This is a genomic window from Tardiphaga sp. 42S5 (genome assembly GCF_034044155.1).
Classification (GTDB): domain Bacteria; phylum Pseudomonadota; class Alphaproteobacteria; order Rhizobiales; family Xanthobacteraceae; genus Tardiphaga; species Tardiphaga robiniae.
This window is the reverse complement of record NZ_CP139027.1, coordinates 1,313,414-1,428,756: the sequence shown is the minus strand read 5'-3', so window position 1 is coordinate 1,428,756 and position 115,343 is coordinate 1,313,414. Positions and strand designations below refer to the sequence as shown.

Here is a 115,343-nt window from a genome sequence, read left to right as displayed (position 1 = left end):
GAGCGCGAGCGCGGCATCACCATCAAGGCGCAGACCGTCCGCCTACATTACAAGGCCAAGGACGGCAAGGATTACATCTTCAACCTGATGGACACGCCCGGCCACGTCGACTTCGCCTACGAGGTCTCGCGTTCGCTGGCCGCCTGCGAAGGCGCGCTGCTGGTGGTCGATGCCTCGCAGGGCGTGGAAGCGCAGACGCTTGCCAACGTCTATCACGCACTCGACGCCAATCTCGAAATTGTGCCGATCCTCAACAAGGTCGATCTGCCCGCGGCAGAGCCCGAGCAGGTGAAGAAGCAGATCGAGGACGTCATCGGCATCGACGCCTCGGACGCGTTGATGATCTCGGCAAAAACGGGTCTGGGCGTGCCTGACGTTCTGGAAGCCATCGTGCACCGGCTGCCGCCACCGAAGGGCGATCGTGAGGCCACGCTGAAGGCGCTGTTGGTCGATAGCTGGTACGACGTCTATCTCGGCGTCGTCGTCCTCATCCGCGTCGTCGACGGCGTCATGAAGAAGGGCCAGCGCGTCCGCATGATGGGCACCAACGCCGCCTATGATGTCGAGCGCGTCGGCTACTTCACGCCTAAGATGGTCAATGTGGACGAGCTCGGCCCCGGCGAGATCGGCTTCATCACGGCCGCGATCAAGGAAGTCGCGGATACCCGCGTCGGCGACACCATCACCGACGATCGCAAGCCGGTCACCGAGATGCTGCCGGGCTTCAAGCCCGCGATCCCCGTGGTGTTCTGCGGGTTGTTCCCGGTCGATGCCGACGACTTCGAGACGCTGCGCGCCGCGATGGGCAAGCTGCGGCTGAACGACGCGTCGTTCTCGTTCGAAATGGAAACCTCGGCCGCATTGGGCTTCGGCTTCCGCTGCGGCTTCCTCGGCCTGCTGCATCTGGAAATCATCCAGGAGCGCCTGAGCCGCGAATTCGATCTCAACCTGATCGCGACCGCGCCAAGCGTGATCTACAAGATGCACCTCACCGATGGCGAGGAGATCGAGATCCATAATCCGATCGACATGCCGGATGTGGTGAAGATCGCCGAGATCCAGGAGCCGTGGATCGAAGCCACGATCCTGACGCCCGACGAATATCTCGGCAGCGTGCTGAAGCTCTGCCAGGAACGCCGCGGCAATCAGAAAGAGCTGACCTATGTCGGCGCCCGCGCGATGGTGAAATACGAGCTGCCGCTCAACGAAGTGGTGTTCGACTTCTATGATCGGCTGAAGTCGATCTCGAAGGGCTACGCCTCGTTCGACTATCATCTGACCGACTACAAGGCCGCCGATCTCGTCAAGATGCAGATCCTGGTCAACGCCGAGCCGGTCGATGCGCTGTCGATGCTCGTGCATCGCACCCGCGCCGAAGGCCGCGGCCGCGCCATGGTCGAGAAGATGAAAGAACTGATCCCACCGCACATGTTCGTCATTCCGATCCAGGCGGCGATCGGCGGCAAGGTGATTGCCCGCGAAACCGTCCGCGCGCTGCGCAAGGACGTGACCGCGAAGTGCTATGGCGGTGATATCAGCCGCAAGCGCAAACTTCTGGAGAAGCAGAAGGAAGGCAAGAAGAAGATGCGGCAGTTCGGCAAGGTCGACATCCCGCAGGAAGCGTTTATCGCGGCGCTGAAGGTCGATAGCTGAGGATCAACCGCCCGCCGTTTTGACCAGAGGTACCGCATATGACTGCGATACGGGATGCGAACAGAACGGCGAAGCGACCTCCCCAAGGCTTTTCAGATCCAGCTGTCAAAGCAGCATTCGACCAGCATCCGCCGGCGATCAAGGCTAGGCTCTTGGCGCTCCGGCAACTGATCTTCGAGACCGCCGCAGGGATCGAAGGCGTAGGCCCGCTCGACGAGACACTGAAGTGGAATCAGCCGAGTTATCTCACGACGGCAACCGGAAGCGGCAGCACGATCCGGATTGACCGGATCAAGGACACCAACCGGTACGCGATCTACTTCAACTGCAATACCAATCTGGTTGAAACGTTTCGCTCGCTGTATCCCGAAAGCCTGAACTACGGCGGTAACCGAAGCATCATCCTCAGCCTCGACGACGACCCTCCCGAAATCGCTCTGCGCCATTGCGTCGGACTGGCGCTCACCTATCACCGAAGCAAACGCAAGCCGCGCTCATAGGCACCGCGAGAAGCATTGAGCGGATTCTGCAACGACGCTTGCCGTTTCGCGGCTTTTCGGCGCTTCCGCTTGCGGCTGAAAATGAACGGATCCGCCAATTGCGACGACCCATTCCCGATGAGTGGAAATTGCATTCCAGAGATCTGTCCCGACAATCTCGCCCGCCGCTATGACACGGCGCGCGGATGGTTCGTCGATGCACTGTCTATTGCCGCGGCCGCACTGGCCGTATTCCACTACAATCCAGACGGTGTGATCGCCACGATCGTCGTCTTCATTGGGGCCTACGCCGTCGCGCATTATCTCGGGGACGTGATCTGGCTAACCAGCCTGACCTGGCTCTTGTGGCTCACGATGCTGATCTATGCCTGCACCTTCTTCTATACTTTCAGCCACCTCCCGCTACTCACCGCTTTGCTCCTGACCATGTTCCTTCCGGGAATTGCGCAAGCCTATGTGATTTGGGATTTGTGGCCCGCGACAAGCCATCCGCTACCCCTGTTCTGTGTGGCCTGGCTCATCCTGCTGGCGATCTGCATTTTTGAACCAACGACGTTCAGCCGGCTGAGCTCCTTCGTCAAAGCAAGACGCGGCCGGAGCTAGCCGCCGGCACAATTTTCCGCCCGCCGCAATGCGGCAGGTTTCTGCGACCAAACATCCCCACGACCGCTATTGCCTCCCCGCTCGCCTCCCCTCATGCTGCCGCCCACGACGCCGAAAACGGCGCGTATAAAAATTTGAGGAGGATTGAATGATCGCGCACCGCACGGTTGCGGCTACGACGTTTGCTGTTTCGCTGCTTTTTGGCGCTTCCGCGCTGGCCCAGCAAGCCAACACACTTCCGCTCAAGATCGGCGTGCTCGCCGACTTCGCTTCGGTCTATGCCGATATCGGCGGCCAGGGCAATGTCGAGGCAGCGAAGATCGCCATCGAGGAATTCGGCGGCAAGATGTTCGACAAGCCGATCGAACTGGTCACCGCAGATGCGCTGAACAAGGCCGACGTCGCCGCCACCATCTCGCGCAAATGGTATGAGGCCGAGAATGTCGACATGATCATCGACATGCCGACGTCGGCCACTGCGCTGGCCGGCATGGAGATGTCGAAACAGTTCGAGAAAATCATGATCGTCACGGACGCCGCCTCGTCGGACATCACCGGCAAGTCGTGCTCGCCCTATACCGCGCACTGGACCTACGACACCTATGGCAACGCTCACACCGTCGGCAGCGCCATCGTCAAGCAGGGCGGCGATTCCTGGTACTTCATCACAGCGGACTATCTGTTCGGCCATTCCATCGAACGTGACACCGGCGACGTGGTGCGCGCCGCGGGCGGCAAGGTGGTCGGCAGCTCCAAGCATCCGCTGAACACGGCGGACTTCTCGTCCTTCCTGCTGCAGGCACAATCGTCCAAGGCCAAGATCATCGGCATGGCCAATGGCGGTGGCGACACCATCAACACCATCAAGCAGGCGTCCGAGTTCGGAATCGTCGCCGGGGGCCAGAAGCTCGCGGGCATCGTGATGTTCATCTCCGACATCCACTCGCTCGGCCTGAAGATGGCGCAGGGGCTGATCATCACCGAGGCCTATTACTGGGATCTCAACGATCGCACCCGCGCCTTCGGCAAGAAGTTCTTCGACAAGATGAAGCGCATGCCGACCATGAACCAGGCGGCGACCTATAGCGCCACGCTGCACTATCTCAAATCCGTGCAGGCGGCAGGTACCCGCGCCACCAAGCCGGTGCTGGCGAAGATGCGCGAGATGCCGGTGCGCGACGCCTTCACCGATAACGGCGTCCTGCGCGAGGACGGCCGCATGGTGCACAGCATGTTCCTGCTCGAAGTGAAGAAGCCGGAAGAATCCAAGGCGCCATGGGATTACTACAAGGTGCTCGCGGAGGTCCCCGGCGATCAGGTGTTCCGTCCGATGAAGGACGGCGGCTGCCAGTACGTGAAGAAGGACTGAGGGTCTTTCGCATCAGCAACAACGGCCGTCGCCCGGCCTGGCGCGCAATTGCACGCCTGGCCGGGCGGCACGTTAGTTTTCAGCGCATTTAAACGATGGCACTCGTTGCCGGCTTCGCCGCTGGGGTTCTTAGCCAAAACAGCGCCAGGAATGCGAGCGACGTCAGCCCGCCTGTGAGCGCCAGCGCGACGCGCGGGCCACCGTGATCCAGCACAAGGCCGAACAGCAGCGGCGCTGCACCCTGCAGGATGCGCGCCGGCGCGGCCAGCCAGCCGGTTCGCATGCCGTATCCGACGGCGCCAAACATGGCCAGCGGAAGCGTTCCGCGCGCGATCGTGAACAAGCCATTGCCGGCACCGTGCAGAAGAGCGAATGGAAGCGCGACGGGCGCGCCGAACAGGATCAGCAATCCGGCGCCAACCGGATGCAGGCCCGCGGCCAGGCGTGCGGATATCATCGCCGACGCATGTCGTAGCAGACCGAATTCCCCGATCCGGGCTGCGACTTGCGCAGGCCCCATCAAAGCCCCGGCGAGCACGGCCTGCGCCGGGGTGGCCCCGAGCGCTTCCAGCAGGCGCGGCATGTGCGCGGCAAAGGCGGTGGTGACAAACCAGGTCGCACCAAAGACGCCCGCCAGAACGATCATCGCCCATGGAACGCCTGATGTCGGGACGGCAGGCTCATCCAGATGCGCATGCGGCGGCACCTTCGGAACGAGAAAGCGGTTGAGCGGCAGACCGATGACAATGTGCAACGCGGCCCATGCGAAGCAGGCGCCACGCCAGCCGAAGGCATCGATCATCGCAGCACTGAGCGGCCAGCCGATGGTACTCGCAAAGCCGGCGAACAGGGTGATGCCGGTGATCGCACTGCGGGCCTGTCGCCCCCACAATCCCGCAACCGTCGCAAACGCAGCCTCATACAGGCCGAAACCCATGCCGGCACCGATGACCAGCCAGGCCAGGGCCAGCGTGATCGGTCCCGTTGCAACCGCAAGCAAGGCCAGCCCCGCCGCAAACATCAGATTGGTGGCGACAAGCACGTCCCGGCCACCGCTGCGGTCGATCATGCGGCCGGCGAGCGGGCCGAGCAAACCCGACACCAGCAGCGCCACGGAGAACATGGCGAAGAACCACGTCCTGGACAGATGCAGGTCGTCGCAAATGGGATCCGCGAACACGGCCGGAACATAGTAGCTGGAAGCCCATGCCAGTGTCTGCGTCGTACCGAGCGCGGATACGACTTGCCAACGAACGACTGCCACCTCAGGTCACAGCTCCCCGCTCGTACCAGTCCCGTGTCGCCTTCACGATGTGAACCACAGAGAGCATCACCGGCACCTCGATCAGAACGCCGACGACCGTTGCCAGTGCCGCGCCCGATTGAAAACCGAACAGTGCGATCGCCGCGGCCACCGCGAGCTCGAAGAAGTTCGATGCGCCGATCAGGGCGGAGGGGCCGGCCACACACCAGGCGACGCCGAGGCGGCGGTTGAGCCAGTAGGCGAGACCGGCATTGAAATAGACCTGGATCAGGATAGGGACGGCGAGCAGCGCAATGACCATCGGCTGCCGGGTGATCTGCTCGCCCTGCAGGCCGAACAACAGCACCAAAGTTAGCAGGAGCGCGACCAGCGATACCGGACCGAGCAGCGACAGTGCCTGCGATAGCGCCGCCTCGCCTCCCCTCGCCAGCAATGCCCGCCGCCAGAATTGCGCGATTGCCACAGGCACGATGATGTAGAGCAGGACGGACAACAGCAACGTGCCCCAAGGCACGGTGATGGATGACAGTCCGAGCAGAAGGCCGACGATCGGAGCGAAGGCAACCACCATGATGGTGTCGTTGAGCGCGACCTGTCCAAGCGTGAAGTTCGGCTCGCCATCGACCAGATTCGACCAGACAAACACCATCGCCGTACAAGGCGCCGCGGCAAGCAGAATCAGACCGGCCGTATAGCTATCGATCTGGTCCGCGGGCAGATAAGGCCTGAACAGATGGCCAATGAACAGCCAGGCAAGCAGCGCCATCGAGAACGGCTTCACCAGCCAGTTGATTCCGACGGTCGCGGCAATGCCGCGCCAGTGTGCGCCAACGTGACCGAGCGCTCCGAGGTCCACCTTGAGCAGCATGGGAATGATCATCAACCAGACGAGAACAGCCACCGGCAGATTGACCTGTGCAATCTCCGCCGAGCCCAGCGCATGGAAAACGGCCGGCATCCATCGCCCCAGCAGAATGCCGACGACAATGCAGAGACCGACCCAGATCGTGAGATAGCGCTCGAACAAGCCCATGGCTGGAGCGGAAACCGGCCTGCCGATGGCCTCACTGGTCATGACGCTGTCCTGTGATCCGCTGGCCGCTCACATCCACGACCCGGTCGCCATCCTCTTTCGAGAACGCTCCAAGCTGTGGAGTGGGCATGATGTCCAGAACCGCTTCAGATGGCCGGCAGAGCCTCACACCCAGCGCGGAGACCACGATCGGGCGGTTCATCAGAACCGGATGGGCTTCGATGGCGTCGAGCAACTGTGCGTCGGTCAGACTGGCGTCGGAGAGGCCCAGTTCGGCATAGGGCGTTCCCTTCTCGCGCAGGACGTCGCGCACCGACATGCCGGCGCGCGCGAGCAACTGAACGAGCATTACCCGCGACGGCGGTGTCTTCAGATACTCGATGATATGCGGCTCGATGCCGGCATTGCGGATCATGGCCAGCGTGTTGCGCGAGGTGCCGCAATCCGGGTTGTGATAGATGATGACGTCGACGCTATCAGGCACGTGACAGCTCCTTGCCATCCAACGTGCATGCGGACGCCGTGGCCGGCATACAGATGTCGGGATGACCCGCGCAGCAATCCCGCATCAGGAACTGGATGAGGCCCGACAGCGCGTCGTAATCGGCGGTGTAGACAATCGAGCGAGCCTCCCGCTTCGCGCTGGCAAGGCCAGCCTGGGTCAGCTCCTTCAGATGGAAGGACACATTCGAGGCCGACACGCCTGCCGCCTCCGCGATGGCGCCGGCCGGCATCCCGGCGGGACCGGCCTGCACGAGCAGGCGCACGATGCGAAGTCGCGTCTCCTGCGACAGCGCTGCGAAAGCCGACAGGGCTTGACGTTCTTCCATATTTCAATAATCCTAAAAATATCGAATCATGGAGTAACATCGATGCTGAACCTTGCCAAGCCGGAAATTCCGCCTTCGCCGCAGATCGCCGCCGACGACATCAGCATCGGGGCGCTCCTCGCCGCCTGCGACGCGGCACCGGCATTGCCTTTGGTGTTCACCTATGGCGGTCACAGCATTCAGCCGGGCTACCACATCACCGAAGTCAAGGCGGGCGCCTTTTCCGCGCTTGATTGCGGCGGCAATCCCGAAGCGTGGTCGGAGATCTTCGTGCAGCTGTGGGACATCGTCGAAGGCGACCGGACCCATATGACCGCCGGAAAGTTCGCGGCCATCATCCGGAAAGTCTCCGACCATGTTGCTATCGATATCAATGCGCGACTGACTTTCGAAGTGAGCGATGGCATCGCGCCGATGCAACTACACTGCGCGGATACCCCGCGCATACAGGGCGACGTTCTCACGGTGGCGCTTGCCCCACGTCCGGCGAGTTGCAAGCCACGCGACCGCTGGCTGGAGGCGCAGAAGGAAGCCAGTGCATGCTGCGCGCCGGTATCGTCCAAAAGCGCGTGCTGCCGGTAGACGCCGCGGTTCAGACCGGAGACCTGTTACTGGACTCTCAACGAGAGCGCGCGGTAGAGCCCGCGATCATTATCCTTTGCCACCTGCGGTCGTTGCGCTGCGTCGATCCGCGAGGCGACCAGTCTCTTTTGGCAAAGCTCCTGGCGAGGAGCCGGGATGCGCAGACGCCTGGGCTTGCGACAGCAACCACGCCCGGAATGCCTGCAGCAAAGGATTCCCGGCTTTCTCCTCCGGGCAGGCGAAATAGTACGAGCCGACGCTTTTCAGGGTCAGGCTCGACAACACCTTCAATTTGCCCGACCTGAGTTGGTCGGAAATCAGGAATTCGGGAAGCAAGGCAACACCAAGACCCGAGCTTGCCGCGCTGATCAAAGTGGACTGGATATCGAAACGTGGCCCGCGGATCACATTCGTGCCGCCGAGCTCCGCAGCATCGAACCAGCGACGCCATGCATCGGCGCGTGTGACGAGATGCAGAAGCCGCAGCTCGGCGACCTCGCTCGGCGGTAATTCGCCGCGCCTGCCGATCAGCGTCGGCGATCCGACCGGCAGAAGAATTTCATCGAACAGATAGTCGGCCTGCGTGCCCGGCCAGTCCGGCTCGCCGAAGTACAGCGCGCCATCGAGCGCGGTCTCGCTGAAGAAGAAGCGCGTGTTGCGCGCGCTCACATTGACGGCGACGCCGGGATGGCGCGCATAGAAGTCCGGCAGGCGCGGAATGAGCCACTGGGCGCCGACAGTGGGCAGCGCCGCGACGTCCAGAACCATGCCGTCGGCCTCATAGCCCATGATCTCGAGCGCATCGCGCTCGATCCGCTCGATCGTCTGCGCCACGCGGGTGCTGTAGGCCGCCCCTGCCCGCGTCAACGTGATGCGTTTCTTGATCCGATGAAACAGTTTCACGCCGAGCTGCGTCTCCAGCTGCGCAATCTGGCGCGACACCGCACTTTCGGTCAGCGCGAGTTCGCTGGCAGCACGCGTGACGCTGAGGTGTTTGGCAGCCGCGCTGAACGCCATCAGCGCGCCGAGGCTTGGTATTCTGCGGCGCATAGTTCATTCCAAAAACGCAAGATGTCCGCAGATTAAATTGTTTGCACGCCTAAGCACAAGGCAACAATCTCCCCGCGGATGACAAAAGTCATGGCGGGCGGCGACCTCTGGCGAGGTCACGCCCCGGCAACGGTCTCAAGACATGCAGACTGCAGCGCGGTGCCCCGCACAGGTGCTTCGGTCATCAACTTCAAGGAGCACATCAGTGGCAGTCAACAAATTGCATGACGAATTCCACACGCTCGACATGGAGAGCGGCTGGCAATTGCCCGAGGGCTACGATCCCGCGTCGGGCGCGCTGGAGAAGATCCTGTCCGGATCGCTCGATACCGCGAACAAACGCGGCAGCCGGACGCGATTGCTGAAGTTCCCTCCGGGTCTCTTCACCACACAGCAGATCGTTCACGACCACTGGGAAGAAGTCTTTCTCGTCTCCGGCGACCTGATCGTTGGCAATGACGAGAACGGGCAAGGCGGCACGCCATTCGCCGGCTACACCTACGCCGTCAGACCGCCAGGCGCGTGGCATGGTCCGTTCAAATCCGAGGGCGGCTGCCTGCTTCTCGAAATGCACTACTACGATCCCGCCTGAGAGCCACAGAGACGATGACGGCAGCCTCTTAGAGGGGCCGCCGATCAGAGCCGATGCTCCCTGAAATCCCCGCAAGAGGTCTTGATAGAATGAGTAATGCGAAGCTTCCCGTCATCATCGCCGGTGCAGGGCCGGTCGGCATGGTGGCTGCCGCAGATCTGGTGCGACAGAACATTCCGGTTCTGGTGCTCGAGAAAAACGACGCGCTGAGCAGCGAGTCGCGCGCATCGACGTTCCATCCGCCCACGCTGGACATGCTCGACGATCTCGGTTTCGCCAGCACGTTGATTGTACAGGGGCTGAAGGCACCGACGGTCCAGTACAGTTCGTCCGAGGACGGTGTGCTCGGCACATTCGATTTCGCGGCGATCTCCGATCTGGTGCGGCATCCTTTCCGCCTGCAAGCCGAACAGTTCAAGCTCACACGCATCATTCTGGACGCCCTGTCCGGCAATCCGCTGTTCTCGATCGCGTTCGGCAGCGAGGTTAAATCGGTCGAGCAGACCAGCGATACCGTCAAGGTGGTGGTCACGGCCAACGGCCACGACACCCCGCATGAATGCGCCTGGCTGATCGGCGCCGATGGTGCGAACAGCATCGTCCGCCGCAGCCAGGATATGGAATTCGAGGGCTTCACCTGGCCCGAGCGTTTCCTGGTGATGACGACACCGGTCGATTTCACCGCGCTTCGGCCGGGCGTCTCGTCGGTCAGCTATGTCGCCGATCCCGAACGCTGGTACTTCCTTCTGCGTATCCTCGGCGCATGGCGCGTGATGATGCCGGTGGCCGCGGAAACATCCGATGAGGAAGCACTGTCCGAAGACTATGTGACGGCGTCGATCCGGCGGATCGTTCCCGCAGAGCTGGACGCCCCCATCCTCCACACCACGCTCTATCGTGTGCACCAGCGCGTCGCCGCGAACTTCCAGAAAGGCCGCACATTCCTGGCCGGTGACGCCGCCCATATCAACAACCCGCTCGGCGGCATGGGCATGAATGGCGGCATTCATGATGCATTGAACCTGACCGCGAAGCTGGGTCCGGTCATCAACGGCACGGCTGATGAGAGCATTCTTGCCGATTACGATCTGCAGCGCCGGACGGTCACAATGCAGGCCATTCAGGGCGACACCATCCGCAACAAGAAGAACCTCGAAGCGAAAGACGAAGCCGATCGCGCGCGTTTCCGCGACGACATTCGCGCAGCAGCCGCCGATCCGGAAAAGGCACGAGCGCTATTGCGCCGGATCGCGATGCTCGACTCGCTTGAGCGGGCCGGTGCGTTGCATGTGGCTGAGCACCGCCCGGGGTGATCAGCAACTCTCTCTGAGACGATGTCGACGGCAACCGGTCACTCGGCTGGATAAGAACCGCGGCAGTGGAAGCGCCAGTAAGCCTGGAGGAGCCAACACCATGGTTCCCAAGATGTCATGCAGGAGTTTCAGAATGCCAAGCAAGGATTTACGGATGAAGTGGACGACGTTTCTTTTGGCGGCGCTGGTAGCGCCTGTCGCCTTGGGCGTGCCCGGCGCGGCAGCGGCCGGCTTTCCGGAAAAAATGATCACGATCGTGGTCCCTTATCCGGCTGGAAGCACGGCGGACGCGATTCCACGACTAGTGGCTCCGCTGATGTCGAAGTCGCTCGGCGTCACCGTGATCATCGAGAACCGCGGCGGCGCCAACGGCTCGATCGGGGCGGCTCGCGTCGCCGCGTCGCCGGCGGATGGCTATACGATTCTGCTCGCGACAACCGGCATGATGGCGATCAATCCGTGGATCTATGAAAAGCCCGCCTATAATTCCGAAAAGGATTTCGCGCCCATCACCAATGGCGCTTCGACGCCGAACATCCTGGTCGTCAATCCGTCGGTCAAGGCGAACTCGCTGAAGGAACTGGTGGCGCTGGCCAAGGCCGAGCCGGGCAAGCTGACATTTGCGTCAGCCGGTATCGGCAGCACGAGCCATCTGTGCGGCGAGACGCTGAAGGTGCTCGAAGGCATCGATGCCGTCCACATCCCGTATCAGGGCGCAGCTCCGGCACTTCAGGATGTCATCGGTGGTCAGGTGTCCATGATGTGCGATAATCTGTCGAACACGGTCCAGCAGGTACAAAGCGGAGCGCTGAGGCCCATCGTCGTGACCGCGCCTGAACCAAGCAAACAGCTGCCCAATGTGCCGACGTCACCGCAGGCAGGCTATCCCGATCTCCTCGCGGGCAACTGGTACGGCTTTGTCGCTCCATCGGCGACCCCCAAGGACGTGATTGAGAAGCTCAACACATCGATCGTGGAGGCGTTGCGAGATTCAACTGTTTCGGCTCGCCTGGAAGGCCTTGGTTTGACCGTAATCGCGGACAAGCCCGATCAGTTTGGAGCTGTTATCGCCAAGGATTCTGCGCGGATGGAAAATATCGTGAAGCGCTCGAAAGCGAAGATTTCCAACTAGGGATTTTTCGGCATCCCTCCGAGCTTAAACTGATCTTGACTTTAGTCCTAGATTGAGTTATCTCGCTTCCAGCCTGCTCGATTGCTGCGTGCTCATGACACACAGCATCGATCAGACTGCAGCGGCGGCCCGGTCATCCGGGCAGCTGCTGGTGGAGCGCCGGGAGGCGCAGCGTTCGCTCGGCGGGCTTCGCACCCCCACCGATGTCGTAACGCGCGCGTCTTCCCTGCGGGACTCGCAATCCCGCCGGTGCTGACGTGCGGGCCGGCCCTCGCAAGGCCAGCCTCAAGGGGCTCGCAAACCCCTGGCGCCTCCCGGCGCTCCATTCTCGCAATGGGAAACGGGATGAAGGGTCGTCCGCACCCTCGCCGAAGCGGAGATCGGCGCGTGCCTTATGCGACCTGTGCGCGGACAGACAGTTCCGCGTCCGGCGCAGCAACGGCCTGAGCGCGCAGCAGCTCGATGATCTCCTCGTTCGGTCGCGCGCGGCTGAACAGGAAGCCCTGCCCTTCATGGCAGCCTTCACTGCGCAGGCAGGCGAGCTCGGATTCGGTCTCGACGCCTTCCGCCGTGATGGTGACACCGAGGCCCATGCCGAGGCTGATGATCGAACGCACGATGGCCTGCGCATCGCGGTTGGAGCCGAGATCGCGCACGAAAGACTGGTCGATCTTGATCTTGTCGAACGGAAAGCTTCTGAGATAGCTCAGCGACGAATAGCCGGTACCGAAATCGTCCATCGAGATGCGCACACCGAGCGCGCGCAGCGCGTGCAGGGTCGCCAGCACCTGATTGCTCTTTTCCAGCAGCAGCGTCTCGGTGATCTCCAGCTCAAGCCGCCGCGGCGGCAATCCGGAATGCTTCAGCGCATCCATCACCACCGAGAGTAGATTGCCAACGCGGAACTGCAGCGGCGATAGATTGACTGCGACGCGCACTTCATCGGGCCAGCGCGCAGCCTCATTGCAGGCACGGCGCAGGATCTGCGTGCCGAGCGCATTGATCAGGCCGGTGTCTTCTGCCACCGGGATGAAATCCGCCGGCGAAATCATGCCGCGCTCCGCATGCGGCCAGCGCACCAGCGCCTCGCAGCCGGTGATGCGGCCGGTCTTGAGATCGATCAGCGGCTGGTAGAATGGCCGCAGCTGATCGTCCTGAATCGCGGAGCGCAGATCGATTTCGATCTTGCGGCGCGCCTGCGCGCGAGCATCCATGCCGGACTCGAAGAAGCTGAAGGTGCCGCGCGAGTCATTCTTGGCCCGCGACAACGCCATGTCGGCGTTCTTGAGCAACCGCTCGGATTCATCGCCGTCGCTCGGCGCCATCGCGATGCCGATGCTGGCGCCGATGACCACCGAATGACCGTCGAGCAGATAGGTCTCACCGACGGCGTCGAGCAGCCGGCGCGCCAGCAGCACGACATCCTCGGGACGATTGATGCCGGTCTGGATAACGGCGAATTCGTCGGAATTCAGACGCGCCAGCGCGTCTTCCTCGCGTAACGATGAACGCAGCCGCCGCGCCACGCCGCGCAGCAGCTTGTCGCCGATACCATGGCCGAGCGTGTCGTTGACGCCCTTGAAGTTATCGAGGCCGAGAAACAGCACCGCGACCTTCTCGCCGGTGCGCCGCGTATGTGCGAGGACCTCGTCGAGACGCTGACGCAGCAGGTTGCGATTCGGCAGGCCGGTGAGGCCATCATGATGCGACATGAAAGCCAGCCGCATCTCGGCACGCTTGCGCTCCGTAATATCCATCAGCGCCAGCATCACGGCCGGCTCCTCGTTGTAGACGAGGTGCCGCGAATAGATCGCCAGATCGATCAGCGAGCCGTCGGCCTTGACGTGTTTCCAGGTCCGTGCGGCCTGCTCGTCATTGGCATGATCGCCGACCCAGGGCGGGGCGGCCTCGAAGGCCTGCAACTGGCGGATGGTGAGCTTCTCGAACTCCGGACGCGTGTAACCGTAATGTTCGATCGCAGCGTCGTTGACGCTGAGGATGCGTTCATCGTCGAGTGCGCAGACGATCATCGGCACCGGATTGCTCTCGAACAGCAGGCGGAACGACGCCTCGCGCTGTTTCAGCTCGGTGATGTCGACGCGCAGACCGATGACACCGCCGTCTTCGGTGAGCCGCTCTTCGATCAGGACGACGCGGCCGTCGGCCAGAACCTGTTCGTGACGTTCGCCTGGATGGAACAGCTTGGCGACGCGTTCCGCGATCCATTCGTCCTCGCGGCCGATGGCTTCAGGATAGTCGCCGCGCTCGACACCGACGCGGATCGTGTCCTGCAGACGCGCACCCGGCACGAACTGATCCGAGCTGCGATTGTAGATTTCCGCGTACTTCTTGTTCCAGAGGATGTAGCGCCCGTCTGAATCGAGAAACACGATACCTTGCGGCAGGATGTCGATCGCCTCGCGCAGACGCTCGTGGGATTTGCGGGCTTCCGCGATCGCCGCCTCGGCCTGGGCGCGCTGTCGCACGATCTCGCGGATGGGACCGCTGACAAGACCCTTTTTCGGCGCCAGTTTCGGCGCAGCGGTGATCGCCCGGCTCGGCCGGGTGATCCGAGACGCCAGTCCGGCTTTCGCTTTCTTTTTCGCTTCGGGCCGGAACTTCGGCATCAATGATCCACTCGCAACGCGCGTGTGACGATATGTGCAAGAAGTGTCTGAAAAAACGGTATCAATGCCCGTTCACAGCAACCGATTACCGTCTGAACTGCGCGCCTGTACACATCCCATGCCTTCACAACAGGCAAAAACCGTGGGCGTATGGTTACCCATGTCTGGACGTTACCGGGTCACGCGCGATCATCCCCGCCAAGCGAGAGACGCAAGCGGCTCGAAACGCTGATAAAACGACTGAGCCGGTGGCAACAGGAGGACCGGCAAACCCAAACGCAAAAAAAAGCGCCAGCGTCAGACGTGGTTACCCACGCGTTAAAATCGTGCGTGCCGCAGGTCACTCACCTCATCGACACCTTCAGCTATAGTCGCAGCATGAGCCTTCGCCTGATTCTCAGCCTCATATTCCTGCCCGCCGTCATTGCTTCAACGCCGCTGGCGTTGGCGCAAACCAAAGGCAGCGTCGATCTGAAACCGCTGCCGCCGCTGGCCAATCCGAACGACCCGGCCATCGGCGCCAAAGAACTATTCGGCCGCAAGGTGCTGCCGACGAAATCGCCGGTGCGCGTGGTCGGCTTCTACGCCAAGGGCTGCATCGCAGGCGCCGAAGCGCTGCCGATCAACGGGCCGACCTGGCAGGTGATGCGGCTATCGCGCAATCGCAACTGGGCGCATCCGCAACTGGTCGAGCTGCTGGAGCGGCTATCGGTCAAGGCCAACAAGAACGCCGGCTGGCCAGGCATCCTGGTCGGCGACATGTCGCAGCCGCGCGGCGGCCCGATGATCACAGGCCATGCCAGCCATCAGGTCGGGCTTGATGCCGATATCTGGCTGACGCCGATGCCGAACCGCCAGCTCTCGCGCAACGAGCGCGAGGAGATGTCGGCGGTGATGATGGTGCGGCACGACCGGCTCGACATCGATCCGACCACCTGGACGCCGTCCCATCTGCCGGTGATCCGCGCCGCGGCGGTGGAGCCCAGTGTGGAGCGCATCTTCGTCAACGCCGCCATCAAGAAGGCGCTGTGCCGCGAGGCCAAGGGCGACCGCAGCTGGCTGTCGAAGGTGCGCCCGATGTACGGCCATGATTATCACTTCCACGTCCGCATCAAGTGCCCGGTCGGCAGTACCGAATGCGAAGCCCAGCCACCGCCGAACGAAAGCGAGGGTTGCAGCGCCGGCGATCTTGCTTACTGGTTCAGCGATGCCGTACTGCATCCGAAACCGCCGCCGATTCCGCCCAAGCCGAAGCCACCGATGACGCTCTCAGAAATGCCGGCTGCGTGCCGACAGGTTCTGACGGCACCGTGATCGGCCGATTGGCTATCGCATTGTCGTGAAACCGGGTTAGAACACGCCATCGTTGTGCCGTAAGCCGACGATCAACAACTGGCGCCCCTCCCGCACTCCTTCCATATCAGCCGCGGCTGTCAGCTGCCCGGCCCAATCCTGCGAGATCCAACATGCGCATCAGTGCACGCAACCAGATCAAGGGTACCATCCTCGACGTCACCAAGGGCGCAACCACATCCCATGTCCGCGTCGATATCGGCGGCGGTCAGGTCGTGACGTCGTCGATCACCAACGAAGCTGTTGACGATCTGACGCTCAAGGCCGGCGGCAAATGCATCGTCGTGGTGAAGGCCTCCGACGTCATGATCGCGGTGGATTGATCATGCGTGCGCGTCTGATTGTCGCGCTCGCGCTGCTCGGTTCGGCGCCTGCGCTATTTGGCTCGGCACCGGCCTGGGCGGCCGAACCCAGCGGCTGTGACAAGTTCAAGTGGTCGATCGACAAGGAGCGCGCTGCACTGACGGCGCAGGATCGCTCCAAGATTGCCTCTGGTGCCGACCTCGCAATTCCCGCCGCAGCGATCCTTGATTTGAAGACACCCGCCGAGGCGAAGCTGCCGACGTCCGCGGAGCGAAAGCCGAAAGACGGCACATTTGCAGGCTTTGCGCGCTTCCAGAAGGCACCGAAGGCCGGCACATACACCGTCAGCCTGTCGGCGGCGGCGTGGGTCGACGTGGTCCAGGATGGCGAGATCCTGAAGCCGATGGAGTTCAGTGGCGCGACCGACTGCGCCGGCATCCGCAAGACCATGAAGTACGATCTCGCTGCAGGTCCGTTCGTGATCCAGATCAGCGGCGTGACGGAGAACAGCATCAGCCTGGCCGTGCTGCCGTCCGAGTGACGGCAGCCTTAGAGGCCTCCGCGCCCAAGGGCCTTTACCCCCTTGGCCAGCCTGATATTATTCCCCAGCGATATCCCTGTAGACCGTAAGTCCGCGGGATTGCCGGAACGGCGCTTCCGACTGTCGCATGTCCCACCCAACCAACGCCTGAGTTGCGCGCACTTTGCGCTGCGCTCACGCATGGAGCGCCACATGAACCGTTTTGCCGGATTTTTCGCTGCGTTCTCGATCCTGCTCGGATCGACCTTCACGCCTGCCCATGCGCAGGACAAAGCCCTCACCGTGTTCGCCGCAGCGTCGATGAAGAACGCTCTCGACGAGCTCGATGCCGCCTACACGGCCAAGACCGGCGTGAAGATCACCGCCAGCTATGCTGCAAGCTCGGCGCTCGCCAAGCAGATCGAACAGGGCGCGCCGGCCGACGTCTTCGTGTCCGCCGACACCGACTGGATGGACTACGCCATCGGCAAAAAGAACATCAACACGGCGACGCGCACCGACCTGCTCGGCAACAGCATCGTGCTGATCGCAGCCAAGGACGCCAAGCTCGACAACGTCACCATCGGTCAAGGCTTCAATCTCTCCAAGCTCGCCGGCGACGGCAAGATCGCCACCGGCGATGTGAAGTCGGTCCCGGTCGGCAAATACGCAAAGGCCGCGCTTGAGAAGCTCGGCAGCTGGACCGCCGCCGAGTCGAAATTCGCCATGGCCGAGAGCGTGCGCGCCGCACTAACACTGGTCTCACGCGGTGAAGCCCCGCTCGGCATCGTCTATGCGACCGATGCCAAGATCGATCCGGGCGTGAAGATCATCGGCACCTTCCCGTCGGACTCGCACCCGGCGATCATCTATCCGATCGCTGCGACAACGACCGCAAAGACTGAAGCCGTCGACTATCTGGCCTTTCTGAGGTCATCGGCTGCAAAGACGGTTCTTGAGAAGTACGGCTTCACGTTCCTGGTCAAGCCGACGTCCTGACACGTGTCCGACATCTCCCCTGAAGAATGGACGGCGATCCTGCTTTCAGTCAGGGTCGCCGTGATCGCGACATTGATCTCGACGCCGATTGGAATCGGGGTCGCCTGGCTGCTCGCGCGACGTGACTTCTGGGGCAAGCCGATCATTGACGCCATAATCTATCTGCCGCTGGTGCTGCCGCCCGTCGTCACCGGCTATCTGCTGCTGCTGCTGCTCGGCAAACGCGGCCTTCTCGGCGCCTGGCTCGCCGAACATCTCGGCATCGTCTTCGCCTTTCGCTGGACGGGTGCCGCGCTTGCATGCGGCGTGATGTCGTTCCCTCTGCTGGTGCGGCCGATCCGGCTCTCGATTGAAGCGGTTGACCGGCGGCTCGAACAGGCGTCGAGCACGCTCGGCGCATCGCCCTGGAAGGTGTTTGCGACGGTGACCCTGCCGCTAGCGCTGCCCGGCATCCTGGCCGGCATGGTCCTCGGCTTTGCCAAGGCCATCGGCGAATTCGGCGCTACCATTACTTTCGTCTCAAACATTCCCGGCGAGACCCAGACGATTTCCTCTGCAATCTATTCCCTGATCCAGACGCCCGACGGTGACGCGGCAGCCTCACGTCTGGTGATGATCTCCATCGGCATCGCCGTACTGGCGCTTATCGCTTCGGAATGGTTCGCGCGCCGCGCGACGCAACGGCTGCATGGAAACTGATCGTGCTGCGCGTTGATGTGTTCAAACAACTTGGCGAATTTTCGGTCGACGTCGCCTTTACCAGCGAAGGCCGCGTGACGGGCCTGTTCGGCTCCTCAGGTGCGGGCAAGACCTCGCTGGTCAGCATGATTGCGGGTCTCGTACAGCCAGACCGCGGCATCATCGCCGTGGATAATGATGTGCTCTATGACGGCAGCGCGCGCATCCACATCCCGCCGCATCGGCGCCGCATCGGCTACGTGTTTCAGGATGCGCGACTTTTTCCGCATCTGAGCGTCGCGCAGAACCTAGATTACGGTCGCCGGATGAACCGTCTGACACGCGATCCCGCTGAGGAAACACGCATTACAGAGATGCTTGATATCGGACATCTGCTCGATCGCCGTCCCGGCGGCCTCTCGGGCGGCGAACGCCAGCGCGTGGCGCTGGGACGTGCGCTACTATCGCAACCGCGGCTGCTACTGCTCGACGAACCGATGGGTGCGCTCGACGAGGAGCGGAAGGCGGAGATCCTGCCCTACCTCAAGCGGCTGCGCGATGCAGGCGATGTGCCGATGGTCTTCGTCAGTCACGATGCCGACGAGATGCGGCAACTGGCGACGCAGGTCGTGATGCTGAAGCGTGGCCGTGTCGCGGCCTTCGGTGGCACCGAGATCCTGCCGCGTATCATCCCGGCAGCCTGAGCCAATCAGGCGCCGGACAGCGTGGTCCAGCCTCGCTTCAGTTTCGCCTTGAGGGCTTGCCTGCGTGTCAACTTTGGCGGCGCGGGATCTTCATCTTCGGGCAGACGCAGACCGACCACGTTGACACGCCCGCCGCCAAGGCTGCGCGCGACGAGATCGATACTGTCGATCGGCAAGGCGGCGCCAACGGTCGGCGCATGTTCGAGATGGATATCGAAATAATCGGCCAGCGTCAGCGATGACTGGGCTGGATCGACAGCGATGCCGTAAATCGCCGCAAGGTCGCCGAGAGTGATTTCACCAGACACCATGAAGTCACCAAGCAGATGCGGGTCCGGCGCCGTGCTCGGCGGCATATCGACAAAGAAGCGATCCAGCGCCTCCGCCTTTTCCGGTGGCGCCAGCAGATAGATGTAATCGCCGGCCGTAACAGGCTCGGCCTCCGCTGGCGTCAGGATGCGCTCATCGCGAATGACCAGCGTCGGCTTCGACCACGACGGAATGAGATTGCGCTTCAGGTAGAGGCTCTTCGGGCGCACGGCATAGCCGACCAGTTGCTGTTCGAGCTGACCTGGCAAATCGAGTTCGATACGGCGCGGCCCCCTGTCGGTGCGCGGCAGAGCGACATGCAGCTTCCGGGCGGCAAAAGCCAGCGTCCATCCCTGGAACAGCAGCGAGATGATCACGACCACGAAGGCGACGTCGAAGTACAGCGATGCCTTGGGCAGACCGACCAGCATCGGAATCGAGGCGAGGAAGATTGCGACGGCGCCGCGCAGGCCGACCCATGACACGAACATCTTTTCGCGCCAGTTGAAGCGGAAGGGCTGCAAACACAGGAAGACCGCGACCGGGCGCGCCACGAACATCAGAACCAGGGCAACGCCGACCGCCGGAATAATGCTGCCCACCAGCCGCTCCGGCGACACCAGAAGACCGAGCATGACGAACATCACGATCTGCGCCAGCCACGTCGCAGCGTCGAGGAACGTCACCACGGAATTATGCGCCCGCGTCGGACGATTGCCGATGATGATGCCGGCAAGATAGACCGCCAGAAAGCCTGAGGCGTGAGCGATCTGAGCCAGCCCGAAGATCACCAGAGCCGCGGTGCAGACGAAGGGCGCATGCAACCCCTGCGGCAGCGCCACGCGATTCATGGCCAAGACAACCAACCGGCCACCGACGACGCCGATCAGGGTGCCTAGCACGGCTTCCTGAACAAATTCCATTGCCACGTGACCGGCAGAGGCGTCGCCCAGCGACAGAAGCTTGACCAGCGTCAGGGTCAGAAAGACGGCGAACGGATCGTTCGTTCCGGACTCAACTTCGAGTGTCGCGCCGACCCTTGGTCTGAGGCGCAGGCCTTGCGCGTGGACCAGCAGAAAGACAGCCGCCGCGTCGGTGGAAGCCACCACCGCGCCGGTCAGCAGCGCCTGGGTCCAGTTCAGGTCGAGGGCATATTTGGCGACCGGCGCCGTGATCAACGCCGTCAACAACACGCCAATCGTAGCCAGCACCATCGACGGGGCCAGCACTGCGCGAATGGCCTGAAATCGTGTCTTCAACCCACCGTCGAAGAGGATCAGCGCGAGTGCAACCGAGCCGACCACATAGGTTGTATGGACGTCGTCAAACCGCAGTCCGCCGGGGCCTGCTTCGCCGGCCACCATGCCGATAAACAGGAAGAATAGCAGCAAGGGCGCGCCGAAGCGAAGCGCAAGCAGGCTGGACAGGATGCCGGCCATGACCAGAACTGCGCCGAGAAGGATGGCAATGCTGACGGAATCAAGTGACGCCATGAGGCTCCGAGGCCGGAAATACTTGTAAATCCATGCTTATCGTCGTCATCCCGAGACGCCAAACGTTTTCTGCGTGATATCTATTTGCAGGTATATTTCTCGGGAATTGCCCAAGGCAGAAGCTCCACTCAATGGCGTCGACGTGGTGCTTGTGTGAATCTCTACCCATCCGAATCAAATACGCCGTCCAGCGATGATTCCACACCACACGATACATTCACGAAGACGAGAGCTGCGCGATGCTTGACCTGACCGACACCCACGAATTCGTGCTGGCAACCGCACGATCGTTCGGCGCCGAGGTAACCTCGCCGTGGTTCTATCTGCAGCTCGGATTGATGATGGCCGGTGGTGGCATTGCCTTCGCCATCGGGGCCGCAATCCGCTCGCGGGTCGATATGACCTCGCTGGCGATGGGCTGGCCGGCGCCACTGCGCATGTTCATGCGCATTCTTGTCGGCAGCGCAGCCACCGCGGCCTTTGCGATCCTGATGACCCTCGACCGCGTGATCATGCTGAGCGTGACATGGCCGAGCCGCAGCTATTTGCTGTCGGTGGCCGCGAAGCTTGCACTCGCGTGGCTAGTGATCCGGCTTGTCACCAGCGTGATCCGTAACGAATTCCTGGTCCGGCTGGTGTCGATCTCGGCCTGGTTCGTGGCGGCCCTCAGCATTGTCGGCCAGTTGCAGCCGACCATCACCATGCTGGATGCGAACGGGATCGACCTCGGCGGCCTCCGGCTGACCCCGCTACTCTTGATCAAGCTCGGCGTCTTGCTCGCGGTAGCGCTATGGCTGTCGAATATTGCCAGCAATTTTCTGGAAGGCCGGATCAGGCAATCCCATGACCTCACGCCCTCGATCCAGGTCCTGCTGATCAAGCTGGTGCGCCTGCTCTTGATGGTGTTCGCCGTCGCTCTCGTCATGGGTGCGGTCGGCATCAACCTTTCGGCGCTCGCCGTGTTCTCCGGTGCAGTCGGTGTCGGTATCGGTTTCGGCCTGCAGAAAATCGTCGCCAATTTCATCAGCGGCGTGATCCTGCTGGCGGACAAATCGGTGAAGCCCGGCGACCTCGTCACCATCGGCGACAGCTCTGGCCGCATCAGTGCGATGAATACGCGTTACATCTCGGTCGCCGCGGGCGACGGCCGCGAGTTCCTGATCCCCAACGAGGACCTCATTACCCAGAAAGTGGTGAACTGGACCTATACGGACAAGGACACGCTAGTGAAGGTCAATTTCAGCGCCAATTACGATGCGGATCCGCGCGTCGTCTGCAAGCTGGCTATCGACGTCGCAACGGCATCGCCGCGGGCCAATACGGCCAAGACGCCGAACTGCATCCTCACCGAATTTGCCGAAGCCGGCATGAAATTCTCACTGACCTTCTGGATCGACTCGCCCGACGGCATGGATGCCGTGAAGAGCGAGGTGATGCTGGGACTGTGGGATGCCTTCAAGCGTGAGGGCATCCGCGTGCCCTATCCGGTCCGCGAGCTGAAGATCCGTGGCGGTGCACTACCGGTCGAAACCATTGTCGAAGTCGCATCCGGTCCGGAATAGTTCCGATGAAGCTACAGGCCGATCTGGTTCCAGCGACGCTGCTGCGGCGCTACAAGCGCTTCCTTGCCGATGTCGAGCTCGCCGATGGCACCATGATCACCGCCCATGTCGCCAATCCCGGCGCGATGCTCGGCCTGCAGACGGCCGGCGCGCGGGTCTGGCTGTCGAAGTCACCGAGCAAGACCCGCAAGCTGCCTTTTTCGTGGGAGCTGATCGAAGCCGATTTCGGCAATGGCCCGGAGCTGGTCGGCGTCAATACGATGCACCCCAATGCCATTGTCGCCGAGGCGCTGGCCGCCAATGCGATCCCCGAACTTACCGGCTACGACATCATCCGCCGCGAGGTGAAATATGGTGCGGCATCGCGGGTGGATTTCCTGCTGGAACACCCGTCACGGCCGCCCTGCTATGTCGAGGTCAAGAACGTCCACATGATGCGCCAGCCCGGATTGGCCGAGTTCCCGGATTCCGTCACCGCGCGCGGCGCCCGTCATCTCGACGAACTGGCCGCCATGGTCGCTGCGGGTGCACGGGCCATGATGCTGTTCGTGGTCCAGATCGGCTCGTCCACGGCTTTTGCACTGGCGCGGGATATCGACCCGGCCTATGGCCGCGCCTTCGACAAGGCCCGCGCCGCAGGCGTCGAAGCCATCGCCTATACCTGCCAGATCGACCACGGCAGCATCGTTCTGGCCGGCCGAGTGCCGATTCAGCCATGAATATGGCCGGCTTGGGAACCGAGCGATGAGATCCCGGAGGGGCTGCTTTGGCTTGCGCTGACCGCCCCAGCCATTAAATTGGGGCCTCAAATAACACATTCCCGTCGCATCCTGCCTGGCAAGATCACCTGATGAGCTACGTCGAAGCCTCCGAAACCTCCCAGCGCAAAACCGGTCAGATCAAGCTGCATGGTCCCGCCGCTTTTGCTGGCATGCGCAAGGCCGGCGCGCTGGTGTCGCAGTGCCTGGACGAGCTGACCGATCTGGTGAAGCCGGGCGTGCTGACCTCGGCGATCGACGACTTCGTCCGCGAATTCGCCTTCAGCCATGGCGCCTTCCCGGCCACGCTGATGTATCGCGGCTATCGCTATTCGACCTGCACGTCGATCAATCACGTGGTCTGCCATGGCATGCCCGGCGACCGTGCGCTGAAGGAAGGCGACATTGTCAATGTCGACGTCACCTTCATCGTCGAGGGCTGGTATGGCGATTCCAGTCGCATGTATGGCGTCGGCGAACTCGCCCGCAAGGCGGAGCGTCTGGTCGAGGTTACCTATGAATCGCTGATGCGCGGCATCGCCGTGGTCAAGCCCGGCAATACCACCGGCGACATCGGCCATGCGATCCAGAGCTTCGTCGAACCGCAGCAGATGAGCGTGGTGCGCGACTTCTGCGGCCATGGCCTCGGCCGCATGTTCCATGACGAGCCGAATATCATCCATGTCGGCCGCCCAGGCGAAGGCGTGACCTTGCGCCCCGGCATGTTCTTCACCATCGAGCCGATGATCAATCTCGGCAAGCCGCATGTGAAGGTTCTGTCCGACGGCTGGACCGCCGTGACCCGCGACCGGTCGCTGTCGGCGCAGTTCGAGCACACCGTCGGCGTGACGGCGACCGGCGTCGAGATTTTCACGCTGTCCAAGCGGCATAACGAACAGCCGCCCGTGCCCGCCGCCTAAACTTCAAATCGCCACACGACATCGAACACTTTCTGGTTGCAAATGCAGCCAGGCACGGCATGCTCGCGGATAATGTCCATGCGAGCGTTTGCGCCACATGCCCGTCAGCCCCATCGATCCGACTGCGCCGCCGGGTCTTGCCGAAGCCCCGCACTATCATGGCCATCGGGAGCGACTGCGGGAGCGCTTTCGCAGCGTCGGCGCCGATGCGCTGAGCGACTACGAGCTGCTGGAAATGGTGCTGTTCCGCGCGCTGCCGCGCCGTGACGTGAAACCGCTGGCGAAATCGCTGATCACCAAGTTCGGCTCCTTTGCCGAAACCGTGCATGCCCCGGACACGCGGCTGCGCGAAATCGGCGGCCTCGGCGAAGCCGCCATCACCGAGATCAAACTGATCGCTGCTGCCACCAGCCGCGTTGCCAAGGGGCAATTGAAACAGCGCACCGCATTGTCGTCATGGGCCACGGTGATCGACTATTGCCGCACGGCCATGGCCTTCGCCGACAAGGAGCAGTTCCGCATTCTGTTCCTGGACAAGCGCAACCAGTTGATCTCGGACGAGGTCCAGCAGGTCGGCACCGTCGATCACACACCGGTCTATCCGCGTGAGGTCGTGAAGCGCGCGCTCGAACTGTCAGCGACGGCCATCATCATGGTGCACAATCATCCTTCCGGCGACCCGACACCGTCGCAGGCCGATGTGCAGATGACCAAGGCGGTGATCGATGTCGCCGCGCCGCTCGGCATCGCGGTACATGATCACATCATCGTCGGCAAGCACGGCCATGCCAGCCTTAAGGGGCTGAGGCTGATCTAAGGCCAATCAGAACACTTAGTTTTTGATGGTTTTGACGTATTCTTCTGCTGCTCGAATGCCGCTCTTTGCCTTGAGTGTTAAAGCAGTTGTCCGCGGCTTCCATTCGGACACCAGTTTTTCTGCGTTCTTGAGTTCTTGTTCGGACAACAGTGCAGCCATCTCATTCACATTTTTCGCGGGCGCCAGCTTCGAGAGTTTGAAATACGCATACGACAAAGACAGATCCTTTGGCGTTCCTTTTCCGGCAGAATACAAACGGGACAAACCAAAGAGTGCACCGGGATATCCCTGATCGCCCGCCCTCTTCCACCACTTGAGCGCTTCTTCCGAATTTCCTCGCCTGTCATACAGATTGGCGACATCGTGCTGGGCAAGCGCGTAGCCGGCTTCGGCAGAAACAAGCTTATATTTTAAAGCTTGATCCGTGTCAGACTCCACGATGCCTGCGCCTTGCCCGTCATAGTAACAACCAAGCTTGTAGGCTCCCAACGGGTCGTTCAACGCAGCCGATTTTTGAAACCACTCAAAGGCCTGCCTGCGATCCTGTTGTGTGCCGATGCCATTATTGTACATCATGCCCACATGATATTGCGCCTCTGCATCTCCCTTGTTCGCCAATGCGACCATTGCATTGAAGGTGTCTGCGTCATTTGCACTGGCAGGCATTGAGAAAAATAAAAGGCACGAAAAAGCCAAGGCGAAAAATTTCATCTCACCCTCCAATCGGGTTTGAACCATTTCATCTTGGTCACTCATAACGGAAATAGGTTCGAGGAAGCTGATTTGAACCGGACGGATTGATGCGTAGGGCGCAATCCGGGCAACGACTTCTCCTCGTCGTCCCCGCAAAAGCGGGGACCCATACACGCCGCGGCGTCATTTGGAGTGCTGTCGTCGTGGCTCGCCGTTACAATTGCGCATGCCGTGGTTATGGGTCCCCGCTTTCGCGGGGACGACAAACGAGAGTGTGCGGACGACCTACTGCCGCAGCAGGATCAGCGGATCGGCACTATCCGGCACGCGGCGCCATTGGGCATTGTCGTCTGCTTCGAAATGCCAGATCTCACCGGATGTTGACATCATCAGCAGCTCGCCGCGTTCGAGGCGCCACTGCTTGGGATTGAAATTCGCCACAAGGGGGTCGCAGCGCGGCTTCAGGAACACGGCGAAGTTATCCTGCGTCGTCTCGGTATTGGTCAGCGTCAGACCGCAGACCACGCGGCCGCTCCCGCGCACCATCGACCAGTCGCCAATCATCTGGTCCATCGACTTGGTCAGCGAGCGGGCCGCCGCCAGATTTTGCAGGATATAGACACCTTCGCCCGTGCGAATGCCCTCAAAGATGCCGCTCTCCACCTCGGTGAAATCGATCACCGCTTCGCCCGTCGGATTCTGCAGCCGGACGATATCGAGCCCCTTGATGTTCCAGGCCGCGATATCCTTGGTGAAAGGCAGCGCCTTCGCGCAATCCGGTTCGAGTTCGAGCTTCAGCCCCTGCGGCGACGTGTCGTTCTTCAGCGTCACCACGCAGGTCTTGCTGCGTTCGGTGGTGGAGAGCTCCCACTGCCCGATCATGTTTCTTCGAAGGGTGGCAGCATCCTGAGCTCGCGCCGGTGCGCCGACGAGTATCACGCCGGCAACTGCCAGCGCAAAATATCGACAGCGCACCGACGCGTGTCCCACGATCAGCGCCCCTTTATCGGCGTTTCCGCAATCGGCGTCGTCGGCGCCTTGCCGGCGAACCAGAGCTTGAGGTTGTCGACCACCAGCTGATCCATCGCGTTGCGCGTCACCACCGACGCCGAGCCGACATGCGGCAGCAGCACGACGTTCTGCATCGACTTCAGCTCGTCCGGCACTTTCGGTTCCTGCGCGAACACGTCGAGGCCAGCAGCCAGAATGGTACCCGATTTGAGCGCCGCAATCAGTGCAGGTTCATCGATGACCGAACCGCGCGCGATATTGATGATGATGCCGCGCGGACCGAGCGCCTGCATGACTTCCGCATTGACGAGATTAGCCGTCGACGGCCCGCCCGGCGTAATGACGATCAGCGTATCCACCGCCTTCGCCATCTCGATCAGGTTCGGATAGTGCTTGTGCGAGACGCCAGCCGCGGGGTTCCGCGAGTGATAGACCACCTGTACCAGCGAGGCGTCGAGACGGCGCGCGATGGCCTGACCGATGCGGCCCATGCCGACCATGCCGACCCTGCGATCACGCAGCGAGCCGACCGTGAGCGGATAAGGCTGTGTCAGCCACAGGCCCGAACGGACATATTTATCCGCCTTGATGAATTCGCGGGCAGTGGCGATGAACAGGCCGAGCGCCGTATCGGCAACTTCCTCGGTCAGCACGTCCGGCGTGTTGGTGACGAGAATGTTGTTCTCGGCGGCATATTTCGCGTCGATGTGGTCGTAGCCGACGCCGAACGAGGAGATGATCTCGACCTTGGGATATTTCGCCAGCACGGCGCTGTTGGTCGGCACCAGGCCGGTCACGGCGATGCCGCGGATTTTCTCGGCCACACCCGCCGGCAGCCGTTCGAGATCGTGCTGGGTTTCATATTTATGCAATACGAACTGATCCGAGAAACCGTTATTGATCAGCGGCTTCGTTGGCCCGTAGATCAGCAGGTCGATCTTGTCCGAAGAGATTCCCGTCCCCATTATTTTTCCTTTCGCAGTGCACTCTCATGCCAGCGCCGCAACACAATGTGGGATACCAGCGCGAGCAGCATATAAATCACAATCCCCGCAACGGACAGCAACAATAACGCGGCGAACATTCGGGGAATATTGAGGCGATAGCTGGATTCCGAAATGCGATAGGCGAGGCCTGAACCAGCGCCCGCCGCACCTGCGGCGATTTCCGCCGCCACCGCGCCGATCAGCGACAATCCGCCCGCAATGCGCAATCCGCCAAGTATGAATGGCAATGCCGCCGGAAGCTTCAGATAGCGCAGCACCTGCCAACGCGATGCGCGATAGAGCTGGAACAGACCGGCCAGATTGCGATCCACCGAATTGAGGCCCAGCGTCGTATTGGCCAGCACCGGGAAGAACGCCACGATCCAGGCGCAGACAACAACGGCCGTCTGCTGCGGCAGATAGATGAGCATCAGCGGCGCGATGGCGATGACGGGCGTCACCTGCAGCACGATGGCATAGGGCAGCAGCGAATATTCCAGCCATTTGGACTGGTTGAACAACAGCGCCAGCGCGATGCCACCGATGGCCGCGGCGATGAAGCCTTCGAGCGCGGTCAGAAGCGTCACACCGAGGGATTCAGACAGAACCGGCCAGTCGGCGATGAGCGTCTTGAAAACAAGTAAGGGGCCGGGCAGCAGATAGGGCGGGATTTCGCCGATCCGGACGACGAGATCCCACAAAACGATTCCGGCGATGAACACGACCACCGGCCAGACGATGCGCTGCCATTGCATATCGCTGCCCGGCACGACCGAACCGCGATCGACTGTGGGCAGTGGCTCCAGCCCTTTCATGCCCGCGCCTTTGTCTCGTTGAATGCCGCGTCACTGGCCGCCATCAGTGCTTGCGAAACATCGCGGCAATAGCCGGCATAAGCCATCGAGGTGCGAAACGCGTCGTCGCGCGGTTCGGCGGATTCGATACGGCGTTCGGCGCTGACGCGACCAGGTCGCGAGGTCATCACCACAACGCGCTGAGACAGATAGACCGACTCGAACACCGAATGGGTGACGAAGATGACGGTCTTGCCGAGTTCGCGCCATAGCGCCAGCAGGTCGTTGTTGAGCCGGAAGCGCGTGATCTCGTCGAGCGCCGCAAACGGCTCGTCCATCAGCAGGATATCCGGCTCGGTCACCAGCGCGCGGGCCAGCGACGCCCGCATCTTCATGCCACCCGACAATTCGCGCGGATAGGCTTCGGCAAAGTCCGCGAGACCGACCTGTGCGAGCACCTCATCCACCCGCGCCGTCGACTGCGCATCCGGCATATGTGCCAGCTTCAGCGGCAGTCGCACATTTTCCCGGATCGTGCTCCATGGCATCAGCGTCGGCTCCTGGAATACGAAGCCAATAGCGTGACCGCTCCTGTGTGCGGCCACATCCAAAGTGCCGGCAGACGGCGCGATCAGACCGGCGATCAGGCGCAGCGCGGTGGATTTGCCGCAGCCGGACGAGCCCAACAGCGAGACGAACTCGCCCTTGCGAATGTCGAGATCAAGCGGCCCCAGCGCCACGGTGCCGTTGTCATAGACCTTCGTGACACCGCGCAGGCGGACGGCGGTGGGGGCATCGCTCGACGACAAGGCAGGTTCGACCATCTGCCGGGCTACTTCTTCGGCCGGAGATCGAGACCGACACCCTTGTTGATGAACTGCAGCGTATAGGCCTTGCGATAGTCGATGTCTCGCTTGACCACGCCTGCGCGTGACATCTTGTCGAAGAAGCTGGCAACACGCGCTTCGCTCATCGCACCGATACCCTCTTTGAGCGTGTCACCTGAGTCGACGATACCGTATTCCTTCATCTTGGCGATGGAATAGGCCAGCAGGTCATCGGTCATTTCCGGGTTAAGCTTCTTGATGACCTCATTGGCGGCTTTGTTATCGCCATAGAGATAGTTGTACCAGCCAATCATCGAGGCATCGACGAAACGCTGGACAAGGTCCGGCTTCTTGTCGACCCATTCGCGGCGCGTTTCGATCAATGTCGAATAGCCATCGAAACCGTAATCCGCGAGCAGCATCACGGTTGGCTTGAAATTGGCCTGCTTCTCGACCACGAACGGCTCGGACGTGACATAGCCCTGCATCGCGCTGTTCTTGTCGACGATGAAAGGCTGCGCATTATAGGTGTAAGGCTTGACCTTGGACGCGCTGAAGCCAAGCTCGGATCGCATCCATTGGAAATAGCCGGCGACGCCCTCCTTCGAGATCAGCAGCGTCATCGGCTTGAGGTCTTCGAGCTTGATCACCTTGGGATTGGGATGCGCCAGAAAGACCTGCGGGTCCTTCTGGAAGATCGCGGCGACAGCGACCACCGGCACATTATTGGCGACGGCATCGAAGGATTGCAGCGTGTTGGCGCTCATGAAGAAGTCGAGCTTACCCGAGATCAACAGGATGCGATTGTTCACGTTCGGCCCGCCCGGCACGATGGTGACGTCGAGCCCGTAATTCTTGTAGGTGCCGTCCGCGACCGCCTGGAAGAAGCCGCCATGCTCAGCCTCGGCCACCCAGTTCGTTCCGAAACTGACCTTGTCGAGCCTGGTTTCCGCCGCGGCAGGCGACCACGCGGCCATCACGGCCAGTGCGCCAATGGTTAACGCGCGCAGCAGGGATATCGGGCTCATATTGGACTCCGTCGACCGTTATGGCCCATGATAGGAAGCAATCTGCTGCCAGACTACCCTGCAAAATTGACCAAAGAAACGCACCTCGATGACTGCCAACATGCCGCCCCGCGACTGGACTGCCATTCACTGGCCCGACATCGCCCAGAGCGATCCGGCCTCCTGGATTGCAGTGCTGCCATTGGCCGCGACCGAACAGCACGGACCGCACCTGCCCCTCGGCACCGACGTCATGATTGCGGAGGCCTATCTTGCAGAGGTCCAGCACCTGCTGCCTGCCGATATTCCGGCGACGTTTCTGCCGCTTCAACCTGTGGGCATTTCAACCGAGCACCTCGCCTTTCCCGGTACGCTGACCCTGCCGACCGAGATCGCATTGCAGACCTGGACTGCCATCGGCGAAAGCGTCGCGCGCGCCGGCGTTCAGAAACTCGTGATCGTCACCAGCCACGGTGGCAACAGCGCGGCGATGACGCTCGCGGCGCAGGATCTGCGCGCCGAATACGGCATGCTGGTCGCCACCACCGGATGGAATCGGTTCGGTGCGCCGGATGGATTGTTCTCGGACGACGAACTGCGTCACGGGATTCATGGCGGCGCTGTCGAGACATCGATCATGCTGGCGCGCTATCCGCAGCATGTGCGCAACGACAAGATCGCAAACTTCGCGTCGTCAGCGATCGCGATGGAGAAGACCTATCGCTGGCTGTCGGCAAGCCGGCCCGCGCCATTCGCGTGGCAGGCCGAAGACCTCCATCCCAGCGGCGCGATTGGCGACGCCACGCAGGCATCAGCCGACAAGGGCGAGAAGCTGCTCGTCCACGGCGCAAAGGCCTTCTGCGAATTGCTAGCGGACATGCATCGCTTCGACGTGACAGCGTTTGATCGCGAGCCGGATGCCGGCACGTGAGATGTGGTTAACCGCGGATTGCGCGATTCACGCGACGACATATTCCGCGCGGATGACGACACAATCCTGAAACCAAATAGTTCGACCGGGTCTCGAACCCGATCCGTTTGGGCTCCGACTGATTGGCATGCAGCCACGATGGCTGCGCTCAAACAGGATGGAGTTATCCCATGTCGATCAAGTCCAAGATTGCTGCTTTCGCTCTCGTTGCTCTCACCGCTGCCGGCACCATGGCATCGTCCCAGCAGGCTCAGGCCAAGGGCCCAGGCATCGGCTTCGGCATCGCGGCCGGTGTAGTCGGCGCCGCAGTCGTCGGCAGCGCCATTGCCGCCAACAACGGCTATTACGGTTACGGATATCGCTGCGGTTGGGTCCGCCAGTATGACGGCTACGGCAACTATGTCGGCCGCGTCCGGACCTGCAACTACTAATCTCTTGATCGACTGACGTGGATTTGCGTCCGACACGGGCGCCTCATCCACCCCGTGTCGCACCAGACCCGCTCGGTTGTCCCCCGAGCGGGTCATTTTTTTGCGCTCGCCAAATGCCTTTCGAGCCGTGCCGGCCAGCTGCTGTTATCCAACCGTCATGATCGGCTGCCACTGAAACATGCTTCTCCAGCTGCTTCTTGCTATTGCGAATTAGTTGCAATTATAGTCAGGGAGTCGACAGGTTGCTCATTCTGTTTCGTTTTGTCTCATGACGACCCTCGATACCCCCAACGTTATGGGCGAATCGGCTATTTTTTTGGAATATCAAACGGTTCGTCGCATGATCGGCGAGGACCTGGAGCGAGAGATGGCGGCCGCATGATGTACACCGACCGACCGCGAGCATTGTCATGAAGCGCATTCTGGCCGGTTTCGCGCTGGGTGCACTGGCATTTGAAGGCTCCGCGATCGCGGCTGATATCTCGCCCGGCATGGCGCTGAAGGCACCTCGCAACCTGCCCGTTTACGACTGGACCGGGTTTTATCTCGGCGGTCACATCGGCTATGGCGGCGGCAGCTTTGGTCCCGGCAGCAATGCGCTGCCCGCGCAGGGCGTTCTCCTGCCGCCTTCGCCGACCGGCCTGATCGGCGGCTACCAGATCGGCTACAACAGGCAGCTCAGCAACAACGTCGTGCTGGGCTTCGAGGCCGACGCCACGTTCAGCAGTCCGCAAGACGCTGCGCGGTTGATGCCAGAGCCTTTCCATACGACCTTCGATTATTTTGCGACCGCACGCGGCCGTATCGGCTACGCCTTCGGCGCGCTGATGCCTTACGTCACCGGTGGCGTGGCGTGGGGGCGCACCAAGCTCAATCTCAATGATGCCGACGGCGACCTCATATCATCGGCGACCCGCACCCATTTCGGCTGGACCGCTGGCGCGGGAGTCGAATTTGCTGTCGGCGGTAACTGGACGGCCAAGGTCGAATACGCCTATCTCGATTTGATGCGGCAGACCTATGACCTCGGCAATGCCGGGCTGCCGAATGTGAGCGTTGATCCGAATATTCACACCGTCAAAGTCGGCTTGAACTATCGGCTGTGGGGCACGCCGCCATGGTTGCCGTCAGCCCCCATCGTCGGCAAGACCGTGCTGCCGGAATCGACAGACTGGAACGTTCACGCCCAGACCACCTTCATCGCGTCCGCCTATCCGCGGATTCGCTCGCCCTATGAAGGCACCAACAGCCTTCCCGGCGGCGGCCAAGGCCGCGAGACCTTTACAACGACGGCGTTTCTCGGCTGGCGACTGTGGCAGGGCGGTGAGCTCTATCTCAATCCCGAGCTGGCGCAGGGCTTCGGCCTCAACTCCACGCTCGGCCTCGCCGGCTTCCCCAATGGCGAGGCGCAAAAGGGCGGCGCGCCGTTTCCACGCTTTCGCATGCAGCGCTATTACTTCCGCCAGACGCTTGGCCTCGGCGGCGAACAGGAAGACGTTCCCGACGCCGCCAATCAATTGGCTGGCAAGCGCGATATCGACCGCATCACACTCACGGTCGGACGCTTCGCGGTGGGTGATTTCTTCGATGGCAATTCCTACGCCAAGGATCCGCGCGCCGACTTCATGAACTGGGCGATGTGGTCATCGGCCGCTTACGATTTTCCAGCCGATCTGCCGGGCTTCACCCGCGGCGCCATCGTTGAACTGAACCGCAAGGACTGGGCGATCCGAGCCGGCCTGTTTCAGGTGCCGGCGCAGCCTAACAACGACGTCCTGACGTTCAAGACTGGCGGCGCGGTCGTCGAATTCGAGGAGCGTCACCAGATCTTCGACCAGCCCGGCAAGCTGCGCGTCGGTGCCTTCATCAATCGCGGCAATACCGGAAGCTATCGCGGCGCGCTGGCGATCGAGGCCAATGATCCCACGCTGGATATCAACGACGTGATGTCCTCGATCCGCCGGGCCAGCGATAAATACGGCTTCTACGTCAACGGTGAGCAGCAGGTTGCCACTGACGTTGGCATCTTCGGGCGCGTCAGCTGGAACGATGGCCAGAACGAGATCCTGTCCTTCACCGATATCGACCGCAGCGTCTCTGCCGGCATCTCGATCAAGGGTAGCCATTGGGGCCGCGCCAATGACACGATCGGCCTTGGCGGCGCGATCAACGGCCTGTCCGCTGCGCATCGCGACTTCCTCGCCGCCGGCGGCAACGGACTCCTGATCGGCGACGGACGACTGAATTACGGCACCGAGCGCATCCTCGAAACCTATTACGCCTATGCCATCGACAAGAACTTCACCCTCACGGCCGACTACCAGCTGATTGCGAACCCTGCCTACAACAAGGATCGCGGGCCGGTCTCGATCTTCTCAGGCCGGCTGCACGGCGAGTTCTGACGACACATCCTGCGCCGTTTGTAGCCGAGATGAGCGCAGCGCTATCCGGGCTACGATAATCTAGGCCGAACGCTCCAGGGCTGCCGGCAGGAACGAGCCCGCTTGCGCCATTTCCCATGCATCGCGAAAGCGCTTGTCGCCAGTGCCATCGACCAGCTCGTTGTGGCGCAGTGCCGGATACATCCGCGTGAAGGACAGGACGTCGGTGCTCGAGGCGCGGTGCGAGAAATGGATCGGGCGAATATCCTGCGGATGAGCGAGCCCGGCTGCTGCGATCAGCTCAGCCAGCGCATGCAACGTCGCCTCGTGATAGTTGTAAACGCGATCGGTCTTCTGTGGCACGGCCAGCGCGCGATTGCGCGTGGGGTCCTGCGTCGTGACGCCGGTTGGGCAACGATCGGTGTGGCAGCTCAGTGACTGGATGCAGCCCAATGCGAACATGAAGCCCCGCGCCGAATTGCACCAGTCGGCACCGAGCGCCATGGCGCGGGCGATATCGAAGGCGGTCGCGATCTTGCCGGAGGCGCCAATCTTGATGCGGTCACGCGCGCCGATGCCGATCAGTGCATTGTGCACGAAGTTGACACCCTCGCGCATCGGCATGCCCAGATGGTCCATGAATTCCAGCGGCGCCGCGCCCGTGCCGCCTTCATTGCCATCGACCACAATGAAATCCGGATAGATGCCGGTCTGCAGCATCGCCTTGCAGATCGCGAGGAATTCCCAGGGATGGCCGATGCACAGCTTGAAGCCGGCGGGCTTGCCGCCGGACAGACGGCGCATCTTGTCGATGAACTCCATCATCTCGATCGGTGTTGAAAACGCCTTGTGATAGGCCGGCGAGATGCAGTCCTCACCCATGGCGACGCCGCGGATGCGCGAGATCTCTTCCGACACTTTCGCCGCAGGCAACACGCCGCCGTGGCCCGGCTTTGCGCCCTGGCTGATCTTGAGCTCGACCATTTTGATCTGATCGTTGACGGCAAGCTTCGCGAAGGCGTCGGGATCGAAGTTGCCATCACGCGTGCGGCAACCAAAATAGCCGGAGCCGACCTCCCAGATCAGGTCGCCGCCGTTCTCCTGATGATACGGACTGACGCCGCCTTCTCCAGTGTCATGCGCGAATTCACCACGCTTGGCGCCGGCATTCAGCGCGCGGATCGCATTGGGGCTGAGTGCACCAAAGCTCATAGCCGAGATGTTCAGTACCGAGGCCGAATAGGGCTTGAGGCAATCCGGGCCGCCGATGGTGATGCGGAATTGCTCAGTTGCATGCGGCCGCGGCGCGACCGAATGGTGCATCCACTCATAGCCCTCTTCGTAGACGTTCTTCTGGGTGCCGAAGGGACGCTTGTCGAGCACCATCTTGGCGCGCTGATAGACCACCGCGCGCGTGTCGCGGCTGAACGGCATGCCATCCTTTTCGCTCTCGAAGAAATACTGCCGCATCTCCGGACGGATTTCTTCGAGCAGGAAGCGGATATGCGCCGAGATCGGATAGTTGCGCAGAACCGCATGGTCCTTCTGCAGCACGTCGTGAATGCCGAGCATGGTCAGGCCGCCAAAGACGATGACCGGGATGACAACGAGAGGGATGACCTTGGGGTCGTGAATGCCAATGCCGACCAGCAGCAAGGTGGCGACACCGCAGATCGTCAAAACGATGAAGCGCGGCGAGAGGGGAAGCATCAACGTTTCCATAAAAATCCTGCCTGACATGAATGGCGCTAGCGTTACACAGACCCGATGACGCAAACATCACAGGCGCGTTGCCGCAGAGCATCGCGCCAGAGTGCCCAATCTATCGCGCCACGCTCAATGAATCGTTGCAAAAAGCGAGGGCCCCAGACGACAAAACCCGCGCCGGAGCGCGGGTTTTGCAGTGCAGTGAATCTTGATAGTGTCGGCTGCCTTAGCGCTCGACGAACGCCTTCTCGATCACGAAGTGGCCCGGCTTCGAGCCGCTGCCTTCGATGAAATCGCGCTCTTCGAACATGATCTTGAGATCCTCGAGCATGCTCGGGCTGCCGCACAGCATGATGCGGTCGGTCTCGATCGAAAGCGGGCCCTGGCCGATGTCGTTGAACAGCTGCGACGACGCGATCAGGTCCGTGATCCGGCCGCGGTTGCGGAACGGCTCGCGAGTGACCGTCGGGTAATAGGTGAACTTGTCCTTCATCAGTTCGCCGAACAGCTCGTCCTCGGCCAGCTTGGCGACCAGGCGCTCGCCATAAGCGAGTTCGGAAACCTGACGGCAGCCATGCACGAGCACCACATGCTCGTAGCGCTCATAGACGTCCGGGTCCTTGATCAGGCTGGCGAACGGCGCGAGGCCGGTGCCGGTGGAGAGCATCAGCAGGCGCTTGCCGGGCAAAAGATTGTCGGTGATCAGCGTGCCGACGGCCTTCCGGCCGACCAGGATAGTGTCGCCTTCCTTGATCTTCTGCAGGCGCGAGGTCAGCGGACCATCCGGCACCTTGATGCTGAAGAATTCCAGCTCTTCTTCGTGGTTCGCGCTGGCCATCGAATAGGCGCGCAACAGCGGCTTGCCATCGACTTCCAGGCCGATCATGGCGAACTGGCCGTTCTGGAAGCGGAACGAGGTGTCGCGGGTGGCTTTGAAGCTGAAAAGTGTATCGGTCCAATGCTGGACAGAAAGAACTTTCTCTCTGTGAAAGGCGCTCATGAGATTTGATTTTCCAGTGCGGGCTTTTTTAGAACAAGTCCATTGTTTGCCGCGTCACGATGCCGAGAAACCATTGCGGCTATTGGCTAATTTTGGTTCTCGCAGCTGCGAATGACAATTAGTCAAAGTAGCCATGAAGTGCAATTGCGGACTGAGGGAGGCGGTCGATTAATTTCCAAAGCAGGTTACCCATGCAGCAGCAGCCCATCTGACCGCGACATTAAATTACCCGATATGGGAGGTTTCGTTCAGTTTCTTGCCGGACACCGTTAATGGTATCCGGCTGGATCGCGTGATCCCGATCCGGTAGTTTCCGGCCACCTCGTTAAAGTCGTCGCAGGCGGCTTTTCGTTCAATCGTCGGCCTGGTCCTTGATGACATCCCTTCGCGACATCCGGGCCGGAAAGCCCCCATCCTATCCCGACCAGTCGATCTATGCCGAATACGCTTGCCGCCAGTTCGGGCTGGAATTCGCCGAGGTCGATGGCGGAACGGGCCTGATCTTCACCGTCGGCCGCAATGGCAGGAGCGCATCCTTCGGCGCCGGACGCGGCTCGTTCTTTCCGCAGAACAACGCCACGGCTGCGACGCTGGCGAATGACAAGTATTTCGCCAATGTGCTGATGGAGCGCGCCGGCGTCCCGACTTTGGGCGGGAAATACTTCTTCCTGCATGAGCGTTATCGCGCCCATCGCCCGCCCGGCCACGAACATGCCGACGCCGTCTGGCATTTCGCCGAACTCGGCGACCGGGCCTTCATCAAGCCGCTGATGGGATCGCGCGGCGACTTTGCGGAAATCGTCGCGGGCGGCAATGCGCTCATGGCCTATCTCAGGCAGGTTGCGCAGTATTATGACGCGATCCTGATGCAGCGCATCTATACCGGCCAGGAATATCGCGTGTTCATCCTCGACGACGAGGTCGTGTATTGCGCGCAGAAGACGTCGCCCTTTGTGACGGGCGACGGCAAGGCGACGCTCAGGCAATTGATCGCCGCGGAGACGTCCGCGCTGGACCGCCACGGGATTTCGTCGGCCGCCACAGGTCTCGATGACACCTCCCTCGATCGCGTGCTGCCATACGGCGAGCGGCGCGCGATTCCCGGCCGGATGAATCGCAGCGCAGGCGGCAGCATGAGCTTTGCGGCGCCGGGCAACGAGACTGTCGCCTTTGCGATGGCGCTGCAGGCCGCCAAGGCGCTGGGCCTGCGCGCTGGCGCGGTCGACCTGTTTACGGATATCGACGGCGATGCTGCGGCCTTGCGCGTGATCGAGGTCAATGCCAATCCGTCGATCCGCTTTCTCGAAGACAGCGGCCGCGAGGATCTGATCCTGCGCATCTGGCGGCATACATTTACGGCGATTGGCCTGCTCGATGTTTAACCTGCCCAAATATGGCGACGGCCTATGCCTCGCCCGGCTGGCGATGCTGCTCAACGCGCTGTCGATCGACCGTGTCAGGCTGCGCAAACATTCCGTCGTCGTCACCGGCTCCAACGGCAAGGGCTCGACCGCGGCATTCTGCGCCAGCATCGGACGCGCTTTCGGCCTGCGGACGGGCCTGTTCACGTCACCACATCTCTATCGCTTCAACGAGCGCTTCCAGGTCGACGGCGTCCCCGTCGATGACGAGTTGCTCGAAGCCCTCGTCCTGCGCGTGGCCACTGCCATCGCCGATCTCAAGCAGCACACGCTGCATGAGACCTTCGGCGCCTTCGAGGCGCAGTTCGCGCTGGCCTGCCTGTATTTCCAGGAGACCGAATGCGAATTCGCCGTGTTCGAAGCAGGCATCGGCGGACGTTACGATCCGGTTCGGCTGGTCGGCGCCGACATCACCTGCGTCACCTCGGTCGATCTCGAACACGTCAACCTGCTCGGCAACTCGCTGGAGCTGATCGCCTGCGACAAGAGCGATGCCTGCATTTCGGGCGGCACCGTCGTCTACGGTGAGAACTGCCTGCCCATGCGCGGCAATCTCGCCGAGTACAATCGCAACCGCAACGTCACCGGCCTGCATATCGGCGACGAGATCACGATCAGCAACGTCTTTACATCGGCCAAGGCCCAGGCCTTCAACTGCCGGCTGGGCGCATTCGATCTGCGCGCGCTCGAACTCATGCTGGCCGGCGAGTTCCAGCTCAACAATGCTGCCATTGCGGCTGCGCTGTTCATTCTCTGGATGCAGCGCATGCATCCGGATGCGACCACCAGCGCCATCGATCTCGCGGTCCGGACCGGGCTGCGCGATACCAGATGGCCAGGACGGCTCGAGATCGTTCAGCGCGATCCCCTGACCGTCATCGATGTCGGCCATACGCCCGATGGCGTCGCACAGGCCCTGAAGAGCCTTCGCGCCATCCATGGCGATGACAACTGGTTGCTGGTGCTCGGCGTCTCCGGCGACAAGAATGTCGATGATATCGCCAAGCATCTCGCGCCCGTCTTCGATACGATCGTATGCACCCGCGCCTATCACAAGGGTGCAGACGCGCGCGTGGTCGGCGCTGCGGCGCGCAAGGCTCATCCGGCGGCGCGCATTCATGTGGCCAATGCCATGGAAGACGCGGTGCGCCTCAGCCAGCAACTGGCGCGCGCCGTGCCGCGCAAGATCTATGTGGCGGGTGGACTGTTCGCGGCGATCGAATACGCCACGGTGCTGCGCGGCGGCCGCGCGCAAGATCTGGTATTTTTCTGAATTTCACGCTCGTCATTCCCCGCTATCGGGCAAGTAGTTGAAGACCAACGAACCCACCACGATGCCCGGCGCCATCGCGATCGGAATGTATTGCGTAAACCTGTTCGACATACCGACCCCCGTTACGCATTCCCAACCGCGACGGTCTGCCATATTGATCACAACGCGCAACAGCGCTCGTCGAATTTGGTATCATCGGGCAGCAAATAGCCGTTGTGGATTTCCGCGCTGCCGCATAGCGTCATCGCCAACTACAAAAACTGTGCAGCCTGATTGTTTTGTACGCGGCGACTGCAACAAGTTTCGACAAAGGAAGAAACAGGGAGACAACGGCCATGACCGACACCGTCAATCATCAGGTGCTGCTCGTCGAAAAGCCCACAGGAAAATTGGGGCCTGAGCATTTCAAACTATCAAAGGGACAGATTCCCGAGCCGAAGGATGGCGAAGCGCTGCTGCGCGTGCGTTACATCTCGCTCGATGCCGCCAATCGCGCATGGATGCATGGCGCGACCTATCGCGCGGCTGTCGAGGCCAATACGGTGATGGCGGGCGGCGCCATTGCCGAAGTCGTGTCCTCGAAGTCGCCTGCGCTGAAGCCCGGTGACATCGTGTTCGGTGACACCGGCTGGCAGAATTACGCGGCGGTGCCGGCCAAGCATCTCAACAAGATGCCATCAATGGAGCCGATGACGCATCTGCTCAGCGTCTATGGCATCGCCGGACTCACCGCCTATTTCGGCCTGCTGGATGTCGGCAAGCCCAAGGCAGGCGAGACCGTCGTCGTCTCGGCGGCGGCCGGCTCGGTCGGCTCCATCGTCGGCCAGATCGCCAAGATCAAGGGCTGCCGGGTGATCGGCATCGCCGGCGGCAAGGACAAATGCGACTGGCTGACCAAAGAACTCGGCTTCGATGCCGCGGTGGACTACAAGGACGGCGCGGTGTTCAAGGCGCTGAAGGCGGCTGCGCCGGGTGGCATCGATGTGTATTTCGACAATGTCGGCGGCGACATTCTCGAGGCTTGTCTCGCACAAATGAATCTCAACGGCCGCATCGCCTGCTGCGGCGCCATCTCGCAATATGACGGCGCGCCCTCGGCGACCGGCCCGCGCGGCGTGCCCGGCCTGATCGTGGTGAAACGCCTGATCATGCAGGGCTTCATCGTGATGGACTATATGAACCAGCGCGAAAAGGCTTTGACCGATCTGCAGTCCTGGGTCGCCGCGGGCAAGCTCAAGGTCCAGGAAGACGTCATCGACGGGCTGGAGAACACGCCGCAGGCACTGATCGGTTTGCTGGCCGGTGAGAACCGGGGCAAGCGGATGGTGAAGGTGTAGTTCGTATCCTTTCTGTTCCTCGTTCTTACGATCTCGCGTAACGCTCTCAGTCGTCATGGCCGGACTTGTTCCGGCCATCCACGTCTTCCTTGTGGCCAAGTCGTGGATACCCGGCATGCGCCGGGCATGACGGCGTCAGGTTTGGGCGTTCGCGCGTCACGTTATTTCAGATTCAAATTTCAAACAGCCACTGCTCTTCAGACATGCGTCATCACCCCCATTGTTTGCGGCGCGGGGGCGCCGTCGTCTCTTGCATTCCCGCCCCCTTGTGAGAGGGCGTGCGGAACGCCAGGTGCCCTTTGCACCCTTGGGCCTGATGCGATGCGGTCTTCCGCAATTTAGAGTGCATCAGGACTTTCGGAGGCGCCGAGCGATTGCCCAGCGTTCCGCCTACGGTGTTTTTTCGGTTGCTTGCACTTTGCCTCAGCGAACGATCCGATCACCGAATTAAAGTCCCAAGGCGATGGGAAGGGAGCCTCAAGCGAGTAAGCCGAGCGCGTTTTGACTTGGTCGTCCGTCACACTGTCCAGGAGTCTGTCGATCCCAAGGCCGGCCGTCTCCTTGCCAGTGGCAGTGCTGGCGCAGATCCGTCCTGCCCGAAGACAGACGTCACCCGTGAACCGCGTGACGCCGCATGACGCCGCATCTCCGGCGTCCACCGCATCCCACCCCGCGAACGTGACGATCGCGATCGCCCCTCTCGGTGGGGCAGGACGGAGGGGAATATAATCAAGGAAGGGATGTTGTCAACGGAGAATAGGAAAAAATGTTTGGGCGCTGTCTTGCCGCGCCAAACTGTCATTCCGGGGCGTGCGCGCATCTTTGCGCGCGCGAACCCGGAATCCCCACATGGGAGTCTCCGACAGCGCAAAACACTCTGGGATTCCGGGTTCGCGTCCGGCAAGTGCCGGCCGCCCCCCCCCCGGAATGACAGTGGGGAGCCATGCAGATTGCGACGCGCGCCCTCGCCGCGGCGTCCTATCCACCCGTCCCGCGCTTTTGTATGACCTAGCCCTCACTCCCTCCACCGATATCTCGCAAGAAGGAAAATCCATGACTGATGCGGCGACTGACGCGGCCTATGCTGAACTCGAAGCCACCGGCTGGAGCATCATGGACGATGACGGGTTCATCCATTTCGTCGGCCCGATGTGGCACCGGATCGTCGATGGCATCAATGAATTCGCCATTCTCGGCCAGGACAAACACCGCAACCGCCGCGGCGTGGTTCAGGGCGGGGCGGTGATGACCCTGGCCGACCGGAGCTGCGGCATGGCGGCGCGCGAGGCTGCGGGGGTCGAGGCGCTCGCCACGGTCCAGATGGATACTTATTTCGTCGATGCCGCGCGGATCGGCGACCTGATGATCTCCCGGCCCAAGGTCGTGCGTGCCACCAAGAGCCTGATCTTCATGAGCACCGAGGTCAGTGTGAACGATCACGTGGTCGCCACGGCGCATGGTGTGTTCAAGACGGTCCGCGACCGCACCGATGCCGGGCGCAAGAACGACTGACCTGACGGCGCCGCGGATTTTCGTCATCTTCACGGATTTTTTTTCGCACGCGGCGGAACGAAAGCGCGATCAGCTCGCTTAGCAAAGACATGCGAACCAAAACAGTTTTTACGCGACCTATATTCGTATTCGATTGATCACGTTTAGACTGACCGATGCTTTCGACCCGAACCATCCCGGCCCTGTGGCCCATGGAACCGGCGATCAAGGTTCAAATCCCATGGCCCAAGACGCTGCCGTAAACGACGCCGCCCTCCCCGCCACCGTCCTGGTCGTCGAGGACGATGTACTGCTGCGCATGTTTGCGGTCGAAATGATCGAGGAAGCCGGCTTTCGGGTGATCGAGGCGCAGGATGCTGACGCTGCGATCCGCGTGCTCGAAGCACGCAACGATATCCGCATCATCTTTACCGATATCGACATGCCCGGCTCAATGAACGGGCTCAAACTCGCCCATGCGGTCGCCAATCGCTGGCCGCCCATTCGCATCATCGCGACATCAGGCCACTTCAGGATAGGCGAGCGCGACCTGCCGGATGGCGGTCGCTTCATTGCCAAACCCTATCGGCAGCACCAGATCATCGGCGCCCTCACCGAATTCGCTAATCCCCGCAGCGCATTCGGCGTCTGATAAGCTCCGTTCGCAATTGCGCTCACGCTTGACGCCTCCACACCGCCCGGTCACCCTCGGTTGCTAGATACCAGCTATCGGCGGGGGCAGGCGATGTGGGCATCACTCAAGAACTTTCTCGATAGTTCCATGTTTGCCCCGCACGGCATTTGCCTGCTGTGGGATCCCGGTCTGATCTGGCTTCATGTCGGCTCGGATGCGCTGATCGCCGCGGCCTATTTCTCGATCCCCGTCGTACTCACGATCTTCGTCTGGAAGCGCCGCGATGTGGAGTTCGGCTGGATCTTCTGGGCCTTCGCACTTTTCATCATGGCCTGCGGCCTGACCCATGTGATGTCGATCTACACGCTGTGGGTTCCGGCCTATGGCGCCGAAGGAATCCTCAAGGCGATCACCGCCATCGCCTCGGTCGTCACCGCAGCGATTCTCTGGCCACTGCTGCCACGGCTGCTGGCGATCCCCTCGCCTGCGCAATTGCGCGAAACCGAACTGGCGCTGATCGAGGAAGGCCGGCACCGGCGCGAGGCCGAAGACATGCTGCGCCATACGCAGAAGATGGAAGCGATCGGCCACCTCACCGGCGGTGTCGCCCATGACTTCAACAATCTGCTGACCATCATCATCGGCAATCTCGAAATCGCCGAGCACAGCATCTCGACCTGGACGGAATCGTCGCGCGATCGCCTCAGGCGCGTCATTGCCAGCGCGGCCGGCGGCGCGCAGCGCGCCGTGGTGCTGACGCAGCGCCTGCTCGCCTTCGCACGCAAGCAGCCGCTCGACCCGAAGACCATCAATGTCAACGGATTGCTCCACGGCATGTCGGATTTCTTCCAGCGCACATTGAGCGAGAATATCGATCTCGAAATCGTCGGCGGCGCCGGGCTGTGGCAGGTCGAGGTCGATCCGAGCCAGATGGAAGCCGCCATCCTCAATCTCGTGGTCAATGCACGCGACGCCATGGCCGGCCAAGACCATCTGAAGATCGGCAAGCTGACGATCGAAACCAGCAACGCTTTCATCGACGAGATCTACGCCCTGCAGCATTCCGATGTCGTCATCGGGCAGTATGTCCTGATCTCGGTGACGGACACCGGACCGGGCATGCCCAAGGACGTGCAGGAGCGCGCGTTCGACCCGTTCTTCACTACCAAGGAGCCTGGACAGGGCACCGGCCTCGGCCTGAGCCAGGTCTACGGCTTCGTCAAGCAATCCGGCGGCCATGTGAAGATCTATAGCGAGGTCGGCGAAGGCACGACCATCAAGGTCTATCTGCCGCGCAGCAGACAGCATACGGAGCAGGCAAGCGAGATCGAGAGGCGCATCGTCGGCAGCAAGGGCAACGAGACTGTGATGATCGTGGAGGACGATCCGGATGTGCGGTCCTACCTGGTCGAGACGCTGGAAGGTCTCAACTATCAGGTCCGCGAAGCCGGCAATGCCGACGCAGCGCTGGCCGATTTTGCCGCTGACCCCGAACCGTTCGACCTGCTGCTGACCGATATCGTGATGCCCGGCATGAACGGGCGACTGCTGGCCGACGAGATGCAAAAGCGGCAGCCGAAGCTGAAAGTGCTATTCATGACCGGCTATTCGCGCAACGCCATCGTGCATCAGGGCCGGCTCGATCCCGGCGTGTCGCTGCTACAAAAGCCGATCACGCAAGCAGCGCTCGGCGGCAAGGTGCGCGAGATGCTTGACAAGCGGTAGAGGTTAAGGGATTCGCCTGACGGGCACGGCACCGCGCGTCCGCTCTGCCTGACGCCGCATATCGCTCAGGGTCGCGGCGGCACGCGACGTTTCGTGACCAGCGAGCCAGAGCTCGAAATCCGGCACCGGCAGCGCAGGCGAATAGACGAAGCCCTGAATGACATCGCAGCCGAGTTCGGTGAGAATCCGGCGCTGCCCCTCGGTCTCGACGCCCTCGGCGACCACGATCATGTCGAGGCTCTGGCCGACGCGTATGATGGCGCGCGTAATCGCCAGCGCACTCGCCTCGCTTTCAAGACCACGCATGAAGCTGCGATCGATCTTCAACTCACGGATCGGCAGATGCGCGAGACGGCTGAGGCTGGAATAGCCCGTGCCGAAATCATCCATCGACAGCTGCACGCCGGATTTGCGAATTTTCTCCATGGTCTCGACGGCGGTCGAATGCTCGCTCATCACCACGCCTTCGGTGACCTCCAGCATCAGCATGTCCGGCGACAGGCCGTTTTCGGCGATCACCTCGCCGACCAGCGTGGCGAGATCGCCATTCTGGAAATTGATCGGCGACAGATTGACCGAGACGCTGGGCACGTCGACGCCATTTTTGCGCCAGGCCGCGACCTGCCGGCATGCTTCGCGCAGCGACCAGGTGCCGATCAGCTCGATCAGACCGTATTCTTCCGCAAGCGGGATGAATTTCGAAGGCGGCACTTCGCCGAGCACCGGATCGGACCAGCGGGCTAGCGCCTCGACACCGTAAAGGCGACCGTCAGCGCGGATCTGCGGCTGATAGTGAAGCCGCAACGCGCCCTGCACGATGGCATTGCGCAGCGCCGTACTGAAGGCGAGCCGCTCCTCGCTGACGCGGTTCATCTCCGCACTGAAGAAACGATAGGTCGAGCGGCCGGCCTGCTTGGCTTGATACATCGCCGCATCCGCATGTTTGAGCAGACCGTCGATATCACCGGCATTGTCGGGATAGATGCTGACGCCGATACTGGCCGATACCGGCACCAGCTTGGCGCCAAGCTGCATGGGCGGCAGCAGTGTCTCGAGCAGGCGGCTGGCGATCAAGGCGGCGCCTTCAACATCGCAATTCGGCAGCACAATGACGAATTCGTCGCCGCCCTGCCGGCTCAGCGTATCAGCCGGCCGGATCTGCCTGCAGAGTCGTTGCGTGACCGCGACCAGCAACTCGTCGCCAATAGAATGACCGAGCGTGTCGTTGACGTCCTTGAAGTGATCGATATCGAGGAACATCACGGCAATGCGGCCCCGTGGCTTGCTCTTGTCGATCAGCCCCGTCAGGATCTGGCGCAGTTGCGCGCGGTTCGGCAGGCCGGTCAGCGCATCGAAATAAGCCAGACGCGCGATTTCGCTGCGGGCCTCATGCCGTTCAATGGCCAGGGCGCACAGATGCACACAGGCATCGACGATGGTCTGGTGCCAGCGCGTCGGGCCCCGTATCTCGCTAAAGTAGAACGCAAAGGCGCCGATCACGCGACCGTCCCGCGCCTTGATCGGCGTCGACCAGCAGGCGCGCAAGCCGGCTCCCAGCGGCAGACTCTTGTAGGGCTGCCATCGCGGATCATTGGCGATATCGGTGGCCAGCACCGCGTGGCCCAGAAAGGCTGCCGCGCCACAGGACCCGACATCGGGACCGATGGCGATACCGTCAATGATCGGTGCAAAAGCTGGCGGAAGGCTGGGACCGCCGAGCGGATGGAGCCGACCTTCCGCATCCACATGCAGCACCGACGAGACGATATCGGGCGCGATGGCTTCGACGCGGTGGCAGAGATCGCCGATCACATCCACGACCGGCATGTCATTGGCGAGATTTTCCAGCACATGATGCTGCAGCGAATGGATCTGCTTGCTCTCGGTGATGTCGTCGAGCACCGCGACGAGATGCTCGACCTCACCGGCTTTGTTGCGGCCTGCGTTGACCGTGCTTGAGATCCAGATCTCGTGACCGTCCTTGTCATAGACGAGGATATCCTCTTGCCCGTGTCCTTCGGCATCGATCTGCGCGTGAAACCGCTCCAGCGTTTCGTTGTCGGTATACTCTCCGGTCAGCAAATCCCGCGGGTGTTTGCCCGTCGCTTCCGCAAGCGTGTATCCGAACAGCTCCGTGAAAGCGTCGTTGACATAGACGATGGTCATGTCGCGTTTGGAGACCATCACGACACGATCGGTCTTTTCGGCAACCAGTGCCATCAGCGCATTTTGGTCGCGGTCACGGACATCGTCCGTCACGTCGCGGATGAAGTTGATGTAGAGCGTCTTGCCGGCATAATCGACGCGTGAGATCGAGAAGGCGCCCCAGGCCTCGCTCCCGTCCTTGCGGCTGATCCTGAACTCGCGGCGGCCCTTGACCGCCGTCCGGGGGTCCATGGCAGACTTTGCCGCGATCACTCCATCGAGATGTTCGCGCACGTCGAGCGGCACAAGGACGCTGACCTGGCGGCCAACGACTTCGTCGCGGCAATATCCCCACATCCGCTCGGCCGCGGCATTGAAGTGCCGAATCTGGTTGTCGATACCCGTGATCACGACAGCATCGACCGCCTGTTCGAACGCCGAGAACAGTGCCTTCGCAGCTTCACTGGGCTGGCCGACGGGACTTGTAGGCATGAAACGACCTTCGATCACGGGAGCCGCGTGAGCACGACGACAACTGTCTTCGTTACAGCGGCGATGTCATTCGCTGGTACGAGTGTATTCGAACTCCAGTAGCTAAGAAGTTCGTTCGATCTCATCTCGAGGGGCCGGAATACCGGATGTCGTTAACAACGCGTTAACGACGGTCGTCAACTTCTCGAGATTACATGGCCGCAAGCGCACCCGGCCACATTTCCTCTTGCGCAGCTTCGGCCCGGCGCTCGTCGACCAGCGCCGCCCAGCATTCGGCATGGCGGGCCACCAGCCAGGCTTCGAGATCGAATGCGGACAGTGCAGGCGAATACAGGAACCCCTGAATGACGTCACAGCCCAGCCCGGCCAGAATCCTGCGCTGCTCTTCGGTCTCGACGCCTTCGGCCACGACCGTCATGTTGAGGCTCTGTCCGACGCACACGATGGCGGTGGCGATCGCCAGAGCACAGACCTCGGTCTCGATACCGCGCATGAAGCTGCGATCGATCTTCAGCTCGCGCACCGGCAAATGCGCCAGGCGACTCAAGCTCGAATAACCGGTGCCGAAATCGTCCATCGACAATCCGATGCCCGCCGCGCGGATCTGCATCATGATCTCGATCGCGGTCGTGTGTTCGCTCATCACCGCGCCCTCGGTGACTTCGAGCATCAGCCTGTTAGGCGCCAGCCCGTTTTCCGCGATGATATCGGAGATCAATGCCGGCAATCCCGGATTCAGAAAATTGATCGGCGACAGGTTGACGGAGACGCAAGGCACATCGAGCCCTGCCTTTTGCCACGCCGCAATCTGCCTGCACGCCTCGCGCAGCGACCAGACACCTATCTGTTCGATGAGGCCGCATTCCTCCGCGAGCCGGATGAACTTCGCCGGTGACACATCGCCCAATACAGGATCATGCCAGCGCGCCAGCGCCTCGACGCCGTAGAGATCCCCGCTGCTCGCGCGGATCTGCGGCTGGTAGTGCAACCGCAGGCCGCCTTGTGCAAGCGCGTGGCGCAAAGCGGCGCTGAGACGAAGGCGCTCCTCATTCACGCGATCCATGTCGTTGCTGAAAAACCGATGCGTGGAGCGGCCGGCCTGCTTCGCCTTGTACATCGCCGCATCGGCATATTTCAGCAGACTATCGAGATCGCGGGCATTGTCCGGAAACATGCTAATGCCGGCGCTGGCAGAAATCGGCACCTGATGGCCGCCGAGCTGCAGCGGAACCGACAGTGCCTCAGTGAGACGGCCCGCGATGCGCGAGGCCTCGGCCGCGATACAGTTCGGCATCAGGATGATGAATTCATCGCCGCCCTGACGACTGAGGATATCGCCAGGCCGGATGTGCTGATGAAGCCGCTGTGTGACGGCGACCAGCAAGTCATCGCCGACAGCATGCCCCAGCGTATCGTTGACGTCCTTGAAGTGATCCAGGTCAAGAAATATCAGCGCCATCTGTGCATCTGCGGGGCATTCCGCGACGGCACGCTCCATCAATTGGCGCATATGGGTCCGGTTCGGCAGACCGGTGAGCGCATCGAAATAGGCAAGCCGCGAGATTTCGTTGCGCGCTTCCTCACGCTCGATGGCGACCGCGGCGAGATGAACACAGGCATCGACGATACCGTGATGCAAGCGGCTGGGTCTGCGACATTCCCTGAAATAGAATGCGAACGTGCCGATGACGCGCCCATCCTTGGTCTTGATCGGCATCGACCAACAGGCCTTCAGACCGGCAGCCAGCGGTGCACTGTTGTATGGCAGCCATAGAGGATCGTTTTCGATATCGGTGACCAGAACAGGCTCGCCGTGAAAGGCCGCGGTCCCGCAGGAGCCTACATCCGGTCCGATGGCAACGCCGTCCAGCGCCTGCGCATAACCTGCCGGAAGGCTTGGTCCTCCCAAAGGATGCAGCAATCCCGCAGAATCGACATGTAGCACCGAACAGACGACATCGGGCGCGATCTGCTCCACCTTCCGGCAAAGATTGTCCATCACGTCGAGCAGCGGCTGCTCATCGGCCAGCGCTTCGAGAATGTGATGCTGCAGCGACTGAAGCTGCTTGCCCTCGGTGATATCGGTCATCAATGCGACAAGGTGCTGAAGTTTTCTATCCGCGTCATGAATCGCATTCAAGGCGACCGAGACCCAGACCTCGTTGCCCACCTTGTCGTAAAGGAGAATTTCGTCTTCAGCAGAACCTTCCGTTCTGATCTGCTGGTCCAGATATGCGAGCGTCGCCTGGCTGGTATATGCGCCGACGAGGAACTCCTCGGGGATGAGTCCCGTCGCTTCCTCCAGCGAGTAGCCGAACATGCCCGTGAAGGCGTCGTTGATATAGCAGATCCGTGCATCGCGACCCGCAATGTAGATAGCGCGTTTCGTCTTGTCGGCCACGAGAGACAGCCGGATAATCTCTTCCCTGCGCTTCACCTCCTCCGTCACATCGCGGACGAATCCCATATAGGTGATCGCGCCATTCACCTCGACGCGCGACATCGACAGCGCTCCCCAGATCGTGCTGCCGTCCTTGCGTTCGATTTTCACCTCGCGGCTGTGACCGACGATGCGATTGGCGCCGGTCGCGCGGTTCGCGGCGATATATCCGTCATGCTGCGACCTGATAGCCATCGGCACCAGAAGGCTGATATTTCGCCCGAGCACTTCATCGCGCTCATAGCCCCACAACCGTTCGGCGGCGGCGTTGAAATGGGTCACGCTATTCGTGCTGTCGATCATCACGACAGCATCGATGGCCTGCTCCAGCCCGGCGAGCAGCGTCCTCGCGGCATCACTCTGGTCGACATGCACCAACGTCATAAACGCAACTCGCAATTACTTTGCTCAAACCATCGGACCGTCGTTGAAATGACCCGATCACCGGCTTTCAGCCGAGGTGGTGCAATCGTATGTGCGAGACGTCGCCAAATTGTTTTGCGCGGCGCCTGAGTTTCAGAGGGCCGCGAACGTACTTAAGGTTCGGATAAAACCACGCAGCCAGAGAAGGACGCACAATGCACCACGCAACCTTCGATAGATCGTGCGTCGTTCAAGCGGTATCCTGACGCCGAAAGAATGCGCGAAAGGACTTAGTGGGCTTCGGCCGCGAGCACGGCTTCGACGCGGATTTCCTCCGTCAACCTTGCTTTCAGGTCGGAAAAGGCTGGTGTGGTCTTGATTGTGTAGTGCCGCGGGTGCGGCAAATCGACCGGAATGTCAGCCTTGATACGACCGGGACGTGCAGACATCACCACGGTTCGCGAAGCAAGAAATATCGCCTCTTCGATATCGTGGGTGACGAAGATAACTGTCTTGCGCTCGCGCTCCCAGATGCCGAGCAGCAATTCCTGCATCAGGGCGCGGGTCTGGTTGTCGAGCGCGCCGAACGGCTCGTCGAGCAGCAGGATTTTCGGATCGTTGGCGAGCGCGCGTGCAATGGCCGTGCGCTGCTGCATGCCGCCTGAGAGTTGCTTCGGGAAATGATTGGCGAAACTGGTGAGGCCGACTTTCTCCAGCCACTGTTTGGCGATGTCGTTGCGTTCACGCTGGGACACACCGCGCTCGCGCAGACCGAAGGAAATATTCTCCGACACCGTGAGCCAGGGAAACAGCGTGTAGGACTGGAACACCATGCCGCGATCGGCGCCGGGACCAGTAATGGCCTTGCCGTCGAGCATGATGCGGCCGGTGGTCGGCGTATCCAGCCCGGCGACCATGCGCAGCAGCGTGGACTTGCCGCAGCCGCTTGGTCCGAGGATCGTGACGAAGTCATTATCCGCAACGGAGAGATTGGTCGGCTCCAGCGCACGCGTCGGCGTGCCACCGCGCACGGCAGGAAAAATCCGCGAGACGTTGTCGATGACGAGCTTGCTCAAATGATGCTCCACGGAAACAAGCGCCGGTTCGCAGCCTTGAACGCATAGTCCGAAATCAAACCGATGATGCCGATGACGATGATGCCGAAGATGATCTGGCCGGTGGCCAGCAGCGCCTGGCTGTCGATGATCATGTGGCCGATGCCCGAGGAAGAGCCAATCAGTTCGGCGACAATGACATAGGTCCAGGCCCAGCCGAGCACGAGGCGCAGGATTTCCGCGATCTCAGGCGCGGCGGACGGGATGAGAACGCGCTTGAGCACCCCGGCGTCTCGCGCGCCCAGCGTCAGCGATGCCTCGACGAGATCGCGGCGCACGCTGCCGACACTGACGGCGACCATCAGGATGAGCTGGAACACCGAGCCGATAAAAATCACCAGCAGCTTCTGCAATTCGCCGATGCCAGCCCACAGGATCAGCAGCGGAATGAAGGCAGAGGCTGGCAGATAGCGCGCAAAGGAGACGAAGGGTTCGAGAAAGGCTTCGATCGGCTTGTAGGCGCCCATCAGAATGCCGATCGGCACCGCAAACAGCGCCGCCAGAACGAAGCCGCCGATCACGCGCCAGATGGTCATGCCGATATCGTGCAGGAAGCCCTGCTTCACCAGCAGAAACCAGCCGTCCTGCAGCATGGTCCACGGATTGGCGAGAAAGGTCTTGGAGACGAAGCCGCCAAAGGTCGCATAGGACCACGCGGCAACGAACAGCACAAAGAACGATATGCCGAGCACCACGCGCGCGGTGGATGAGATGGGGGCGAGTGGTTTCATGCTGCGTATTCGATGCTCATGATCGTCATTGCGAGGAGCTCTTGCGACGAAGCAATCCAGTCTTCCTTAGGTAAGAGCTGGATTGCCGCGTCGCTTCGCTCCTCGCAATGACGGAAGCGATGGCGGAGATTTACTGAATGAAGCGCGGATCGGCGAGCTTCGACAGATCCGGGATTTCCTTGATGACGCCGATTTCGAGCAGCAGCTCGGCAGCTTCCTTCGAGAACGCCAGGTGCTCGCCGGCGAAGAACTTCTTGTTCGCTTCCTGATCCTGCCAGCGCAGATACTGCGCGGAGGCGCCGAACTTCTCGCCGGTCTGCTTCACGTCGGCGCCCATGATCTCATAGGACTTGGCCTGATCGGCCTTGATCATGGCAACGGCCTCGAAATAGCTCTTGGCCAGCGCCTTCACGGCACCTTCGTTATCGGCGATGAATTTCGGCGTGCAGCCGAAGGTGTCCATGATCATCGGGTAGTCGAGCGTGGTGGCAATGATCTTGCCGGCTTCCGGCTTCTCGCGCACGGCAGAGAGATAAGGCTCATAGGTCATGGCCGCATCGTTCTGACCGGCGATGAACGCCTGCGCTGCCGGGCCGGGCTCCATGTTGACGACGGAGACGTCCTTCACGCTGAGGCCGTTCTTCTTCAGGAACCAGGCGAGCGTGAAATAGGGCGCAGTGCCCGGAGCCGATGCGGCAACGGTCTTGCCCTTCAGATCCTTGATCGATGCGGTGCCGGCGCGCACGGCCATGCCGTCAGCGCCATAGGACTTGTCGAGCTGGAAGAGCTGCGTGGTGGCGACGCCGTTGGCATTCCACACCACCCAGGTCTCGACCGTGGTGGCGGCGCATTGCACATCGCCCGATGCGATGGCGAGATGGCGGCTGGCCTGCGGGACTTTCTTGATGGTGACGTCGAGACCGTTCTTGGCGAAGATGCCTGCTTCCTTCGCCAGCGTCAGCGGCGCAAAACCCGTCCAGCCGGAAATGGCGATGGTGACCTTGGTCTGCGCCGCAGCGGGGGTCGCAACGAGAGCCGCGAGCATGGCGGCGACGGAAACTCCAATCAACTTCATAACGCACTCTCCTCAGCCAGATTTAGAATGATACTGCATGGCAACATGGCGGATTGCCAGAGTCAATTTCCGCAGACGGCCTGCGGCAGATGATTCATATCGTCCTCATGATCGCAACCCCGTCGGCGTGAAGCGCGCGGTGAGCTGATACAGATCGTTCGGATAGGTGACGCGCACCGATGTGATGATCTTGTTCTTGCGCCAGGTGCGGCGCTCGACCACGAGGCAGGCGGCCGGCTTCTTCAGCGTCAATGCCTTCAAGGCGACATCGTCGGCGAGACTTGCCGTAATCCGGTGTTCAGCCTCATTCCACGGCACGTGACCAAGCAGCCAGGTACCGGGCGGCACGCGCGTGAAATCGATTTCAGACGCGGGCGGCACCACGTCGAGATTGATCAGGCGCTCCTCCAGCGCGAAAGGCCTGCCTTTGGCAATGTGCCGACAGCTCAACACCAATACGTCGCAGCTCTTGTCGATGCCGAGACGTTCGAGATCGTCCTTGGTCGCCTTGCGCCGTTTTCGCGTGAGCAACTCATAAGCATAGGCCTCGCCGCGCTTGGCGATTTCGGCCTGGATATCGGGAATATGCAGGACCGCGGACTGCACCAGCGGTTTCGCGACAAAACTGCCGACGCGGCGCTTGCGCTCGATGACACCAGCGGCTGCGAGACCTGACAGCACCTTGTTCACGGTCATCCGCGAGCAGTTATAGCTCTCGACCAGTTCATGTTCGAACGGGATACGATAGCCGGGCGGCCAGCGGCCGGAGAGGATCTTCTCTTCAAGATCGGCACGGATGCGCTGATACAGCGCCTGCGGCGCGGCGTGCGCTTTTCCATTTGCCGACTTTGACACGCGCGCTGTCGCCATCAGAGTTTCGCCAGCCGCTGCACGACGCGCCGATAGCGCTCGGTGATGAATGCGCGCCTGATGTGGCGACCGCCGTTGACGACCTGCTTGCCGCCGACGAAGACGTCGGAGATCGCTGACTTGCCGGCAACAAAGGTCATGGCATCGAGCCAGCGGTCACCGGTGACGGCGCAGAGATCGGGATGCGCGGTGTCCAGCACGACGATGTCCGCACGCTTGCCGACCGCAAGTGCACCGATATTGCGGCCCGAGGCCTGCGTGCCACCGACCAGCGCATGTTCATACAGCGCACGGCCGGAGGACTCGCCTTCATGGCGCGCCACGGCGTTACGGACGCGATAGGCCAGCCGCTGGCTGTATTCGAGCTGTTTCAGCTCGCCCGGCGCCGATATCTCGATATTGGAATCGCTGCCGACGCCGAACACCCCGCCCGCATCGACGAAGCGCGGGCCTTCGAAAATGCCGTCGCCGAGGCTCGCTTCGGTGAGCGGGCACAGGCCGATCACGGCACCTGCTTTCGCGACACCGGCGGCTTCTTCATCGGTCATATGGGTCGCGTGGATCAGCACCCAGCGCCTGTCGACCGGCATGTGATCCAGCAGCCATGCCACCGGCCGCTGGCCGGACCACGCGATACAGTCCTCGACCTCTTTGGTCTGCTCGGCCACGTGGATATGGATCGGACCATCGGGCACCGCCTTGAGAACTTCGCTCAACGTCTCCGGCGTGATCGCACGCAATGAATGCGGCGCGATACCGATCGCGGCATCATCGAGATCCGCGATCGCAGCGCGGGATTTCTCCAGCAGCGCCAGAAAGCGTGCGGGATCATTGACGAACCGGCGCTGGCCGTGAATAGCCGTCGCGTCGCCGAAGCCGCTGAAATTATAGAAAGACGGCAGCAGCGTCAGACCGATGCCGGTCTCGCCGGCCGCCGCCGCGATACGCCCCGCCATTTCGGCAAGATCCGCATAGGGCGTGCCGTTTTCATCGTGGTGCAGATAGTGGAATTCGGCGACTGAGGTAAAGCCGCCTTCCAGCATCTCGGCATAAGCGAAAGCCGCGATGGCCTCGACATCGCCCGGCGTCAGCGTATCGATGAAGCGATACATCAACTGCCGCCATGTCCAGAAACTGTCCTGCGTGGCGCCGCGAATTTCGGTGAGGCCGGCCATGCCGCGCTGGAACGCGTGGCTGTGCAGATTGGGCAATCCCGACAACGCAACGCCGCTGATGATTTCAGCATCAGCGCTGCTCGAATTCGCGGCAACGGCCGTGATGACGCCATTCTCGATCGCGACAATGACGTCACGCGCCCAGCCTGACGGCAGCAGCGCGTGCGCGAAGAACAGCCTTTTTGCAGCACGTTGCGTGCCCATAGCGATTGCCTGTTGCATTCAAAAGACGCTCGACAATAAGCGAGGCCGCTGATTATGTATAGACATAGGACGTCCCGAATTTGCGGCAGTCTGCCGAGTTCCTGGAAGTGACCTTTGCCATGAGTTTCGATACCATCTGGACCAATGCACGCCTCGCGACCATGGCACCCGGCCAGCTCGGCATCGTCGAGAATGGCTGCATCGCAGCAAAGGACGGCCGGATCGCTTTTGTCGGTCCAGCGTCAGAACTGCCGGCCGGCACCGACGCCAAGACCCGTATCGATTGCGATGGCCGCTGGATCACGCCGGGGTTGGTCGATTGCCACACCCATCTGATCTATGGCGGCAACCGCGCCAGTGAATTCGCGATGCGGCTCGAGGGCGCGAGCTATGAGGACATTTCGCGCGCCGGCGGCGGCATCGCCTCGAGCATGAAGGCCACGCGTGCGGCCAGCGAAGCGCAGCTCGTCGCCAGCGGATTGAAGCGGCTCGATCATCTGCTCGCCGAAGGCGTCACCACCATCGAGATCAAGTCGGGCTATGGGCTCGACAAGGAGACCGAGATCCGCTGCCTCAAGGCCGCGAGGCAACTCGGCCGCGAGCGCGGCGTCTCCGTCGTGACATCGTTTCTCGGCGCGCATGCGATGCCGCCGGAAGCGGGTGGCGACAAGGACGCCTATATCGACACGGTCATCGCCGAAATGCTGCCTGCGATTGCCGAACTGAAACTCGCCGACGCTGTCGACGCGTTCTGCGAAGGCATCGCATTTTCGCCGGAGCAGACGGCGCGGGTGTTCGACGCCGCCAAGAAACTCGGCCTGCCCGTGAAACTGCATGCCGACCAGCTCTCCAACCTTCACGGTGCTAAACTCGCCGCCGAGCATAACGCGCTGTCGGCCGATCATCTCGAACATACGGACGAAGACGGCGTCATCGCGCTGACCAAGGCCGGCACCGTCGCCGTAGTATTGCCGGGTGCTTACTACACCCTGCGCGAAACCCAGGCGCCGCCGATCGCGCTGTTTCGCAAACACGGCACGCATCTGGCACTCGCGACTGACAGCAATCCCGGCACCTCGCCGCTGACCTCGCTGTTGCTCACCATGAATATGGGCGCGACCTTGTTTCGCATGACCGTCGATGAATGCCTGCTCGGCGTGACACGCGAAGGCGCACGAGCGCTGGGCAAACTCAAGGACGTTGGCACGCTGGAAGCCGGCAAGGTCTGCGATCTCGCCATTTGGGACATCGAACACCCCGCCGAGCTGGTCTACCGCGTCGGCTTCAATCCGCTTCACGCCCGCATCTGGCATGGCCGGACCTCCGCGACATCCAACTAAGGACACCATCATGGATCGCAGCAAGAACAGCCGCATCGTCCGCAGCCCGCGCGGCACAGAGCTTTCCGCGAAGGACTGGCTCACCGAAGCGCCACTGCGCATGCTGATGAACAATCTTGATCCGGAAGTGGCCGAGAACCCGAACGAACTGGTGGTCTATGGCGGCATCGGCCGCGCCGCGCGCAATTGGGAGGCGTTCGACCAGATCGCCAAGTCGCTGCGCGAGCTCAATACTGATGAGACGCTGCTGGTGCAATCCGGCAAGCCGGTCGGCGTGTTCAAGACGCATGCAGATGCGCCGCGCGTGCTGATCGCCAATTCCAATCTCGTACCGCGCTGGGCCACCTGGGAGCACTTCAACGAGCTCGATCGCAAGGGGCTGATGATGTACGGCCAGATGACGGCCGGCTCGTGGATCTATATCGGCTCGCAAGGGATCGTGCAGGGCACCTACGAGACCTTCGTCGAGGCCGGACGGCAACACTATAATGGCGATCTCTCCGGCAAATGGATTCTCACCGCCGGTCTCGGCGGCATGGGCGGCGCGCAGACGCTGGCTGCCACCATGGCCGGCGCGTCGTGCCTCGCGGTCGAGTGCCAGCCGAGCCGCATCGAGATGCGCTTGAAGAGCCGTTATCTCGACGTACAGGCGAAGGACCTCGACGATGCACTGGCGATCATCGAGAAGGCCAACAAAGAGAAGAAGCCGATCTCCGTCGGCGTACTCGGCAATGCCGCCGACATCTTCCCTGAACTGGTGCGCCGCGGCGTCAGGCCGGACATCGTCACCGACCAGACCTCGGCGCATGATCCGGTCAACGGCTATCTGCCGAGAGGCTGGACGCTGTCCGAATGGGAAGCCAAGCGCGCCAGCGATCCCCGATCGGTCGAGAAGGCCTCGCGCAAATCCATGAGCGAACATGTCCGCGCGATGCTCGACTTCCACAAGATGGGCGTGCCCACCGTCGACTACGGCAACAACATCCGCCAGATGGCGAAGGAAGAAGGCGTCGACAACGCGTTCGACTTCCCCGGCTTCGTCCCCGCTTACATCCGTCCGCTGTTCTGCCGCGGCATCGGCCCGTTCCGTTGGGCCGCGCTGTCCGGAGATCCCGAGGACATCTACAAGACCGACGCCAAGGTGAAGGAGATCCTCGGACACAACAAGGCGCTGGTGAACTGGCTCGACATGGCACGCGAGCGCATCCAGTTTCAGGGCCTGCCGGCGCGCATCTGCTGGGTCGGCCTCGGCGATCGCCATCGCCTCGGCCTCGCCTTCAACGAGATGGTAGCCTCGGGCGAGCTGAGGGCACCGATCGTCATCGGCCGGGATCATCTCGACTCCGGTTCGGTCGCAAGCCCGAACCGCGAGACCGAAGCGATGAAGGACGGCTCCGATGCCGTGTCGGACTGGCCGCTGCTCAATGCGCTGCTCAACTGCGCATCTGGCGCAACATGGGTGTCGCTGCATCACGGCGGCGGCGTCGGCATGGGCTTCTCGCAGCATTCCGGCATGGTCATCGTCGCCGACGGCACGCCGGAAGCGGCCAAGCGCCTCGAACGCGTTTTGTGGAACGATCCGGCGACCGGCGTGATGCGCCACGCCGATGCGGGCTATGAGGAAGCCATCGACTGCGCAGAGGAACATCACCTCAATCTGCCATCGCTGCACGCCAAGGGCTGAGTGCGGCGCATGCAGATCCTGCGCGCCGCGAACTACAAGGTGATGCCCTGGAAGAACGGGCTGGGATCGACCACGGAGATCGCGATCTTCCCGGCGAATGCAAAGCTGGACGATTTCGACTGGCGCGTCAGTATGGCGCAGGTGACGAGCGACGGACCGTTCTCGTCATTTCCCGGGATTGATCGTACACTTCTGGTCATCGATGGCGCCGGCATCGACCTCAATGTCCACGGCAGCGTATCTGTGCGCATTGATCGCAGTACGATCCATTCCTTCCCGGGCGATCAGCAAACGTCAGCGTTACTGATCGACGGCCCCATTACAGATTTGAATGTGATGAGCAGGCGCGGGATCGTCTCACAGCATGTGAGACGCATCAACGTCATGAAACGTCAGGATTTTATAGTTTCTGCACAAGCGTTTCTGTTCGTTGAGCATGGCACTGCGACCGTACGGTCGGCATCGACCGTCGACAGCCTGTCGGCGCATGATGGGCTGCTTGTGGAACAAGGATCAGCACCTGTCGCGATTGAGTCCGATGCGACGGCGCGTGTAGTCATCATCGAATTCGGTAGATAGCCGCCACATACTGATTTTGATGACGCCATAAGTTCCCGAAATGCCATCCAAATCAAATATATAACCAAGAGTGATTACGCCTATATGATTGGTAGAGAATCGCGACACCACTTGGTCCGACTCATGGCGCAATTGCGAGGCTGGATATTCAAATGCACAAGCGGCATCTCAATATTCCGATTGAAATTGTTCGTACCGTCGTTGCCATTTCAGAAACAGGTAGCTTGACCAAGGCTGCGGAGCAATTGGGGTTGAGTCAGCCCGCGGTGAGTTCGCAGATCAAGCGCCTCGAACAACTTGTTGGCGGTTCGCTGTTCAGCAAGACGCCAAACGGAAGTTGTCCGACCGATCTCGGCAAGCTGGTGCTTGCGCAGGCGCGCAAGATCATCGAGGCCAACGATCAGGTGCTTGCGCTCGGCGGAGCCGATAATCATGTCGACCGGCTTCGTTTGGGCCTGAGCGTTGTCCTCGCGCAGCGCTTCGTCGCCGAGCAGAGCCTGAGCAACCTCAATGACATCCATATCCATGCCGGAATGTCCACCGAGATTGCGACAGCGTTGATCGACGGCCATATCGACGTCGGGTGTTTTTTCCAGCGGGGAGAAATCAGTGCCGATCTGGCTCCGCTCATTGTCGATGAAGCCGAGGATCGGCTGGCATGGGTTCGCTCGAAATCATTCGTGCTCAGCCCCGGCGCACCGATCCCAATCGTCACCTGGACCAATGACGACTGGATGATTCATACGCTCACGCGGCATGGCCTTTCCTATCGGATTGCCTTCAGCAGTCAGGACTACAGCGCGAAGAAAGCCGCAGTCGAAGCCGGCATCGGACTGACGGCTGTTCCCAGCCGGATCATTCCGCCGGGACTGGTCTGGGCCAGGGACTATTACTTGCCGGAGCTTCCGACCATCAAAGCGCTGCTCTGCATTCGCCCGGGTATGACATCGCCGCGTGTCCTGGAAATCAAGGATCAGCTCTCGGCGATGTTCCTACGCCCCGCATTGCCCATGGAAAACGACAAAGTTGCCTAGCGAAGCCGCATATTTCAGAGAGCAGGCCGAGCGCTGCGAAAAGCTGGCGCGGGAGATTGACGACCCCGTGGTTCGCGAACGACTGCTGAACCTAGCCACGGAATATGCTCGCCGCGCGGAAAGGAAACCTGTGCAGCCCCGAGCCCGGCAATCGCCGCGGCCGGATCGGCGCTGAGCGACAACGCGCTACTGCCGGATGCCGTGTTTTTCCAGATCCGCCTGAACCGCCTCGTCTGAGAGGTCGAGCTTGCGCGAATGTTTCCAGTCGTGATGCGAGGTCTCGACGAGACGCTTCGCAACATGGTGCGCATCGGTCTCAATGGCCAGTTCGCGGCGATCGTCAAAACTGCCCGGCGTGAGATTGATCGAACCGACGATAGCGCGTTCCTCGTCGGCCAACAGCATCTTGCCGTGCAGCTTCATGTCATTGAGCCGGTGCACCTTGGCGCCGACGTCATGCATGATGCGCAAGCCGCCGATCCCCTCGATCAGCTTGTTCTTCTTCAGCTTGTGCGGCTGCCGCGCCATGATGTGGACCTGAACGCCGCGCAGCACCGCGCGAACCAGCCGCTCGATGATGTCCGTGTCCTGATAACGCTCGTTCTGGATCCAGAGCGTGTCTCGCGCGGAATCGATGAAAGCGCCGATCCGCTCGCGGCCGTTGTTCGGGCACCAGATCAGTTGCGAGTCAGGGTTCGGCACGAAATCCTGCTTCGCCCAGTCGGCCTCGAAGCAATCGACCATCTCGGAAATCTCGAGCTTCTTGGTCGTAGTCACCGCGTAGTCGCGCGTCTCGGTGAGATCGCGAGTCTCCCAGTTCAGCGACTCGACGAAGCCCCACTCATGATCAATCACCATCGACTTCTGATGGGTCAGCGCGAAGGCCGGATTGCTGTCACGAACCTCGACCCCGGCAGCAGTCAGCGCCGCGGCCGTTTCGTTATTCTCGCTCTCGCCGTTGCGCCGGGCCGGATTGAGCATGACGCGCACTTTCACGCCACGCCGTTTAGCGGCAATCACCTCATGCAGCAGCGTCGGATCGGTGAACAGGAACATCCGGATGTTCAGGCTGCGCTTTGCAGCCCTGATCGGATCGATGATGCACTGCGCGGTGTCATCCGGAAACACGAGCAGGTTATGCGTCATGATTGACCTCTCGCGAGAAATAAAGGTGCCCGCAAACGGCTGATGGTTCTGCAAAACAGCGGCATGGTCTGGAACTACGTCTCCGACTCTATACTTGAATGCGGCGCGGCAGAAAATGGGGCGCGCGCCAGCGCCGAACGGCGATGATGGATGAGATTGTCGAGACGCTGCGCCGAAGAGACCAGCGTCGCCATTTCAAGTGCATCTTCATCATTGCGCATGGTCTTCGCCAATTGCGCGCTGAGAAGATCGTCGACCTCCTGCTCGATCGCGCACAGTTCAGCATCGTCCGCCGCCGCCCGGATCCGTCGCGGCAATGCATAAAGTGCGTTGAGCGTCGCCTCACGGTGGTCGGGCGGGCGGATGCCGAGGAATTTCCAGGCGGCAGCCAGCACAGAGGCAAGGGCGCCAAGGATCATGGGGGCGAGATAGATGTCGTCGCCGTATTTGTCCATGAAGCTCTGCTCGGTACCGTTGTAGTAGGCAGCCGCGCCGGGATGAATGGGGATAAAGGCATCGGGATCGGTGTCGGCAGCGGCGATACCGGCCAGTTGCGGTTGCCCGGCGATCAGATCGCGGCGCGCCGCGATCACCATTTCGGTCAGACGCGCGATCAGGCTGGAATGGAGCTTCTTGTTCGCGACCAGATAATAACTGACCCGAAGCGTTGTCACGTCATCATCCGGGACGGGCGGCGCACCGCGGAGCGACCCTTTCGGAATGTCGAAGCTTTCATAGGCGCCATTGGCGTCGGCAATGGCGCCGGCGGCATCGATCGGGATCAGCACGGGGGCGCCGGTTTTGAACAGACCGCGGACCAGGGACAAATACTTCTCGGTCAGCGGGATCACCACCAGCAGCGCGCTGACTTCCTTGGCTTCCACCGCGCGCCGGGTATCGCTGACCTCAAGATTCTTGAATGTGACCCTCGCGCTCGTCAGGTCGTATTGCTTGGTGAGCGCATCGACCAGCCTGCGATTGACCTCGCCGCCCACCACACCGACGGTGCGGCCGCGCAGGCCTTCGACGCTGGTGATTTTCGAGCCGGGAGGCGCGATCAGCATGACGACCGCCTTGGCCATGACGGCAACGGCGCGTGCCTCCGAGAGATCGCCGACATCGGCCCGGACGACAGCGAGATCGACCTTGCCGGAGGAGAACGCCTTGCCGGCATCGACAGCGTTGCCGAAGGTCTCGAAATCCAACCGGATTGGCGACTTCCTGGTGGCGAAATGGCTGGCGATGATCGATGCCGTCTTGCCGGCTTCGCCATCGATCGACCCCACCGCCAGCTTGAGCACCGTCGGACGTTCGATATAGCGCCAGGTCAGAAGGCCGCCGCCCACCACCAGACCGAGGATGCCGGCCAGCAGAAGCACCCTGCCCCAGAACGGGAAAGCAACGGATCGCACGTTCATGTTCGGTCCTGCGCAGCCCTGCCAAATTAACTGACGCTCCTGCCCGCATGCCACCATGCGCGGGCTGTCAGCAAAAACCCATCTGTACCCGACTACAGTTAAGACCCGCTAACCGACGGCGGCTATATACTGCGACCGCCCGGACTGCTCATGATTCCCGGTCTGGCCGTGTTGCTGGAGACAATGTTCGATGACTCGTCTGGTACTCGAGATGCTCCGGCCCTATCGCGGCTGGTTGATCATTGTCTTCCTCGCCATGCTGGTCGAGATCGCCATGAGCCTGGCCGCGCCCTGGCCGCTGAAACTGGTGCTCGATGACGCGCTGGGCAGCCATCACCTGCCCGCTTGGCTGGACTGGGCCCATGACTACGGCATCGGCCGCCACACGCTCGGCGTCGCACTGTTCGCCGGCATCGCCACCCTGGTCATCGCCGTGATCGGCGCGATCGCCACCTACATCGACAACTACTATTCGACATCGGTCGGCCAGTGGGTGGCCAACGACCTGCGCATCCGCATCTATGCGCATCTGCATCGGTTGTCGCTGCGCTATTATGACAAGGCCAAGACCGGCGCACTGATGTCCACGATCACCACAGATGTCACCACGCTGCAGAACTTCGCTTCATCGTCGACGCTGGATATCCTGCTCGATCTCATCACCATCGTCTTCATGATCGGGCTGATGTTCTGGCTCGACTGGGATTTTACGCTGATCGCACTCGGCATCACGCCGTTCCTCATCGTCTTCGTGTTCCATTTCAAGCGCGCCGTGAAGGAAGTGACGCGCACGGTGCGGCAACGGCAGAGCGAGATCGTTGCCGTGGTCCAGCAGGGCCTCGGCCAGGTGCGCGCAGTCACGGCCTTCGGCAGGCAGGATCTCGAACTGGCACGGCTGGAAGCCGCCAGCCATGCCACGGTCGAGGCCGCCATGAAGGCGCGGCAGGTGAAATCGCTGCTATCGCCGGTGGCCAGCATCGTGGTGGCGTTCTGCACGGCCATCGTGCTGTGGAAGGGGACCTCGCTGATTGTCGCCGGCACCATGACGGCGGGCGCGCTCACCGTGTACCTCGCTTATCTCGCGCAGTTCTTCAAACCGGTGAAGGACCTCGCCAGCATGACCAGCGCGATCGCGCAGACCACCGTGGCGCTGGAGCGGATCCAGAATATTCTCGCGGCCGATGACGTGATCGCGGAGAAATCGGGTGCCGTCGATCCCGGCCGTGCCAAAGGCGCCATCACCTTCGAGAACGTCGCCTTCGCCTATAGCGAGGAGGCCAGCGTGCTCCGCGACGTCTCGCTGCATATCGAACCCGGCCAGATCGTGGGCGTGGTCGGGCCGACCGGCTCCGGCAAATCCACGGTGCTGAGCCTGATCCCGCGCTTCTACGACGCGACATCGGGGCGCGTGCTGATCGATGGCGTCGACGTCACCGATTACAAACTGTCCGCCCTGCGCGCCCAGGTCGGCTTCGTGCTGCAGGAGACCGTGCTGTTTCGCGGCACCATCCGCGAGAACATCGCCTATGGCCGCCCTGGCGCAACTGACGAGGAGATCGTTGCCGCCGCGAAGATCGCCAATGCCGACGAGTTCATCAGCCGCATGCCGCACGGTTACGACTCCATGGTCGGCGAGCGCGGCGATACACTGTCCGGCGGCCAGCGTCAGCGCATTGGCATCGCGCGCGCGGTGGTGCGCAACAGCCCGATCATGATCCTGGACGAGCCGACAGCAGCGCTCGATCCGGAATCCGAGGCGCTTGTGATCGAGGCGCTGCGCCGGCTGATGCAGGGCCGCACCGTCATCATGATCGCGCATCGGCTCTCGACCATTCGCGACGCCGACAAGATCATCGTGCTGAAGGACGGCGTGGTGGCCGAGCAGGGCTCCAATGACGAATTGATCGCGCAAGGCGGCATCTATGCAGAACTGGTGAAGATTCAGCAGCGGGTGGTGAACGAGCAGTCCGCGGGCGCATCGTAAGCGGTGCCGGAGCGCCTCTTTATAATCATTCTAATAACATACGTGCGTTTGTCTTGACCTTGTCAGGACGCTGCTCGACAAGGTCCGGCATGACCGTCCACCAGACTGCATCCGAAACATCCACACACGAATTGCGCCTCGGCAATGCGCCGCGCGGATTCATCGGAACCATCGTGGCGTTGCAGCCCGATATTGCAGGCGCCGCCGAGAGCGGCCACGAGCTCGAACGGCATCTGCTGGAAATGGGCTTCACCGAAGGTGCGCGCGTCGAGATCCTGCATCAGGGCGCCATCCAGCGCGATCCGATCGCGGTGCGCGTCGACAATATTACGATCGCCGTTCGCCGGCGCGAAGCCATGGCAGTTGTTGTGAAATGACGCATACAGACGTGACCACCGAGCGCTTTCATCTCGCGCTGGTGGGAGCCCCCAATAGCGGCAAGACATCGCTCTTCAACGCACTCACCGGCAGCCGCCAGAAGGTGGCCAACTATGCGGGCGTCACCGTCGAGCGCAAGGCAGGCGCCTTCGTCACGCCGGCCGGCCGTCAGGTGACGCTGCTCGACCTGCCCGGCACCTATTCGCTGCGCGGCCGCAGCCCGGACGAAGAGATCACCCGCGACGTCGTGCTCGGCAAGCGCCCCGGCGAAGCTGCGCCCGATCTGGTCCTGTGCATCGCTGACGCCACCAATCTGCGCCTCACGCTGCGGCTTATCCTGGAACTCAAGCGTACCGGTCGCCCGCTGCTGGTGGTGCTCAACATGTTCGACATCGCGCAGCGTCGCGGCGTCAGCATCGATGTCGACGCGATGTCCGCAGCACTTGGCGTGCCTGTGATCACCTCGATCGCGGTGAAGAAGGCCGGCGTCGAGGAATTGCGCCACCGCACCGACGAATTCGCCGCCAACATGCCGGCAGTCACTGCCGGCGAAGGCTGGACGCCGCTCGGCCTGTCCGAGATGAAGGCGCTGCAGCGCGAGGCCGACCGCATTATCCGCGAAACCGTGACGATGCCGAGCAAGCCGGACACGCTGACCACGCGCGTCGATGCCGTGGTGCTGCATCCGGTCGCCGGCCTCGCGATTCTCGCGCTCATTCTATTCGTGATGTTCCAGGCGGTGTTCTCCTGGGCGCAGCCGCTGATGGAGCTGCTGTCGGATTCCTTCGGCGCGCTGGGCACGCTGGTGGCACAGGTGCTGCCCGAAGGAATCTTGCAGAGTTTCCTGCAGAATGGCCTGATCGCCGGCGTCGGCAGCGTGCTGGTGTTCCTGCCGCAGATCATCATCATCTTCCTGTTCATCCTGCTGCTGGAAGATTTCGGCTATATGGCGCGCGCCGCGTTCCTGATGGACCGCGTCATGGGCGGTGCCGGTCTGCATGGCCGCGCCTTCATCCCGCTGCTGTCGAGTTTTGCCTGCGCCATTCCCGGCATCATGGCGACGCGCGTGATCGACAACCGCCGCGACCGCCTGACCACCATCCTGATCGCGCCGCTGATGACCTGCTCGGCGCGCATCCCGGTCTATACGCTGATCATCTCTGCCTTTATCCCAGCGGAAAACGTCTGGGGCTGGGTCAACCTGCAGGGCCTCGTGATGTTCGGGCTCTATGTTGCCGGCATCGGCAGCGCGCTGGCGGCATCCTTCGTCATCAAGTTCTTCATGTGGCGCGACTACCAGCCGGCGCCGTTCATGCTGGAATTGCCGGACTACAAGCTGCCGCGCCTCAAGAGCATCGCCATTGGCGTCTATACCCGCGCCAAGATGTTTCTGCAGCGCGCCGGCACAACCATCCTGTCGATGATGATCCTGATCTGGTGCCTGGCCTCGTTCCCGCAGGCGCCGGCCGGCGCCGAAGGGCCGGCGATCAATTACAGCCTCGCCGCGATGATCGGAAAATTCCTGGAGCCGTTCTTCGCCCCGCTCGGCTTCAATTGGCAGATCGCTGTGGCGCTGATCCCCGGCATGGCGGCGCGCGAAGTCGCGGTCGGCGCGCTCGGCACCGTCTATGCGATCGAAGGCGGCAAGGAAGCAGCGGACGCCATCGGCCAGGCGCTGGCCAGCAAATGGAGCCTCGCGACGGCCCTGTCGTTCCTGGCCTGGTTCATCTTTGCCCCGCAATGCGCCTCGACGCTGGCCGTGATCCGCCGCGAGACCGGCAGCACCACATGGATGGTGGTGACGTTCCTCTACATGTTCGCGCTGGCCTATGTGGCGAGCCTGATCACCTACACCGTGGCGAAGGCGGCCGGGCTGGGCTGAGACATGTAGGGCGGATTAGCGGCAGGATGGGTAGAGCGCCTTCGCGAAACCCATCCTACGATAGTGCTCCCGGGGTTCAGAATCCCGCAGCCAAGCCATCCTTGCGCGGGTCGGAGCCGGCGACATAGCCGCCGTCGATTTTGCGCACGAGCTGCGCGCCGCCGAAGCCGAAGGCGGAATCCGGCGGTTCGCGCTCGATGACATGGCCGCGGCTGGCGAGGTCTGCCGCGACATTGTCCGGCACAGCGGTCTCGATCGCCACTTTCAAGCCGGCGACATAGCGCCAGCGCGGCGCGTCTGCCGCGGTCTGCGGATCCTGTCCCCAGAGCTGCATGCGCAGCATCATCTGCAGATGGCCCTGCGCCTGCATCGGGCCGCCCATCAGGCCGAAGGCCATCAGCGGCTCCCGGCCCTTCACGACGAAGCCGGGAATGATGGTCTGGAACGGCCGCTTGCGCGGACCGACTTGATTGGGATGACCATCGGTCAGGACGAAACCGAAGCCGCGATTCTGCAGGCTGATGCCGGTGCCCGGCACGACGACACCGGAGCCGAAGCCGGAATAGTTCGACTGGATATAGGACACCATCATGCCGGAAGCGTCGCCGGTGGATAGACACACCGTGCCGCCGGTCTTGGGCGCGCCCGCGCCAAAATCCTGCGCACGGCTGCGATCGATCAGCTTGGCGCGCGATGCGAGATAGGTGGGATTGAGCAGATGCGCGACAGTGACGTCGCGCATGTAATCGAGATCGGCGGCGTAGGCGTAGACATCGGCGAAGGCCAGCTTCGTGGCTTCGATCTGCAGATGGAACGCATCACCGCTGTCGAGCACGAGGCCGTCGGTGCCGTAGGCCCGCATGATTCCCAGCGCCATCAGCGCCGCGATGCCCTGCCCGTTCGGCGGGATTTCGTGCAGCGATGCGTCGCCGAAGTCCTGATGGATGGTGCCGCACCAGTCATTGCGATGCGCGGCCATATCGGCCTCGTCGAGCACAGCGCCATGTTCGCGCGCAAAGGCCGCGATACGCTGTGCGAGTTCGCCGCGATAGAACGCCTCGCCCTTCGTCGCTGCAATCAGCTTGAGCGAATAGGCATGGCCCGGTGCGCGAAACAATTCGCCCGCCGCAGGCGCACGCCCATTCGGCATGAAGGCTTCGGCAAAGCCGGGCTGGTTCTTCAACTCCTCCGCGCCGCGACGCCAGAGTTCGGCGATCACAGGCGAGACGTGGAAGCCATTCTCCGCATAGGAGATCGCAGGCTCGAACAAGTCAGCGAATGGCAGCTTGCCGAAGCGCTCGGACAGATCGACCCAGGCCGAAACGGCGCCGGGCACGGTGACGCTCTCCCACCCGCGATGCGGGAATGTCTTGTGATTTGCAAATCGCTCCGGCGTCCATCCCGCCGGCGACCGGCCGGATGCGTTGAGGCCATGCAGCTCCTTGCCGTCCCACAGGATGCAATAGGCGTCCGAGCCGATGCCGTTACCGGTCGGCTCCACCACGGTGAGCGTGATCGCCGCAGCCAGCGCCGCATCCAGCGCATTGCCGCCGCGCTCCAGCATGCGCAAACCCGCCTGTGTCGCCAGCGGCTGCGACGCCGCCACCACATTGCGCGCCATGACCGGCGAACGGCGGGAAGCGTAAAGGCCATCATGTCTGTATTGCATCAGTTCAGGCTCTCTTCAGGACTTTGCAGATCAACGCGTCTTCTTATCGTCATTTGCACGAGCCGAACAGACAGGTTGCACCTGCCAAATAGACAGGCGGGTCTGCTCACCTCTCGATCTTGCACCGGCTAGTCGCTTGCGCTTACGGTTCCTCGCCTTCCATCAAGAGGATCAGTATGGCCATCACCGTCATCCGCAACGCGGACTATGTCGTCGCCTGGGACGCCGCAAAGAACAGCCACACCTATGTCACCGGCGGCGATATCGCTTTCGACGGCGGCCAGATCGTGTTTGCCGGCCGCGACTATCGGGGCGAAGCGGTCGAGACCATCGACGGCCGCGGCTTCATGGTGATACCGGGCCTCGTCGATATCCACTCGCATCCGTCCAGCGAACCGCTTAACAAGGGCTTCCTCGACGAGATCGGCTCGCCCGGCCTGTATAATTCGTCGCTTTACGAATACATGCCGATCCTGCGTTCCGATCCGGAAGGCGTCCCCGATTGCGTGCGCGTTGCGTATTCGGAGCTGCTGCTGTCCGGGGTCACCACGGTGGTCGATCTATCGATGCCGCATCCGCAATGGCTCGATCTCGCCGGACAAAGCGGCCTGCGCGTCTATATCGCTCCGGGGTTCCGCTCGGCGCGCTGGTTCACGCCGAACGGCACGCTCGTCGATTACGAATGGAACGAGAAGGCCGGTGAAGAGGCCATGCTACAGGCTTTCGCGCTCATCGATGCCGCCGAGAGCCATCCGTCCGGCCGTCTCTCCGGAATGATGTATCCGGCGCAGATCGATACGTGCACACCACAACTCATGCGCGACAGCTATGCCGAAGCCAGGCGACGCGGCATTCCGTGGCAGACCCATGCGGCGCAATCGGTGTCGGAATTCCACGAGATCGTCCGCCGCCATGGCGTGACGCCGATCCAGTGGCTCGGCGAACTCGGCGTGCTCGGCCCGACCTCGCTGGTCGGTCACTCCATCTTCGTCGACGACCATCCGCTGACGCCGTGGCACACGAAGCGCGATCTCGCGCTGCTCGCCGAGACAGGAACCACCGTCGCACATTGCCCGACCGTGTTCATGCGCCGCGGCATCGCGCTGCGCGATGTCGGCCGCTACCGCGCCGCCGGCATTTCGGTGGCGATCGGCACCGATACCTATCCGCACAACATGATCGAGGAGATGCGCAACGTGACGATGACCTCGCGACTGATGGCCGGGCATCCGCGCGGCCTGAACTCGACCGGCCTGTTCGAAGCCGCCACCACCGTCGGCGCCAAGGCGCTCGGCCGCGACGACATCGGCAGGCTCGAGGCTGGCTGCAAGGCGGATTTCGTGATGGTCGACGTCACCCATCCGATGATGCAGCCGCATCGCGACCCGATCCGCAGCATGATCTATGCGGCGGCGGAACGCGCGGTGCGTCATGTCTATGTGGATGGCCGGCAGGTGGTGAAGGACGGCGTGGTGCAGACGTTCGACTATCCGGCCGCAGCGCTGCGTGTGCATGAGGCGCAAATCCGCGCGGAAGAGCGCACGCCGGATCTCGACTGGGCCGGCCGCAAGCTGACGGAGATCTCGCCGCTGTCGTTTCCGCTGGCGTGGCCATCGAACGAATAAGCCGGACGCTTTCGCGCCCGGCTCATCCGGATCAGACAAGTTAGCGGCGTTACACGCGCTCGATGATGATGGCCGGTGCCATGCCGCCGGCGGCGCACATGGTGACCAGACCGCGCTTCAGGTTGCGGCGCTCGAGTTCGTCGAGGATCGTGCCGATCAGGATCGCGCCGGTGGCGCCAATCGGATGGCCGAGCGCGATCGAACCGCCATTGACGTTGACCTTGCTGCGATCGAGATCGAGATCGCGGATGAACTTCTCGGCGACCACGGCGAAGGCTTCATTGATCTCCCACAGATCGATGTCTTCCTTCTTGAGACCGGCCTTTGCCAGCACCTTCTTCGCCGCCGGCACCGGCGCATTCAGCATCAGGGTCGGGTCGTCGCCGATATTGGCCATGGCCACGATACGCGCGCGCGGCTTCAGGCCATGCTTGTCGGCATAGGACTTCGAGGTCAGCAGCAAGGCTGCGGCACCATCGACCACGCCCGATGAATTGCCCGCGTGGTGGAAATGCTCGATCTTGAGATCCGGATATTTCTGGTTGATCTGCTTGCGGAAGGTCATGCCGCTTTCATCCAGCGGATGATCGGCCATCGCAGCGAAAGCAGGCTTCAGACCGGCGAGACCTTCGGCAGTGGTTTCCGGACGTGGATATTCGTCCTTGGCGAGCACGATATTGCCCTCGTCATCCTTGACCGGGACGATGCTCTTGTCGAAACGGCCTTCCTTGATGGCGATGGCTGCGCGGCGCTGGCTTTCCAGCCCGAGCGCATCGAGCGCCTCGCGGCTGATGCCCTCCATCGAGGCAATCGCGTCGCCGCAGATGCCCTGATGCGACTGCGGATGCAGCTTGGCGAGGCGCTTGTTACCGGAGCCCATGCCGAGCGGCGGCTTGCCGGCCGCCATATCCTCGGCAGCCATCGCACCGGTGAGCGACATCATCTCGGTGCCGCCGGCGATGACGACGTCTTCCATGCCCGACATGATCTGGGCCGCCGCGAAATTCACCGCAGTGATGCCACCGCCGCAGAAACGATCCAGCGTGGTGCCGGACGCCTTGATGTCATAGCCGGCATCGAGCGCAGCCATGCGGCCGAGATCGCCGCCCTGCTTGCCGCGTTGGGTCGAGGTCGACCAGATCACGTCGTCGACGTCTGCGGTGTTGAGTTTGTTGCGCTCGGCAATCGCCTTGAGCACGGTGGCGGCGAGATGCTGCGGATGCTGTTCGGCGAGCTTGCCCTTGCCCACTTTGCCGATGCCACGGGGCGTGCGGACTGCGTCGATAATATAGGCGTCGGCCATGATCTTCTCCCAAGAGTTTTGAAGTGTTTTTCTGACCGCGAGATTGGCCAAGCGACCCGTGAAGTCAAGGTGCGCAGGCGGCATGCACGTCTGCCAAAATTGGCGGGCATCCGGCGCAATTTCGTCCACTACCAGAAAATTGGCACAACCCAGGCACGATATTATAACCATACCGGCGCTATGAGACGGAGGCGGCCGCGCCGCCGCACGCTCATTGCAATTAACAGCCAGAAATCCAGGAACATATCTTCATGGATCAGCCTGATGTCTCCCGCCGACGCTCGCGCGTATTTGCGCCCGGGCTCGCCGTCGCCGCTCTGTTGTTGCTGCTTCCGGTGGCCGTTTGGCTCGATCTGACCAATCTGGTTGACGCCGCGCTGCGCCGGCAGGCCAACGACCTGAACTCCGTGATCAGCAGCGTGCGTGGTTATTACGCAACCAATGTGGTCGGGCGCGTGCTGGCCCATCAGGGCACCACGCAGGTGGTTCACAATTATGAAAGCGTACCGGGCGCGATCCCGATTCCGGCGACGCTCTCCCTCGAACTCGGCCGGGTGATCGGCGCGCAGCAGGAGAATATCAACTATCGCTTCGTGTCGGATTACCCGTTCCAGAACCGCGCACCGCACCAGCTCGACGATTTCGAGAAGACGTCGCTGCGCAGCCTGCGCGACAACTCGGAACAGAAGATCATCGACACCAAAGCGTCGCTGTTCAGCGATACCGTCCGCATCGTGGCGCCGGTGCTGATGGGCCCGGCCTGCGTCAGTTGCCACAACAGCCATCCGGAAAGCCCGAAGAAGGACTGGAAGGTCGGCGACGTGCGCGGCATCCAGGAAGTCATCATTACGCAGCCGATCGCGGCGAACCTGTTCTCGTTCAAATTCCTGCTGGCTTATTTCGCACTCGCCGCGATCAGCGGCGTCTCGTTCCTGACGCTGCAACGCCGTCAGTCGCGGCGCATCGCAGGCATGAATCAGGAGCTGGAAGCCAACAACGATTTCCTTGCCACGCTGTCGATGAAGATCTCACGCTATATCTCACCACAGGTCTATAAGAGCATCTTCAGCGGTCAGAAGGACGTCACCATCCATACCGAGCGCAAGAAGCTGACGATCTTCTTCTCCGACATCCAGAATTTCACGGCGACCACCGAGCGGCTGCAGCCGGAGCTGATCACGCATCTGCTCAACGAGTATTTCACGGAGATGTCGGCGATTGCCCACGAATATGGCGGCACCATCGACAAGTTCATCGGCGACGCGATGCTGATCTTCTTCGGCGACCCGGAAACCAAGGGCGACCGCCAGGATGCGCAGGACTGCCTGCGCATGGCGTGGCGGATGCAGCGCAGGCTGATCGAGTTGAATGCGAAGTGGCGCACCGAAGGCATCGAGGAGCCGTTCAAGGCCCGCATCGGCATCAATTCCGGCTATTGCAATGTCGGCAATTTCGGCAGCGCCGATCGCATGGACTATACGATCATCGGCGCGGAAGCCAATCTCGCGGCACGCCTGCAGTCGATCGCAGAACCTGGCGGCATCGCCATCAGCTATGAAACCTTCGCGCTGGTGAGCGACATCATCACCTCGCATCCGCTGCCGCCGATCACCATGAAGGGCATCAGCCGCGAGGTGGTGCCCTATGCGGTGGACAGCATCATCGACGACAGGCCGGTGCAAACCGATATCGTCGTCGAACGCATGCCGGGGCTGGATTTCTATCTGGACCCCTCCGCCGTGCGGCCGGCCGACGCCGACCGCCTGCGTTCCGTGCTGAATGAGGCGCTCGCCTCGCTGGATCGCAAGGTATAATCGGCGCCGAACCAACGCCCCAGCGCCACACAGCTGTGTCTATCGCCGGCAGGCAGGTTGCCCCGATTCAGCGAACACCATAGTCATGGCTGAATGACGCTGCGCCTGAAGAACTGCCCGGAATCAGATGCTCCAAGACGATCTTAGCCTGCAGGACAATCCCAGCCTTGCCGCCATGGCGGACACGCTCGCCAGATCCACCGACTATCGCGTGCTCCGCCGGCTGATCCCGCGCACCGAATTTGCGCCGGCCAATGGCCAGCCGACCCGATCCGGAATCCTCCTCGACGTCGAGACCACGGGCCTCGATCAGGTGCGCGACGAAGTCATCGAACTTGCCATGATCAAGTTCGACTATCTGCCGGACGGCAGCATTACGCGCGTCGCGGATATCTTCACCGCGTTCAACGAGCCGTCGCGGCCGATCCCGCCGGAGATCACCGAACTCACGGGGATCACCGACGAGATCGTTGCCGGACATCGCATCGATCCCGATGCCGTCGCCGCTTTCGCCGACGACGCCGTCATCGTCATCGCGCATAATGCAGGCTTCGACCGCAAGTTTTCCGAGTGCTATTGGCCGGTGTTCCAGCACAAGGCCTGGGGCTGTTCAGCCACGGAAGTGGACTGGCGCAAACATGGCTTCGACGGATCGCGCCTCGGCTATCTGCTCGCCGGCGCGGGCTTCTTTCATCAGGCGCACCGGGCGATCGACGACTGTCATGCGCTGCTTGAGATTCTCGCGTTCGAATTGCCTGATCTCGGTGCGCCAGCACTTGCGGTTCTTCTGGAACGCGCCCGGAAGAAAACGATGCGGGTCTGGGCCGAGCAGTCGCCCTTTGATCTCAAGGACGAGCTGAAGCGGCGCGGCTATCGCTGGAGCGACGGCTCCGACGGCCGGCCGAAGTCCTGGTACATCGATGTCGAAGAAAGCAAGGAAGCGAGCGAAATCGAATTCCTGCGCAAGACGATCTACATGCGCGACGTCGAGCCGCGCGTGCAGGCGCTCAGCGCGATGAGCCGGTTTTCGGTACGAGCGTAGAACATCTAAAGAAAAGGCTAGATATTAGCGCCGTCATTGCGAGGAGCCCTTGCGACGAAGCAATCCAGTCTTTTTCTTCTTGAAGACAAGAACTGGATTGCCGCGTCGCTTCGCTCCTCGCAATGACGAACGTTAATTCAATCCAGCCGGCGGTCAGACCGGCTGCAGACCGAGCGCCTGCGCCGCCTCGATCCAGACCGGCAGCTCCTTCTGATACAGCGCATTGGTCTCCTTGAAGCCGAGCGCCGGTTCGAGCACGAAGGTCTTCAGCACTTCCTTCACTTTCGGATCGCTGTTGGCGGCGACGCAAAGCTGCGACAACCGATCGACGATCGGCTGCGGCGTTGCCTTGGGCACGGCCCAGCCCGTGAAGCCGCTCACAGTGAAGAACTTCGACGTCGCGCCCTGCTCGGGCAGCGTTTTCACATTCGGGATGGCGTCGACTTTCTTCGAATGCACGGCGAATGGCACGCCGCGGTCGCTCTGCAGCACACTTTGTGACGCAGTGTAGCTGCCCATCGCGAAATCGATCGAGCCTTCCGCCAATCCGGTCCACATCGGCGCTTCACCACGATAATGGATCGGCTCGATCTTGAGGCCATACTGTTTGTTGAGTTCGTTGATGGTCATATGCGGCGCCGAGCCGACGCTATAGGTGCCGAAGTTCACCTTGTCGTTCTTGCGCGCGAAGGCGACGAAGTCCTCCAGCGTCTTGACGCCGGATTTCGGACTGGCGACCAGCGGCAATCCGGCGCCGGGAATGACGCTGACCAGCGTCAGATCCTTGTCCATGTCGTAGCCGGGCGTCTTGAGCATCACCCGGTTCATCACATAGGTGGTCGAGATCGAGCAGAGAATCGTGTGACCGTCTGGCTCGGCGCGCGCGACTTCCGCTGTGCCAATGGCGCCGGATGCGCCGGCCTTGTTTTCGATGACGACAGTCTGTCCGACCTGTTTGGAAATGTATTCGCCGAAGGCGCGCGCGAGTAGATCGGTCTGCCCGCCGGCTGGATAGCTACAAATCATGCGTATCTGCCGCGATGGCCAGGCGGCTTGCGCCGAGGCATCGCGCGCGACGAACGGCATGGCGGCAGCTGCCGACCCGGCAGCAATGAAGTGACGACGATTGATGATCGCAGACATGTTTCCCTCCGTTGTTTTTTTATGACGGTACTCGATCGCTCCCGCATTCGCCACGACGATAGGCGGGACAGATTGGCGCATTGGAAAAGCAAATCGCTTCCAGCTCTGCACCTATCGGCTCACGCCATCTGGATCGCAGCGCGGCAGTGCAGTAGTGTCCGCGCAAACTAAAAATGCCGGACCGTTCGGATCTGGCGCGCACACATCACGTGAGGGACGAAACACCATGGCGCGGAATATTCTGATTCTCGGAGCTTCCTACGGCTCGTTGCTGGCCACGAAGCTCTTGATGGCCGGTCACAACGTGACCCTCGTGTGCCGGAAGAAGACCGCCGAACTCATCAATCGCGACGGCACCGAAGTGCGCATCAAACTGCGCGACGAACCGACCCACCGCGCCATCTTCTCACGCGATTTGCCAGGCAAACTGGATGCGACATCACCGGATCAGGTCGACCTGTCGCGCTACGATCTGGTCGGTCTTGCGATGCAGGAGCCGCAATATACCAACCACACGATCCGCGTGCTGATGATCAAGATCGCCGCGGCGAAGCTGCCTTGCCTGTCGATCATGAACATGCCGCCGCTGCCCTATCTCAAGCGCATTCCGGGGCTGGCCGACATGAAACTCGAAGAGGCCTATACCAATGCCCAGGTGTGGGAACGCTTCGACCCGGGACTGGTGACGCTGTGCTCGCCCGATCCGCAGGCCTTCCGGCCGCCGGAAGAAGCGGCGAATGTGCTTCACGTCGGCCTGCCGACGAATTTCAAGGCATCGGCCTTTGCCGATCCGGCTCACAACAAGCTGCTGCGCGAACTCGAAGCCGACATCGACTCTGTGAAACTCGACGGCCAGGACGTGCCGGTGAAGCTGAAAGTGTTCGACTCGCTGTTCGTGCCGCTGGCGAAATGGTCGATGCTCTTGACCGGCAACTATCGCTGCATCACGCCCGAAGAGCCGCAGTCGATCCGCGAGGCGGTTCACGGCGACCTGAAAGTGTCGCAGTCGATCTACGAACATGTCGATGCCGTGGCGCGGCGTCTCGGCGCCGATCCCGCAGATCAGGTGCCGTTCGCCAAATATGCCAAGGCAGCGGAGAGCCTGCTCAAGCCGTCATCGGCGGCGCGCGCTGTCGCAGCCGGCGCGCCGTTCATCGAGCGGGTCGATCTTCTGGTGAAACTGATCTCGCATCAGCTCGGCATGACCAATGCAAATATCGACCGCACGGTCGAGGTCGTCGACCAGAAGCTCAACGAGCGGCTCGAGTCCGGCGCGGGAATCTGACGCGCTGGTGTGACGGTGCTGCGAGAATACCGGCTTCGCGACTGACGTCGGACGCGAAGCCACCGCCGCGACGGCGTGTGTCCTCTATGCGATCGATATGATCTCGAGCTCCTGGGCGCCCGCACCAACGACATCACCGACGGCCTTGCCCATGAGCGATTTCGCCACCGGCGAGACGAAGGAAATCGAGCCGGCCCTGGGGTCGGCCTCGTCCTCGCCCACGATCCGATAGGTCTGCACGCGTCCATCGTTGCGGCGGAAGGTCACCGTGCTGCCAAAGGCGACGGTGTCCGTCGACGTCGGGGCTGGCATGAGCTGGGCCGTGCGAACACGGGCCGCAAAATAGCGCATGTCCCGCAGGGGACTCGCCGCCTGCCGCCGTCGCTCGTTCACGTCATCGATCAGGCTCGCAGCATCATGCGCTTCGCGCGCCTGCTTGAGTTGCGCCTCAAGTGCCTTCAAACCGGCTTCGGTCACAAGGTTCGGATGAGGCGAGATCGGGCGGTCGGGCAGCAGGGTTTCCGCAGCCGTTTCGGCACTTTCTTCCTTGGTGAAGGCAACGCTCAATCTCGAACTCCGTATCGGCGCATCGCGCTTTGACCGCGTCAGGGACGATTACCCCATCTGTTTGTCAAAACCATGCATAGCAGGGGGCCGCGTAAACGTCCCCCCGCCTCCTCATTTGCTGCTTTGCGGCACCGGACGGCGACAAGGCAGCCCTGTTCCAGCGGAGGGGCAATCCGATTGTGTTTGCGATCTTCGGGGGTTATGCACTGGCTAGACCGATCCTAAATTGGATCGTGGACGGACCCTGCCCTGACCGCAGGGTCTGACATGCGCCAACGCCAAGCGCCGGCGGCGGTGCATTCAAACCTTGCAGATCAAGAACGCCGTCAGGAAGGAATTCGTCGTGTCTAAGTCGCCCGTCGTCACCATCGACAACCATCCCGGCCGCTCCGCGCAGACCATCGGCATGGCGCGCGTGCTCGGCACCGATGAAACGCTCATTCATGAGCCGTCGGTGGGCGTGGTCGGCACCAAGGGCGACAGCCAGTGCTATATGGGCGTGATGTCCAAGGTGGACGCGATCCATGAGAGCCTGAAGAAGCGCATCGGTCGCGGCGAAGGCCAGTTGCCCTATCGCCTGGTGCAGCCGGAATACACCATCGCCACTTCGGACGGCATCCGCAACGGCACGCGCGAAATGCGCTATTCGCTGATCGGCCGCGAAGTGACCAACGACGCGCTGTCGGAGCATCTGAGCGCAACCGGCCTGCTCGGCACCATCGCCGTGGTCGCCTGCGATAAGCCGCCGGTCGGCGCGCTGGCTGCGCTGCTCGAACATAACGAGCCGTCGATCATCATGTCGGACGGCGCGATCCATCCCGGCACCGATCCGGAGACGGGCGAGAAGCTCGACATCGTCAGCGCCTATCAGGTCGCCGGCAATCCGGATGCCGAATATCGCCACCGCATCGCCTGCCATGCCTGCCCGGGCTATGGCTCTTGCGGCGGCATCTTCACCTACAACACCATGCAGACCTTCATCGGCGTGGTCGGCATGCAGCCGCTGCACATGGTGGCGCCGCCGTCGGACGATCCGCGTCGCGTCAAGGAATTCCCGGAGCAGCTCGTCAGCTATCTCGCCAACATGATCGCCAAGGGCATCAAGCCGCGCGACATCGTCAGCCGCGACTCGATTCGCAACGCGATGATCGTGTCGCTGGCGATCGGTGGCTCGACCAATGTGACGCTGCATGCGCCGGAAATCGCGCGCGCCGCGGGCTTCGCCGACTTCTGGAAGGAAGTCATGACGCCGGCGGAATTCAACTATCTGTCGCAGCACATCGTGCCGGTCCTCACCGACGCGCGGCCTTACGGCAAGTATTCGATGGTCGATATCGATGCGGTCGGCGGCGTGCAGGTGATCGTGCGCGAGCTGATGGATGCCGGCCTGATCAATGGCGACGTGCTGACCTGCACCGGCGAAACGCTGGCCGAGCAGATCAAACGCCTCGAGACCAAGCCGGCCGACGGCCGTGTCGTCTATACTGTCGCGAAGCCCTACAAGCCGACCGGCGGGTTGCGCGTGCTCGGCGGCAACCTGTCGCCGGAATTCTCCGCCATTCTCAAGCTCGCCGGTGTCGAGGGCGGCCTCGAGAACAATCTGTTCCGCGGCACCGCGCGCGTGTTCGAAGGCGAGCGCGGCCTGCTGCAGGCGCTCGACCAGCATCCGGAAAAATTCCAGAACCACGACATGGTGATCGTGCGCTACGACGGCCCGGTCGGCGCGCCCGGCATGCCGGAAATGCTCGACCCGACCTCGCGTATCACCACGCTGTGCCGCGAGCGCAATATCGTGGTTGGTCTCATGACCGATGCGCGCTTCTCCGGCGGCTCGGTGGGCCTGGTCATCGGCCATGTCGGCCCGGAAGCCGCACTCGGTGGTGCCATCGGGTTGATCGAGGACGGCGACGAGATCATCGCCGATCTCAATCTCAACGAACTCAACTGCACGCAGCTACAGGACCCCGCCATCTATGCCAAGCGCAAGGCGGCATGGGAGAAGGTGGTTGCGGACAATGGCGGCATCCATCCAAGCTGCGGCGAGGCTGATACGCGCTTGCTGCATCGCGCACGCACCAGCGCCGTGCCCGCCACCCGCGGCGCCGGCCTGCATCCGAACCGCGAGGTTTGGGTGCGCAACCAGCGCGAGGCCACACGCTCGGGTTTCGTGCCGAAAAATACACATCGTCCGGAAGCCAACAAGGCCTTCTAGACCTGCGGACGGGCGCTCAGGGCCGGGTTTGCTGCAAAGCTCCGGCCCGAGCCATTTTCCTTGATCTTCCCAAAGCGGCTGGAGCATTTTTCTTTATTGGAAGCATGATCTCTCGACAAACGAACTCGTTTGTCGGCGAAAACCGGCACCACTTTTCGGGATCATGCTCTACCCCTCTCCCGCTTCAAGCATTTTGAGCGCCTCGCGGTTATCTGCGGCGCGCGCATCGTCGATGTAGGCGACGAGCAACCGGTTGATGGCGACCGAATCAAGCAGCCTGAATTCGCGGGGCCTTATCCAGCCATCGAAATAGCGGTCGATATAACCGATGGGGCTATCGCGCTCCTCCACCCAGTTCGGCCCGATCAGACCTTGGGGGCGGAGTTCCCAGTAGCAGGAAATGAGGTGGCCGCCTTGGGCACCACTCTGGGCAGAGTGGCCAAGGATTCGCTGACCGTCGCGTGGCGCTTCACTCATCGGCCGAAGGAAGTGGCCGTATTCACGTAAAATCCGCTCAACCTGCATGCAACGCGATTCCATTCCCGGAGGCGCCGACCGGCACCACGCAAACATCTAACGGGTCGCGCGTTTTTTGTTTCCCATGACAAACTGGTCGGTGTCATCACGCAGCCGGCATTCGCACAGCGCTTTGAGACGTTCCAAATATGATGCGGGAGGCTGCAGGCGATGCAGATAGAGCGCTGTGGTGTGGCCGATCACAATAAATCGATCTAGAGCAAAACCAAACTGCTGCGGGTTAGCGCGAGCAGGTACGCTGGTCCGCCAAACCTCTGTAAATTAAGGCATCTTTCAGCTTTTATTAAGGCGTCGATAAGCATGCCGTTGCGCCAATCCAGATCGTGTCGGGTTGTCGATTGCTGTGGCGAATGGGTGACAGCATTTTACGCAAAAGCTGTCTAAGTCCACGCCATAGACGGAGCGAACGCGCTCTCGCTCTAAAATGGTTTTCTGGAGAAGAAGAAAATGAAGAACTTCCTGATGGGCACCGTTGCCCTGATCGCCCTGGGCGCCTCGGTTCCGGCAATGGCCGCTGACCTGGCTGCTCGTCCCTACACCAAGGCTCCGGCTTACGTTGCCGCCCCAATCTACAACTGGACCGGTTTCTACATCGGCGGTCACGTCGGCGGCGCGTTCAATGGTTCGAACGGCTTCGGCGGCACCTCCGACAATTCGGATGGCCGTTTCCTCGGCGGTCTGCAGATCGGCGCTGACTACCAGTTCGCTCCGAACTGGGTCGTTGGTATCGAAGGTCAGTACAGCTGGGTTGGTTCGAACAACACCAACGTGCTGTTCGCCGGCACCGGCCTCACCTACAACCTGAACCAGAAGGGCCTCGGCTCGGTCACCGGTCGCATCGGTTACACCTGGGGTCCGGCACTGCTCTACGTGAAGGGCGGCTACGCTTACTCGGACTACAGCGAATCCCTGGTCAACGTTGCTGGCGCACCGGTTGCTTTCGCAGCTGGCACCAAGCATGACGGTTACACCGTCGGCGCCGGCCTCGAATACCTGTTCACCCAGAATTGGTCGGGCAAGGTCGAGTACCAGTACTACGACTTCGGCAAGACCCAGTTCTCGGCTCCGACCGCTCTGGTTGCTTTCGGTTCTTCCAAGAACGACGAGCACACCGTCAAGGCCGGCCTGAACTACCGCTTCAACTGGGGTGGCCCGGTTGTTGCGAAGTACTGAGCTTCGCGCCTGATTTCAGGCTCTTAACTACGGAAAGGCCGGCGGAAACGCCGGCCTTTTTCGTTTTACCCTTTGGTAACCTCGCAAGCCCCGCGACAGCCAGGGGTTGCCGATTTACCCGAATATTAACCCGGTACCTACATACTCTCTACGCGATCCGCCACCAGGACGGTGGACGCGGGGGGAATCAATGGCACTGACGTCGTTCATCGGAAAATTCGGACGGTTTCGTTTCTCGCGGCCCCGTTGGGGCATTCGCGGCAGCCTGTTCGCCGCCTTCGCTGTTATCGCGGGCATGGCGATCCTGATCAGTGCCGGTGCCGGCATGATTCTCGGTCAGCTCGGCGGCATGATGACGGACCTGAACGGCCGGGACATTCCGAAACTGACCGCCAGCCTTCAACTGGCCACCGCCAGCGAGAGCCTTGCCAGCCAGGGCCCGATGCTGCTGGCATCGAGCAGCCCCGACGTTCTGAAGGAACGCTCGCAGCGCATGCGGGATACGCACAAGATTGCAGTCGAGAAGCTCGACACCATCGCCAAGCTCGGCGCCGACAAGGCCGTGGTCGCCGCCCTGGCCGATACCGTCAAGAACATCGAAGACACGATTCGCAGCCTTGGCGCTGCCACCCAGGAACGTCTCGATGCGGTCGCCCAGCATCAGAAGCAATACGACTCCCTGCGCGCCGCTGCAGCAAACTTCGTCAAGATGTCGGAGCCAGCCGCCACCGACGCCCAGAACGTGATGAACGACACGCTGCGGGCAACAGTCTTCTCGGCCGAAGATTCCGGCGAAGCCGCGCGCGTCATCGTGCAGGTCGGCGAAGTCGTCGCCAGCACCAACCTGATCTCGTCCGATCTGATGGCCGCGCTGTCGGCCGGTTCGTCCGAAGCGCTCTCTCCGATCGAAGACAACTTCAAGGCCGCCCAGACCCGCGTCAAATCCAATCTGGATGCCCTGGTCGGCATCAAGGGGACCAAAGAACTGAAGGAAGCCGCCCTGCAACTGCTGGCGATCGGCGACGGCAAGAACAGCGTCTTCAAGGTGCGCCAGAAAGAGATGGACACCGTCGAATATGGCGAACTCATTCTCGACGAGACACGCAAGCTGAATGTTGGCCTCGGTATGAGCGTCAAGCAACTGGTCGACAAGGTGCGCAGCGAAACCGACGCCGCCACGACACAGGCGCAGACGACAATCACGCTGGCGACGCAGGTGATGCTCGGCCTGGGCGCGCTGACACTGATCGGATCCGCATTGTTCGTCTGGCTCTATGTCGGCCGCAGCATTCTGCGCCGCCTCGCGCAATTGCAGCGCGCGATGCAGCGGCTGTCCAGCGGAGATCTCGACACCGAGATCGCCCGCAGCCGCCAGCAGGACGAAATCGCGGCGATGGCGGGCACGCTCGAAGTGTTCCGCGACAGCATGATCAACGCCCGCACGCTCAGCGCGGAGCAGGATCAGGACCGCATCGCCAAGGGCGAACGCACGTCGCGCATCGAAGCTCGCATCGTCGACTTCGAGAGCAAGGTACGTACCGCTTTGGAGAAGCTGCAGATCTCGGCCGATTCCATGCAATCGACCGCGCAGAGCATGACGGCAACTGCCGATCGCTCCAGCGTGCTGGTCAGCGCCGTCGCATCGGCCGCAGAGGAAACCTCGGTGAACGTCCAGACGGTGTCGGCCGGGACCGAGCAACTGTCGTCATCGATCAACGAGATCAGCCGACAGGTCGTCACGTCGACCGAAATCGCCGCAAAGGCCGTCAGCGAAGCCGGCGAAACCGATGCAACGATGCAGGGCTTGGCCGACAACGCCAATCGCATCAGCGTGGTGATCGATCTGATCCAGACCATCGCGTCGCAAACCAACCTGCTGGCGCTCAACGCGACCATCGAGGCTGCACGCGCGGGCGATGCAGGCCGTGGTTTCGCCGTGGTGGCCTCCGAGGTGAAGAGCCTTGCCGATCAAACCGCAAAGGCCACCGACGAGATCCGCACGCAGATCGTCTCGATGCAGCAGGTCACTTCCACCGCCGTCGGAGCGATCCGCAACATTGGGCAGACCATCGCCGAGATCAATAATGTGAGCGCAGCCATCGCCACGGCCGTCGAACAGCAAGGTGCGGCAACACGCGAGATCGCACGCAACATCCAGCATGCCGCCGGCGGCACCAGTGAAGTGTCGAGCAATATCATCGGCGTCAGCGATGCATCGACGCAGGCCGGCACGGCTGCCAACGACGTGCTCGGCGCCTCGGGCGAACTGCGCCGCGAGGCCGACGTTCTTCGTGGTGAAATCGACGAATTCCTGTCGAGCATCCGCGCGGCATAGGAGCGGCGATCCAGCGCATGGCTGCACCCGGCCAGCGTCATTGCTCCGACCCTCAAAATCATGGACTGCTTTCACAGCAGCCCATGATCGGCGGCTGCGCAGAATGTAAGGATTGCGTGAATGCCCCCAACACCCTCTGCATGGACATCGACCGAACTGCGCCACGACTGGCAGCGTCATGAAGCCAAGGCCCTGTATGACCTGCCGTTTGCGGACCTGATTTTCCAGGCGCAGAGCATCCACCGCAGCAATTTCGATCCGAATCACGTCGAGACCGCGAGCCTGCTCAGCATCAAGACCGGCGGCTGCGCGGAAGACTGCGGGTACTGCTCGCAAAGCGCCCACTACAACACGGACGTCAAGGCGACCAAACTGATGGATCGCGACGCTGTGGTCGCCACGGCGCAGCGCGCCAAGGAGGCCGGCGCAAGCCGCTTCTGCATGGCCGCGGCATGGCGCAATCCGAAGGACAAAGACCTCGACCGCGTCTGCGAGATGGTCAGCGCGGTGAAGGCAATTGGCATGGAGACCTGCGCCACGCTCGGCATGCTCACAGAGGATCAGGCGCAGCGCCTGCAGAACGCCGGTCTCGATTTCTATAATCACAATGTCGATACATCGCCGGAATTCTACGGCAAGATCATCACCACCCGCACCATGGAAGATCGCATTGAAACGCTGGCACGGGCACGCCATGCCGGTCTCAAGACCTGTTGCGGCGGCATCATCGGCATGGGCGAACAGGTCGAGGACCGTCTGGGCATGCTGATGCTGCTAGCGAACCTGCCGCATCATCCGGACAGCGTGCCAATCAATATGTGGAACGAGGTAAAGGGCGTGCCGGTCAACGACACGGCCGAACGCCCGGATCCAATCGCGCTGGTCCGCATGATTGCCGTGGCGCGTATCATGATGCCGAAGAGCGTGGTGCGGCTTTCCGCCGGGCGGCAATATATGACCGATGAATTGCAGGCACTGTGCTTTGTCGCCGGCGCCAATTCCATCTTCATCGGCGACGTGCTGCTGACCACGAAAAACCCCCAGACCGACCGCGACGCTAACCTGCTGGACCGGCTCGGCATGACCTCGCGGCTCGACGACGTGAGCGGAAAGAGCACGCCGGCTCTGCCGGTTACCGCTTCAGCACAGGCCGATATGCGCGCCAGCGCATAAACCCATGCCCTGCGCCAGCCGAATTTGTGCTGGCGCAGGGGTCCTTGGCCCGCTAAGCCGGATGAAAAGGACATTGTGACAGAACCGATGCATTCGAAAACAGACGCCAGCACAAAGCCAGCCGATGACCTCCGCTATCCCTGGGAGAACCATCCCGGGACCGATCAGGTGGTCGAAATTGCTCCGGGCGTTCTCTGGATCCGGCTCGACCTGCCGTTTCGCCTCAACCATGTGAACATCTATCTGCTCGCCGATGGCGACGGCTGGGCCATGGTGGATACCGGCATCGGCAATGACGCCACCATCGCTGCATGGACGAAACTGTTCGAAGGTCCGCTGAAGGGCAAGCCGATCAGCAAGGTGATTGTCACCCACGCGCATCCCGATCATGTCGGCCAGGCCGGCTGGATGGTGCAGCGGTTCAACTGCCCCTTCTATATGTCGCAAGTCGAATATCTGCAGGGCGTCTATCACCAGCACCGCCGCACCGAAGAGCGCATCGTCAATATGCGGCAGTTCTTCCATCGCCACGGCATGGATGCAGATATCACCGAGCAATTGCTCGGCCGCGGCCAGGAGTATCTGAAGAAGACGGTGCCGCTGCCGGCGGCCTATCGTCGGCTCTCTGACGGCAACGATCTCGTGATCGGCACGCGTACCTTTCGCGTGCTCACAGGCGCCGGCCATTCGCCGGATCAGGTGATGCTGTATTGCGAGGCCGATAAACTGTTCCTGTCGGCCGATCAGGTGCTGAGCAAGATCTCGCCCAATGTCAGCGTCTGGGCCCATGAGCCCGACGAGAATTCGCTCGGCTCCTATCTGCATTCGCTGAAACGTCTCGCCGAGACGCTGCCCGACGATGTGCTCGTGCTCCCCGGTCACGGCGTGCCGTTTCACGGCCTCAAGATCCGCATCAAGCAGCTCGCAGACCATCACGAAGAGCGCTGCCAGATGATCGCCGCCGCATGCAAGGATACCGGCAAGACCTCGGCCGAGCTGGTGCCTGTGGTGTTTCACAAGCACAAGCTGGACGCCCACCAGACCGGATTTGCCGCCGGCGAATTGATCGCCCACGTCAACCACATGCTGGCGCAGAAGCGGCTGACCTCGACAATGGGCGCCGACGGCATGCTGCGGTTCAAATCGACGTAACCTGCAGCGCAGCAAAAATTCGTGAATGACCTCAGGCTCTTGATGCACATCAAAAGCCGCAGCACTTGGTCAAATTGACCAATTGCGCCTCGACAGCCAAGCTGGAAAAGCTCTAAAACGCACCTGACGCTGGGTTCGGGTTTCGTTTTTGGGTCTTTTGCGATGGATTACAGCAAGTTCTTCAGTGACGCGCTCAATCGTTTGCATGACGAGCGCCGCTATCGTGTCTTCGCCGACCTCGAGCGCATTGCCGGTCGGTTCCCGCATGCGGTCTGGCACACGCCGCAGGGCCCGCGCAATGTCGTGATCTGGTGCTCCAACGATTACCTCGGCATGGGCCAGCACCCGAAAGTGGTGGGCGCCATGGTCGAGACGGCGACCCGCGTCGGCACCGGCGCCGGTGGCACCCGCAATATCGCAGGCACGCATCATCCGCTGGTGCAGCTCGAGGAAGAACTCGCCGACCTCCACGGCAAGCAGGCGGCCCTGCTCTTCACCTCGGGCTATGTCTCGAACCAGACCGGCATTTCGACGCTCGCCAAGCTGATGCCGAATTGCCTGATCCTGTCCGACGCACTGAATCATAACTCGATGATCGAAGGCATCCGGCAGGCCGGCTGCGACCGCGTCGTGTTCCGCCATAACGACGTCGCGCATCTCGAAGAGCTATTGAAGGCCGCCGATCCGGCGCGGCCGAAACTGATCGCCTGCGAGAGTCTGTATTCGATGGACGGCGACGTCGCGCCACTGGCTGCGATCTGCGATCTCGCCGAGCGCTATGGCGCTATGACCTATGTGGATGAAGTCCATGCGGTCGGCATGTATGGCCCGCGCGGCGGCGGCATCGCCGAGCGCGACGGCGTGATGCATCGCATCGACGTGCTGGAAGGCACGCTCGCCAAGGCCTATGGCTGCCTCGGCGGCTATATCGCAGCAAACAAGGACATTGTAGACGCCGTGCGCTCCTATGCGCCGGGCTTTATCTTCACCACCGCGCTGCCGCCGGCGATCTGCTCGGCCGCGACCGCAGCGATCAAGCACCTGAAGAGCTCCAGCTGGGAACGTGAGCGCCATCAGGATCGCGCTGCGCGGGTCAAGGCGATCCTCACCGCGGCCGGCATTCCGGTGATGTCCACCGACACCCATATCGTGCCGGTGTTCGTCGGCGATGCCGAACTCTGCAAGAAGGCCTGCGATCTGCTGCTCGAAGATCACGGCATTTACATCCAGCCGATCAACTATCCCACCGTCGCCAAGGGCGCCGAGCGCCTCCGTATTACGCCGTCGCCCTATCACGACGACGTGCTGATCGATCATCTCGCAGAATCGCTGCTCCAGGTGTGGGATGAACTCGGCCTACCACTGCGCACCAAGGCGCTGGCAGCGGAGTAAAACTCCGCCGCGAACAATTGAAACACCGTCATGCCCGGGCTTGACCCGGGCATCCATCTTTTTGAAGCTTGGCGCAAAGGTGGATGGCCGGGTCAAGCCCGGCCATGAGGAGTTTCACTTGGGCCTATACCCCCGCTGGGGGCCGGAGAAATTTAGTGGACATCATCTGGAAAGGTATTCTCGGCGGACTGCTCACCGCCCTGATTGCCTGGTTGTCCAAACGGGGCAACACGCTGCCTGGCATTCTGCCGTTGTTTCCGACCTTTGCGATCATTGCGCTCCTCATCGTCGGCGCAAAAGGCGACAACGCGGGCTTCCGGGAAGCCTGCATGGCCGGCGCGAAGACCATTCCAGCCTATCTCGCTTTTCTCGGCATCTGCTATCTCACGGTCGGCACGTTCGATTACCGGCTCGCTCTGCTGGCCGGCGTGACCGCGTGGCTGTTCATCATCCTGATCGCCTTTTTCGGCCCCCGCTGGATTTAACGACAATCCGGCATTCCCCGGCGTCCGGCCAAATCCCTGTCGCCTGCACCGGCGCAACCGGCTAGATTTTCGCCTGATGGACGGGCTTCAGCCCGCCAAAGGGAGCACGCACGATGCTGCACGACTGGGGCGTGATTGTTGCCGCCCTCTGCTACATCGGATTTCTGTTTTGCGTCGCCAGCTATGGCGACCGGATCGCGCTGTTCCAGAGCGGCCGCGCCAAGGCCGTCATCTATCCGCTGTCGCTGGCGATCTATTGCACGTCATGGACGTTCTTCGGCTCGGTCGGCGTGGCCAGCCGGACCAGCGTGGATTTCCTCGCCATCTATGTCGGCCCAATCCTGTTCTTTGCCTTCTTCTCGCCCGTGCTGCGGCGTGTGATCCATCTCGCCAAGACCCAGAACATCACCTCGATCGCCGACTTCATCGCCGCACGTTACGGCAAGAGCCAGGCCGTCGCCGCCACCGTCGCCGTGATCGCCATCATCGGCTCGGTTCCGTACATTGCGCTGCAGCTGAAGGCCGTCGCGTCGTCGCTGGAAACGATCCTCGGCGAAGACAAGGCCATTGCCGGCATTCCCATCGTCGGCGACATGGCACTGGTCGTGACGCTGGCCATGGCGATGTTCGCCGTACTGTTCGGTACAAGGCAGACCAATGCGACCGAACATCAGCACGGCTTGATGCTCGCCGTGGCTACCGAATCCATCGTCAAGCTGGTGGTGTTCATCATCGCCGGCGCCTTCGTGACATTCTGGATGTTCGGCCCCTCGGAGCTGGTCGAGCGCGCGATGAAGACACCAGAGGCGATGCGCGCCATCAACTATGTGCCGTCATTCGGCAATTTCCTCACGATGGTGTTGCTGTCGTTCTGCGCCATCATGCTGCTGCCCCGGCAGTTCCACGTCAGCGTCGTCGAGAATTCCAGCGACTCGGAAGTGAGCCGTGCGCGCTGGCTGTTTCCCACCTATCTGATCGCCATCAACCTGTTCGTCATTCCGATCGCCCTGGCGGGCCTCGTGACCTTTCCGTTCGGCGCCGTCGACAGCGACATGTATGTGCTGGCGCTGCCGATCGAGGCCGGATCCAGCGCGCTCAGCATGGCGGTGTTCATCGGCGGCTTGTCGGCTGCCACCGCCATGGTGATCGTCGAATGCGTTGCGCTGGCCATTATGGTGTCCAACGATATCGTGTTGCCACTGGTCTTGCGGCGCGGACCGCAGACGCAGAATGAGCAGACCGACTTCGGCAACTTCCTGCTCAAGGCAAGGCGATTTTCGATCTTCGCCATCATGGTGCTGGCCTATTTCTATTTCCGCGCACTCGGCAATACGCAATTGGCCGCCATCGGCCTGCTGTCATTTGCCGCCATCGTGCAACTCGCTCCAGCTTTTTTTGGCGGGCTGATCTGGCGGCGTGCGACCGCCCGCGGCGCCATGGGCGGCATGGTGGTCGGCTTCATCGTCTGGGCCTATACGCTGTTCATCCCGAGCTTCCTTGAAGGCAGCACCGCAGGCGTCCTGTTCCTGCAGCACGGCCCGTTCGGTATCGAGGCGTTGCGGCCGCAGGACCTCCTCGGCACTGAATTGCCGCCGCTGCTGCACGGCACGTTGTGGAGCCTGTCGCTCAATATCCTGACCTATATCGTGCTGTCGCTGATGCGGGCGCCGTCGTCGATCGAACGGCTGCAGGCCGATGTCTTCGTACCCAATACGCTGGCGCCGATCACACCGGCATTCCGGCGCTGGCGGACCACGGTGACGGTGCAGGACATTCTCAGCACCGTGACCCAATATCTCGGCCCGGACCGCGCGCGCGAATCCTTCGATGCTTTCGCCACGCGTCGCCGTGTCGATCTCGATCCGGCCGCACCAGCGGATTTCGAACTGCTGCAGCACGCAGAATATCTGATCGCATCATCGATCGGCGCAGCCTCGTCCCGCGTGGTGATGTCGCTGCTGCTGCGCAAGCGCACGGTGTCGGCGAAAGCTGCCTTGAAGCTGCTCGACGATTCGCATGCGGCGCTGCATTTCAACCGCGAGATCCTGCAGACTGCGCTCAATCACGTCCGCCAGGGCATCGCGGTCTTCAACCCCGACCTGCAGCTGATCGTCTCCAACCGGCAGTTCGGCGAACTGCTCGGCCTGCCACCGCAGATCGTGCAGATCGGCATTCCGCTCCGGGAGATTCTGGAATTCATCGGCATCCAGAGCGCGTCGCCTTATGGCGACACCGAAACCCTGACGCAGGCGCGGCTGGCTGCTTACACGACTGAGGGCGAACCCTATCTGGAACGACTGCAAGACCGCCAGATCGTCATCGAGGTGCGTACCAACAAGATGCCGGATGGTGGGCTCGTGCTGACCTTCTCCGACGTCACGCCCAGCTTCGAGGCAGCAGAGGCGCTGGAGCGCGCCAATGCCACGCTGGAAAAACGCGTCCGCGACCGCACCGAGGAACTGACGCGACTGAATTCCGAACTGGCGCTCGCCAAGAGCACCGCGGAAGACGCCAATATCTCGAAGACCCGCTTTCTGGCCGCTGCCAGCCACGACATTCTGCAGCCGCTCAATGCAGCACGGCTCTATATCACCAGCCTGGTCGAACGAAAGAGCGGCGGCGAGGATGCTCGGCTGGTCGAGAATATCGACGACTCGCTGGAGGCCATCGAGGAAATCCTCGGCGCCCTGCTCGACATCTCACGCCTCGATGCCGGCGCCATGAGCCCCGCGATTTCAAGTTTCCGCATCGGCGACCTGATGCGCTCACTTGAGATCGAATATGCACCGATCGCGCACGCCCGCGGCGTCAAGCTCACATTCGTGCCTTGCTCACTGCCCGTCGAATCCGATCGCCTGATGCTGCGCCGTCTTCTGCAGAACCTGATCTCGAACGCGATCAAATACACGCCGCATGGCCGCGTGCTGGTCGGCTGCCGGCGCCGCGGCAAGGCCTTGCAGATTGGCATCTACGATACCGGTGTCGGCATTCCGATCCTCAAGCGTGGCGAGATTTTCAAAGAATTCCACCGGCTCGAACAGGGCGCGCGGATCGCGCGTGGCCTCGGGCTCGGTCTGTCGATCGTCAAACGTCTCGCCCATGTGCTCAATCACGGCATCGCGCTGGATTCCAATCGCAGCGGCGGCTCGTTCTTCTCGGTGACGGTGCCGGTGGCCAAGGCGATCAATCACACCACCGCGGTCACCAGCGCGACGCCTCTGTCGAAGTCACCGATGTCGGGCACGCTCGTTGTCTGTATCGAGAACGACATGGCGATTCTCGATGGCATGAAGACGCTACTTCAGGCCTGGGGAGCCGAGGTCGTCGCAGTCGCGGATCCGGAAGCCGCGATGAATGCGATTGCCGAAATCCAGGCCTCAGGCCGACGCCTCACGGGCCTGCTGGTCGATTACCATCTCGACCGCGGCAACGGCGTCGCCGCGATCCGGGAAATCCGCAACCGTTTCGGCAAGGAGATTCCGGCCATCCTGATCACCGCCGACCGCAGCCCGCATGTGCAATCGGCTGCACGGCAGGACAAGATCGCCGTGCTGAACAAGCCGGTCAAACCGGCGTCGCTGCGCGCACTCCTCGGGCAATGGCGCACGCAGCAGATGATCGCGGCGGAATAGTCCGATTATTGCGGGGTCTGCTCGCCCTGGCGCCACTGGCCGCCGGCGATCTTCGCGGCAGCAATCACGGCCTGCGTGCGGCTCTCGACACCGAGCTTCTGCAGGATCGCCGAGACATGCGCCTTGATGGTCGCCTCGGATACGCCGAGCTCGTAAGCGATCTGCTTGTTGAGCAGTCCTTCCGACAGCATCATCAGCACGCGGACCTGCTGCGGCGTCAGCGTCACCAGCCGGTCGCGCAGCTTGCTCATTTCCGGATCGGCCGCAGCCGACATGTCGACGTCCGGTGGAACCCAGACATCGCCATCCATCACCTTCACGATGGCATCGCGCAGGGTATCGACGCCAAAGCGTTTCGGAATGAAGCCTGACGCGCCAAAATCCAGCGATTGCCGGATCGTGCCGACATCGTCGCTGGCCGACACGATGACCACCGGGATGGCGGGGTATTGCGCACGGAGGTAAATCAATCCCGAGAACCCGCTGATCCCCGGCATCGACAGATCGAGCAGGATCAGATCGACATCGGAATCCTGTTCCAGCAGCTTGGTCAAATCCTCGAACGTGCCGGTTTCATCGACCGTGGTGGTCGGCAGCACGCTACTGACCGCCTGCCGCAATGCACCGCGGAACAACGGATGATCGTCGGCAATAATGAGGCGCGAGGGAGCGATAACGGTCATCAAAATCCATGTAAAAATCTAGCGGCAAACCAGCGACCGCGTTGAGACGACGCGCAAAAGCGCATTTCGCCACAAGTGTCCCCCGCGCGACAACGTCTTGCAAGCGTCCAATGCTGCCACGCGGTAAATTGGTGAACGCGGGCCATTGTGCGACGCAATATTTCATATGCACGCGCACGTCCGGAAGGACGATTTCGCCGCTGCGACCTCTGCGCACAGCCCCTTGCGCACGGCCTAAAGTCGTATTGGGTCGCATTTCCCCGCAATGCTACCTTTTGCATCGAAGTTCTCTGCAATGAGCCGACAGAAGTTCGGCGCAGCGAGCGAGAAGCCACAATAAATTTTGCAACGGATTTGGGGAGCGATTCAAACATGTCCACCATCGCAGCAACATCGGCGAAAGCCCAGGGGATGACGAAGGACGAACGCTTCGTCATCTTCGCGTCATCGCTCGGCACTGTTTTCGAATGGTATGACTTCTACCTGTTCGGCTCGCTGGCCGGCATCATCGGCGCGCAGTTCTTCGGCGTGATCGATCCCGCCACCAAGCTGCCGATGTTCAATCAGGCCACGCGCGACATCTTCGCGCTGCTGGCCTTCGCCGCGGGCTTTATCGTTCGTCCGTTTGGCGCCATCGTGTTCGGACGCGTCGGCGACATCGTCGGCCGCAAGTATACGTTCCTCGTCACCATCCTCATCATGGGCCTGTCGACCTTCATCGTCGGCATCCTGCCTAACGCAGCGACCATCGGCATCGCGGCTCCGATCATCCTGATCGGCCTGCGCTTGCTGCAGGGCCTTGCGCTCGGCGGTGAGTATGGCGGTGCGGCGACTTACGTGGCAGAGCATTCACCGGCCGGCAAGCGCGGCTACTACACCTCGTTCATTCAGACCACGGCCACGCTCGGCCTGTTCCTGTCGCTGCTGGTGATCCTGTTCACCCGTACGATTCTCGGCGAACCCGAATTCGCCGCCTGGGGCTGGCGTATTCCGTTCCTGGTCTCGGTGGTTCTGCTCGGCATCTCGGTCTGGATCCGTTTGCGCCTGAATGAATCGCCCGTGTTCCAGAAGATGAAGGACGAGGGCAAGGGCTCCAAGGCTCCGCTGACCGAAGCCTTCGCCAACTGGAGCAACGCCAAGATCGTGCTGATCGCACTGTTCGGCGGCGTGATGGGCCAGGGCGTGGTCTGGTACACCGGCCAGTTCTACGCGCTGTTCTTCATGCAATCGATCCTCAAGGTCGACGGCTACACCGCGAACCTCCTGATCGCGTGGTCGCTGCTGCTCGGCACTGGCTTCTTCGTGTTCTGGGGCGCCCTGTCCGACAAGATCGGCCGCAAGCCGATCATTCTGGCAGGCTGCCTGATCGCGGCGCTGACCTTCTTCCCGATCTTCCGGATGATCACCACCAACGCCAACCCGACGCTGGAAAAGGCGATCGAGAGCGTGAAGGTGGAGGTCGTTTCAGATCCCGCGCTGTGCGGCGATCTGTTCAACCCGGTCGGCACCCGCGTGTTCTCCACGCCTTGCGATACGGCCCGCGCCTATCTGGCACAGTCGTCGGTCAAGTACTCGACCGCCTACGGTCCGGCAGGCTCCGGCGTGAAGGTCGTCGTCAACGGCAAGGACGTGCCCTACACCGCGGCAGCGTCAAACCCGCAGGTTCTCGCAGCGGTTCAGGCGGCGGGCTATCCCAAGGTGGGCGACGCGCAGATCGTCAAGATGGCGCATCCGTTCGATATCTTCCGTCCGCAGGTCGCGGCGGTGATCGGACTGCTGTTCATCCTGGTGATGTTCGTCACCATGGTCTACGGCCCGATCGCGGCGATGCTGGTCGAACTGTTCCCGACCAAGATCCGCTACACCTCGATGTCGCTGCCCTACCACATCGGCAACGGCTGGTTCGGCGGACTTCTCCCGGCGACCGCCTTCGCAATCGTGGCTTCGACCGGCGATATCTATGCCGGTCTCTGGTATCCCGTGATCTTCGCGGCAATCACCGTTGTCATCGGCATATTCTTCCTGCCGGAGACCAAGGACGTCGATATCGGCGCGAACTAATCTCGCCAAGCCGGCAGCCATGCTGCCGGCGGACGGGGCGACAACAAACCGGCCGCGGAGCAATCCGCGGCCTTTTTTTTTGTTTCGGCAGATCTGCGAGCGTCAGGTCGCGCCGACGAACTGCAGCACCACCTCGCGGCGATGCGGGCGGGCGCGGTGTTCGATCACATAGATCCCCTGCCAGGTTCCAAGCGCGAGCTTGCCTGACAGAACGGGGATGTGCAGCGAGGTTGCGGTCAGCATGGTACGAACATGCGCCGGCATATCGTCGGGACCCTCCGTATCGTGCGTCCAGTTAAAATCCTGAGGCGCAAGACGATCGAGCGTTGTCATAAGATCGACCAGCACGGAAGGATCGGCGTTTTCCTGAATGGTGAGCGACGCTGAGGTATGGCGGATGAACAGCGTCAACGCACCTTCACGGGCGCCGATCTCGCTCAGGAATTTGCCGACCTCGCGGGTGATATCGATGAAGCCGGCACCGGATGTCTGCACAGTCAGCAGTGACGACACGACAGTTTCGACACGAACTGCAGACGGCGCGCTGTGCGTGATGGATCTGGCAGATGTCACGACGCTAACCTTTCGACTGGTGGATCTTCTGATGAACCAAAACGCGCATATGGCGTTCCCACTTCAATCAGGATGGACAAGGGAAAACGCCATGAAGCCTAAAACATCAAGGGACATTCCGGGGCCGGGTCCACGCAAGGACGAACAGCGCGCACAGGAGAAAGCTGTCATTCAGGACGCAGACAAGACCGATCAAGCCGACCGCGACACCATCCATGGCGACGGCGACGATATCGGGCTCGAACGCAAATAACTGCGCACTGCGTTAATCGTCGGAGCTAACCACGTCTGCGCGGTGAATTTCATCGCCTTCCTCGTTGCGGACGGAAATGGCGAAGTGCTTGCCGCGGAGCTCGGGCCTGATCTTGTAAATATCGCCCGCGAGCTTGTCGGCGACCTCAGCGGCCAGCAATTCATTGCGCAAAATCTGCCCGGAAGCGTCGGGCACGGTCGTCCCATCGACGAGATCAAAATAAAATCTCGGCATCAAAGTGCTCCCTTAAGTCGAAAAACGTACGATTTGGCTCCTCTCTGCTAGTACCGAATTATTCTCTCAATATCGCCGCAAAGGCGCTGCGCATCATACCAGTCAACTATGTGAGCACTGCCATCCGGCGCGAAACTCGCAGCGCTCAGATTTTCCCGCTGGAATCGCGCTGGATGCGGCTGGCCATGTCGACAAGGCGACGCCACGCGTTTTCGACAAAGGCCATGACCCGATCGACGTCGCGTTCGCTCGGCAGCGGAATCTCGATCTTCCTCTCGCCATCCGCACTCCCTGACTTCCCGGGCTTTAGCGAATCCTGTTTCGGGAGCGCTTCATCGGTCTTGCCGGCGACGGCTGGACCGCGCTCCGCAAGCTCCGCCTTCAGCTTGTCGTTGTCCTTCTGCAGCCTCCCTATTTCGGTATCGAGCGCGGCACGTTCATCCGGCAAAACATAGCAGGCCCAACCGGATCCCTTATCCGTGCATGTCGAAACCGTGCCGATGCGGGTATCCAGACGGATGACGCCTTCAGCGATCGGCGACAGCGAATACCGGCCATTCTCGATGTCCGGCAGGGCCTGCGCAGACGCACTGACGATCCCGGCCATCAGAACCGCGCCAACCCGCGCGGCGTACCGCACGGGCTGTCCGGGGGAGGTAAAACGCACCACAGCATTCTTCATGGAGATGCTCCGCGTTGCGAGTTCGGGGCGATAGCCGCCATTCCTCTCAGATGTGCTCAGATTTGAGATTTGAAAGGCGCTCGCTTCGTCTTCAACGCATCAGCCAGCAATTCGAGCCGGTCCTGCCCCCAAAATACTTCACCGTTGAGCACATAGGCCGGCGAGCCGAACACGTCAGCCGCAATCGCCTCCTGACGGTTCTGTTCGTATATCGCAGCCACATCGCTGGACGCCGCGCGCTCTAGCAGTTTCGCGCCCGGCAGCCCCGAATCATCCGCCAGTCTGGTCAGCACGGCCGTGTCGCCGAGATTGAGCTGACCTTCCCAGACCGCGGGAAATGCGCGGCGCAGGAACGGGTCGGGATCGTGTCCAGCCTCGAGCGCCGCGATCACCAGACCATCGGCGAGTCGGCCATCGAATGGCCAGTTCTTCGGCTGCAGATGGAAATCGAGACCGCGCTTGTCGCGCCAGCGCTGCAATTCAAGCATCCGATAGCGCTGCCGCACCGGATGACGCTTGCCGAGCGGGAGGCCGCCGGTTTCCGAAAACAGATCACCGAGAAATACCGGTTTATGATTCACCTTGAGATCATAAGTACTTACGAGATCGCGAAAGAGCGTGTGGCCGATATAGGCCCAGGGCGATGGCAGCGAAAAATAGTAGTCGATCTCTTGAGACATTCCGGGCTCCGGCAGGGGCGTTTTCAAACTCAGCGGTACTCCAACAGAGCGCCCTGCGCCGTGCAAGATAGATCGCCTCGAAAGTCACTCTTGCACTGCGGCGATCCCGCGCAGCGGGATTCGAATTTTGCCAATAAAATCAAGTGAATCAAGGCACTAACAAGCGATCAGCGAATCTTGACTTGGCAAGATGCGCTAAGTATGGTCCGCCCGGCTTTGAAGGGTGATGGGGCGTTATTTCCAGCATTTGCAGCGTTATTTCGAGTGTCGCAAGCATGACGAACGGCACACGGGACGATGACAGTGAACGCAGAAACGATGGCAAATCGTCTCCCGATGAGGCTGCGCTTTCCGCAAGGCTCGGAAGTCTGAATCAGCGTCTGTCCAAACTTCAGGATGAGCGCAAACTTCAGACTGACCAATCCGAAACTGGAAGCGGAAACGCGCAGTCCAGGGCATCGGCCATGGCGGTGGGTCTCCGTCTTTCTTCGGAACTGGTCGCGGGCGTCGTCGTCGGAACGATTCTGGGCTGGGGCTTCGATCGTTTGCTGTCGACATCGCCGTGGGGGCTGATCGTTCTCATGCTGCTCGGTTTCGTCGCCGGCGTGATGAACGTGATGCGCTCGGCTGGTGTCGGGAAAAAAGCGGAATAAGAAATTCGCGCCCAAGACCTCTGCGTCGTTGGCGCAGCATTTGAGTGCCGGCTGTCCGGCAAGGAAACGCCGGACGTTCCGGCCGAATTGAAAGACCGACGTGGATGGCCGATCCGATCCATCAATTTGAGATCCACAAGATCTTCACCCTGGGCCATATCGGCAATCAGGAAATCGCCTTCACCAACTCATCGGCCTATATGTTCGGCGCCGTCGCCGTCGTGTCGCTGCTGATGCTGGGTGGCAGCGCCGGACGTGCGCTGATCCCGAGCCGTTTCCAGTCGGTCGCCGAACTGTCCTTCGAATTCGTGTCGAATACGGTGCGCAGTAGCATCGGCGAAGAAGGGATGAAGTTCTTCCCGTTCGTGTTCTCGCTGTTCATGTTCATCCTGACGGCGAATCTGATCGGCATCATCCCCTATACCTTCACCGTCACCAGCCATCTGATCGTCGCCGTCGCGCTGGCATTGATGGTGTTCCTGACCGTGCTGCTCTACGGCCTCTACAAAAACGGTCTCGGCTTCTTCAAGCTGTTCGTGCCGCACGGTATTCCGATTTACATCCTGCCGCTGGTTACGGTGATCGAGGTGATCTCGTTCCTGTCCCGCCCGGTGTCGCATTCGGTCCGTCTGTTCGCCAACATGCTGGCCGGCCACATCACGCTGAAGGTTTTTGCCGGCTTCGTGACCTCGCTCAGCGCACTCGGCGCACTCGGCATTTTCGGTTCGGTGCTGCCGCTGGCCATGACCACGGCGCTGACCGCGCTGGAGCTGCTGGTCGCCTTCCTGCAGGCCTATGTGTTCACGATCCTGACCTGCATCTATCTCAACGACGCACTTCATCCGGGCCACTAACCATCGCTTCTTAGTGTCCTGGCGGAATTCACCCTCAACCGTCTAAATCCCTATCCCAAGAAGGAGTTTTACTATGGATCCCATCGCAGCGAAGTACATCGGCGCCGGCATTGCTTGTCTCGGCATGGGTGGCGCTGGCATCGGCGTCGGCATGATCTTCAGCCAGTTCCTCAACGGTGCGCTCCGCAATCCGTCGGCTTCCCAGGGCCAGTTCGCCAACCTGATCTTCGGCTTCGCCGTGACCGAAGCGCTCGGCATCTTCTCGCTGCTGATCGCGCTGCTGCTGCTGTTCGCCGTCTAAGCTGAAAACGGATCCGGTTGCCGCTCCGCCCCGGAGCGCTTCCGATCGATAAGGAGACTGCTGTGGCTGAAGGTCAGGGCAAATCCAAGGGCGCCGATCACGGGACTGCCGCACACACTGCGGCAGACGGTGGGCACAAGGCGTCGTTTCCGCCGTTCGAGAGCAACACCTTCGCTTCACAGCTGGTGTCGTTCGCGATCGCGTTCGGCTTGCTCTATCTGATCGTGTCGCGTCTGGCGCTGCCCCGCGTCGGCGGCGTGCTTGCGGCCCGTCAGCAGGTTCTCGATACGGACCTGAACGAAGCCGCCAAGCTCAAGGGCGATTCCGACGCTGCATTGAAGGCTTACGAAACCGAACTCGCCAATGCTCGCGCCAAGGCGCAGGCGATGGCGACCGAAGTTCGTGAGAAGCTCAATGCGGAACAGGAAGCCGCCAAGGCGAAGCTCGAAGAGAGCCTTGCCGGCAAGCTTGCTGCAGCGGAGCAGACCATTGCCACCACCCGCGCAACGGCGATGGGCAATGTGCGCAGCATTGCTGCGGACACCGCCTCGGCGATCGTCGAACGCCTGACGGGCATCAGCCCGGATGCAGGCGCCGTCAACGCCGCGCTCGACGCGTCGCTGAAAGGATAAACGGATGTTCGGACTTCAAGCTGAATTCTGGGTCGCCGTCGCTTTTGTCCTTCTGATGGCGGTGTTCGGCTGGTTCGGTATTCACCGCACCATCTTGACGGCGCTCGACCACCGCAGCGTCCGCATCAAGCAGGAACTCGACGATGCCCGTCGCCTGCGTGATGAAGCCGCCGCGCTGCTCGCAGACTACAAGAAGCGTCATGCAGCGGCCGAGCGCGAAGCGCAGGACATCATCACTTCCGCCAAGGAAGAGGCCGAGCGCATTGCCGCCGAAGCCAAGACCAAGATGGAAGATTTTGTCGCTCGCCGCACCAAGAGCGCAGAAGGCAAGATCGCGATGGCGGAAGCCCAGGCTATCGCAGACGTTCGCGCAGCCGCAGCCGAAGCCGCAGTGAATGCCGCAGCCTCGGTGCTGTCGCAGTCGGTAAAGGGCTCGGTGGCCGACGACCTCATCACCAAGGGCATCGGCGAAGTTCGCTCCAAGCTGAACTAAGCGAAAGACTTCAAACTGAAAAAGCCGGCGCGAGATGATCGCGCCGGCTTTTTTGTTGGCTGGGATGACCCCTTAGCGCCGCTTCCGTGCGGGTGCCTGCGATTTCAGAGCCTGCGGATCGAAGCCGATATAGAAGATGTAGGAATCGCCCGCAGTGCCTGTGGGCACGGGATAGACGAGATCCTCGCCGACCAGGCTGAACGGCACGCTGGTCTCGCTGCCGATCTGCACATTGGTCTGGAATACCTTGGTGGCAATGGTCTTCGGCGTCACGCCTTCCTGCACCACGGCGACACGCAGCGGCACATCAACCGCCGCAGGCGCGCCGGCCGGCCCGACGATGACGCGGCCCTGGATGCCGATCTTGACCGATATCTGACCGGCATTGAGATCGCAGGAGCGCGCTGTCCGGGTGATGGTGGCCTGGAAAGCCAGATCGTTGCCCACCGCCGGCTTGCCTGCAGCGCCAACCGCATAGGTCGAGGCACCCGGCCGGATGCTGACGCTCGGGCAGGTCAGATCGTTCTCATCGGTCTGCGGCGACTGCGGCGCGCCAACCTCGGTGGACTTGCCCGAGAACAACTGGGTGAAGCGATCGGTCATCGACGGACTGCCGCCGCCGCCGCTGCTCGGCGAACCGCCGCCGAACATGCTGCCGCCGCCGCAACCGGCCAGCGTCAGGCTTGCTGCAGTGATCACCAGCAGGCCGCGGAGCGCGCCGGTGCGGCCGCTGATCGGCATCGAACGAATGTTGCGCATTGTGAAGATATCCCCGGAAATTCAGTCGTTTGCGCAGCCCCGCCCAAGGCGTGCGCAGGGCCTTATAACAGCGCAATGGCGGCGAACCCAAGGCGCTTGAGAGAGGACAGATGCGCGCCATTGCGCCACATCTGGACATCGCGCTGCAGCACGACTACCCGCGGAAGTCCTCATGCAGCATGCCGTAAAGCAGGTGATCCTGCCAGATGCCATTGATGCAGAGATAACGCCGCGCCAGTCCTTCGCGCGAGAAGCCACACTTCTCCAGCACCCGCACCGACGGCAGATTGGTGGGAATGCAGGCGGCCTCGATGCGGTGCAGGTTCAACTCGCCAAACAACGTTGGCAACAGCACCCGCAGCGCCGCGGTCATGACGCCCTGCCCGGTATAGGGTTGGCCGACCCAGTAGCCGATGGTGCCGGCCTGGACGATGCCCCGGCGCACATTGGCGAGCGTCACGCCGCCCAGCAGCGTGCCATCGGACTCGCGAAACACCAGAAACGGATAGGCGCGATCAGCGGACGCATCGTCGGCATAGCGGCGCAGCCGGCGGCGAAAGCCGGAGCGCGTCAGGTCGTCTGACGGCCAGATCGGCTCCCACGGCGTGAGATAACCCCGGCTCAGCTCACGCAGATCGGCCCATTGCGGAAAATCGCTCATCACGGGCGCGCGCAATGCAACGCCGTAGCCGCGCGGCGCCAGCGCCGCCGGCATGCTCGATGGCAAACGAAACAGGGCCATAGGCTCGCTCCCTGATGCCTCGGACCTCACCTGCCTAGTGAAGCAGGCTCTTGTCCTTGGCGCGGGTCAATCCTTCCGCAAAAGCCACCGCCGTGTCCAGCCCCCGGCCGCTGCCGAGCGCCGCCACGGCCGGGCGGCTGCGCGTCAGCAAGCCACGGGCGACATTACGGGTCGATTCCACGCTAACGTCATCGATGCGCTGGACGAGCTCTTCCACAGTGAGCGGACGGCCATAGGCCAGCATGTGCCGCGCCAATTGCTCGGCGCGCGAGCTGCAGCTCTCCAGCGCCATCAGCAGACCGGCCTTCATCTGCGCCTTGGCGCGCGCGATTTCGGCTTCGCTCAATGTCTCGACCGACTCGTTGATGACATCGACGATGACTTCCATCATCTCAGGTGCATCGGTCGGATCGGTGCCGGTATAGAGCCCGAAGAAGCCGGTGTCGGTATAGGGCGCGTGGAAGGTGTAGATCGAATAGCAGAGACCGCGCTTTTCGCGCACTTCCTGGAACAGCCGCGAGGACATGCCGCCGCCGAGAATGTTAGTGAAGACCTGCAGGCTGAACAGTGACAGGTCCGACTGCGGCAGACCTTCCAGCGCCAGCGTCAGATGCGCCTGTTCGAGATCGCGATTGACGACGCGCGAGCCGCCCTTGCCGAACATCGCTGGTTGCGGCTTCGGAGCGGCAATGCCTTCGAAGCTGGAAAAGCGATCGGCGGCTTCATGCACGACCTGGCGATGATTCACAGCGCCAGCCGCAGCCACCACCATATCCGGCCCGCGATAATGCGTGGACAGGTAGCTCTGCAGCATGTCGCGATCGAACCCCTTCAGCGTCTTGGCGGTGCCTAGAAGCGAACGGCCCATCGGCTGGTCGGGAAAACAGAGCTCGTTGAGATGTTCGAACACGACATCGTCAGGCGTATCCTGCGCCGCGCCGATCTCCTGCACGATCACGCTCTTCTCGCGCTCCAGCTCATCCGGCACGAAAGTGGGATTGGCGAGAATGTCCGAGAGTACATCGAGCGCCAGCGGCACATCGGCCTTCATCACACGGGCGTAATAGGCTGTCGTCTCGGTGGAGGTGGCGGCATTGAGATCGCCGCCGACCGCCTCGATCTCCTCGACGATCTCGCGCGACGAACGCTTCTTGGTGCCCTTGAACGCCATGTGTTCGAGCAGATGCGAGATGCCGTGCTCGTTGGGCTTCTCATCGCGGCCACCGACGCCGGTCCAGACGCCGAGCGCTGCGGTTTCCAGATGCGGCATGGTATCGGTGATGACCGTCAGGCCCGAAGGCAGTTTGGTAACTTCGACAGTCATCAGGATACTCCTTGCTTCGCAGCACGGCTGACCGACAGCACGAACTGCTCAATATCGCTTTGGTCATTCTTCATGACCTTAATATGCTCGGGCTTCGTCATCAGCCCTTCCAGATAGACCGGCAATGCCGGCCGCACGCCGCAGGCGGCTTCCACCGCATCGGGGAATTTCGCGGCATGCGCCGTCGACAGCACGACGTTGGGCACATGCATCTCGGTGGTGTCGCGATCGGCGACGGCCAATGCCACGGCGGTATGCGGATCGATCAGATCGCCGGTCTCGCGCCACGCCGCGCGAATGGCGGCCGAGGTCTCGTCCTCGTCGGCGCGGCCGGATTCGAAATCGGCACGGATCGCGGTCAGCACTTTCTCGGGCAGCACGAAACGGCCGGACTGCTTCAGCGAATCCATCAAGCCGCGCACCAGCGCGGCATCGCGGCCGGAGGCTTCGAACAGCAGACGCTCGAAATTCGACGACACCTGAATATCCATCGACGGCGACGACGAGGCGTGAACCTCACGCACCTCGTAGATGCCGGTCTTGAGCGTGCGATCGAGGATGTCGTTGACGTTGGCGGCGACGCGCAGCTTGCGCACCGGCAGACCCATGCGCTTGGCCACATAGCCCGCAAAGATGTCGCCGAAATTGCCGGTAGGTACCGTGAAATCAACGCTGCGTGCAGGCGCCCCGACGGCGACCGCCGAGGTGAAGTAGTAAACCACCTGCGCAACGATACGTGCCCAGTTGATCGAGTTCACACCCGACAGCGACACGGCGTCACGAAACTTGTGATGATTGAACAGGCCCTTCACGATCGCCTGGCAATCATCGAAATGGCCCTCGACGGCGAGCGCATGGACGTTCGACGCGCCGGTCGTGGTCATCATGCGACGCTGCACGTCGGAAATACGGCCGTTCGGAAACAGTACGACGAGATCGACATTGTCGCGGCCGGCGAAGGCATCGACGGCGGCGCCGCCGGTGTCGCCGGAGGTCGCGACCACGATGGTGGTGCGCTGATTGCGCTTGGCGAGGACGTGATCCATCAGCCGCGCGATGAGCTGCATGGCGACGTCCTTGAACGCCAGCGTCGGGCCATGAAACAGCTCGAGCACGAACTGGTTCGGCGCGGTCTGGTCGAGCGGCACCACGGCGGGATGGCGGAAGGTGGCATAGGCCTCATTGGCCATGCGCCCGAGATCCTCGTCGGAAATCTCGCCGGCCACGAACGGCCGGAGCACCTCGACGGCGACTTCCCAATAGGGCCGGCCGAACAGCGACGCGATGGTCTCGGCTGACAACTGGGGCCAGACCTCGGGAATGTAGAGACCGCCGTCACGGGCAAGCCCGGTCAGCATGACATCGCAAAAACCGAGTTTCGGGGCCTCTCCCCGCGTCGAGATATAGGTCGTCAAGGCGTCCTCCAAAGGCGCGGAAACCGCCAAGCCTTTGATAATAATGGGGTTAAAACTTCACGCCGCGTGAAATCGAAGGGCACCATAATGGGTTTCGCCGGGCGAGGAAACCGACTTTGGCCAGGGTTCAGGCCCGCCGCTGGCCCCTGATCCAGACCCCGAAGGCAATCACCACGGCGGCCGCGAGGCCAAACCATGTGATGGCATATTGCATGTGGTCATCCTTGAGATGGATTTCGAGCGGACCGGGCTTCGGAATGGCGTTGGCCGGCACAGGGCTTTCCAGATCGACATAGAACGGGGCCACAGCACCCCAGCCGAGCGCCTGCGCCATGGCGCGCTGGTCGCGGTTGAACCAGAGGCGCTTGTTGACGTCGTCATGGGGCGTCAGCGTACCCGCTGTTTCGGGAAAACGCAGATAGCCGGTCATGGTCACCGGCGCTCCGGTGATGAGCTTCTGCACGGCGCGGTCCTGCTGGGCGCGATCCTGCATCGTGTTCTGCACGAAGCCCGCATTGATCACGACAGTCTCGCCGGATACCAGCTGCCCCGGCAGGAAGGCCCAGGTCACCGGACCCGGCACATCGGGCCGCACGCCGGAGCCGGAGCTGTAGACCATGCCGTCCGGCACGGGTTTGTAGGTGGCCGAGAAGCTGACGCGGCGGAATTCGTCCTTCGCCGGGGTCAGCGTGCTCCATGTGGCGGGCGCGGGCAATGTGCCGGGCGCACCTGCAAGGCGCTCCGTGAGTGCAGCGATCAACGCGTGTTTCTCGGTGCGGCGCTGCAGCTGCCAGAATCCGAGGCTGAGAAGCACGCCAACGATGATGAGCGTGACGATGCCGAGACCGGTGATACTGCGCCGGCGCGCTGCAACAGTGTTCATTTCGGCGTGCGATCGATCAACTGGCCTTCGGAAGCCTTGTGGTGGAATTGCAGGGCGATCAGCAGCGACTTCATTGAGCGCAACGGCAGCAGCGTGGTCGCGAGAATCAGCGGCAGCCACAGCGCGGCATGCAGCCAGAATGGCGGCTGATACTTGACCTCCACCACCAGCGCGCAACCGACAACGATGGCCCCTGCGATCATGATGATGAAGATCGCAGGACCATCGCCGGTGTCGATGAAAGCATAGTCCAGTTCGCAACGCTCACAGCGCGGCGCCAGATTGATGAAGCCCGCATAGAGCTTGCCCGCGCCGCAACGTGGGCATTTGCAGGTCAGGCCGCGAATGACGGTCTGGCCGAGCGTGACGGGGGCAGCGAGTTGATCGGGCATTTCTGTTCTTTCCCCTCTCCCCTTGTGGGAGAGGGTGGATCGGACGAAGTCCGAGCCGGGAGAGGGGTTGCAGCGAAACGAGAGCCTGTCCCCTCTCCCGCAAGGGGAGAGGGGAAGAAAGAAAACGAAAAAGGGCGGCCCTGCGGCCGCCCTCTTGTAGCACCCGAATACGGTCAGTGCGCGGCTGCGCCGACGATAGGGCCGCCGTAGCCCCAGACATAGATCGTGACGAACAGGAACAGCCAGACCACGTCCACGAAGTGCCAGTACCAGGCGGCGAATTCGAAGCCGAGATGCTGTTTCGGCGTGAAGTGACCGGCATAGACGCGGAACAGGCAGACCAGCAGGAAGATGGTGCCGACCAGCACGTGGAAACCATGGAAGCCGGTCGCCATGAAGAAGGTCGCGCCGTAGATGTTGCCCTTGAAGCCGAAAGCGGCGTGGGCATATTCGAACGCCTGCACGCAGGAGAAGGCCGCGCCGAGCAGCACCGTGAGGATCAGCGCATACTTCACCGCCTTGCGGTCACCTTCCAGCAGGGCGTGATGCGCCCAGGTCACCGTGGTGCCCGAGGTCAACAGGATCAGCGTGTTGAGCAGCGGCAGGTGCCAGGGATCGAAAGTCTGAATGCCTTTCGGCGGCCAGACGCCACCGAACAATGCTTCGCGGGTGGCATGGACGGGATCGCCGGGGAACAGCGACGAATTGAAATAGGCCCAGAACCAGGCGACGAAGAACATCACTTCCGAGGCGATGAACAGGATCATGCCGTAACGGTGACTGATCTGCACCACGCGGGTGTGGTCGCCCTTATACTGAGCTTCGCGGACCACGTCGGTCCACCAGCTTGCGAACACATACAGCACGCCGATGGTGCCGACGCCGAACACGATGGGCGCCGCGGCATACATGTGATGCATCCAGCTGACCGCACCGACCGCCATGATGAAGGCGAACAGCGAGCCTACCGCCGGCCACGGCGAGGGATCGACGAGGTGATAGTCGTGGTGCTTTGCTTGCGCCGTAGCCATTGCGGTTCTCTCCGTCAGCTGCGCCGGTTGAAGCCGGTGCGAGTTCGCTCAATTTTATAACGCGGAACGCTCCGGGATTTCTCTCAGAGCTTTCTCTTAGAGGTTACCCTTGCGCTTGTCAGTCTCCGTCGCCGCCAGCGGCTTCGGCGCCAGATCGCGCAGGGGGTAGAACGTGTAGGACAGTGTGATCGACTTCAGCCCGTCATTCTCGCTATCCGCGGCCAGCGCAGGATCGACATAGAATACGACGGGCATTTCGCGCTTCTCACCGGGCGCCAGGGTCTGGTCGGTAAAGCAGAAGCAATTGATCTTCTGGAAATACGCACCCACCGTCAGCGGCGCCACATTATAGGCAGCCTGTGCGGAGGTTGTACGGGCCGACTGGTTGGTCACGGTATAGAATACGGTGACTACCTCGCCGATCTTGACCTCGATCTCGCTCTGCTCGGGGACGAACTTCCATGGCAGGCCGCCCGACACATTGGCGTCGAAGCGCACGGCGATCTTGCGTGCGATCGGGCCCGTCGCGGGTGCCGAACTCGCCACCATCGTGGTGCCGTTGAAGCCGGTAGCGCGGCAGAACCAGTTATAGAGCGGCACGGCGGCGTAGGACGCGCCAACCATGAAGGCCACCAGCAGACCGCAAGCCGCAGCCACCGTCGCATCGCGACCGAGGCGCGGCTTCGAGGCTTTGATGTTCTGCGGCTGATCGGTCATGTCACTCAGCTTTTGTCATTACATGGGCCGGATGAGAACGGCCGGCCCTTTGACCATGGTGACGGCAAAGAACAGTACGACGAGAATGCCGAGCGCCCAGGCGATGGCCAGCGACCGCTCGCGCCGGCTCTTCTTCTGGGCCTCGGTGAGGACGATGCCCTCTGGCTCGGTAGGCTTGCGCTCGTTGTCCATCGGATCATGCGCCCCTCTACCAGACCATCGGGAGGATGGCCTTCACGACCACCTCGAGCAACAGAATGGCAAACAGCGCGAACAGATAGACGATCGAGAAAGCAAACAGCTTGCGCGTCGCGCGATTGGCAGGCGTGCCTTCGCGCAGACGATAGACCTCGATGGCGAGATACATCATGCCGGCGCCGAGGATCAGCGAAGCCGTGCCGTAGATCGCCGAGAAATAACCGAGTGGCCACGGGGCTACCGCAGTCGCGACCAGCACCACGGTGTAAAGCAGTATCTGCAACCGGGTCGCATCGGGACCGGCGACCACCGGCAGCATCGGCACGCCGGCGCGGGTGTAATCGTCGTTGCGGAACAGGGCCAGCGCCCAGAAATGCGGCGGGGTCCAGAAGAAGATGATCAGGAACAGCAGGACCGGCTCCATCGAGAGCGTTCCTGACGCCGCAGCCCAGGCGACGACCGGCGGCAACGCACCGGCTGCGCCGCCGATAACGATGTTCTGCGCGGTCCAGCGCTTCAGAGCGATGGTGTAGATCACGACATAGAAGAAGATGGTGAAAGCGAGCAGCGCGCCGGCGAGCCAGTTGACGAGGATGCCGAGCGTCATCACCGAGAAGAAGGCCAGCACCAGACCGAAGGTCAGTGCTTCCGGCCGGGTGATGCGACCGCGCGGGATCGGGCGGTTGGCGGTGCGCGACATCAGGGCGTCGATATCGGCTTCGTACCACATGTTCAGCGCGCCGGAGGCGCCGCCACCGACAGCGATGCAGAGGATCGAGGTAATCGCCAGCACCGGGTGATGATCGCCCGGCGCCAGGAAATAACCGACCATCGCCGTGAACACGACCAGCGACATCACCCGCGGCTTGAGCAGCGCGATGTAGTCGGCAACACCCGCTTCGGAGATGCGGGGGGCAGACAGGTCGATGGTATGGTGGTCGAGGACGGACAAGATCATTCTCACTTTTGTTACGAGCACTCCGCCGAAACCCTTGCGAGTTCGGCGGAGGCATTAACTCGGTGCGGCACCCAAGAGCGCCGCACGAAAACCACTTACTGAACGCGCGGCAGCACTTCGAACTGATGGAACGGCGGTGGCGAGCTCAGGGTCCATTCCAGCGTGGTCGCGCCCGAACCCCACGGATTGTTCGCAGCCTGTTCCTTGCGGACGAAAGCTTCGATCACACCGTAGATGAAGATCAGCACGGCAAAGCCGGAGATGTAGGAGCCGATCGACGACACCAGGTTCCAGCCGGCGAAGGCATCCGGATAGTCGACATAGCGGCGCGGCATGCCCGACAGACCCAGGAAGTGCTGCGGGAAGAACACCAGATTCACGCCAATGAAGGTGACCCAGAAATGCGCCTTGGCGATGGTTTCCGAATACATGTAGCCGAACATCTTCGGGAACCAGTAATACCAGCCGGCGAAGATGGCGAACACGGCGCCCAGCGACAACACGTAGTGGAAGTGCGCGACCACATAGTAGGTGTCCTGCAGCACGCGATCGACGCCGGCATTGGCCAGCACGACGCCGGTGACGCCGCCGAGGGTGAACAGGAAGATGAAGCCCACGGCCCACAGCATCGGTGCCTTGAACTCGATGGAACCGCCCCACATCGTGGCGATCCAGGAGAAGATCTTCACGCCGGTTGGTACCGCGATGACCATGGTGGCGGCAACGAAGTAGGCCTGCGTCGCCGACGACATGCCGACGGTGTACATGTGGTGCGCCCAGACGACGAAGCCGATGCCGCCGATCGCGACCATCGCATAGGCCATGCCGAGATAGCCGAACACCGGCTTCTTCGAGAAGGTCGAGATGATCTGCGAGATCATGCCGAAGCCGGGCAGGATCAGGATGTACACTTCGGGGTGACCGAAGAACCAGAACAGATGCTGGAACAGGATCGGATCGCCGCCGCCGTCTGCGGCGAAGAAGGTGGTGCCGAAGTTACGGTCCGTCAGCAGCATGGTGATGGCGCCCGCCAGAACCGGCAGCGACAGCAGCAGCAGGAAAACGGTGACCAGGATCGACCACACGAACAGCGGCATCTTGTGCAGGGTCATGCCCGGCGCGCGCATGTTGAAGATGGTGGTGATGAAGTTGATGGCACCGAGGATCGACGATGCACCGGCGATATGCAGCGCCAGAATCGCGAAGTCGACGGCAGGCCCGGGATGGCCCGATGTCGAGAGCGGCGCATACATGGTCCAGCCGGCACCAACGCCGTTGGCGCCGGGTTCGCCTTCCACGAAGGTGGAGATGATGAGCAGCGCGAAGGCGGCTGGCAGCAGCCAGAACGATACGTTGTTCATACGCGGGAACGCCATGTCCGGTGCGCCGATCATCAGCGGCACCATCCAGTTGCCGAAACCGCCGATCATCGCGGGCATCACCATGAAGAAGATCATGATCAGACCGTGCGAGGTGACGAAGACGTTGTAGGTGTGGCTTTCGTGGAAGATCTGGACGCCCGGATACATCAATTCGATGCGGATCAGGATCGACATGATGCCGCCGATGACACCCGCCACGATCGCGAAGATAAGGTACATCGTGCCGATGTCCTTATGGTTCGTCGAATAGACGTAGCGCCGCCACCCCGTCGGATGCGCATGCGCATGGTCATCGTGGGCGTGATCGTCGTGAGCCGGTGTTGCCGCGGTCGTTGCCATTTTCAAATCCTGCTTTGTCTTCTTCTGGCAGTCTTTCGGACCTTGCGGTCCCCTCGCCCTAGTTTCTTACAGTGCGTGCGGAGCCTCGCGGCTCCGCCACCCGCTTACTGCGCCACAGCAGTTCCGGCCGACGCGTAGGAATTCGCCGGATTGGACGCGAACTTCTTCTTCGCCGTCTCGACCCATGCGGTAAATTCCTGATCGCTGACGACGCGGATCGCGATCGGCATGAACGCGTGATCCTTGCCGCACAGTTCCGAGCACTGGCCGTAGAACATGCCGGTCTTGGTCGCCTTGAACCAGGTCTCGTTCAGACGGCCCGGAACGGCGTCGATCTTGATGCCGAAGGACGGAATCGCGAATGAGTGAATCACGTCAGACGCCGTGGTCTGCACGCGAACTACCTTGTTCACGGGAACGACGACTTCGTTATCGACGGCGAGCAAACGCGGCTGCTTGTCGGCGGCCATCAGCGAATCGAATTCGAACGGACCGTTGTCGGGATAGCTGTAAGTCCAGAACCACTGCTTGCCGGTCGCCTTGATGGTCAGGTCGGCCTTGGGAACATCGAGCTGCAGGAACAGCAGACGGAACGACGGCACCGCCACTGCGACCAGGATCAGAACAGGGATGATGGTCCAGGCGACTTCGATCAGCGTATTGTGGGTGGTCTTGGACGGGACCGGGTTGGCCTTGGCATTGAACTTCATCACCACGATGACGAGAAGCGCAAGCACGAACAGCGTGATGGCGGTAATCAGCCAGAGCAGAAAATTATGAAACCAGGTGATGTTTTCCATCACCGGCGTGGCGGCTTCCTGCAGCTTGAATTCCCACGGCGCGGGCTGGCCCATCACCTCTGCGAATGCAGCACCGCCAAAAGCAAGCCCGGCCCCAACAACTGCTAACCCCAGCAACCGGCGGCCAATCTGGCCCCTCGACATCCTCATGCCGCTCGCGCTCCCATATTTACTGTCGCATTTCGGCCTGTCGCCGAATTATGCCGCCCGATCCGCACCCTGCCAATTTGCCAAAACGCCCAAGTGATTGGCCTGGAGGCAGTTGTTAGAATGCGTCGAAATCTAGCCTCTCAAACCATAATTCGCGGTCTGTCGCAATGCAGGAGTGGCGCATCCCGTAATGCATTCGGCGGTATTGAACGAAGGTCGCAATTGCTGCATGAAATCAGGCATAAACAGGCGTGCGGCAGCCGAACGGCGCTTGACAGCGGAATTGACCGATGTAGGCACAGATCAGGCGATCGGCAGGATGCTGATTCGCGCCTGCGAGCGCTTTCGTGGCTCCGTGGATGCCTTCAAGGCGCCGTCATTGCCGTATCATTCCGTGGTCTGGAAAAATCCTCCGGACAGACAGCGTCAAGCGTGCTGCCCTGGACTACGACCACCACGACACCGCCTAAGGAATCGACCCGGATGGGGCACTCGAAGTTGCAGCATAAATCGACCCTGAACCGCCCGGCCCGCGGGATCGCAGGCTGGCGCCGGCTGGCGCTCGGTTGTCTCGCCCTGGCGGCGATCGCCGCCGTCCCGACTACCGCCAGCGCCCAGGGTGCGGTGCGCTCGGTTCATGGCGACTGGCAGATCCGCTGCGACACCCCGCCCGGTGCCCAGGCCGAACAATGTGCCCTGATCCAGAGCGTGGTGGCGGAAGACCGATCCAATGCCGGTCTGACCGTAATCGTGCTGAAGACCGCCGACCAGAAGAGCAAGCTGATGCGCGTGGTGGCGCCGCTCGGCGTGCTGCTGCCGTCCGGCCTCGGCCTCAAGCTTGACAATCAGGACGTCGGCCGCGCCGGCTTCGTGCGCTGCCTGCCCAATGGCTGCGTTGCCGAAGTCGTGATGGACGACAAGCTGCTCGCCCAGCTCCGCACCGCCAAGACTGCCACCTTCATCATCTTCGAAACGCCCGAAGAAGGCATCGGCTTCCCGCTCAGCCTCAACGGCATCGGCGAGGGTTACGACAAGCTGCCCTGATCGCCAGCGTCGCGCCCTACTCTCCCGGCACCAGTCCGGGAGCACGGCGATCGCGCCTGCTTGGTCGCGACGCCGCACGCAGACGGCGGCGCGAAAAATACAGGATGAGGCCGGTTACGGTGAACAACGGCATCAAAGCCGCGGCCAGCAAGAACACAATGCGACCGGGGAGCCCCAGGAATGCACCGGTGTGGATGTGCAGCACCGCGGCCAGAACGCGCTCACCGAATGTCTTGTCGTCGTAGAGCTCTGCCGATACCATCCGGCCGGTCACACCATCGATGCGGAAATCGTCGCGCGCTTCATCGAATGGCGCGTCCTTTGCCACCGAGCGGATACGCACGGCACTGCCCGGTCCGTTCGGTACCTGCATGATCGCCATCGCATAGCGGCTGCCCTGGTCAGCCAGAAACGTCGACCAGACCTTGTCGAGTGACGGCGCGGCAGGCGCATCGGCCACGGCCGCTTTGGTACCTCCCTTTGCTCCGCGCGGCGCCGGCGCGCTCGCAGCGGGCTTGCTCGACAGCAGCCAGGTGGCGCTGGCCTTGTACCAGTCAAACGACCACCAAAGGCCGGTGAGGATGGTCACCAGATAGACCGGCAGCAACCAGGTGCCGACGACGCTGTGCAGTGACCAGTGAAACGGACGCCCTCGCATCGCCAGATTCGGCCTCAGCCAGGCCTTGATGCTGCGGACACGGCGCGGCCAGCGCAGCACCATCCCGGAGATCAGCAACACGAACAGGGCAAGCACGCAGACGCCGGTGATCAGGCGGCCATAGCCATTGCCGTTGCCTGGCAGCAGCAGAAAGCGATGCAGGTTGCGCAGCGTCGCGAAGAAGCCCTCTCCGCGCATCGCCGAGACAACGCGGCCGTCATAGGGATCGACATAAACGGACGAGCGCTCCCCCGCCTCGCCGCGGGCAAAGCGGATCCGCACCGCCGCGCCGGGCTCGCTCGAAAACACGATGAGACCAACCTTGCCGGCCCCCGGCACCGCCTGGACGCGCGCCACCAGCGCATCGGGTCCGAGCACAGGCGCCGGCCGCGGATCGACCTTCGTCACATCGCGATTCAGCGCAGCGACGATTTCGTCCTCGAAGCTCAGCATGGCGCCGGTCAGACCGATCAGGCCGAGGATCAGCGAGATCACGAGGCCGATGATGGAATGGACTTGCAGGAATGCGGATTTGGTACGTGAGGCCATGAAAAGCGACAGCATCTCTCTGGAAAAGACCGCGTCCCGGCCTTTTGGCCCGTCAACGAACGACGATGTCCTCATACCCTGCGAAGGACGCCGCTGCCATCAATCCCGGCACCCGGCGATTTGTAATAGTTCCAATCGGAACCGGAGGCAGAACTGGGCAGGTGTCATGGCACCATCTGACTGCCGCTGATCGGCTCTCCCTTTTTCCCGCCACAGCACCTATCTTGGTTTGAATCGCCTGTTTCGCCGCAGGTTACGCCATTGTAAGGCGACCCATCCCCGGGTTGTCGCTACAAATTGAATCGTGGCCCCGCGCCTGGCGCCGGGACCGCGCCGCTGACATTGGAGCCTGCATGACCAGCCCAGCCACCACCTCCCTGATCGACCGCGCCAATCTGGACCGCGACGAAGTTCGCCGCGAGCTCATGCGGGGGCTTCAGGGAGCTGACGATGGCGAGCTGTTTCTCGAATACAGCCAGTCCGAGGCGCTCGGTTTCGACAACGGCCGGCTGAAGCAGGCGACCTATGACACCGCGCAGGGTTTTGGCCTTCGCGCCGTCAAGGACGACGCCGTCGGCTATGCGCATTCCTCCGACGTTTCCATTCCGGCGCTGATCCGTGCGGCTGATGCGGTCAATGCGGTCCGTGGCGGCTATGCGGGCACCTTTGCGGCGGCGCCCTCGCACACCAATGTGCGGCTCTATAGTGACGACAATCCGCTGGATGCGCCGGGCTTCGAGGCCAAGGTCAAGCTGCTGGCCGAAATCGACGCCTATGTCCGCGACAAGGACCCGCGCGTCCGCCAGGTCTCGGTCTCCCTCGGCGCCACCTGGCAGGTGGTCGAGATCTTGCGCCCGGACGGCGAGAGCTATCGCGACATCCGTCCGCTGGTCCGCGTGAACATCTCCGTCGTCGCCGGTCAGGGCGACCGGCAGGAGAGCGGCTCGAAGGGCTATGGCGGCCGCGAGGGCTATGCGCGCTTCATCGAGAGCGGTTCGTGGCGCACGGCTGCCGATGGCGCGCTGCGCGAGGCGCTGGTGAACCTGGAATCGATCCCGGCCCCTGCCGGCGAAATGGATGTGGTGCTCGGCCCCGGCTGGCCCGGCGTGATGCTGCATGAAGCCGTCGGCCACGGACTCGAAGGCGATTTCAACCGCAAGCAGACCTCGGCTTTCGCCGGTCTGATGGGTCAGCAGGTTGCCGCCAAAGGCGTGACCGTCGTCGATGACGGCACCATCTCGTCGCGCCGCGGCTCGCTGTCGATCGACGACGAAGGCACGCCGACCAATCGAACAACGCTGATCGAGGACGGCATCCTGGTCGGCTACATGCAGGACCGCCAGAATGCACGCCTGATGGGCATGAAGCCGACCGGCAACGGCCGTCGTCAGGGCTATGCCCATGTGCCGATGCCGCGCATGACCAACACCTACATGCTGGCCGGCCAGCGCGATCCCGCGGAAATCCTCGCCTCGGTGAAGAACGGCATCTACGCAGTGAACTTCGGCGGCGGCCAGGTCGACATAACTTCCGGCAAATACGTGTTTCAGTGCACCGAGGCCTACAAGATCGAGAACGGCAAGATCGGCGCGCCGCTGAAGGGCGCGATGATGATCGGCAACGGTCCGACCGACCTGCACCGCATCAGCATGATCGGCAACGATCTCGCGCTCGATGACGGCATCGGGACCTGCGGCAAGCACGGCCAGGGCGTGCCGGTCGGCGTCGGCCAGCCGACGCTGCGCATGGACAAGGTGACCATCGGAGGAACGGGCCAGTGACCACGGATACGGAAACCACAACCGTCGCATCGACCGCAAAACGCTGGTCCGGCCAGCTGGCACAGATCGTCGCGATCGTCGGCATCGTCTTCGTGGCAAAGGGGGCTCTCGCCGAGCCGTTCTATGTGCCGTCGGCCTCCATGGAGCCAACACTGCTGATCGGCGATGCATTGCTGGCGACAAAGTTTCCCTACGGCTATTCGACAGCCTCGCTGCCGATCCATGTCTCCCTTCCCGAGACCGGCCGCGTCTTCGCGACCACGCCGAAGCGCGGCGATGTCGTGGTGTTTCGCTGGCCCGGCGACCGCTCCCAGGTCTGGGTCAAGCGTGTGATCGGCCTGCCCGGCGACCGCGTCGAACTGCGCGGCGGTCAGGTCTGGCTCAATGGCGTCGCGACGTCGGTGAAGGCCGACGGCATCGGTGCCGCGGAAGATGATAGCGGCGGCTCCGAACCGGCGCACCGTTATGTCGAAACCCTGCCCGGCGGCGTGTCGCATCCGATCTTCAAGCTGCGCGACAACGGCCGCCTCGACAACACGCCGGAAGTCGTTATTCCCCCCGACCATCTGTTCGTGATGGGCGACAACCGCGACAACTCCGCCGACAGCCGCGTGCCGGTCAGCCAAGGCGGCGTCGGCCTGCTGCCGATGGATAACCTCGTCGGCCGGGTCGACGCCATCGTCGGCTCATGGGATCTCGGCGTGCGCAACCAGCCAGTCACCAACTGGCTATCGGGCTTCCGCATGGCACGGTTCTTTACCGGGGTGCATTGAGCGCCGCGGCAGCAGCTCAGAAATAGGCAATCGCGCGGCCGCATATGGCGACCGCGAACCAGATGGCGATTGACGCCAGCGCGCCTTGCCGCGCGCCCGCAGGCATCGGTGACAGCGGCGGCAACGCGACGATCCTCGGCAT

The 115,343-nt window shown here is 61.9% G+C and carries 104 protein-coding genes (2 of these 104 running past the window's edge); 56 read left to right on the top strand and 48 right to left on the bottom strand.

Features of this window, described 5'->3' with window-relative positions:
* The 4 genes from lepA to SFY93_RS06630 form a co-directional block, all read left to right on the top strand.
* A protein-coding gene (gene lepA, locus SFY93_RS06645; RefSeq protein WP_175368555.1) for a translation elongation factor 4 crosses the window boundary here: on the top strand, positions 1-1,653 show its 3' portion. Its footprint begins 153 nt before the window's first position; 1,653 of the gene's 1,806 nt are visible here — the last part of the coding sequence; its start codon lies beyond the left edge, outside the window; it ends in the stop codon at positions 1,651-1,653.
* A gap of 152 nt (positions 1,654-1,805) precedes the next feature.
* Positions 1,806-2,153: a DUF1801 domain-containing protein gene (locus SFY93_RS06640; protein WP_320446489.1), complete on the top strand. Its 348-nt coding sequence runs from the start codon at positions 1,806-1,808 to the stop codon at positions 2,151-2,153.
* A 15-nt stretch (positions 2,154-2,168) separates the two neighbouring features.
* A complete protein-coding gene (locus tag SFY93_RS06635; RefSeq protein WP_320446488.1) occupies positions 2,169-2,756 on the top strand; it encodes a hypothetical protein in 588 nt (195 codons plus the stop codon).
* A 148-nt stretch (positions 2,757-2,904) separates the two neighbouring features.
* Positions 2,905-4,125, top strand: coding sequence for an ABC transporter substrate-binding protein (locus SFY93_RS06630; protein ID WP_315840405.1), 1,221 nt, complete (start codon positions 2,905-2,907; stop codon positions 4,123-4,125).
* Between the two features lie 88 nt (positions 4,126-4,213).
* Here the strand turns inward: SFY93_RS06630 and SFY93_RS06625 are convergent, their stop codons facing one another.
* From SFY93_RS06625 to SFY93_RS06610, 4 genes are read right to left on the bottom strand one after another with little or no spacing between them, the layout of a single operon-like run.
* A complete protein-coding gene (locus SFY93_RS06625; RefSeq protein WP_320446487.1) occupies positions 4,214-5,389 on the bottom strand; it encodes an MFS transporter in 1,176 nt (391 codons plus the stop codon).
* A 1-nt stretch (position 5,390) separates the two neighbouring features.
* Positions 5,391-6,422 (bottom strand): ACR3 family arsenite efflux transporter, encoded by a 1,032-nt coding sequence (gene arsB, locus SFY93_RS06620; RefSeq protein WP_231081228.1) that lies wholly within the window; start codon positions 6,420-6,422, stop codon positions 5,391-5,393.
* Between the two features lie 31 nt (positions 6,423-6,453).
* Entirely contained in the window at positions 6,454-6,906 is a 453-nt protein-coding gene (arsC, locus tag SFY93_RS06615) for an arsenate reductase (glutaredoxin) (RefSeq protein WP_320446486.1), read from the bottom strand.
* On the bottom strand, positions 6,899-7,252 hold the full coding sequence (locus tag SFY93_RS06610) for an ArsR/SmtB family transcription factor (RefSeq protein ID WP_320446485.1): 354 nt from the start codon (positions 7,250-7,252) through the stop codon (positions 6,899-6,901). The genes arsC and SFY93_RS06610 overlap by 8 nt, the downstream gene beginning before the upstream one ends.
* A 42-nt stretch (positions 7,253-7,294) precedes the next feature.
* Here SFY93_RS06610 and SFY93_RS06605 point away from each other — a divergent pair, with 42 nt between their 5' ends.
* Positions 7,295-7,834, top strand: a complete 540-nt coding sequence (locus tag SFY93_RS06605; protein WP_320447709.1) for a DUF6428 family protein — start codon at positions 7,295-7,297, stop codon at positions 7,832-7,834.
* 69 nt (positions 7,835-7,903) lie between these two features.
* Here the strand turns inward: SFY93_RS06605 and SFY93_RS06600 are convergent, their stop codons facing one another.
* Positions 7,904-8,884: a LysR substrate-binding domain-containing protein gene (locus SFY93_RS06600; protein WP_320446484.1), complete on the bottom strand. Its 981-nt coding sequence runs from the start codon at positions 8,882-8,884 to the stop codon at positions 7,904-7,906.
* 205 nt (positions 8,885-9,089) lie between these two features.
* Between SFY93_RS06600 and SFY93_RS06595 the strand changes: the two genes are divergently transcribed.
* From SFY93_RS06595 to SFY93_RS06585, 3 genes are all read left to right on the top strand, one after another.
* Complete coding sequence (locus SFY93_RS06595; RefSeq protein WP_068733870.1) at positions 9,090-9,476, top strand: cupin domain-containing protein; 387 nt, start codon at positions 9,090-9,092, stop codon at positions 9,474-9,476.
* 89 nt (positions 9,477-9,565) lie between these two features.
* Positions 9,566-10,789, top strand: coding sequence for an FAD-dependent oxidoreductase (locus SFY93_RS06590; RefSeq protein WP_320446483.1), 1,224 nt, complete (start codon positions 9,566-9,568; stop codon positions 10,787-10,789).
* 154 nt (positions 10,790-10,943) lie between these two features.
* Complete coding sequence (locus tag SFY93_RS06585) at positions 10,944-11,921, top strand: Bug family tripartite tricarboxylate transporter substrate binding protein (RefSeq protein WP_176454493.1); 978 nt, start codon at positions 10,944-10,946, stop codon at positions 11,919-11,921.
* A 392-nt stretch (positions 11,922-12,313) separates the two neighbouring features.
* On the opposite strand, the gene SFY93_RS06580 is transcribed toward SFY93_RS06585, so the two are convergent.
* Positions 12,314-14,548 carry a putative bifunctional diguanylate cyclase/phosphodiesterase gene (locus tag SFY93_RS06580; RefSeq protein ID WP_320446482.1) on the bottom strand — a complete coding sequence of 745 codons (2,235 nt, stop codon included), beginning with the start codon at positions 14,546-14,548 and terminating at the stop codon, positions 12,314-12,316.
* 378 nt (positions 14,549-14,926) lie between these two features.
* On the opposite strand from SFY93_RS06580, the gene mepA reads away from it, so the two are divergent.
* From mepA to modC, 6 genes are all read left to right on the top strand, one after another.
* Positions 14,927-15,862 carry a penicillin-insensitive murein endopeptidase gene (mepA, locus tag SFY93_RS06575; RefSeq protein WP_320447708.1) on the top strand — a complete coding sequence of 312 codons (936 nt, stop codon included), beginning with the start codon at positions 14,927-14,929 and terminating at the stop codon, positions 15,860-15,862.
* A gap of 152 nt (positions 15,863-16,014) precedes the next feature.
* A complete protein-coding gene (locus SFY93_RS06570; protein ID WP_320446481.1) occupies positions 16,015-16,224 on the top strand; it encodes a TOBE domain-containing protein in 210 nt (69 codons plus the stop codon).
* 2 nt (positions 16,225-16,226) lie between these two features.
* Complete coding sequence (locus SFY93_RS06565; RefSeq protein ID WP_320446480.1) at positions 16,227-16,745, top strand: hypothetical protein; 519 nt, start codon at positions 16,227-16,229, stop codon at positions 16,743-16,745.
* Between the two features lie 192 nt (positions 16,746-16,937).
* A complete protein-coding gene (gene modA / locus SFY93_RS06560) occupies positions 16,938-17,723 on the top strand; it encodes a molybdate ABC transporter substrate-binding protein (protein WP_320446479.1) in 786 nt (261 codons plus the stop codon).
* Between the two features lie 3 nt (positions 17,724-17,726).
* Positions 17,727-18,422, top strand: a complete 696-nt coding sequence (modB, locus tag SFY93_RS06555; RefSeq protein ID WP_320446478.1) for a molybdate ABC transporter permease subunit — start codon at positions 17,727-17,729, stop codon at positions 18,420-18,422.
* Positions 18,423-18,424: 2 nt separating this feature from the next.
* The gene (gene modC / locus SFY93_RS06550; RefSeq protein ID WP_320446477.1) at positions 18,425-19,105 is read left to right on the top strand and encodes a molybdenum ABC transporter ATP-binding protein; all 681 of its coding nucleotides are present in this window, start codon (positions 18,425-18,427) and stop codon (positions 19,103-19,105) included.
* A gap of 5 nt (positions 19,106-19,110) precedes the next feature.
* Here modC and SFY93_RS06545 read toward each other — a convergent pair whose 3' ends face one another.
* On the bottom strand, positions 19,111-20,907 hold the full coding sequence (locus tag SFY93_RS06545; RefSeq protein ID WP_320446476.1) for a potassium/proton antiporter: 1,797 nt from the start codon (positions 20,905-20,907) through the stop codon (positions 19,111-19,113).
* Between the two features lie 239 nt (positions 20,908-21,146).
* Here SFY93_RS06545 and SFY93_RS06540 point away from each other — a divergent pair, with 239 nt between their 5' ends.
* From SFY93_RS06540 to radC, 4 genes are all read left to right on the top strand, one after another.
* Entirely contained in the window at positions 21,147-22,469 is a 1,323-nt protein-coding gene (locus tag SFY93_RS06540) for a mechanosensitive ion channel family protein (RefSeq protein ID WP_175368541.1), read from the top strand.
* A 5-nt stretch (positions 22,470-22,474) separates the two neighbouring features.
* The gene (gene sfsA, locus SFY93_RS06535) at positions 22,475-23,188 is read left to right on the top strand and encodes a DNA/RNA nuclease SfsA (protein WP_320446475.1); all 714 of its coding nucleotides are present in this window, start codon (positions 22,475-22,477) and stop codon (positions 23,186-23,188) included.
* 131 nt (positions 23,189-23,319) lie between these two features.
* Positions 23,320-24,147 (top strand): type I methionyl aminopeptidase, encoded by an 828-nt coding sequence (gene map / locus SFY93_RS06530; RefSeq protein WP_320446474.1) that lies wholly within the window; start codon positions 23,320-23,322, stop codon positions 24,145-24,147.
* A 97-nt stretch (positions 24,148-24,244) separates the two neighbouring features.
* Positions 24,245-24,964 carry a RadC family protein gene (radC, locus tag SFY93_RS06525; protein WP_320446473.1) on the top strand — a complete coding sequence of 240 codons (720 nt, stop codon included), beginning with the start codon at positions 24,245-24,247 and terminating at the stop codon, positions 24,962-24,964.
* Positions 24,965-24,979: 15 nt separating this feature from the next.
* Here radC and SFY93_RS06520 read toward each other — a convergent pair whose 3' ends face one another.
* The 6 genes from SFY93_RS06520 to SFY93_RS06495 all read right to left on the bottom strand — a co-directional run bounded on the left by SFY93_RS06520 (position 24,980) and on the right by SFY93_RS06495 (position 30,303).
* Positions 24,980-25,675, bottom strand: coding sequence for a tetratricopeptide repeat protein (locus tag SFY93_RS06520; protein WP_320446472.1), 696 nt, complete (start codon positions 25,673-25,675; stop codon positions 24,980-24,982).
* 267 nt (positions 25,676-25,942) lie between these two features.
* Entirely contained in the window at positions 25,943-26,632 is a 690-nt protein-coding gene (locus SFY93_RS06515) for an AprI/Inh family metalloprotease inhibitor (protein WP_320446471.1), read from the bottom strand.
* A 17-nt stretch (positions 26,633-26,649) separates the two neighbouring features.
* Complete coding sequence (locus SFY93_RS06510) at positions 26,650-27,633, bottom strand: 2-hydroxyacid dehydrogenase (protein ID WP_320446470.1); 984 nt, start codon at positions 27,631-27,633, stop codon at positions 26,650-26,652.
* The gene (locus tag SFY93_RS06505) at positions 27,633-28,409 is read right to left on the bottom strand and encodes an ABC transporter permease (RefSeq protein WP_320447707.1); all 777 of its coding nucleotides are present in this window, start codon (positions 28,407-28,409) and stop codon (positions 27,633-27,635) included. The genes SFY93_RS06510 and SFY93_RS06505 overlap by 1 nt, the downstream gene beginning before the upstream one ends.
* 56 nt (positions 28,410-28,465) lie before the next feature.
* Positions 28,466-29,272, bottom strand: a complete 807-nt coding sequence (locus tag SFY93_RS06500; RefSeq protein ID WP_320446469.1) for an ABC transporter ATP-binding protein — start codon at positions 29,270-29,272, stop codon at positions 28,466-28,468.
* Between the two features lie 8 nt (positions 29,273-29,280).
* A complete protein-coding gene (locus tag SFY93_RS06495) occupies positions 29,281-30,303 on the bottom strand; it encodes an ABC transporter substrate-binding protein (RefSeq protein ID WP_320446468.1) in 1,023 nt (340 codons plus the stop codon).
* Between the two features lie 88 nt (positions 30,304-30,391).
* Here SFY93_RS06495 and SFY93_RS06490 point away from each other — a divergent pair, with 88 nt between their 5' ends.
* From SFY93_RS06490 to SFY93_RS06480, 3 genes are all read left to right on the top strand, one after another.
* Positions 30,392-31,213, top strand: a complete 822-nt coding sequence (locus SFY93_RS06490; RefSeq protein WP_320446467.1) for a creatininase family protein — start codon at positions 30,392-30,394, stop codon at positions 31,211-31,213.
* Between the two features lie 170 nt (positions 31,214-31,383).
* Positions 31,384-31,644, top strand: coding sequence for a hypothetical protein (locus SFY93_RS06485; protein WP_068733822.1), 261 nt, complete (start codon positions 31,384-31,386; stop codon positions 31,642-31,644).
* A 410-nt stretch (positions 31,645-32,054) separates the two neighbouring features.
* On the top strand, positions 32,055-34,046 hold the full coding sequence (locus SFY93_RS06480; protein WP_320446466.1) for a carbohydrate porin: 1,992 nt from the start codon (positions 32,055-32,057) through the stop codon (positions 34,044-34,046).
* 60 nt (positions 34,047-34,106) lie between these two features.
* Here the strand turns inward: SFY93_RS06480 and SFY93_RS06475 are convergent, their stop codons facing one another.
* Both SFY93_RS06475 and SFY93_RS06470 read right to left on the bottom strand, forming a co-directional pair.
* Positions 34,107-35,747 carry an FMN-binding glutamate synthase family protein gene (locus tag SFY93_RS06475; protein WP_320446465.1) on the bottom strand — a complete coding sequence of 547 codons (1,641 nt, stop codon included), beginning with the start codon at positions 35,745-35,747 and terminating at the stop codon, positions 34,107-34,109.
* A 211-nt stretch (positions 35,748-35,958) separates the two neighbouring features.
* Positions 35,959-36,732 carry a ferredoxin--NADP reductase gene (locus tag SFY93_RS06470; RefSeq protein WP_089266309.1) on the bottom strand — a complete coding sequence of 258 codons (774 nt, stop codon included), beginning with the start codon at positions 36,730-36,732 and terminating at the stop codon, positions 35,959-35,961.
* A gap of 374 nt (positions 36,733-37,106) precedes the next feature.
* On the opposite strand from SFY93_RS06470, the gene SFY93_RS06465 reads away from it, so the two are divergent.
* The 6 genes from SFY93_RS06465 (at position 37,107) to SFY93_RS06440 (ending at position 44,613) form a co-directional block, all read left to right on the top strand.
* Positions 37,107-38,114: an ATP-grasp domain-containing protein gene (locus SFY93_RS06465; protein ID WP_320446464.1), complete on the top strand. Its 1,008-nt coding sequence runs from the start codon at positions 37,107-37,109 to the stop codon at positions 38,112-38,114.
* Positions 38,107-39,426 carry a bifunctional folylpolyglutamate synthase/dihydrofolate synthase gene (locus SFY93_RS06460; RefSeq protein WP_320446463.1) on the top strand — a complete coding sequence of 440 codons (1,320 nt, stop codon included), beginning with the start codon at positions 38,107-38,109 and terminating at the stop codon, positions 39,424-39,426. The genes SFY93_RS06465 and SFY93_RS06460 overlap by 8 nt, the downstream gene beginning before the upstream one ends.
* 335 nt (positions 39,427-39,761) lie before the next feature.
* Positions 39,762-40,763, top strand: coding sequence for an NADP-dependent oxidoreductase (locus SFY93_RS06455; RefSeq protein WP_320446462.1), 1,002 nt, complete (start codon positions 39,762-39,764; stop codon positions 40,761-40,763).
* Between the two features lie 1,053 nt (positions 40,764-41,816).
* Positions 41,817-42,275 carry a PaaI family thioesterase gene (locus SFY93_RS06450; protein WP_320446461.1) on the top strand — a complete coding sequence of 153 codons (459 nt, stop codon included), beginning with the start codon at positions 41,817-41,819 and terminating at the stop codon, positions 42,273-42,275.
* A 220-nt stretch (positions 42,276-42,495) separates the two neighbouring features.
* Entirely contained in the window at positions 42,496-42,906 is a 411-nt protein-coding gene (locus SFY93_RS06445; RefSeq protein WP_320446460.1) for a response regulator, read from the top strand.
* 129 nt (positions 42,907-43,035) lie between these two features.
* Positions 43,036-44,613, top strand: a complete 1,578-nt coding sequence (locus SFY93_RS06440) for an ATP-binding protein (RefSeq protein WP_320446459.1) — start codon at positions 43,036-43,038, stop codon at positions 44,611-44,613.
* Positions 44,614-44,616: 3 nt separating this feature from the next.
* Here SFY93_RS06440 and SFY93_RS06435 read toward each other — a convergent pair whose 3' ends face one another.
* The 7 genes from SFY93_RS06435 to SFY93_RS06405 form a co-directional block, all read right to left on the bottom strand.
* Entirely contained in the window at positions 44,617-47,250 is a 2,634-nt protein-coding gene (locus SFY93_RS06435; protein WP_320446458.1) for an EAL domain-containing protein, read from the bottom strand.
* 190 nt (positions 47,251-47,440) lie between these two features.
* Complete coding sequence (locus tag SFY93_RS06430) at positions 47,441-50,074, bottom strand: EAL domain-containing protein (RefSeq protein WP_320446457.1); 2,634 nt, start codon at positions 50,072-50,074, stop codon at positions 47,441-47,443.
* 269 nt (positions 50,075-50,343) lie between these two features.
* Positions 50,344-51,129: an ABC transporter ATP-binding protein gene (locus tag SFY93_RS06425; protein ID WP_320446456.1), complete on the bottom strand. Its 786-nt coding sequence runs from the start codon at positions 51,127-51,129 to the stop codon at positions 50,344-50,346.
* Positions 51,126-51,899 (bottom strand): ABC transporter permease, encoded by a 774-nt coding sequence (locus SFY93_RS06420; protein WP_093761596.1) that lies wholly within the window; start codon positions 51,897-51,899, stop codon positions 51,126-51,128. The genes SFY93_RS06425 and SFY93_RS06420 overlap by 4 nt, the downstream gene beginning before the upstream one ends.
* Before the next feature lie 130 nt (positions 51,900-52,029).
* Complete coding sequence (locus tag SFY93_RS06415; RefSeq protein ID WP_231081231.1) at positions 52,030-52,944, bottom strand: ABC transporter substrate-binding protein; 915 nt, start codon at positions 52,942-52,944, stop codon at positions 52,030-52,032.
* Between the two features lie 135 nt (positions 52,945-53,079).
* On the bottom strand, positions 53,080-53,844 hold the full coding sequence (hutC, locus tag SFY93_RS06410) for a histidine utilization transcriptional repressor HutC (RefSeq protein ID WP_320446455.1): 765 nt from the start codon (positions 53,842-53,844) through the stop codon (positions 53,080-53,082).
* Positions 53,844-55,223, bottom strand: a complete 1,380-nt coding sequence (locus SFY93_RS06405; RefSeq protein WP_320446454.1) for a formimidoylglutamate deiminase — start codon at positions 55,221-55,223, stop codon at positions 53,844-53,846. The genes hutC and SFY93_RS06405 overlap by 1 nt, the downstream gene beginning before the upstream one ends.
* A 119-nt stretch (positions 55,224-55,342) precedes the next feature.
* Between SFY93_RS06405 and hutI the strand changes: the two genes are divergently transcribed.
* The 4 genes from hutI (at position 55,343) to SFY93_RS06385 (ending at position 59,860) form a co-directional block, all read left to right on the top strand.
* Positions 55,343-56,563 (top strand): imidazolonepropionase, encoded by a 1,221-nt coding sequence (hutI, locus tag SFY93_RS06400; protein ID WP_320446453.1) that lies wholly within the window; start codon positions 55,343-55,345, stop codon positions 56,561-56,563.
* A gap of 10 nt (positions 56,564-56,573) precedes the next feature.
* Entirely contained in the window at positions 56,574-58,247 is a 1,674-nt protein-coding gene (gene hutU, locus SFY93_RS06395) for a urocanate hydratase (protein WP_320446452.1), read from the top strand.
* Positions 58,248-58,256: 9 nt separating this feature from the next.
* On the top strand, positions 58,257-58,826 hold the full coding sequence (locus tag SFY93_RS06390; protein WP_089266865.1) for a HutD/Ves family protein: 570 nt from the start codon (positions 58,257-58,259) through the stop codon (positions 58,824-58,826).
* 152 nt (positions 58,827-58,978) lie between these two features.
* Positions 58,979-59,860, top strand: coding sequence for a LysR family transcriptional regulator (locus SFY93_RS06385; RefSeq protein WP_120288191.1), 882 nt, complete (start codon positions 58,979-58,981; stop codon positions 59,858-59,860).
* Positions 59,861-60,046: 186 nt separating this feature from the next.
* On the opposite strand, the gene SFY93_RS06380 is transcribed toward SFY93_RS06385, so the two are convergent.
* Together SFY93_RS06380 and SFY93_RS06375 are read right to left on the bottom strand one after the other, a co-directional pair.
* Positions 60,047-61,006, bottom strand: a complete 960-nt coding sequence (locus tag SFY93_RS06380; protein WP_320446451.1) for a phospholipase D-like domain-containing protein — start codon at positions 61,004-61,006, stop codon at positions 60,047-60,049.
* Between the two features lie 74 nt (positions 61,007-61,080).
* Complete coding sequence (locus tag SFY93_RS06375) at positions 61,081-62,424, bottom strand: TAXI family TRAP transporter solute-binding subunit (RefSeq protein WP_320446450.1); 1,344 nt, start codon at positions 62,422-62,424, stop codon at positions 61,081-61,083.
* Between the two features lie 190 nt (positions 62,425-62,614).
* Between SFY93_RS06375 and SFY93_RS06370 the strand changes: the two genes are divergently transcribed.
* The 3 genes from SFY93_RS06370 to feoB all read left to right on the top strand — a co-directional run bounded on the left by SFY93_RS06370 (position 62,615) and on the right by feoB (position 66,668).
* On the top strand, positions 62,615-64,408 hold the full coding sequence (locus SFY93_RS06370; protein WP_320446449.1) for an ABC transporter ATP-binding protein: 1,794 nt from the start codon (positions 62,615-62,617) through the stop codon (positions 64,406-64,408).
* Positions 64,409-64,497: 89 nt separating this feature from the next.
* Positions 64,498-64,785, top strand: a complete 288-nt coding sequence (locus SFY93_RS06365; RefSeq protein WP_093761616.1) for a FeoA family protein — start codon at positions 64,498-64,500, stop codon at positions 64,783-64,785.
* A complete protein-coding gene (feoB, locus tag SFY93_RS06360; protein WP_320446448.1) occupies positions 64,782-66,668 on the top strand; it encodes a ferrous iron transporter B in 1,887 nt (628 codons plus the stop codon). The genes SFY93_RS06365 and feoB overlap by 4 nt, the downstream gene beginning before the upstream one ends.
* A 76-nt stretch (positions 66,669-66,744) precedes the next feature.
* On the opposite strand, the gene SFY93_RS06355 is transcribed toward feoB, so the two are convergent.
* Positions 66,745-68,337, bottom strand: a complete 1,593-nt coding sequence (locus SFY93_RS06355; RefSeq protein WP_320446447.1) for a gamma-glutamyltransferase family protein — start codon at positions 68,335-68,337, stop codon at positions 66,745-66,747.
* A gap of 176 nt (positions 68,338-68,513) precedes the next feature.
* Here SFY93_RS06355 and SFY93_RS06350 point away from each other — a divergent pair, with 176 nt between their 5' ends.
* Positions 68,514-69,962, top strand: a complete 1,449-nt coding sequence (locus tag SFY93_RS06350; RefSeq protein ID WP_320446446.1) for an amidohydrolase family protein — start codon at positions 68,514-68,516, stop codon at positions 69,960-69,962.
* A gap of 49 nt (positions 69,963-70,011) precedes the next feature.
* Here SFY93_RS06350 and SFY93_RS06345 read toward each other — a convergent pair whose 3' ends face one another.
* Positions 70,012-71,265: an acetyl-CoA C-acetyltransferase gene (locus tag SFY93_RS06345; RefSeq protein ID WP_320446445.1), complete on the bottom strand. Its 1,254-nt coding sequence runs from the start codon at positions 71,263-71,265 to the stop codon at positions 70,012-70,014.
* Between the two features lie 251 nt (positions 71,266-71,516).
* On the opposite strand from SFY93_RS06345, the gene SFY93_RS06340 reads away from it, so the two are divergent.
* Complete coding sequence (locus tag SFY93_RS06340) at positions 71,517-73,079, top strand: adenylate/guanylate cyclase domain-containing protein (RefSeq protein ID WP_320446444.1); 1,563 nt, start codon at positions 71,517-71,519, stop codon at positions 73,077-73,079.
* A 127-nt stretch (positions 73,080-73,206) separates the two neighbouring features.
* Positions 73,207-74,121 carry a 3'-5' exonuclease gene (locus tag SFY93_RS06335; protein WP_320446443.1) on the top strand — a complete coding sequence of 305 codons (915 nt, stop codon included), beginning with the start codon at positions 73,207-73,209 and terminating at the stop codon, positions 74,119-74,121.
* A gap of 153 nt (positions 74,122-74,274) precedes the next feature.
* On the opposite strand, the gene SFY93_RS06330 is transcribed toward SFY93_RS06335, so the two are convergent.
* Positions 74,275-75,264 carry a Bug family tripartite tricarboxylate transporter substrate binding protein gene (locus SFY93_RS06330; RefSeq protein ID WP_175365946.1) on the bottom strand — a complete coding sequence of 330 codons (990 nt, stop codon included), beginning with the start codon at positions 75,262-75,264 and terminating at the stop codon, positions 74,275-74,277.
* Between the two features lie 226 nt (positions 75,265-75,490).
* Between SFY93_RS06330 and SFY93_RS06325 the strand changes: the two genes are divergently transcribed.
* Positions 75,491-76,549: a ketopantoate reductase family protein gene (locus tag SFY93_RS06325; protein ID WP_320446442.1), complete on the top strand. Its 1,059-nt coding sequence runs from the start codon at positions 75,491-75,493 to the stop codon at positions 76,547-76,549.
* 84 nt (positions 76,550-76,633) lie between these two features.
* Here SFY93_RS06325 and greA read toward each other — a convergent pair whose 3' ends face one another.
* Positions 76,634-77,116 carry a transcription elongation factor GreA gene (gene greA, locus SFY93_RS06320; protein WP_320446441.1) on the bottom strand — a complete coding sequence of 161 codons (483 nt, stop codon included), beginning with the start codon at positions 77,114-77,116 and terminating at the stop codon, positions 76,634-76,636.
* 343 nt (positions 77,117-77,459) lie between these two features.
* On the opposite strand from greA, the gene SFY93_RS06315 reads away from it, so the two are divergent.
* Positions 77,460-79,328, top strand: coding sequence for a dihydroxy-acid dehydratase domain-containing protein (locus SFY93_RS06315; protein ID WP_320446440.1), 1,869 nt, complete (start codon positions 77,460-77,462; stop codon positions 79,326-79,328).
* 168 nt (positions 79,329-79,496) lie between these two features.
* Here SFY93_RS06315 and SFY93_RS06310 read toward each other — a convergent pair whose 3' ends face one another.
* Positions 79,497-79,853 (bottom strand): hypothetical protein, encoded by a 357-nt coding sequence (locus SFY93_RS06310; protein WP_320446439.1) that lies wholly within the window; start codon positions 79,851-79,853, stop codon positions 79,497-79,499.
* Positions 79,854-80,312: 459 nt separating this feature from the next.
* Between SFY93_RS06310 and SFY93_RS06305 the strand changes: the two genes are divergently transcribed.
* The 7 genes from SFY93_RS06305 to SFY93_RS06275 all read left to right on the top strand — a co-directional run bounded on the left by SFY93_RS06305 (position 80,313) and on the right by SFY93_RS06275 (position 91,207).
* Positions 80,313-81,038 (top strand): outer membrane protein, encoded by a 726-nt coding sequence (locus tag SFY93_RS06305; protein WP_320446438.1) that lies wholly within the window; start codon positions 80,313-80,315, stop codon positions 81,036-81,038.
* A 190-nt stretch (positions 81,039-81,228) separates the two neighbouring features.
* Positions 81,229-83,373, top strand: coding sequence for a methyl-accepting chemotaxis protein (locus SFY93_RS06300; protein ID WP_320446437.1), 2,145 nt, complete (start codon positions 81,229-81,231; stop codon positions 83,371-83,373).
* A 120-nt stretch (positions 83,374-83,493) separates the two neighbouring features.
* Positions 83,494-84,546 carry a biotin synthase BioB gene (bioB, locus tag SFY93_RS06295; RefSeq protein WP_320446436.1) on the top strand — a complete coding sequence of 351 codons (1,053 nt, stop codon included), beginning with the start codon at positions 83,494-83,496 and terminating at the stop codon, positions 84,544-84,546.
* Between the two features lie 87 nt (positions 84,547-84,633).
* Positions 84,634-85,698, top strand: a complete 1,065-nt coding sequence (locus SFY93_RS06290; protein ID WP_320446435.1) for an MBL fold metallo-hydrolase — start codon at positions 84,634-84,636, stop codon at positions 85,696-85,698.
* 162 nt (positions 85,699-85,860) lie between these two features.
* Positions 85,861-87,090, top strand: a complete 1,230-nt coding sequence (gene hemA / locus SFY93_RS06285) for a 5-aminolevulinate synthase (protein WP_089266846.1) — start codon at positions 85,861-85,863, stop codon at positions 87,088-87,090.
* 155 nt (positions 87,091-87,245) lie between these two features.
* The gene (locus tag SFY93_RS06280; protein ID WP_320446434.1) at positions 87,246-87,575 is read left to right on the top strand and encodes a GlpM family protein; all 330 of its coding nucleotides are present in this window, start codon (positions 87,246-87,248) and stop codon (positions 87,573-87,575) included.
* 113 nt (positions 87,576-87,688) lie between these two features.
* Positions 87,689-91,207, top strand: a complete 3,519-nt coding sequence (locus SFY93_RS06275) for a PAS domain-containing hybrid sensor histidine kinase/response regulator (RefSeq protein WP_320446433.1) — start codon at positions 87,689-87,691, stop codon at positions 91,205-91,207.
* Positions 91,208-91,212: 5 nt separating this feature from the next.
* Here SFY93_RS06275 and SFY93_RS06270 read toward each other — a convergent pair whose 3' ends face one another.
* The gene (locus tag SFY93_RS06270) at positions 91,213-91,890 is read right to left on the bottom strand and encodes a response regulator (protein ID WP_320446432.1); all 678 of its coding nucleotides are present in this window, start codon (positions 91,888-91,890) and stop codon (positions 91,213-91,215) included.
* A gap of 372 nt (positions 91,891-92,262) precedes the next feature.
* On the opposite strand from SFY93_RS06270, the gene SFY93_RS06265 reads away from it, so the two are divergent.
* A complete protein-coding gene (locus SFY93_RS06265) occupies positions 92,263-93,951 on the top strand; it encodes an MFS transporter (protein ID WP_320446431.1) in 1,689 nt (562 codons plus the stop codon).
* Positions 93,952-94,053: 102 nt separating this feature from the next.
* Here SFY93_RS06265 and SFY93_RS06260 read toward each other — a convergent pair whose 3' ends face one another.
* Positions 94,054-94,524, bottom strand: coding sequence for a secondary thiamine-phosphate synthase enzyme YjbQ (locus SFY93_RS06260; RefSeq protein ID WP_320446430.1), 471 nt, complete (start codon positions 94,522-94,524; stop codon positions 94,054-94,056).
* Here SFY93_RS06260 and SFY93_RS06255 point away from each other — a divergent pair.
* Complete coding sequence (locus SFY93_RS06255; protein ID WP_320447884.1) at positions 94,502-94,777, top strand: hypothetical protein; 276 nt, start codon at positions 94,502-94,504, stop codon at positions 94,775-94,777. The genes SFY93_RS06260 and SFY93_RS06255 overlap by 23 nt on opposite strands.
* Positions 94,778-94,789: 12 nt before the next feature.
* On the opposite strand, the gene SFY93_RS06250 is transcribed toward SFY93_RS06255, so the two are convergent.
* The 3 genes from SFY93_RS06250 to SFY93_RS06240 form a co-directional block, all read right to left on the bottom strand.
* Positions 94,790-95,011, bottom strand: coding sequence for a DUF6894 family protein (locus SFY93_RS06250; RefSeq protein WP_068732634.1), 222 nt, complete (start codon positions 95,009-95,011; stop codon positions 94,790-94,792).
* Positions 95,012-95,156: 145 nt separating this feature from the next.
* The gene (locus tag SFY93_RS06245; RefSeq protein WP_414717074.1) at positions 95,157-95,693 is read right to left on the bottom strand and encodes a hypothetical protein; all 537 of its coding nucleotides are present in this window, start codon (positions 95,691-95,693) and stop codon (positions 95,157-95,159) included.
* Positions 95,694-95,749: 56 nt separating this feature from the next.
* The gene (locus tag SFY93_RS06240) at positions 95,750-96,373 is read right to left on the bottom strand and encodes a 2-hydroxychromene-2-carboxylate isomerase (RefSeq protein WP_320446429.1); all 624 of its coding nucleotides are present in this window, start codon (positions 96,371-96,373) and stop codon (positions 95,750-95,752) included.
* A gap of 275 nt (positions 96,374-96,648) precedes the next feature.
* On the opposite strand from SFY93_RS06240, the gene SFY93_RS06235 reads away from it, so the two are divergent.
* The 5 genes from SFY93_RS06235 to SFY93_RS06215 all read left to right on the top strand — a co-directional run bounded on the left by SFY93_RS06235 (position 96,649) and on the right by SFY93_RS06215 (position 99,306).
* Positions 96,649-97,026, top strand: a complete 378-nt coding sequence (locus SFY93_RS06235) for an AtpZ/AtpI family protein (protein WP_089266840.1) — start codon at positions 96,649-96,651, stop codon at positions 97,024-97,026.
* Positions 97,027-97,130: 104 nt separating this feature from the next.
* Entirely contained in the window at positions 97,131-97,880 is a 750-nt protein-coding gene (locus SFY93_RS06230; protein ID WP_320446428.1) for a F0F1 ATP synthase subunit A, read from the top strand.
* Between the two features lie 73 nt (positions 97,881-97,953).
* Positions 97,954-98,181, top strand: coding sequence for a F0F1 ATP synthase subunit C (locus SFY93_RS06225; RefSeq protein WP_068732626.1), 228 nt, complete (start codon positions 97,954-97,956; stop codon positions 98,179-98,181).
* 62 nt (positions 98,182-98,243) lie between these two features.
* Positions 98,244-98,813 carry a F0F1 ATP synthase subunit B family protein gene (locus tag SFY93_RS06220; protein WP_320446427.1) on the top strand — a complete coding sequence of 190 codons (570 nt, stop codon included), beginning with the start codon at positions 98,244-98,246 and terminating at the stop codon, positions 98,811-98,813.
* A gap of 4 nt (positions 98,814-98,817) precedes the next feature.
* On the top strand, positions 98,818-99,306 hold the full coding sequence (locus tag SFY93_RS06215) for a F0F1 ATP synthase subunit B family protein (RefSeq protein ID WP_231078353.1): 489 nt from the start codon (positions 98,818-98,820) through the stop codon (positions 99,304-99,306).
* 72 nt (positions 99,307-99,378) lie between these two features.
* Here SFY93_RS06215 and SFY93_RS06210 read toward each other — a convergent pair whose 3' ends face one another.
* The 12 genes from SFY93_RS06210 to coxB form a co-directional block, all read right to left on the bottom strand.
* Entirely contained in the window at positions 99,379-100,065 is a 687-nt protein-coding gene (locus tag SFY93_RS06210) for a hypothetical protein (RefSeq protein ID WP_320446426.1), read from the bottom strand.
* A gap of 154 nt (positions 100,066-100,219) precedes the next feature.
* Positions 100,220-100,807 (bottom strand): GNAT family N-acetyltransferase, encoded by a 588-nt coding sequence (locus tag SFY93_RS06205; protein WP_068732622.1) that lies wholly within the window; start codon positions 100,805-100,807, stop codon positions 100,220-100,222.
* Positions 100,808-100,841: 34 nt separating this feature from the next.
* Entirely contained in the window at positions 100,842-102,131 is a 1,290-nt protein-coding gene (locus SFY93_RS06200) for a M16 family metallopeptidase (RefSeq protein ID WP_320446425.1), read from the bottom strand.
* Positions 102,131-103,546, bottom strand: coding sequence for a threonine synthase (gene thrC / locus SFY93_RS06195; RefSeq protein ID WP_175365934.1), 1,416 nt, complete (start codon positions 103,544-103,546; stop codon positions 102,131-102,133). Before thrC ends, SFY93_RS06200 begins: the two co-directional genes overlap by 1 nt.
* A gap of 127 nt (positions 103,547-103,673) precedes the next feature.
* The gene (locus SFY93_RS06190) at positions 103,674-104,429 is read right to left on the bottom strand and encodes an SURF1 family protein (protein WP_320446424.1); all 756 of its coding nucleotides are present in this window, start codon (positions 104,427-104,429) and stop codon (positions 103,674-103,676) included.
* A complete protein-coding gene (locus SFY93_RS06185; RefSeq protein WP_320446423.1) occupies positions 104,426-104,821 on the bottom strand; it encodes a DUF983 domain-containing protein in 396 nt (131 codons plus the stop codon). Before SFY93_RS06185 ends, SFY93_RS06190 begins: the two co-directional genes overlap by 4 nt.
* Before the next feature lie 173 nt (positions 104,822-104,994).
* Positions 104,995-105,852, bottom strand: a complete 858-nt coding sequence (locus SFY93_RS06180; protein WP_089266832.1) for a cytochrome c oxidase subunit 3 — start codon at positions 105,850-105,852, stop codon at positions 104,995-104,997.
* A 96-nt stretch (positions 105,853-105,948) separates the two neighbouring features.
* The gene (locus SFY93_RS06175) at positions 105,949-106,569 is read right to left on the bottom strand and encodes a cytochrome c oxidase assembly protein (protein ID WP_089266831.1); all 621 of its coding nucleotides are present in this window, start codon (positions 106,567-106,569) and stop codon (positions 105,949-105,951) included.
* 18 nt (positions 106,570-106,587) lie between these two features.
* Positions 106,588-106,761 carry a cytochrome c oxidase system small membrane protein gene (locus tag SFY93_RS06170; RefSeq protein WP_120288167.1) on the bottom strand — a complete coding sequence of 58 codons (174 nt, stop codon included), beginning with the start codon at positions 106,759-106,761 and terminating at the stop codon, positions 106,588-106,590.
* A 16-nt stretch (positions 106,762-106,777) separates the two neighbouring features.
* The gene (locus tag SFY93_RS06165) at positions 106,778-107,719 is read right to left on the bottom strand and encodes a heme o synthase (protein WP_320447705.1); all 942 of its coding nucleotides are present in this window, start codon (positions 107,717-107,719) and stop codon (positions 106,778-106,780) included.
* Positions 107,720-107,820: 101 nt separating this feature from the next.
* Positions 107,821-109,446: a cytochrome c oxidase subunit I gene (gene ctaD / locus SFY93_RS06160; protein WP_089266829.1), complete on the bottom strand. Its 1,626-nt coding sequence runs from the start codon at positions 109,444-109,446 to the stop codon at positions 107,821-107,823.
* Positions 109,447-109,550: 104 nt separating this feature from the next.
* On the bottom strand, positions 109,551-110,396 hold the full coding sequence (gene coxB, locus SFY93_RS06155; RefSeq protein ID WP_320446422.1) for a cytochrome c oxidase subunit II: 846 nt from the start codon (positions 110,394-110,396) through the stop codon (positions 109,551-109,553).
* 483 nt (positions 110,397-110,879) lie between these two features.
* Here coxB and SFY93_RS06150 point away from each other — a divergent pair, with 483 nt between their 5' ends.
* The gene (locus tag SFY93_RS06150; protein ID WP_320446421.1) at positions 110,880-111,440 is read left to right on the top strand and encodes an invasion associated locus B family protein; all 561 of its coding nucleotides are present in this window, start codon (positions 110,880-110,882) and stop codon (positions 111,438-111,440) included.
* 16 nt (positions 111,441-111,456) lie between these two features.
* Here SFY93_RS06150 and SFY93_RS06145 read toward each other — a convergent pair whose 3' ends face one another.
* Positions 111,457-112,647: a PepSY-associated TM helix domain-containing protein gene (locus SFY93_RS06145; RefSeq protein ID WP_320446420.1), complete on the bottom strand. Its 1,191-nt coding sequence runs from the start codon at positions 112,645-112,647 to the stop codon at positions 111,457-111,459.
* 353 nt (positions 112,648-113,000) lie between these two features.
* Between SFY93_RS06145 and tldD the strand changes: the two genes are divergently transcribed.
* On the top strand, positions 113,001-114,428 hold the full coding sequence (gene tldD, locus SFY93_RS06140) for a metalloprotease TldD (protein ID WP_089266822.1): 1,428 nt from the start codon (positions 113,001-113,003) through the stop codon (positions 114,426-114,428).
* Entirely contained in the window at positions 114,425-115,201 is a 777-nt protein-coding gene (lepB, locus tag SFY93_RS06135; RefSeq protein ID WP_320446419.1) for a signal peptidase I, read from the top strand. The genes tldD and lepB overlap by 4 nt, the downstream gene beginning before the upstream one ends.
* Positions 115,202-115,217: 16 nt before the next feature.
* On the opposite strand, the gene SFY93_RS06130 is transcribed toward lepB, so the two are convergent.
* A protein-coding gene (locus tag SFY93_RS06130) for a hypothetical protein (protein WP_320446418.1) crosses the window boundary here: on the bottom strand, positions 115,218-115,343 show its final stretch. It continues 366 nt past the right edge of the window; only the last 126 of its 492 coding nucleotides appear in the window; its start codon lies off the right edge, out of view; its stop codon occupies positions 115,218-115,220.

What these genes read in the sequence shown, in the direction of transcription:
- SFY93_RS06630 (WP_315840405.1), top strand. Translation starts at nt 2,905, where the DNA reads ATGATCGCGCACCGCACGGTTGCGGCTACGACGTTTGCTGTTTCGCTG.
- arsB (WP_231081228.1), bottom strand. Translation starts at nt 6,422, where the DNA reads ATGGGCTTGTTCGAGCGCTATCTCACGATCTGGGTCGGTCTCTGCATT.
- SFY93_RS06610 (WP_320446485.1), bottom strand. Translation starts at nt 7,252, where the DNA reads ATGGAAGAACGTCAAGCCCTGTCGGCTTTCGCAGCGCTGTCGCAGGAG.
- SFY93_RS06605 (WP_320447709.1), top strand. Translation starts at nt 7,295, where the DNA reads ATGCTGAACCTTGCCAAGCCGGAAATTCCGCCTTCGCCGCAGATCGCC.
- SFY93_RS06600 (WP_320446484.1), bottom strand. Translation starts at nt 8,884, where the DNA reads ATGCGCCGCAGAATACCAAGCCTCGGCGCGCTGATGGCGTTCAGCGCG.
- SFY93_RS06590 (WP_320446483.1), top strand. Translation starts at nt 9,566, where the DNA reads ATGAGTAATGCGAAGCTTCCCGTCATCATCGCCGGTGCAGGGCCGGTC.
- SFY93_RS06585 (WP_176454493.1), top strand. Translation starts at nt 10,944, where the DNA reads ATGAAGTGGACGACGTTTCTTTTGGCGGCGCTGGTAGCGCCTGTCGCC.
- SFY93_RS06580 (WP_320446482.1), bottom strand. Translation starts at nt 14,548, where the DNA reads ATGCCGAAGTTCCGGCCCGAAGCGAAAAAGAAAGCGAAAGCCGGACTG.
- mepA (WP_320447708.1), top strand. Translation starts at nt 14,927, where the DNA reads ATGAGCCTTCGCCTGATTCTCAGCCTCATATTCCTGCCCGCCGTCATT.
- SFY93_RS06570 (WP_320446481.1), top strand. Translation starts at nt 16,015, where the DNA reads ATGCGCATCAGTGCACGCAACCAGATCAAGGGTACCATCCTCGACGTC.
- SFY93_RS06565 (WP_320446480.1), top strand. Translation starts at nt 16,227, where the DNA reads ATGCGTGCGCGTCTGATTGTCGCGCTCGCGCTGCTCGGTTCGGCGCCT.
- modA (WP_320446479.1), top strand. Translation starts at nt 16,938, where the DNA reads ATGAACCGTTTTGCCGGATTTTTCGCTGCGTTCTCGATCCTGCTCGGA.
- SFY93_RS06545 (WP_320446476.1), bottom strand. Translation starts at nt 20,907, where the DNA reads ATGGCGTCACTTGATTCCGTCAGCATTGCCATCCTTCTCGGCGCAGTT.
- SFY93_RS06540 (WP_175368541.1), top strand. Translation starts at nt 21,147, where the DNA reads ATGCTTGACCTGACCGACACCCACGAATTCGTGCTGGCAACCGCACGA.
- sfsA (WP_320446475.1), top strand. Translation starts at nt 22,475, where the DNA reads ATGAAGCTACAGGCCGATCTGGTTCCAGCGACGCTGCTGCGGCGCTAC.
- map (WP_320446474.1), top strand. Translation starts at nt 23,320, where the DNA reads ATGAGCTACGTCGAAGCCTCCGAAACCTCCCAGCGCAAAACCGGTCAG.
- radC (WP_320446473.1), top strand. Translation starts at nt 24,245, where the DNA reads ATGCCCGTCAGCCCCATCGATCCGACTGCGCCGCCGGGTCTTGCCGAA.
- SFY93_RS06520 (WP_320446472.1), bottom strand. Translation starts at nt 25,675, where the DNA reads ATGAAATTTTTCGCCTTGGCTTTTTCGTGCCTTTTATTTTTCTCAATG.
- SFY93_RS06510 (WP_320446470.1), bottom strand. Translation starts at nt 27,633, where the DNA reads ATGGGGACGGGAATCTCTTCGGACAAGATCGACCTGCTGATCTACGGG.
- SFY93_RS06505 (WP_320447707.1), bottom strand. Translation starts at nt 28,409, where the DNA reads ATGCAATGGCAGCGCATCGTCTGGCCGGTGGTCGTGTTCATCGCCGGA.
- SFY93_RS06500 (WP_320446469.1), bottom strand. Translation starts at nt 29,272, where the DNA reads ATGGTCGAACCTGCCTTGTCGTCGAGCGATGCCCCCACCGCCGTCCGC.
- SFY93_RS06495 (WP_320446468.1), bottom strand. Translation starts at nt 30,303, where the DNA reads ATGAGCCCGATATCCCTGCTGCGCGCGTTAACCATTGGCGCACTGGCC.
- SFY93_RS06490 (WP_320446467.1), top strand. Translation starts at nt 30,392, where the DNA reads ATGACTGCCAACATGCCGCCCCGCGACTGGACTGCCATTCACTGGCCC.
- SFY93_RS06485 (WP_068733822.1), top strand. Translation starts at nt 31,384, where the DNA reads ATGTCGATCAAGTCCAAGATTGCTGCTTTCGCTCTCGTTGCTCTCACC.
- SFY93_RS06480 (WP_320446466.1), top strand. Translation starts at nt 32,055, where the DNA reads ATGAAGCGCATTCTGGCCGGTTTCGCGCTGGGTGCACTGGCATTTGAA.
- SFY93_RS06475 (WP_320446465.1), bottom strand. Translation starts at nt 35,747, where the DNA reads ATGGAAACGTTGATGCTTCCCCTCTCGCCGCGCTTCATCGTTTTGACG.
- SFY93_RS06470 (WP_089266309.1), bottom strand. Translation starts at nt 36,732, where the DNA reads ATGAGCGCCTTTCACAGAGAGAAAGTTCTTTCTGTCCAGCATTGGACC.
- SFY93_RS06465 (WP_320446464.1), top strand. Translation starts at nt 37,107, where the DNA reads ATGACATCCCTTCGCGACATCCGGGCCGGAAAGCCCCCATCCTATCCC.
- SFY93_RS06460 (WP_320446463.1), top strand. Translation starts at nt 38,107, where the DNA reads ATGTTTAACCTGCCCAAATATGGCGACGGCCTATGCCTCGCCCGGCTG.
- SFY93_RS06455 (WP_320446462.1), top strand. Translation starts at nt 39,762, where the DNA reads ATGACCGACACCGTCAATCATCAGGTGCTGCTCGTCGAAAAGCCCACA.
- SFY93_RS06450 (WP_320446461.1), top strand. Translation starts at nt 41,817, where the DNA reads ATGACTGATGCGGCGACTGACGCGGCCTATGCTGAACTCGAAGCCACC.
- SFY93_RS06445 (WP_320446460.1), top strand. Translation starts at nt 42,496, where the DNA reads ATGGCCCAAGACGCTGCCGTAAACGACGCCGCCCTCCCCGCCACCGTC.
- SFY93_RS06440 (WP_320446459.1), top strand. Translation starts at nt 43,036, where the DNA reads ATGTTTGCCCCGCACGGCATTTGCCTGCTGTGGGATCCCGGTCTGATC.
- SFY93_RS06435 (WP_320446458.1), bottom strand. Translation starts at nt 47,250, where the DNA reads ATGCCTACAAGTCCCGTCGGCCAGCCCAGTGAAGCTGCGAAGGCACTG.
- SFY93_RS06430 (WP_320446457.1), bottom strand. Translation starts at nt 50,074, where the DNA reads ATGACGTTGGTGCATGTCGACCAGAGTGATGCCGCGAGGACGCTGCTC.
- SFY93_RS06420 (WP_093761596.1), bottom strand. Translation starts at nt 51,899, where the DNA reads ATGAAACCACTCGCCCCCATCTCATCCACCGCGCGCGTGGTGCTCGGC.
- SFY93_RS06415 (WP_231081231.1), bottom strand. Translation starts at nt 52,944, where the DNA reads ATGCTCGCGGCTCTCGTTGCGACCCCCGCTGCGGCGCAGACCAAGGTC.
- hutC (WP_320446455.1), bottom strand. Translation starts at nt 53,844, where the DNA reads ATGGCGACAGCGCGCGTGTCAAAGTCGGCAAATGGAAAAGCGCACGCC.
- SFY93_RS06405 (WP_320446454.1), bottom strand. Translation starts at nt 55,223, where the DNA reads ATGGGCACGCAACGTGCTGCAAAAAGGCTGTTCTTCGCGCACGCGCTG.
- hutI (WP_320446453.1), top strand. Translation starts at nt 55,343, where the DNA reads ATGAGTTTCGATACCATCTGGACCAATGCACGCCTCGCGACCATGGCA.
- hutU (WP_320446452.1), top strand. Translation starts at nt 56,574, where the DNA reads ATGGATCGCAGCAAGAACAGCCGCATCGTCCGCAGCCCGCGCGGCACA.
- SFY93_RS06390 (WP_089266865.1), top strand. Translation starts at nt 58,257, where the DNA reads ATGCAGATCCTGCGCGCCGCGAACTACAAGGTGATGCCCTGGAAGAAC.
- SFY93_RS06385 (WP_120288191.1), top strand. Translation starts at nt 58,979, where the DNA reads ATGCACAAGCGGCATCTCAATATTCCGATTGAAATTGTTCGTACCGTC.
- SFY93_RS06380 (WP_320446451.1), bottom strand. Translation starts at nt 61,006, where the DNA reads ATGACGCATAACCTGCTCGTGTTTCCGGATGACACCGCGCAGTGCATC.
- SFY93_RS06375 (WP_320446450.1), bottom strand. Translation starts at nt 62,424, where the DNA reads ATGAACGTGCGATCCGTTGCTTTCCCGTTCTGGGGCAGGGTGCTTCTG.
- SFY93_RS06370 (WP_320446449.1), top strand. Translation starts at nt 62,615, where the DNA reads ATGACTCGTCTGGTACTCGAGATGCTCCGGCCCTATCGCGGCTGGTTG.
- SFY93_RS06365 (WP_093761616.1), top strand. Translation starts at nt 64,498, where the DNA reads ATGACCGTCCACCAGACTGCATCCGAAACATCCACACACGAATTGCGC.
- feoB (WP_320446448.1), top strand. Translation starts at nt 64,782, where the DNA reads ATGACGCATACAGACGTGACCACCGAGCGCTTTCATCTCGCGCTGGTG.
- SFY93_RS06355 (WP_320446447.1), bottom strand. Translation starts at nt 68,337, where the DNA reads ATGCAATACAGACATGATGGCCTTTACGCTTCCCGCCGTTCGCCGGTC.
- SFY93_RS06350 (WP_320446446.1), top strand. Translation starts at nt 68,514, where the DNA reads ATGGCCATCACCGTCATCCGCAACGCGGACTATGTCGTCGCCTGGGAC.
- SFY93_RS06345 (WP_320446445.1), bottom strand. Translation starts at nt 71,265, where the DNA reads ATGGCCGACGCCTATATTATCGACGCAGTCCGCACGCCCCGTGGCATC.
- SFY93_RS06340 (WP_320446444.1), top strand. Translation starts at nt 71,517, where the DNA reads ATGGATCAGCCTGATGTCTCCCGCCGACGCTCGCGCGTATTTGCGCCC.
- SFY93_RS06335 (WP_320446443.1), top strand. Translation starts at nt 73,207, where the DNA reads ATGCTCCAAGACGATCTTAGCCTGCAGGACAATCCCAGCCTTGCCGCC.
- SFY93_RS06330 (WP_175365946.1), bottom strand. Translation starts at nt 75,264, where the DNA reads ATGTCTGCGATCATCAATCGTCGTCACTTCATTGCTGCCGGGTCGGCA.
- SFY93_RS06325 (WP_320446442.1), top strand. Translation starts at nt 75,491, where the DNA reads ATGGCGCGGAATATTCTGATTCTCGGAGCTTCCTACGGCTCGTTGCTG.
- SFY93_RS06310 (WP_320446439.1), bottom strand. Translation starts at nt 79,853, where the DNA reads ATGCAGGTTGAGCGGATTTTACGTGAATACGGCCACTTCCTTCGGCCG.
- SFY93_RS06305 (WP_320446438.1), top strand. Translation starts at nt 80,313, where the DNA reads ATGAAGAACTTCCTGATGGGCACCGTTGCCCTGATCGCCCTGGGCGCC.
- SFY93_RS06300 (WP_320446437.1), top strand. Translation starts at nt 81,229, where the DNA reads ATGGCACTGACGTCGTTCATCGGAAAATTCGGACGGTTTCGTTTCTCG.
- bioB (WP_320446436.1), top strand. Translation starts at nt 83,494, where the DNA reads ATGCCCCCAACACCCTCTGCATGGACATCGACCGAACTGCGCCACGAC.
- SFY93_RS06290 (WP_320446435.1), top strand. Translation starts at nt 84,634, where the DNA reads ATGCATTCGAAAACAGACGCCAGCACAAAGCCAGCCGATGACCTCCGC.
- hemA (WP_089266846.1), top strand. Translation starts at nt 85,861, where the DNA reads ATGGATTACAGCAAGTTCTTCAGTGACGCGCTCAATCGTTTGCATGAC.
- SFY93_RS06275 (WP_320446433.1), top strand. Translation starts at nt 87,689, where the DNA reads ATGCTGCACGACTGGGGCGTGATTGTTGCCGCCCTCTGCTACATCGGA.
- SFY93_RS06270 (WP_320446432.1), bottom strand. Translation starts at nt 91,890, where the DNA reads ATGACCGTTATCGCTCCCTCGCGCCTCATTATTGCCGACGATCATCCG.
- SFY93_RS06265 (WP_320446431.1), top strand. Translation starts at nt 92,263, where the DNA reads ATGTCCACCATCGCAGCAACATCGGCGAAAGCCCAGGGGATGACGAAG.
- SFY93_RS06250 (WP_068732634.1), bottom strand. Translation starts at nt 95,011, where the DNA reads ATGCCGAGATTTTATTTTGATCTCGTCGATGGGACGACCGTGCCCGAC.
- SFY93_RS06245 (WP_414717074.1), bottom strand. Translation starts at nt 95,693, where the DNA reads ATGAAGAATGCTGTGGTGCGTTTTACCTCCCCCGGACAGCCCGTGCGG.
- SFY93_RS06240 (WP_320446429.1), bottom strand. Translation starts at nt 96,373, where the DNA reads ATGTCTCAAGAGATCGACTACTATTTTTCGCTGCCATCGCCCTGGGCC.
- SFY93_RS06235 (WP_089266840.1), top strand. Translation starts at nt 96,649, where the DNA reads ATGACGAACGGCACACGGGACGATGACAGTGAACGCAGAAACGATGGC.
- SFY93_RS06230 (WP_320446428.1), top strand. Translation starts at nt 97,131, where the DNA reads ATGGCCGATCCGATCCATCAATTTGAGATCCACAAGATCTTCACCCTG.
- SFY93_RS06225 (WP_068732626.1), top strand. Translation starts at nt 97,954, where the DNA reads ATGGATCCCATCGCAGCGAAGTACATCGGCGCCGGCATTGCTTGTCTC.
- SFY93_RS06215 (WP_231078353.1), top strand. Translation starts at nt 98,818, where the DNA reads ATGTTCGGACTTCAAGCTGAATTCTGGGTCGCCGTCGCTTTTGTCCTT.
- SFY93_RS06210 (WP_320446426.1), bottom strand. Translation starts at nt 100,065, where the DNA reads ATGCGCAACATTCGTTCGATGCCGATCAGCGGCCGCACCGGCGCGCTC.
- SFY93_RS06205 (WP_068732622.1), bottom strand. Translation starts at nt 100,807, where the DNA reads ATGGCCCTGTTTCGTTTGCCATCGAGCATGCCGGCGGCGCTGGCGCCG.
- SFY93_RS06200 (WP_320446425.1), bottom strand. Translation starts at nt 102,131, where the DNA reads ATGACTGTCGAAGTTACCAAACTGCCTTCGGGCCTGACGGTCATCACC.
- SFY93_RS06190 (WP_320446424.1), bottom strand. Translation starts at nt 104,429, where the DNA reads ATGAACACTGTTGCAGCGCGCCGGCGCAGTATCACCGGTCTCGGCATC.
- SFY93_RS06185 (WP_320446423.1), bottom strand. Translation starts at nt 104,821, where the DNA reads ATGCCCGATCAACTCGCTGCCCCCGTCACGCTCGGCCAGACCGTCATT.
- SFY93_RS06180 (WP_089266832.1), bottom strand. Translation starts at nt 105,852, where the DNA reads ATGGCTACGGCGCAAGCAAAGCACCACGACTATCACCTCGTCGATCCC.
- SFY93_RS06175 (WP_089266831.1), bottom strand. Translation starts at nt 106,569, where the DNA reads ATGACCGATCAGCCGCAGAACATCAAAGCCTCGAAGCCGCGCCTCGGT.
- SFY93_RS06170 (WP_120288167.1), bottom strand. Translation starts at nt 106,761, where the DNA reads ATGGACAACGAGCGCAAGCCTACCGAGCCAGAGGGCATCGTCCTCACC.
- ctaD (WP_089266829.1), bottom strand. Translation starts at nt 109,446, where the DNA reads ATGGCAACGACCGCGGCAACACCGGCTCACGACGATCACGCCCACGAT.
- coxB (WP_320446422.1), bottom strand. Translation starts at nt 110,396, where the DNA reads ATGAGGATGTCGAGGGGCCAGATTGGCCGCCGGTTGCTGGGGTTAGCA.
- SFY93_RS06150 (WP_320446421.1), top strand. Translation starts at nt 110,880, where the DNA reads ATGGGGCACTCGAAGTTGCAGCATAAATCGACCCTGAACCGCCCGGCC.
- SFY93_RS06145 (WP_320446420.1), bottom strand. Translation starts at nt 112,647, where the DNA reads ATGGCCTCACGTACCAAATCCGCATTCCTGCAAGTCCATTCCATCATC.
- tldD (WP_089266822.1), top strand. Translation starts at nt 113,001, where the DNA reads ATGACCAGCCCAGCCACCACCTCCCTGATCGACCGCGCCAATCTGGAC.